Below are 83,660 nucleotides of genomic sequence, written 5' to 3'. Positions count from 1 at the left end.
AGTTGGTGGTGCCGAGGTCGATACCAATGATCTTGCCCATGGGGGAGACTCCTGAAAAGTGGGAAACGTCCGGCTGCTGCCGGGTTATGAATGGGATGTGTGGGACGCAGTTGTCACTTTCAAGCCATGAATCGGACGCTGTGTCCGATCACGACCAAACACGTTCAGGTCAGTCGCGGGCGACCACGACCAGGGCCGGGCGCAGCAGGCGGTCGTTGAGCTGGTAGCCCTTCTGGAACACCTGGACCACGCTGCCCGGGGCGGCGCCGGGGGCGTCGACCTGGCTGATCGCCTGGTGGTGTTCGGGGTTGAACGGCTGGCCGGTCGGGTCGAGCAGGGTCAGGCCGTTGTCGGCAGCGACCTTCAGCAGCTGCTTGTAGGTCAGCTCCAGGCCTTCGCGCAGCGGGCTGGGCTCGGCGCCGGCGGCGTTCAACCCGGCGTCCAGGCTGTCGAATACGGGCAGCAACTCGCCCAGCAGCTTTTCATTGGCGAAGCGGCGCGCCTGTTCGACGTCGCGGGCCACGCGCTTGCGCTGGTTGTCCAGGTCGGCGCGCTCACGCAGCGACTCGGACCGGAGCAGGGCCAGTTCGTTGTGCAGGCTGTCCAGCTGCTGCTGCAGGGAATCGCCCGCGGCGGCGTCGCCGGCCGGGGTCTGGGATGCGATATCGGCGTTATCTTGGTTCATTGTCGGATCCTTGGCGGTGACTCTCCGCCTCCACCCACCCCTATGTGGGCGGCCGGACCCGATTCAAGAGCCGAAGGGGCGTTTATCCGCGATCGCGGGACAATCCGGCGCCGCCTGGCGCATCCAGCGCCGCACCCAGCACCTGGGCGGTGGCTTCCACCAGCGGGATCATGCGGTCGTAGGCCATCCGCTTGGGACCGATCACCCCCAGCACGCCCAGCACCTGGCCGCCGGCCGAATACGGCGCGGTGACCAGCCAAATGTTCTCCAGCGGCATCACCCCGGTCTCCTCGCCGATGAAGATGCGTACGCCCGGGGCCTGGATGGTGCGCTCCAGCAGCTGCAGGATCTCGCGCTTGCTGGCGAACAGGTCGAACAGCTCGCGCAACCGGTCCAGGTCGGACAGGTCCTGCACGCCCATCAGCCGGGTCTGCCCGGCCAGCACGATATCGTCGGCCGGCGGCGCCATTGCCTGCTCGGCCAGCTCCACGCTGTGGGCCAGCAGCTGCTCCATTTCCGAGCGCGCCTCGCGCAGTTCGACCAGCAGCCTCGAACGGATCTCGGACAGCGGCCGGCCGGCGCAGTGGGCATTGAGGTAGTTGGCGACCTGCTCCAGCTCGGCCGGCTCCCAGCTGCGCCGGGGCTCGATCACCCGGTTCTGCACCTCGTTGTCGGCGAACACCAGGATTGCCAGCACCCGGCGCGCGTCCAGGGCCACGAAATCGATGTGCCGGAACGCGAACTGTTCGCGCTTGGGCGCACCGACCACGCCGACGAAGTGGCTCATCGCCGAGAGCAGCTCCGACGCGCTGCCCAGCAGGGCCTGGGTGCCCGCCCCGCTCGACAGCTCGCTGCGCAGCCGGCTCAGTTCGCCCTCGCCGGGCGGCTGCATTTTGACCAGACTGTCCACGAACACCCGGTAGCCGTGCGCGGTAGGCACGCGGCCGGCCGAGGCATGCGCCGAACTGAGCAGGCCCAGGTCTTCCAGGTCGCCCAGGATGTTGCGGATGGTGGCCGGGCTCACATCCAGCCCGGCCAGCCGCGCCAGGGTCTGCGACCCGACCGGCTCGCCGTCCTGGATGTGGCGCGCGATCAGCGTCCGCAGCAGGTGGCGGGCGCGCGGGGCGAGATGGGGCGCGGACGGATGCATGGAATCAACCTGTGAGACGCGAGACTGGATAATGGCAGGCCATTGCCCGGCAAGGGATCAGGGAAATGCCGATTGGAGCTGCCCCTCGCCCATGCTAGCGTTGCGCGGCTCAAGAAACGAACACCATGCTCAGACATCTATCGATCAAGGATTTTGCCGTGGTCCGCGCCACCGAACTGGAGTTCGGCGCGGGCATGACCGTGGTTTCCGGCGAGACCGGCGCAGGCAAGTCGCTGATGGTCGACGCGCTGGGCTTCCTGTCCGGCCTGCGCGCCGACAGCGGCGTGGTTCGCCACGGGGCGGCCCGCGCCGAGCTGTCGGCCGAATTCGCCCCCGGCGACGACGCCCCGGCCCGGCGCTGGCTGCGCGAGAACGAGCTGGATGACGATGAACAGTGCCAGCTGCGCCGGATCATCCGCGCCGACGGCGGTTCGCGCGCCTGGATCAACGGGCGCCCGGTGACCCTGTCGCAGCTGAGCGAGCTGGCGGCCATGCTGGTCGAGATCCACGGCCAGCACGAACAGCAGGCGCTCTTGGCGCGGCCGTCGCAGCTGGCCCTGCTGGACGCGTATGCACGCAACGACGCCGAACGCGCCCAGGTCCGCCAGGCGGCGGCGCGCTGGCAGGCGCTGGTGGACGAGGCCGAATCGCTGTCGCGCCAAGGCGATGTCAGCGACCGTATCGGCTTCCTCGAACACCAGCTCGGCGAACTGCAGCGCGAAGACCTGGAACCGGCCTCGATCGCCGCGCTCGGCAGCAGCCACCGCCGCCAGGCCCATGCGGGGGCGCTGGTCAGCGCCTGCGACGTAGCCGCCGCACGGCTCAATGGCGACGACGAGGTCTCGGTCCTGCAGCTGCTGCAGCAGACCCGGCACGACCTGTCGCGCGTGGCCGAACACGACGCACGGCTGGGCGAGGTGGATGCGCTGCTGGACAGCGCGGTGATCCAGCTGCACGAAGCCCTGGCCCTGCTCGACCGCGTCCACGACGACCTGGATGCCGACCCCGAGCAGTTCGAGGACATCGAACGCCGTCTCGGTCGCCTGCACGACCTCGCCCGCAAGCACCGCGTGCCGATGGAAGGCCTGGCCGAGCACCGCGACGCGATGGAAGCCGAGGTCGAACAACTGCGTGGCGCCGACACCCGCCTGCAGGCGCTGGCCGGCGAAATCGAGCGTGCCGCCGGACAGTGGCAGGCCGTGGCAGCCACACTCAGCACCAGCCGCAGCACGGCGGCCAAGGCGCTGTCGGAGTCCACCACTACGCTGATCGGCGAGCTCGGCATGGGCGGTGGCCAGTTCCTGATCGAGATCGAACCGCATGCGGCGGCCAAGCCGGACCCGAACGGCGCCGAGCGCGTCGAGTTCCTGGTCGCGGCCAACGCTGGCCAGCCCCCACGCGCGCTGCGAAAAGTCGCCTCCGGCGGCGAGCTCTCGCGCATCTCGCTGGCCATCGAAGTGGCCGCGCTGGGCCTGGACGCGGTGCCGACGATGGTCTTCGACGAAGTCGATTCCGGCATCGGCGGCGCGGTCGCCGACATCGTCGGCCAGAAGCTGCGTGCGCTGGGCGAGAAGCGCCAGGTGCTGTGCGTCACCCACCTGCCGCAGGTCGCCTCCAAGGGGCACGCCCACTACCGGGTCAGCAAGGCGCCGGTGGAAGGCATGACCCAGAGCGCGGTCGAGAAGCTCGACGTCCGCGCCCGCGAAGAAGAACTGGCGCGCATGCTGGGCGGCGTGGAGGTCACCAAGGAAGCCCGGGCCGCCGCCCGCAAGCTTTTGCAGGCGTAGGGCGGGGTTCTGCCCCGCTGCGGTAGAGCCGGGCCCTGCCCGGCTGCTTCACCCCACCGGGCGCCCCAGATCCACCCGCTCCACCAGAAAATCCAGAAACGCCCTCACCCTTAGCGGCAGATACCCGCCCTGCCCCACGAACACCGCATGCACCTCCTCGAGGTCGCCCGGGTTCGCCTCCTCCAGCACCGGCACCAACCGCCCGGCCGCCACATCGGCCTGCACCTGGAACGCCGCCAACCGCGCCAGCCCCAGCCCGGCCACCACCAGCCGACGCAACGCCTCGCCATCACTTGCTCGCGCATTCCCGCTGGGCGGCACCACCTGCACCTGCCCCTCGTGCAGCACCGGCCAGCCGGTCTGCGCCCGCGCATGGCCGATGTCCAGCCGGTTATGCGCCAGCAGTTCCACCGCATCGCGCGGCAGCCCGTGCCGTGCCGCATACGCCGGCGCAGCCACGATCATCATCCGGGTCGAGCCCAGCTGCCGCGCCACCAGGCTGGAGCTCTTCAACGGACCCGCCCGCACCGCGACATCGGTGCGCTGCTCCAGCAGGTCGATCACCTCGTCGGTCAGCACCAGGTCCACCCCGACCTGCGGGTGCCGCTCCAGGAATGCCGGCAGCAGCGGCAGCAGGAAGTGATGTCCGAACGGCACGTTGCTGTTCACCCGCAGCCGCCCGCGCGGTTCGGCATGGGCGCTGGCACAGCGCTCGGCCTCGTCCAGATCGGCCAGTACGCGCAGGCCGCGCTCGTAAAAGGCACAGCCCTCGGGCGTGAGCTGCAGCTGGCGGGTGGAGCGCTGCAGCAGACGCGTGCCCAGCCGCTGCTCCAACCGCGCCACCAGCTTGCTGACCGCCGAAGGCGTCATGTCCAGCGCGCGCGCCGCCGCCGAAAAACTGCCGGCCTCGATCACCCGCACGAAGATCTCCAGCTGGCCGGAACGGTTGATGTCAGGCGTCGGCATTGGCGAATCCAGTTCACAGATGATTGTCCGTTGGCAGTCTAGTTCACAGATAGGGCGCCGCGCACGATGACTACCTCTTCCTCTGGATGCCTGTCATGCGCCCTCTGATTCCCCTTCTCGCCGCTACCTTGATCGCCTTCGCCGCCGTTGCGCCGCAACCGGCCCGGGCCGCCTCACCCGCACCGCACTGGGTGGCCAGCTGGCAGGCCAGCCCGCAGCCGGTGTGGGGTTCCGACTTCGTGTTTCCCACCAACCTTCCGCAAATACTGAACGACCAGACCTTCCGCCAGACCGCGCGGATCAGCCTGGGCGGGCCGCGCCTGCGGGTACGCCTGAGCAATGCCTACGGCACCGTGCCGCTGAAGGTCGGCGGCGCCAGCGTGAGCCGCGCGCCGGGAAGCCAACCTGTCCCGCTCTTGTTCGACGGCCATCCCGGCATCGTGATCGCCCCCGGAAAGGACCGCCTCAGCGACCCGCTGGCGCTGCCCACCCACGACCTGCAGGCGGTGCAGGTCGACGTCTACGTGCCCGGCCCCACCCCGCTGCAGACGTTCCATTGGGACGGGCGCCAGACCAGCGCGACCGCGCCGGGCAACCAGACCCGGGACACCGCCCTGCGTGGCAGCACGGCCACCACCGCCCGGCTGTTCCTGACCGGCATCGAGGTGGAGGCCCCGGCGGCGGCGCGCAGCGTGGTGGTGATCGGCGATTCCATCACCGACGGCGCCACCGCCAGCCTGGACCGCGACCAGCGTTGGACCGACCACCTCGCCAACCGGCTCGCGCCGCAGGGGGTGGCCGTGGTCAATGCCGGCATTTCCGGTGGTCGTCTACTGCGGGACGGCATGGGCGAGTCTGCGCTGGCCCGCTTCCAACGTGACGTGCTGGACCAGCCAGGCATCGCCACGGCGGTCGTGCTGATCGGCATCAACGACATCAGCTGGCCGGGCACGCCCTTCGCCCCGGACCAGGCGCAACCGTCGCTGGCCGAGCTGCAGTCCGGCTACCGCCAGCTGGTCGAACGCGCACATGCCGGCGGGGTGCGGGTTGTCGCAGCCACCCTGCTGCCGTTTGCCGGTGCGCTGTCCGGGACCCCACTGGAGGGCTACCACCAGCCCAGCAAGGACGCGCTGCGCCAGCAAGTGAATGCCTGGCTGCGCACGGACGCGCCCTTCGACGCGGTGGTCGACCTCGACCAGTTCCTGCGCGACCCGGTCGACCCGTCGCGAATGGCCGAGGCGTTCGACTCCGGGGACCACCTGCACCCGGGTGACGCGGGCAACCGGGCCATGGCCGAGGCGGTGGACCTGCAGGCGCTGGTCGGGAAATGAAAAAACCCCAGCGTGGCCGGGGTTTTCAGGGGCGCAGGCAACCGAGGGTTACTTGCGCTTCTTGCGCACGTAGAGCACCAGCGAGTGCTCTTCCAGCTCGTAACCGTGGTCGGCGGCGATCTTGCGCTGCAGTTCTTCGATTTCGTGGCTTTCGAACTCGATGATCTTGCCCGAGTCGACATCGACCATATGGTCGTGGTGGCCGCCGCGGTCCAGTTCGTAAACGGCCTGGCCGCCCTCGAAATTGTGCTTCAGCACCAGGCCGGCGGCCTCGAACTGGGTCAGCACCCGGTACACCGTGGCCAGGCCGATCTCGTCGCCATGCTCCAGCAGCTGGCGGTAGATGTCTTCGGCCGTCATGTGGTGCTGGTGCTTCTGGGCGTCGCGCTGCTCGAGCAGGGCAAGGATCCGCATACGCGGATGGGTCACCTTCAGGCCAACTTTGCGCAGGTCGTGGGTTTCCATAGGTCTCCGTTCATTGGCGATTTAGCGCCAGCTGCCTCGGATCGGGTCGCGGCGACACGTTCGGAGTGTATCATCGACTGGATTTCCCCAAACGCCATTCCCGATGCGCAATCTCCTGCTGGTCGCCGCCGTTGCCCTGTCCACCACGGGCTGCGGCATCATCTACAAGCAACCCATCTACCAGGGCAACCTGATCCGGGAGCAGTCCGTCGGTCAGCTGCAGGTGGGCCAGAGCAAGCAGCAGGTCAACGCGCTGCTCGACACCCCCTCCATCGACGACCCGTTCCACGCCCAGCGCTGGGACTACACCGCCAGCCAGCGGCTGGACCGCCTGGGCCGGACCGAGACCAAGAACTTCGTGGTCTTCTTCGAGAACGACCAGGTGACCCGCTGGGAGGGTGATTTCTTCCCGAACAACGACGCCCAGCTGGCCCGCGACCAGGTGCGCCAGTTCGGCCGCAACCTGGCCAAGGACAAGAAGAAGCAGCGCGGTCGGTAATCCGGGGCGCTTTGGGTGGCAGCCGGGCACGGTCCGGCTGCACCTTGGTGATTCGCTTACAGCCTGGCTATTCGTTGAACGGGCACGTAGCGACGCGTTCGTAAGCGCGGCTCGGCGGGACTATCGGGGCGCGGCTCTGCCCGGCCGCTATCACCGTTCGCGGGCTCGACGCCGGCGGTTGTCTTTGGGGTCTGCTACCAGCGGCCTCAGCAGCTCTACCCGGTCGCCATCCAGCAAGAGCTGCGTGCCCCTGGCCAACACCCCATGCACAGCCACGGCCGGGCAGCCTTCGCTGCCCTCGATCCCGGCGGCAACCACCGCCTCGGCCACCGTAGCGCCCTCGCCCAGCTCCAGCAGGCGTGATTCCACCCGCTCCGGCCAGGCCAGCACCACCTCCACCCGGATCACAGGTCAGTCCTGCTCGTCGGCGACGCGCACGAAATCATTGACCATGCGGTCGGCCAGTCCCTGGAAGCCCAGTGCCAGCGCCGGCCCGAGCAGGCGCGAGTTCGGCTCGAACTCCAGGGTCAGGGTCACCTTGCAGGCGTCCTCGGCCAGCGAATGGAACTCCCAGCGGCCATGCAGTCGCTTGAACGGTCCATCACGCAGCTGCATATCAATATGGTGCGGACGCTGCAGGGTGTTTTCGGTCATGAACCAGGTCGAAAACGACCCGAGGCCCAGATCCAGCCGCGCCACGACCCGGTCCGGACCCGTTTCCAGGACCTGCGCGGCCGAGCACCAGCGGAAGCGGCGCGGGTAGGCGTCGATATCATTGACCAGGTCGAACATGCGGGAAGCCGAATGTTCGACCAGGGCACTACGTTTGATGGTTGGCATGCGAAGGCTTGGCTGGCGAATCGACCACGGAGGGCCTGAATCGGAGACAATAGATAAATGAGCAAGAACAGCGCCAAGGATAAAGCAAAGAACGCGACGGCCAACAAAACCATCGCGCTCAACAAGCGTGCCCGCCACGAGTACTCACTGGAGGACCGCTACGAGGCCGGCCTGGCCCTGCAGGGCTGGGAGGTCAAATCGATCCGCGCCGGGCGCGGCAACATCATCGACGCCTACGCCTACGTGAAGGACGGCGAGATCTTCCTGATCGGCGCCCAGATCACCCCGCTGATCCAGGCTTCCACCCACGTGGTCGCCAACGACCGCCGCGAGCGCAAACTGCTGCTCCACCGCGCGGAGATCGACAAGCTGGTCGGCAAGGTCGAACGGGACGGCTACACCATCGTGCCCACCGCGATGTACTGGAGCAAGAACAAGATCAAGCTGGAAGTGGCGCTGGCCAAGGGCAAGCAGACCCACGACAAGCGCGACGCCGAAAAGGACCGCGACTGGGCCCGCGAAAAGCAGCGCACCATGCGCCGCCACAACCGCGACGCCTGATCGCGCCGGGGCACCGGATGGGCGCCGTCCCGCCGATGGCTACACCCTGCGCCACCGATTGCCGCATCATGAAACCCACCGTAGCGCCGGGCTCTGCCGCGCCGAGGCACCATACGGGCGCCATTATTCTTAGCGCATCGCCATGCGCCCGTGACTTATCGCATCATCACACCACCGTAGCGCCGGGCTCTGCCCGGCTGCTCTTTGCCCAACCCCCGGAGCGTCCCCGTGACCGAAGAAACCATCCAGGAAACCGCCCCGAGCGCGGACCCGACCACCACGCTCCAGGCCGACATCGCCGCCTACGAGACCATCTTCGGCGAACTGACCCGCGCCATGGACCCGGCCGCCCTGGTCAAGGTGCTCACCTACACCCTGCGCAACGCCAAGCGTGTCGCCTCCGAGAACCAGAGCTACGACTCGCTGGAACACCGCCGCCTGGTCGCCCGGATCGAGGCGCTGATGACCCGCGCCGAGCCGGAAGCCCGCAAGCAGGCCATGACCCAGCGCAACGCCGCCAACCATGACCGCAAGGTCCGGGCCAAGCACCAGGCCGACAGCAAGCGCCAGCGTGAAGGCAGGTAAAGCCGACAGGCCCGGCCGCTTTCGGGTGACTGTTCAGCTGAATTGGAGTAGGATCGGGCCTGTCAAGTAATGTCCGGGTCGCCGGACAGCTTGCAGGTCTTGAAGAAACCGGGGGTGCATTGGTTTCGACGAGGGTTGTGAAGTTACTTGGTGCATGCCGAGGGGGCAGCTTTCCTCGTAAATCCAGCGGCAAAACTCTAGTTGCCAACGACGACAACTACGCTCCGGTCGCTCTCGCAGCCTAAAAGCTGTTTGAGTTACCTTCTGCCGACTTAGGCGGAGCCCCGAACCCACTTGTGTCCGTGCTCGTCGGTGTAGGGTCATTATCATGGAATCGGTTGTGATGGCTGCCTGTCAGTCACGACCTAACCTAAAGCAGGCTGATCCTGGAGTGCGTTTCGCACACCGTACTTCTTCAGGACGACACCGAACGGTGAGCTAAGCATGTAGAACCGGGGATGGAGTGCCTTCGGACGGCGGTTCAATTCCGCCCACCTCCACCAACGCTGGGTCCCACGGGGCCCACCGAAGCCGAGAAAGCCTTATAAAACGGGCCTCTCGGCTTTCTTTTTGTCCAATGCGGTCCGGGGGTATCCGTTGCAGCCCATGCGACTGTGGGGGTATATCTTGGGGTATCGCCTCCGCCCCAAAACCCGATACCCCCATGCCCCTGACCGACGTCGCTATTCGTCGCGCCAAGCCGTCCGACAAGCCGCAGAAGCTGGCTGACGGCGGCGGCCTGTACCTCCTGATTACCACGGCCGGCGCCAAGAGCTGGCGCTGGAAGTACCGGGTCGCCGGGAAGGAGAAGCTGCTGACGCTGGGGCTGTACCCGGACGTCACCCTGGCCTGCGCCCGCGAGGCGCGCGACGACGCAAGGCGCCTGCTGCGCTCCGGCGTCGACCCCGGCCTGCAGCGCAAATCAGTGGCTGCCTGCCCCGCCGGCATACCCGTCGACAGCTTCGAGTCGATCACCCGGGAGTGGCTGCGCGGCCGCCAGTGGGTGCCCGGCTACGAGAAGAAGGTGGTGGCCTGGTTCGAGAACGACGTGTTCCCGGCCATTGGCGCGCGGCGCGCGGTCGACCTGAAGGCGTCGGACTTCCTCGCCATAGCCAGGAAGATGGAGGCACGGGAAGCATTCGAGTCGGCGCACCGCGTGATGCAGAACTGCGGCCAGGTCATGCGGTATGCCGTGGCCACCGATCGGGCCGAGCGGAATCCAGTGCAGGACCTACGCGGTGCGCTGGTGCCGGCTCCCGAGCGTAACCATGCGGCGGTAGTGGATCCGGGCCAATTGGGAGGCCTGCTCCGTGCTCTGCACGCCTACCGGGGCATGGGCGTCGTCAGCGCCGCCCTGAAGCTGATGCCGCTGGTGTTCGTTCGCCCGATCGAGCTGCGGGCAGCGGAATGGGCGGAGGTCGACTTGGATGCGGCCCTCTGGAGCATCCCCGCCGGCAGGATGAAGATGCGCCAGCCACACGTGGTGCCGCTGGCCCGTCAGGCTGTGGACATCCTGCGGGATCTGAAGGAAACGATGCCTACAGACTATGCCGGCAAGTACGTGTTTCCCGGCCTACGCACGGACTCGCGCCCAATGTCGGAGGTAGCCGTCCTGGCGGCTCTGCGGAGCATGGGATTCGACAAGGATACGGTCACCGGGCACGGGTTTCGCGCCACAGCGCGTACGCTCCTGGACGAGGTTCTAGGGTTCCGGCCGGACATCATCGAGCACCAGCTAGCCCACGCGGTGAAAGATCCCAACGGCCGCGCCTACAACCGCACCACGCACTTAGCAGAGCGGACGCGGATGATGCAAGAGTGGGCGGACTACCTTGACCGACTGCGCGCCGGCAGCGTTGTGGAGTTTCGGCCCAACGTAGCCGCCTGATGGTCGTCAAAGCTGAAAGGAATCGGCAGGGCATAAGTTGCACCACGAGGGGGGGCGGCGGTCGGACCCTCCTTTTTCGTCTCGCGATGCGCACCGCGCTCCTTGCAGGTGCTATGTTGCCGCCACAGCAATCATGGACGATGAGGATGGGAATGAAACACACATCGACTGGGTCGAACCGAGCATTTCCATGGGCGGCGCTTGTCACTTGGTTGGCATTGCCTGGCATTCTGCTGTGGTTGACCTATCTGACAAACAATTCCCTTCCCTTTTGGGCACACCAGCTGTATTACCTGCCTTTGGGAAGCTGGATGGGAAGGCCCTTCTTCGAGCCAGACTCGGAAGTGATGTTCTGGGCAAAGCCCGCAGGCCGATGGGCGACAGGCATTCTCTACCTTAGCGTAGTAGCAGCGATCACCTATTGCCTAGATCGCTTCCGTCGCTGGCCCAACACCATGTGGCGGCACGTTGCGGCATTCGCAGCCGTGATCGCCCTGTCAAACGTCGCGGCAAATTATTTCGATGTTTACCCGAGGTCATATCCCGAGTTCTCGTATGGCCGGGTCGACGCCTTGGCTGACCTCTGCGCGCTGTGGTTCGCACTCATTGGCGGGTGGATATCAGGAAGGTATGGATTCGCGATAGCGGCCGCCATGCTGTACTTGGCCTATAGCGTTCTTGGCATGTACTTCGTAATCAATGCGTTCGGCGTCGGTTTGCAGCAGGCCTTGGCCGCCAATGCCCTCAACACGGCAACTTCTATGGGCGCTGCCGCACTGGGCGCTTGTGTAGGCGTATTCCTCAGCAGCCCGCGGGGGCGCGCGCCGATCCCACAAAAGTCAGCGGAATGATTAGTGCGCGACTGGCCTGCCCGACGGCGCTTGCCAGGCGAAAGGCAGCTGGCCACTGGCCACTTCGAGAGCGCGAGAACCAGGCGAACGTGCGCCATGGTAGCGCCTTCTCTCGCACTTCAGCTGCATCAGTGCACGGGTCGAAGGCCGTCGCGTTACGGTGTGGTCCGTAGCTTGGGAAGCTCCTAACCAATCCTTGTAAAATCAGCTAGATAGGGGCGATCCCTGCTCCGCAATCGTCCAGTTAGCAACGGCATGTTGCCCGGCTTTTTTTGGACTCCACCAACCCATTGCGGAGCGAATTGTGTCCCAGCTGGTGAGGTAGAGGTCGTATTCCCGATAGCAACCATCACCGCTCATAGCGGCGGTTGCTTTCTTGGACCCTGGCGTTCAATTCATCGTCCAGATGCGCGTCATGCAGCTCAAAGATCTGCACGGGCAACAGCGTTGCGCGGACGACGCATTGAGCTAGCGAACCGCCAACGATGGCAAGGACCACCGAATGAACCAATAGCGGCATGCCAGCAAAGAAGACAACCAGGTAGATCAAGCACAGGACCGCAACAACGAGTGCGTACGCCAACGTGACCGCTTGTGATGCAAGCAAGTAGCGCAGGCGAGATCCATAATCCCTAAGAGTCTCCACATCTAGAGCCTGGGTACTCCCAAGCCTACCCGTGAAGAGCATCAGGGTAACCAAAAAGCCCACCAGCAGGCCGCTAAACGCTAAAACCCCACCGAAGACGGCAGCCAGTGCCCCTTCCGAAAATTCAGCCACCGACGCCGATGATAGAGCGCTCGGGATCGCACCTGCTGCAAAGATCAATACCGCCCACAGAGCATTAAGCTGACGCTCTTTGCGCGATGGGGAGCGAAAGGCCCCGATCGCGCGCGCAACCTCCAGCCACGTACCCCACTCGGACGGAACCGAACGGCGCAGGCGGTCAAGCCACTTCAGCGGCAACGACCGGCGCATCGGTGTTGAAGAGACCCGTGTCATTGATGAGACGCCAGCCGTGCCGCGCGATTCGAAGCTCATCCAAGTAACTCCACAAACCTTCGATCAGCTCACTCATGTGCAGCACTCCAGCATTGTCCATGGTGACAGATACCGTGTGCCGCGCCTTGTAATTTCCAACGCCACTGATGCAATTACCATCCCGCAGTTCAAGCGCGACCCTATCCAACGGCGAGTCTTCTTCCAGGGAAACGTTCACCGCGTCGACAACATCATCCGTACTCAGAATCTCGTTAGCTCCGGATTCCCATGTAGCCGAAAATTTTGAAGCATTTCGGAATCTAGCTTTGCCAGCCCGAAGAGGGCTCGTCCAGCCCTCATCGCCTTGGTCAGAGCCGTCGACCATCCTGAGAACGATCCTCTTGACCCCACCGCCACGCTGAATTGCCGATCGGAGGTCTGCGTTGGCGACATCCAGCAATTCAATGGTCGGATACGACTTAGCCGGGTCTCCGTAAGTCAGCAGATGCTGGAAAAGTCGGCTGAGCAACTTTTCAACTGCACCCACCCCTCCGCTTCCTTTCACATTTTCGACCAAGACGATCTCGCCCAACGCCACGCAGCGGCAGATCGTGACCAACTCCCGCACCTGACCCGAGTCGTCTCGAAGCTGAGCGGTCGTAATATCGGGCTCTTCTGCGGCGAAGTTCAGGGAAATCTGATCGGGAGCGTGTCCATTGACGTAGCTTCCCACCTCGAAATAAACCCCTCGCTGGTCACCATGCGGACGAGGTCCGATTTTCCGGACGAACGAACACGAAGTGAACGGGGCAAGGACGCCATCGGTCGGAACTACTGGCCAATGCCTCTTCGACCACACCGGAGCAACTTCCTTCAGCTTCAACAGAAGTGCGTCAATAGGAAGGGGAAGGAAATCTTTCCGTCGCCCGCTCTTGAACCTCACCTTCTTGGCGTAAATCGTCTTGTCGATTTGTCTTGACATCTTGTCTGCCCCCTGTGGCAACGACTCCTAGGGGGACATTATGGACTTAACCTAGGAAGAGCGCGCCGGGCAGGCCATTAGTAATATTACTAATTTAGCTGAAGACGGAAGTCAAGGGCGGCCGTTCTGAGGACGCTGCCTACAGTCAATCAACTCTTCTCCCACCACTTGCTGCGCCCCCTGCCCTTGCGCCTGGCTGACTCTTTAAGGGAGGCGACCCGCTGTTCTTCCGGGGTGCGGGTGTCTGGAAGGGAGAGGTGCCCGAATGTAGGCGCCAGCTTCGTGGGGTCGGGGCGTTGGGCAGGCGCTGAAGGGGTGTCAGTGGTGTTCATGCGCCTACGATAGTCAGGGGCCGACGCAGAGGATGAGAACGTTGAAGGGTCGTCCGCCTCGCGGATCCGCAGGGCTGGGCCAGGGACGAATCTATTACCGTCTCGCCTGACGCGCCCTGCGGATCCGCGCCGCGTCCTACTGAGCCATCCACCTACTGCATCAACGGATGTCTCCCCCGCTACTGAGGGAGAATGTCTCTCCGGCCGGGTGAAGGCGGCGAAAAGGGAGCGCTCGCCCTGATAGGCTGGAATCCATCCGGGCCCGACGCGGACTGCCCAACAGGGAAGACAGGATGGAAAAGAGGGTCTGCTTCGACTTCGAGATCGATTTCAGCAATGGCGGCGGCATCCAGGGCCAAGGCTTCCGCCTGGACATCCCCGGGGACGACATCGCGGACGATGAGCTGGCTAGCTACATCGTCCGCGACATGCGGCTGCTGATGGTTGCGGAGGTCCGCATCCTCAACAAAAGCATCATCGAAGAAGCCCACAAGCGCCCGGGCCACGCGGACAGCGAGGCAGACGCAGGCTAGCGTTGAGCCCGCGGCGCCCAGCCAACGTAAGGGTTCACCAGTTCGGTCACCCTCTCAATGCCGGTTGGCACCTGGAACATTGTCACTTCCTCCCTCCCGGCCAGATCCCGCCAGTCGCTCACCTCGGCGATTCGCAGGTCCTCGGGTTCCACCGGCAGCCAACGCATCGACCAGTACGGAAAGCGCCGGGGACCGCCTTGGCTGCGGCCCAGCTCCACGATCCCCATGTGGCTGGTCGCATTCGTGATCCGCGAGTACGCAAGTGCCACGCCCTCTTCCGGCCCCTCGATGTACTGGAGGAATTTCCTGCCGTCCGTGAGTAGAACCCCCGTAACCCCTGCGATGTGGTTGTGGGCAGCGGCATCCTTGGCCAGATCGTCGATCTGGTCGAGGGTCAGGCCAGGCACAGCCTGGCTGCAATAGACGAGTGCGTGCAGAGGCATCATGCCTCCCTCCCTAGTTATCGGCCCCCCGATAAGCGCGACACTACACCCGGCCGTAGGCTGCGTGCACGCGGCGCGACGGAATTCGGATAAACGGTAGGGTATGTTCGCGCCATGTGCGGCCGATTCGTCCAGACCCCAATCCGAGACGCTGCCAGCTTGGGCTTCCCCCAGCTGGTGGGCGACCTGCTGTCACTGCCGGCCAGCTACAACTTGGCACCGACCCAGCGCGCGGCGGTGGTGCTGGACCGGGGTGACGGCCTGCAGGTGCAGCGGCTGGCCTAGGGCCTGCTGCCATTCTGGGCAAGGGCGAAGGGCCTGCAGGGTTCCACCATCAACGCCCGAATCGAAACCGTGACCACGAAGCCGGCGTTCCGCAGCGCGTTCAAGGCGCGTCGGTGCCTGATCCCAATGGCCGGCTACTACGAGTGGTCGGTGAGCCCCGAAGACGGGAAGAAGGACCCGTGGTTTATCCATGCGGCCACGCCTCTGTGGGCAGCCGGCCTCTGGGAGGACGCCACCAAGCTGCTCGGCGAGGACAACCTAGGCACCTTCACCGTCATCACCGGGGACAGCAGCGGCGTATCGGCTGACATCCACGACCGCATGCCGGTGTGGCTGGCCCCTGGCCAAGCCGAAGAGTGGATGAAGGGTGATACCGACAAGGCCATGGCAATGCTGCTGGCCAGCGAGCCACCGGCGATGGAGGCTTACCGGGTCAGCCGCGCGGCGAACACTCCGAGGAATAACGCCCCAGACCTGCTCGCCCCCGTATCGACGTGACCTTGTTAGCATTCTAGAATCAGGCTGTAGAGCACCAGGATGACCACGGATGAGTATCGACTGGACAGCAGTAGCTGCCGGCATTGCGCTTTTCATTTGGGTAGCCGATAAATTTCAACGCTCGAGAGAGCGGTTCGCCAATAGACGATTGCTCGCGCAAATCATGACCTCTCCAGTCGGAAACGCGCGCCTTGAAGTTGCAGGCCTCCGGCAGCAATTGGCGGCCGATGGGGCGAAAGAACTGCAAGAGCTCGCGGTTGCAGCCACAGCCCGGGTGGCGCTCTGGGAGCGCGTCAAGACGATCTCTGTCGATCTTCCCAGTCAGTTTTACGACAAGGCAGACATGTTCGAGCACACCACTTCCACGATCCTGGCCGCTGCTCTCTCGTCAGTCAACGAAGTGAAGTCTGCCGTTAAGATCACGGCAGAGCTGCGGGCAAATGCCGCCGAGCAGGAACTGTTTGACCACATCAACTTGATAGGCCAGAACGTTATCAACGCCGATTCTGCGCTTGAGCGAGCGTTCACCGAGTTGACCCGAGTCGGAAGAGCGGGCTGACGCATCCAGACCATCATTCCAGATTCATGGCGCCGGCACCCCAGGCAGTGCCGCCTGATAAACGGCGTCAGTAGCCGCTTTGATCATCGCCATCAGCTTCCAGCCGGGCTCCGCCAGTTCTTCCCCGGTGGTCGGGTCGATGATCGTGTAGGTGGCGGCCAGGAGGGTGCTGATCTGGGCGGGCAACACGCCCAGGAAGGTGCGCTCCAATACCGTGCCATCCCCCTGCGTCGTCAGCTTCTCGTAGTGGAAGGTCACTGGACCATCGTTGGTGTAAGGGTTCCAGTCGATCACGATGCGCGGCGCGATCGCTTCGACGCGGGTCCCGAAGGTGGTGTTCTCGCTCAAAAGGGCCATCCTGTATCTCCGGTCAGTATCCGGTTACGTCTACGGTGATGATGTGCATCTGGGCGCTTTCGGCTCGCGGCGCTGGCATGCCGAAGAACGCGTAAGTCCCCTCTCCGGTGGTGCCTTGGGCAACGGTGTATCCGTTGCCATTTGAAGTAACCACCCCGGCGAAACAGGCCCACTGCCAGTCAGCCGTGGGGGTGGCTTGCACCCCGGTCCAACGAAAGCCAGGGACTGTGACGATTTGCGCGTAGGAACCGGGCCCCAAGTTGACGTTCGCCGAAGGTGTCGCTCCCTGTAGCGTCCGAGCGTCCACCACTTTCATGTACCGGTTCTGCGAGTCGAAGACCACACGCCCATCGGCACCGAAAACCTGCAGGCCGAAGCCTGGGCCCGATCGCGCGGGCGGCCGGTCGAACACGAACACCTCAATCGTGTCACCGATCACCGCGCCTGGACCACCGTTGACGCTGATCCATCCAAACTCCCAGCCGCCTGCCACCGGACGCGCCCGGCTGACGGTAAATGGCTTGCTGCAGCGCGCGGCCACGATAGGACGGTCTCCGGCCACCGTCAGGAATGCCTGGCGGCCGAAGCCCCCAGTGACCGGTCCACCCGCCTGCTGGAACGTAAGCGTGTGTTTCGAGATAAAGGCGTAGTTGAAGAACTTCTCGTCAATGATGATGTTCTGATTGTTGTTCACAAACTCGAAACCGGCCGGCATCAGTACGTCCCGTAGTAGAAGTGTGCGGCGCCACCCCACGCGACCGTAGTGCCGCTGATGGTCGGGACGGTGAGGTTCTCGGGGTACATCAACCCGTTCTGATTGAGCACGAGGATCACGAAGGGAATTCCTTGAGCAAGCGCTGGCTCCTGGATGGAACCAGCCCCCTGATTCACGTAGCCCAAAAGGCGGGTCATGCGGCTGGTCAGATCGACCGTCAAGTTTCCGCTCGCGTCCCAGCATTGAAGTCCGGTAGGCATCAGCTGTTCCAGGTTCCGAGGCGGAGGCGGCGCACGTTGTTTTCGTCATACCCGAGGAAGTGGCCGTCGCTGTACTCCATGCGGCGCCCGCTCCCTGGGGAAACGAACCGCACCTTGTCGAACAGAAAATCAATGGTGCTTGTCGCGCCGTTGTTCACCGACCGAATGCCTGCCACACGGCCGTTGGCGTCGAGCGACATCGTCCAGCTCGCAAAGTACGAGGCAAGTCCGTTCTCGTTGATGGTGGTACGTGCTTCCAGCGCCTGGGTGGCCGACGCTGTGCCGTTGACGGTGGCCTCGTCACTCCAGACCGTCGCCACGGGACTGCGTTCCAACTTCATCCGCCGGAACGAATAGTTCCCACCCGCCGAGTTCTCCATAATGATGCGGGAGTTGAGCACTGCCGTACCTGCGGGAACCACCAGCGTAACCACGACCTGCTGCCACTGTCCGACGATGGCGGGGCTTGAGAGAGTCGTAAGGGACGCCAGCAAGCCCCCGCTTGCATTAACCGCCACCAGTTCCAGACGCACGGTCCCGGCGGCGCTATTGCGATAAATCTCACCGGACAACGTGTATTGGCCTGCGGGCCATGCTCCGGTAACTGCCTGGTCGAGGGAGACGCCGCCGGCGACGCCGTTGGCATTGAAGAAGTGGCCATAGCCAGGGTCGTAATACGTCGCGGCGTTGCCAAGAATCCCCCCAGACCAGGCCCGGAAGCCCTCGCGGAATGTCGGGTTCTGGAGAGCATTCGGATTGGAGTTGGTCCGAGCCGTGACACCGGTGAGGGCCAAGGCTTGGGCGTCGAGTTTGTTCCCCTGCTGCGACACGGTGCCCTGAAGGGCTTGGACGGTTGATGCATCGGCCTTGTTGCCGATCGCCGCGTTCGCTGAGTTGATCGCCTGGGTATTGGCGGCCACCCCTTGCTCGGTTTGGGTCACCCGGCCGGACAGAGCATTCACTGCTGAGGCGTCCGCTTTCCCCGGCAGCGCTGCAGCAACTGCGTTGGCCTGCTGCGCCACGGCTGCCAAGCCGGTTTCGGTCTGCTCAAGGCGCGTCTGCTGGTTGGCGATGATCACCGCCTGCGCACCGACGGCCTCCGCCAGGCTGTCGTACTCGCCGATCTTGCGCCAGTACGTCGTGTTGGACGGCAGATTGCCCAGCGTTTCGACCAAGGCGTAGTACAGACCACCCTGCCACTTCACCACCGCGCCGGGACTGTATGCGACGGATGCGTCGAAGTCGGCCGCCGCCAAGGCAGCCTCCAAGCTGGCGATCTGCGCGGCTTGGTCGGAAAAGCCAGCCGCCATTTCGGCGGCCAGCCGCGCCTGCTCGGCGAACAGGTCGAAGATCTCTTGCACCGTGGGCGGTGGGGTCGCAACCACGATTGACCCCTGCCCTGGCTTGCCTCGGACGCTGGCCGTGATCTTGAACCACCACTCCTGCCCGCTCCCGTCGCTGTAGAGGTAGCGGGTTTCCACCACCCGGGCGATCTCCATCCACGGGCCCTCCGCCGTGGGCCCCCGCTCAATGATGTAGATGACCCCCTCCTGGTTAACGGCGTCCCATTCGATCAGGACACCGTCCGCCACCGGGTTGGGCACCACGCCCTCCACCGGTGGCACGTCCGGCGAGACGTACACGATCGGGAACCAGGACGACCGTCGCACCGGCACCGGCGTGACGGACGGCAGCGCGCCCGCCCCGATCTCGATCAGGGTGATTTTCCGTGCTTGCATGAGGCTCCCTACTTCGCGTTCGTGGCGTTAAGTGACGACCGCAGCGCGCTGCTGCTGGTCACCGAGGCGGTCTTTCCGGTGGACGTGGCGATGGTGCTGAGCAGCGAGCGCACGTCCGTCAGCAGGGCGTTGGTTTCCTGCACCGCGGCGGTGGTCGCTGCCTGGGCCTTGTTGTCAACCACCAGGTCAAACACCGCCCGGCTGAAGTTGTCGGGCAGCGCCTCAATGGTGTCCGCCAGCTGCCCCATGCTGGTGCCGTCCTCGAGGTCGAGGTTGCCAACCTTCATCCCGTCGATCAGTCCGGTGACTTGGCCATACAGGGCGTTGTAGTCCTTGCCGCTGGCATAGAGGTTCCGACCAAAGCCCAGAGCCGCCTGGGCGGCCGCCTGCGCCGCGCTGGAGTCTCCCCCGGACACTGCGCGCTCCAGCTCGCGCATGGTCGTCTGCAGCTTCTCCTGGTCGCCCAGCGGCGACAGGTCGCTCACCGACAGGCCGTAGGTCATCGCCTTCTTGTCGGCGTCGATCTGGGCTTGGAGCTTGCCCATGTTGGTGGCCCGCAGCGCCTCGATCTTGGCCAGGTCCTCAGCGCGCGCGCCGGACAGGCCCAGCGCCTTGGCATAATCGTTCGCTGCCTTCAACTGTTGCCGATAGGTGCGCTCGATGGTCAGGGCTTGCGACTGGTAGCCCGTAAGGTCACCACTGAGCAGCTGGGTGGAAACGTCCGCCATCAGGGTGGCGTAGTTGCCAAGCAGCCCGGTCACCTTCTCGATCTGGGTGGCCAAGTCCGTGCCAGCCACGCTGGCCAGGTCTTGGAAGTAGTCAACAGCCTTGTTGACCTTGTCGATTTCCAACCCGTTCAGCGCGCGGCCCAGCTCGTCGGCATTGCCCACTGCCAGCGCGATCGACGCACTCAGTGCGCCGAACACGTCCGAAGCCTCGAAGTAGTCGTCCAGCTGGCCGCCGAAGCCTGCGGCTTTGACGGCCTCCGTGAAGAGCCGGTCCGTCATATCGCCCAGGTAGGCCGCCAGCTGCTCCTTTGCTTCGGCCGAATCGGCCGAGAGGGTCAACTTGCCCAGCGTGACCTTCACCCCGGCGAGCTGCTGCGACAGATCCACGCCGAGTTGCTTGGCCAAGTCCGTGCTGGCGCCGCGCACCTGGCGCGCCGCCATGTCGAACGTGCGATCGATATTCGGATCCAGCCCGGTGTACTGCGTCCACTTCTTGTCGCTCCGGAACAGGCCCCCCTTGGCCTTGATGTCCGCATAGCTCTGCCCTTCAAACCCGCCGAACCCGTAGCTGCCCGTCAGGCCCTGGCCGGTGATCTTGGGCGCGCTGCGCCCGAACAGCTTGGCGTGGATGCTCGAGCCGGACAGGATCGAGGCGGTCTTGTCGTTGAAGCCAAGCCCACGGAAGCCCTTATCGGCCAGGCCGACCGCGCCGGCGGTTGCAATCTTGCCGGCCCAGCTCTCTCCATTGGCGATGTCCCAGCCCTGATCGAACAGCTCGGCGTTCTTCATCATGCCGGCGACGATCCAGCCGATGATCGGGACCGCCGCGGCCATCGAAGAGCTGGCCGCGCCGGCGCCGGCTGCGGCGGACGATCCACCCGCCGCTGCGGCACCGCCACCGGTCAGCGCCGCCACGTTGTTGCCGAAGCCCATCAGCGTGCCTGCGCTGGCGCCACTGCTTGCCGCGCCCGCCCCCGCGCCGAAGAGCCCCTGCCCCTTCGACAGCAGGCCGGCGATGTTTCCAAGGTTCTGCCCACCGCCGGCGCTCCCGTTGCCGCCGAACAGGCCCATCAGACTGTCCATGCTGAAGCCGCCACCCTGGCTGCCCCAGTTGCTGATCCCCTCCATGACCTTCGCTTGGATCGGAATCACCAGCTTCTGCTGCAGCAGCTCTCGGGCGATGTCGCGCAGGCCCTGCTTGGCCACGTCCTTCATGTCGTCCCAGAGGTTGTCGAAGTCGCGCAACCCGCTTGCCGCGAAGTCAGCGAGGGCATCAGCAGCCCCATCGACGCCGTGCATCACCACGTCGGCCCACGCCTCCAAGTTGGCCGCTGCCTCCTCCACCTGGATGGACATGGCCGCAGCCGCGTCGGCTGCGGCCTGCATGGAACGTTCGTACTCCTCATAGCTCGCCGCGCCCTTCGCCAAAGCGAGCGCCTCCTTGCTGCCCGCTGCTTCGACCGCTTTCTGCAGCTCCTGACGCATGTCGCGCTCGTTCATCAGCTGGCGCCGATAGAGCTCGCGGGCGCGGCCGATCTTGGCCAGCATGGCCAACTCGCCGTCCATTGTGCCGATCAGCGCTTCCGGACTGGACAGCGCCTTGTTCACCTCGGCACTTGAGAGCTCCAGCGCCTTCTGCGACTCCAGCACCAAGGTGTTGTACGCCGCTCGCTCAATGCGCCCTTCCTTCAGCGCCTCCTTGAGCTTGTCCTCCAGTTGCTTCTGGCGCTCGGTGGCCTCGGCGAGCGGACCATTCATGGTCGCGGCGGCCATTGCCGCCTCCTCGTTGTAGCGCTTGGTTGCCTCCGCGTCCGCCTTCCGGTCCTTGGCGCCCGCACGCTCAGCAGCCGCGGCACCCTTGCGCGATTCAGTGAAGTTCTTCTGCGCAGCAGCCAGCTCGGTCTGCAGCCGGATGTACTGCGCGCCCTGTTCGATGTACTGCTTAACTTTCGGGTCATCACGCTTGGAGAAGTCGACGCCGCCGGCCTGCGCCTCCTTGAACCAGTCGGTCACATCCAGCTTCGCAACCTCGCCAGCGCTCTTTCCAACGCGCGCAAGCTGTCCCGGCAGCGACTGCATGGCCGATGCAATGCGCTTTCCTGCCGCACCTGCCGAATCTCCCAGGACGTTGAACGAGCCCGACAAGGCGTCGGTCGCACTCTTTGCTTGGGTGCTGCTCCCGGTGAAAGCGTCGAGGATCGCCCGCTTGCGATCGACCTCCCGGCCAGCAGTGGCCGCGGCGGCGGTTTCTTCCGTCAGGCTCTTTGCCACCGCCGCTGCCGCAGGCGAGCCCTCGATCATCGCTCTCCACGCGGCATCCAGCCCGCTAGCGAAGTCGTCGGCGGATATCCTGCCGTTCTTGAACGCAGCGTCCAGCCGCTCCGTTTCCTTGATGAAATCCGAAGCTTGCGCGACGGTGGCGAAGTTGGTGGCCGCGGCTACCATCTGAGTCATCGAACCGGTGATGGTCCGGTAGTTGGCGTCAATCTCCTCCTGCAGGCGCAGAATCTCGCCGGCTTGCTGCTGTCGGTTCAGCTCCCGAAACTTTTCGATGGCCGTGTCGGCGGCGCCACCGAAGTCGATCAAAGCCGCAGCGGCCGTGTTGGTGCTGTCGCGGAAGAGCAGCCAGCCGGCGGCGGCGGTTGCCAGCATCGTGACAATGCCCGCCGGTCCACCCAGCATTGCCAAGGTGGACGCTCCCGCCCTCGCGGCCCAGCTCGCACTGGCCGCCGACGACTGAGCTTGCGCCTGAGCAAGCAATAGGGTCGCTTGCCGGTGCTCGAGCGTCGCGGCAGCAGCCTTCGAAGTGATCGATACGCTACCTCCGATCACTGCTGCTCGCCGCACTTCAGACTGAGAATCCAGCATCGCTGCACGGGTGCGCAGTTCCAGCGCCTGTGCGGCTGCGAGATTCTGAGCAGCAGCTGCCCTGTCTGCGGTAATCGCCGCGTTGGAGGCTGCCACTCGTGCGAGGAGGGCCTTCACCAAGGGGCCGGAGGCCAACGCGGCGGACGCGACCGCTACCATTTGGAGGTTGTTTCCGAGGATGCCGATACCTGCCGCGAGTGCCTGGGACGCGCCCGTGGCGTCATCCGCACGCCCGATCATTTCCGACAGGCTGGTGTTCAGCAGCGTCAGCGACTGGCCCACGGTCGCGTCCATCTTCCCGAACGCATCATCCACAGCGCCTGCCTGACGCTGGAGAGCACCAATGACCTGATCCGCCGTCAGTTTCCCGGCCTGGCCAAGCTCGCGCAGCTTGCCCATCGGGACGTTAAGCCCCTTGGCGATCTCTTGTGCCAGCGCGGGCGCGCTTTCCAGTACGGAATTTAGTTCTTCGCCGCGCAGGGCGCCTGAGGCGAACGCCTGCCCCAACTGAACGAGTGCGCCCTCAGCGGCAGCGGCGCTACTACCGCTGATCACCAGCGTCTTGCTGATGGTTTCAACCACCCGCGCCAGTCCAGCGCCAGACAAACCTAAGGCGTCCTGGTTCATGGCGATTCGCTGATACAGCTCAGCGGTCGCTCCGAGAGGCTGTCGGGTCGCCTTCGCGATCTGGACTACGTCTTGCTGGGCTGCGACAAATGCCGCCTGGTCCTTGGTCACGAGGCGAAGTCGGTTGTTCAGGTTGGTCCATTCATCGGCCTTCCCGATAACAACCTTCACAGCCGCCAAGGCCGAGGTCATTCCGACTGCCTCAAGAGCAACACGGCGGAAGCCTGCAGATACCTCATCCGCACCGCTGCGCGCAGCATTTGACATGGACGACTGGATGGAATCCATGTCCCGCTTGACCACGCGCGCAGCCTTTCCGCTATCTCTCTCGAAGGAGCCGGACTTCAGCAGCAGATCTACGGTAAGGGTGTAAAGGCTCATGCCGTCGTCCACAAAAAAGCCCGCAGATCGCGGACCGAGATGAAAAAAACCGCCCGTGTGGGCGGCTCGTATTAGGGAGCGATCACTCGTTGGCTGGTCTTCGAATCACTTGGTCGTTGATCACCAGCTCCTTCAGGAAGTGGCCATCCAATGACATGGAGCATCGCGCAGTCGCGTCAATGTTTGCTCCGAAGCCGTTCAGGAGAGTTAGCCCATCGCCATGCCTCCACTCGGCAACGATCTGACCGTTCGCTTGACTCACCGAGGTTGGGTCAGGGATCTTCGCCGACGACGGATTCTTGACGGACTCTTTGATCCATTGTTGACAGTTCTTGCTCGCCTCGCGGAAAGCATGCTGCTCGGGGGAAACTCGGCCGCAGGACACGAGGAGCATCCCAGAGGCAAGCAAGATGGCGGCCGGTGCCAGGGCGATTGGGTTTCTCATTGCGATCCTCGCATTAGTGTTCCCCGCGAATTCTCGCACCCTCCCTCGGTCCCAACAAACGGCTATGCCGGGACCTCTTCGAACTCCATGTAACCCGAAAAGTATTGCCGGCTGATATTTTCGGCAGTCGGCAACTGCGTCAGGTAGCCGTAGAGTGCTGACCGGGCAGCCAGCTGCGGATCGAGCGCCTTGGTGGTCATGTCCCGGTACTGCGGAATGACGCAGGAGCGGCGGCGGCCCGACAGCGCAGCTCCGACCGTCTCCCAGTCTGTGCCGCCCAACCCGCCGCCGCGCACAACGTCCGTGGCCCGGCCGGACAGATTGCAGGTCAGCCTGCGGTATAACGCCCCGGGCACGGTGTTGACCTGACCTCCCTTCGTCCGAGTGTGGACGCTGGTGTCGATTGTGGCCACAGCCCAGCCGTCCGTGATCCCCACGTCCACGGCGCGGAAAATGGCCACCTCTCCCATCTCCACGTTCGCGACCACCGTGTCGATCTGGACCGCGATGCTTGACACCGGGCCGCCATGGGCCGGGAACAGCCAGGCACATACGCTGCCATCAGGGAGCCGCATGGTCGTCGCAGTGGCGCCGGCGGCGCTTACCTGTACCCCGGGCGGGACGTTGAGCCCCAGGACAGCCACGATGCCCGGCGCGATGGCCTCGGCCAGGACGATGTTGATGGACAGCGCGCCGCTGCGACTGATACGGCTGCGCCGCCCCGGCTTGCCGTCAAACAAGGCGGCGCCGGCGTCGGCCGTCAGCCAGATGCCGCCAACGAGTGAAACCGACTGAACCGCCGGCATTCCATACCCGATCAGCACTGGATCACCCCCACACCGTCAGCACCACGTCCCCCGTGGCAGGGTTGCGCTCTACGCGCCGGACCAGCACCAGCTTCCCAGCGGCAAGCCCGTACCGGCTGTAGGTAATTCGACCGATCTGCCCTGGCTGCGGCGCCAGCTCCTGGTCACCGCGCACGCTGACCCGGTAGAAGAACCGCTGCTCGCGGTAGATGGCAACCACCCGGTCGATCTCGGCCTGGGCGTCCGTCGCACGCCAGAACAGGGCGATGATCGGATCCGCTGCGTCCGCCCGACGGTAGTGCGGATGCAGCGCACCGGCGCCGTATACCTGGGCCCGGAACAGGCCCGCGAGCTCGTCACGGCGCCACTGGGGAACGTCCACAACATCGGTAACCAGATCGGACGCGGCCAGCGCTTGAGCGTTCGGGCGGTAGGCCATGCGGCGCGTCAGGTTCGGGGCATCGTCCGGCAAGCAGAGCAGGTCTTCCGCCAGGTCGGCCTCACCAAGATCGAACGCAGGGACGCCGCCGTAGGTCTCTGGCGGGACCACTCGGGTGAACCGCAGCGCGCCGTTCGGGTCCTGGTAGCACGCGGCGCTGTAGCTCGGCAGGATGGCGTTCATCGCGTCCCGACCGGTGATGGCATTGCCGGCGTAGTACCCAATACCGGCGTACCCGGTCGCCGCGTCGATCGCGGCGCAGTCCGTGGCCACCCAAGCTGACTTTTCCAGTCGGCCCATGATGTCCGCCATCGCCTGCTGCAGCGTCGCCGGCTGTTGACCCGGGCCTACGCTGGACAGGTCGGCCACCACCGGCGTCACCGGTGGCGACTTCATGATCAGCTGCTGCCCGTCCGGCGACACGCTGTACGTGCCGGGCTCCATTGTGTCGCCGCGATCCATGACCACGTCGGCGAAGACCGGGCCGTCGGCCACGAACATGGCGGTGGCGTCGGAATTGGCACCCATCGCCGGTACGCTGGCCACCGCGCCGATCACGACTGGCTGGGGCTTCCATGCCAAGCCGGTGATGTTAGGCAGGAACACCCCGCGGTTGATCGTGCCGTCGAGGTCGTCGTGGGCGTCCTTGAAGTGCAGTGTCTTGCTGCCGTCGTCGTTGATCTCGATGCGGTCCACGGAGAAGCGGAAGACCGGCACTGTATCGTTGAGCATGCCGGCCTCGGACCCCATGCGGATCTGCACGGGCAGGCCGGACACGCCGCGCTGCGCCAGCTCGTCCAACCGGCCCTCCGCATCCAACACCGTGCACTCGGCGGCGCTGGTCTGGCTCACCGGTTCGCCGCCCCAAGGCCAGAAGTTGATCTCACTGACCAGGCTGATGCCCTCGGCCAGCACGCCCTCGAAGCGGGCATTGCCGGGGGTGTCCCCGGGGGCGGTCAGCCAGTCCACGTCGGAAATCCGGATAACTTCTGCCGCCGGCTCCGCCAAGCCCCAGCCTGCCGCAGCGGCCGGGCTGCGGGCGCCCCACTGCCCGGCATTGACGGCCATGTTCAGGCCACCGGCCTCAGTCGCGGCAAGCGCCGCAGCGAAGTACAGCGGCCCGGCCATGGCGAAGTCGCGCTGGTGGACCAGCTCGCCGTTCCGATACAGCTTGAGGCGGTTGGGATTGCCGATCTCCACCAGCAGCCCGGCCGTGTCGCCGCGTCCGACGAATGGGAGCCCGACCACTGCAGCGCTTCCGTTGATCACCAGGCGGCCAGCCGCCAGATTCCAGCCCAAGCCGCCAGCCGCGGCGCCCGGATAGGCGTCCAAGGGCGCCGAGCCGGTCACGATGCCCACCACCGCGGCCATCTCATCCTCGCCCCACAAGGCGAACTCTACCCCGACGTTGCCCTCGGTCTGGGCAATGTCCGACCGAGCCATGCGGTTGAGGTCGGCTGCCGCGGTGGTGGTCAATGTCAGGCCACCGTCACGGGCGGCCAGCAGGGGGCCAATGGGGAGCGCCGCGAAGCGCCCAAAGGTGTCAGCCATGGGTCATCCAAGAGAATCGAACCAGTCCTCCGCCTCGTCCTCATCGGATCGTGGCACGAGGGCGTCTAGGTAGTGCTGCATGCCACGCTTGGTGCCGCCCTGGCTGTGTGCAGCGGCGCTGTAGGCGATGAAGGCAGCGGGCTTCAGGTGGAGGCTTACCGGGTCAATGGGGTTCCGCTTGTGGAACTCCCACCATTCCAAGAACTCCCGACGCGACATAGTCGCCCGCAATTCTGAGACCGGCCGGTGCAGGTGGCCGGCGAGGACTTTCCAGAACCAGTCCTCGCCACGCTGCCTTAGACGTTTCCCGCGTCGGCCTGTTCCTGGGCGGCCTCGTCTCCGAAGCCAGAATGCTTCATGGCCACGCACTGCAGTTCAGCGGCCACCAGCGGTTTCAGCTGGGCGGCCTGCGTCACGTTCATCACGGGCTTGCCGTCTTCGTCACAGATGGTTGCCGCGATCAGCTTGGCACGGTCGCCTTCACCCCACAGCTTGCGGAACTCGGCGTCGGGCAGCTCGCGGACGTGGAACTGCGCCTTGGCGCCGTTGGGAAGGGTGACCGTGTCGGCATGCACATCCTTCGACGCGAACATGCCGAGGTTGGTGAACGACTGCAGGATGCTCACAGGCTGCTGCGGCGGGTTTTCCGGGGTGTCGTTGGTCTTGCTCATTGGCCGTTTCCTTGAATGGCGACAGGGCGCGCGGGACGCGCACGGCTAACACGCGGTGGATCCGCGCGCCCTGCCAAAGAGAAAGCCCACCGAAGTGGGCCGAAAGAGAGAGCGCCGTTGTTGCGGTCAGGGCGTCGGGCGGTGCGTGGTGACGGCGCCGGAGCCACGGATGGTCATCGTGGCCTTCCACACATCGTTGTCGGCCACCGTCACCGCGAAGTTCTGCACGAAGCCATTGAATTGCTTCGACACAACCGTGGTCGGCGGGGTGATCACACCATCGACCGCCACCGGCTTGGCCGCGCCCGCCGTTTCGCTGGCCGGCGCGGTGACCAGGAAGTTGACCACCGCGCCGGTGCGGTGCAGCTCTTCCAGGGCTTCGGAGTCCACCGAGTCGTAGATGATCTCGATGCTGGTGCTGCCGGTCGCTTTTCGGCCAGCGACGAACTGGTCCCAGTCGTCATCGAAGTCGGAAATGTCGATTTCCGAAGCCTGACCATCGGGGAACCCGACCGAGCGAATGCGGGTGACCTTGATGACCTCGGCATCGCCGATAGCGATGAACAGCTGGGTGTGCTTCGACTTGATTACCTGTCCCATAAGGGGTTCCTTGCGTTGCGCCCGTTGCCGGGCATGAAAAAAGCCCCTCGCGGGGCCGGTGGATTGCCGTTCTGTGGGTCAGCGCAGCTGCAGCAGCCGAACGTCGAATGAAATGCCCATTGCGTCCGTGCCCTCACTGTCGGGCGTGGGGTTGTACGACTCGATGCTGCCCACGCGCTCGATTTCATCGCGGATCGCAACGGCCACGCTGTTGGCCTGGCTGAGGCTGTCGCCCCATACGGTCAAGCGCACCCGCCAGCCGTCGGCCGGAGGTGCCTCAGACAGCATCGCGGTTGGAGAGCCGCCGACCACCTCCCACGTCGCGTAGGGGAGCAGCGTGTCCTGGGGGGCGCCTCCCGGCCACAGCCGGACCGGATCGCCGAGTAGCTGCCGGACCCCCGCTGCGCCCTGCAGCAGCGATTGGATCAAGGGAACCATCATCTCCAGCCCTCCTTCCTCAGCTGCATGTCGAGCGCCGCCCGGGTCTCATCGATGATCACCTGCGCCGCCTCGGGCCCTTTTGCTTCGCCTGCTGGCGTTAGGAACGGCTCGGCCCTCATTTTCTTGGTGCCGAACTCCTTGAACCGCCAGTAGTAGGCCCACCCGCGGTCAACGTAGGATTTTCCCGCTCTGCCTCGTTGCTTGTTGCGCTTGGTGTTGGCGTACTTGCGCCGGCGGCCGGACTTGATGCCCACGGTGAAATACTCACCGTCCTTGCCCACGCCTGCGCGCGCCCTGCTCTGCGCGTTGGCTCGACGCGTGATGATCTGGCTGGCCATGAACCCCGACGCCTTGGGCGCACGGCGCCTCGCGTCGTCTCGGATCACATTGCCGCCCTTGCGCATACCGGCCTGTACCGCCCTCCCCTGCACGGCCTTGGGTGCCTCCCGCAGCGACCGCAGCAAGCCGGCCAAGCCTTGAATCACTATCTGCTCAGCCATCGCTTAACCCCGCTACGGTGATGATCGCCATCTCGCTACCGTCGTTGCTGGGCGCGATGCTCTTGATCGCATACGGCTTGCCCCGCTCGACAATGCGCCAGGTGGGCTCGACATGGCGCGGGATCAGGTCCCAGCGGACTTGCTCCCGATAGCGCTCGGCGCCAGCCGCGATCGCCTCCGCCGTGGCACTAAGCTGGTTCGTCTTCTTTGCCCACGCTTCTGCGACCAACTCCCACCCCTTCTTGGCCGGTCCGCCCAACGGATCCCGTACGTCGACCGGCCGCTCGAAGCGGATCCGGTGGCGGCGCTGACCTGCTGGAGTGGCCATCAGAATCGTTTCCTATACCAAAGAAGCCGGGACACGCCCAAGGCAATCTCCGAGCTCACCTCGCCCAAGGCACTGCGATTTTCGGCCCAGCTGCCGACCAACAGCAGCACTGCCTGGCGAACGTCAGCCGTCAGAGCCATCTCATCCTCACTGGACGGCTCGCCCTCAACCAAGGTCCGATCACAGTGCATCTGCACGTGGGCGAGCGCCGCATCGACATAGGACTGCAACAGAAGGTCGCTGACCTCATCGACGATGCGGCACTGCTCCCGCACAAGGGCAAGATCGAGGGCCACGTCCATTAATCCACCTTCGCGCCCTGAGCGCTCTTCAGGGCCTCGGCGAGCTTGGCGACACCCCAGCGACGGTCGAAGACGACACCTGCGGCTTCCAGCTCGGCAACCAGCGCGGCCTTCTCAGCGTCGGAACCCAGATCGGCCGCAGCGGCGGCCGCCGCTGCCGCTGCCGCCGGCGCGGTCGGTGCTGTGTCGACAGACGCTGCCTCGCCAGAGGCAGCCGCAGCCTCGGTTCCACCGACCTCGGCACTGCCAGTCGACGGCCCAACCACCTTGATATCGGTCGGCGCTGGCTGGAGGGTCACGACGGGGCCGGGCTGGCTCGGGGAAGGTGCAGCAGCGGGTTTCGCGGAGGTGGGCGCCGAACCATCGAACGGCTGCACCAGGCCCTTCCCGATCAGGGTGTATGCGTATTCGTCTTCGACGTTCTCGAATACCTGGCCGGCGCGCGTCGGCGAACGCGAGTCGCCGTTCGTGTCGGGGCCGAGCTTCTCCACGTCGCCGCAGAAGCCCCAAAGGACTTTGATCTTCATCTGTATGGATCTCCGGAAGGTGGTGCAGCCGCATCAGCGGCCGACACCACGGAAAGGCAGTTGGATCAGGCGGCGGGCTTGAAACGGCCCTTGACGAACGCCTCGCGACGACGCTTGGCCAGGCCAAGGCGTTCTTCGACCAGCAATACGCGCTGGTTCTTCACGAAGTCGTCGTTGATCATGCCGACCTTGAACAGGAAGTTCATGCGGTCATAGATCGTCGCGCCGCGCTGGAAGTTGGCCACCAGGAACTCGCCACCTGTGGTGGTGCCGTCGCCCTCGTCCATGCTGTCCGAAGCAACCACCGGGCGGCCCCACAGGATCGGTGTGACGAAGCCCTGCAGGTTGGCGAACAGGTAACGGTTCTGGCTGTCCTTCTCCAGCTCGATGTTCATCCAGTCGAGCTCGGTCATCACCGTGGCATCGGCCGACAGCTTGGACTGCTTACGGACCTGGTAGATGGCGCGGCGCACCGTGTCGATGGAAGTATCACTGGCCTTGGACAGGTCATCATCGAACACGATGGCGTCGGTCATCAGGCCCGGGAGGTTGTTGCCCAGGCCGTCACCCTTCAGGATCTGCGCTTCCTCTTCCAGCTTGAGGTCGTAGCGCAGCAGCTGCTGCAGGTAGCCGTACATCTGCGGTACGTCGTCCAGGGTTTCGTCGGTCACCGGGATCCAGACGGCCAGCTTCTTGACCAGGTCGGTCTTCTGCTCGAAGGTGACGTTGCTCTGCGGCTTGGTGCCGCCCTCGGCCACCGGACCGGCGCCTCGGGTGTGCAGCAGCTCGCGGAAGTACGTGTAGCTCTGGCCGGTGACGGAGATCGAAGGGATCAGGTCGCGGATCCGCAGTTCCTGGCGCATGCCCGGCTGGATGGTCGGGTCGAAGTTGGGCACCACGATCCCGGCGCTGGTGACCGCCTTCACTTCCATGGCGGCCAGCTCTTCCTTCTTGAGCTCGATCTCGGCCGAACCCTTTTCACGGCCTTGCAGCGCCTTGTATTCGCCGTTTTCCTTGATGAAGTCGATGAAGCCCTTCTTCTGGCCCGGCTGGTTGCCCAGTGCAACGCCCTTTTCTTCCATCTTCAGGACCTTGTCGACGACCTTCTGGATCTCGTCGGTGGCGCTCTGAATCTGGCTCTTGAGCTCGTTGGTGACCTGGTTGCCCTTCTCAATCTCGGTGGAGGCGCTGTCGTACTTCTTCTGCAGGCCGGCAAAGCCTTCCTTCAGCTGCTTTTCGAGGCCTTCGCGGATCTCGTTGATGTTGTCAGGCATTAGTGAATTCCTTCAAAGATGGATTGGATGGAGTTGCCAAGCTGCTTCAGCTGTTCCACGGTCTCCGTGGCCTCAAGTCCACCGTCTCGGTGGATCGCGGGAAAGCCGAGTGAGGCGACCGCAGCCGCCTCCTTCTGTGAGAGCCCCATGCGCTCGCGCAAGGCGCTCTCGAAACTGCGGATGTCCGATTTCACACTGAGGACCTGTGCTTCCGGATTCATGCCGAAGGGAACCACGGAGGCTTCCCACAATTCGGCGCGTTTGATGACGCGGACGCGTCGCCCTTCGCGGGTCTCCAGCGCGTCCTCGAGGGTGTTAAAGCCGACCGACATTTCATCGAGCGTGCCCTCCTTCATCAGCTCGTAGGCATCCCTCGCATAGCTGACGTTGAGGTTGACCTTGCCCTTGAGCAGCAGCCCGTTACCGTCCTGCTTGAACTCGGCATCGCCGATGAGCTGCGTCAGGTTGTGGTAAAGCGCCAGCCGCAGCCGGCCGGTGCGCGTGGTCTTCACCTTGACGAATGCACCCGGCAAAATCAGGTCGTCGCCCAGGTCGATGTTGTTGAATACCGAGGCATAGCCTTCGAAGTTGCCCGATTTGTCAGCCGACTTGACCTCGAAGGGGCAGGCGTAGGTGCTAAGCATTTGCCGGATCTCCCGTGATGTTCTCGTCCCCGACCGAGTCGGGCTTGTTGCTGCTCCAGCGGGTGACCTGGTTGTATTGGTCACCGTCCAACACGGGCAGGTTTTCCTTGACCCGGACCTCGTTGATGGTCATCCAGCCGGAGCCGCCGGAGCCGCCCAGTGCGGTCTTGAAGTAGTTGCCTCGCGCGGTGCTGTCAGCCCGCAGCAGCCCCTCCACCACTGCCTCGACGAACATGCTGCTTTCGCCAAACAGCTTGTCGTTGAGCTCGCTCTCGATGGCGTCCAGGTATGGCTTCAGGCCGAAGGTCACAAACCCACTGGTCTGCTGCTCAAGGTTCGACCCAAGCACGGACGTTGATCGCGCCCGATTGGTGAGGTAAAGCGGGACGCCCCAGATGCCTGCCAGCGCTTCTTCCTGAAACTGCTGCGACTCGATGAACTGGCTGTCCTTCTGAGTCATTCCGGCCGGAGTGATCGTCGGACCGCCCTGCAGGATCGCCATCTTGCCGAGGTCGTCCACGTCACCCTGTCGGATGTCCGGCAGCTTGGCCTTGATCTGCGCCTGCTGCTCCTTGGTCAGGAAGCCGGGATAGATAATGTACCCGCCCGTGAAGCCACCTTTGCGCATGAAACGTGCGGACCAGTCCTGCGCCGCGCGCGCGAGGCCGATGGTTTCGGCCTGGCATTCGATCGGTGAGAGCCCAATGATCCCGTCCGGGCTAAACAGTTTGAAGTGCAGCATGTTGGTCGGCGATACCGGCGTCTCTTTGCCACCGATGTTCGCCCAGTAGAGTAAGCCGTCATCGGTGTCGATCCGGACGTTGTCGGCCGCGACGGGAATCAACCCAATCCATTCGTCGTCGTCGTTGCGCTGGATGATGGCGAAGGCGTTCCCACGCAGCGCCATGTTCACCACAAGGGCTTTGATCAGGTCCAGCCATTTGACGTAGGGGTTCGGCTTGGCCAGCAGCCGCAGGAGCCGACGGCGTTGCGGGCTGCTCCCCTTTACCAGCGAGCGGACACCGTTGACATCCTCGTAGAGCTTCCAGGGCAGGCCCGAGGCAGATTCACTCAGCACCTTCAGGCACGCCCATACGATGCTCACCGTGAGCGCCGTCTTGGAGGTCACGCGTACGCCTGCCTTTGTGCCCTTGCCGCCCACGGATAGGTCGACCTCGACATAGTTCCCAGTCACAGGGTCGTCGTAGCCGAAGAACCGCCAGCTCAACGGGTTATACCAGCGGAAGTTTGTCATCCGATCAGTCCAAAGAAGCCGTTTTCGAGGTAGTCATCAATGCCGCCGGCCTCTGCCGGCATGGCATGCGCAGCGCCGAAGGCCATGCACAGGGCCACCGCCGCATCGATCTTGTTCACAGAACGCGCCTTGGACAGCCAGCGGTTTTCCCACTTGTCCGACTCGATGACGGCCGACATGATTGCGGACACCAGCACCGGGTTCCCCTTCAGCCGAAGCCGCCCCTCCAGCAGCGCCTCTTCGAAGAGCCGCAGCGATCCCGGCATCCACATACCTTCAGGCGGTGGCAGTCCTTGGTCCTCCGCTGCCTTCACCGCTACTTCCAACGGCCGGCCCTTCTTCGTGCCCCCTTGAGGGTGCTCAGCGAATGGCAGCGACAACCCAAGCTCGATCACTTCGTCTTCGAACTTGCGGAACGCATATCGGTCATAGGCAATCAGCTCGACCAGGTAGTCCCGGTCGTACTCGGCCAAGGTCTGAGCGACATGCCGGAAGCTGATCGTCTGACCCTGCGGTGCGTGCAGATGCCCGCCATTGATCCATGTGCGGTACGGCAGCTTGTCGCGCAGCTCGCGCGCCGCGACGGTGTCGCTTGGGGTCCACGCTTCCACCCACCCGTCGTAGGTGGGCTTGCTGATCATCTGCGTCTGTCCGTCCACCACCACCGGCACCTCGACACTGCCGGTTTCCACCACCGCCCCAAGGGCCGTGATATCGCGGCTTTGCGAGAGGTCGAGACCCAGATAGACCTTTGACCCGTGATGCTGCGCAGGGTCGAAGTCGGCGAGCGCCGGCTCAAGAGTTGATCGCGTCATCCACGCCGTCTCCGCGTCGGTCCAGATGCAGAAATGAAGGCGAAGGATCCCGTTCAATGAACCCGGAATCGCCTTCGCCTGTTTGACCAGGTCCGAGAGGTACTGTTCTGTGATGGTGACGCCGAGCAACGGGTTGGCCTTTGCCCAGCACGTCGGGTCTTCCAGCGGGTCGTCGCCGTCGTCTAACGCGCACACGTAGCTGAAGGTCCGGTCGTCAATCGGGTCGCCCACGAACGTCGGGTCATTCACCGCGGCCGTGTGACCGGCTGCGACCTTGACCGCATGTTCGTGTTCTTCCCAGCACACAGATGTGCGATCGCTACCAGAGTTGGTGATCATGAACAGCAGCGGTTCGCGGCGGAATTTGAAGCCGCGCTCGAGCATTTCGATGATCTTGCGGTCGGGCAGCTCGTGGACCTCATCCACCAGGACGAAGAACGGCCGCGGCCCCGAGCCGGTCTTGCCGGTGTCGCGAGATACAGGCCGGAAAAAGCTCTGGCTGGCTTGATGGGCCATGTTGTACTCACGCCCCTCGCCGCCAGCGAACTCCACGCGCTTGGCCAGTGCCGGTGACTGCTTGACCATCTTCACGGCGTCGGCGAAGAGGATCCCTGCTTGGTCCTTTTTGGCAGCGGCAGAGTAGATCTGCGCGCCAGCTTCGCCGGCCGCCGTCATCCCCAGCAGCCCGAGGCCGCCAGCAAGCGGGCTTTTCCCGTTGCCCTTTCCTTGCTCGATGTACGCCCGGCGGAAGCGACGGAACCCGTCAGGCCCCTTCCAACCGAACAGCGATCCCAAAATAAAAGCCTGAGACGGATGCAGCTCGAACTTGCGGCCTTCAAACTGGCCCTCGGAAAGCCGCAGGATCCGTTCGAAGAAGCCGAAGGCGAACTCAGCCGCCTCCAGATCAAAGCGCAGCCCTCTCTCCGGGCCCTGCATCAGGTCTTGGAGGTGGCGCCTGCAGGCGTTCCGGACGTGCGGCCCGGCCACAATGCGACCGGCGAGCACGTCCAAGGCGTAGGCCTTAGTGCGATCTACCGGCGCCGGCGCCCCCGAAGAACTCATCGTCGGGGTCGTCTTCGTCTGTGCCATGCGAAACCTTTGACTCATCAACCGGTGTGGCGCCCAGCTTCGAGAGGATCGAGCTAAGCGCTTGAGTTGCAGACACACCGAAGTCAGCCTGGGGGTCGTCCATCTTTGCCGTCCAGAAGCACGCGAGCCTGAGCAGAACGCGGTGAGATGCGTTGAGCCATGGCATCTCCTCCTCGAACTCCGCCCATGCGCGCTTCTGCGCCGCCGTCATTGTTTTGTAGGGCTCGCCAAGCGCCCGCGTGCCTTTCGGCTTCTTCCTGCCAGCGTGGCGCCCTGGGTTCTTGACGGCCGCCCCACCGGTCGCGGCTTTTGCGACGGGCAATCGGGGCCTAGCCATGAAAAACCTCTGTAAATCCGCGCGTTTTTGACGGGTCGGACGCCCCTCGCTGGGTCGTCCCGTGAATTGTGGATACGGAAGGAAAGGGGGGAGGACGGTCTAGGAGCCGGCCACCGTCATAAATTCACCCCCCCTACCCTTGCCGCGTGGAACGCAATGACGTGGAACCTGTCAGGTGCCTATCGGCCACCCGTCGGCGTCGCATCCCCGGATCTGGACCGAGCCCCGCTCCAGCCGCGCCTGGTCACTGCCGTGACAGTTGGCGCATTGGCTGTCGAACGGACCGTTCCAGAACATCTCCTCGGTCTCGCCAGCTGGGTGCCCGTTGGTGTGGTTGCATACCGTCGCGACGGTGACGTGTCCTCGCGCCTTGCACATGCTGCACAACGGTTCGCGATCAAGCTGCGCCTTCCGCGTGCGTTGCCAGCGCGCCGTCCCATACAGATGGGCGAAAGCGCTGCCGCCGGTCTGTCGCGTCCTGCCCCGGCGCGGGCTGGGCGCGGCTGCCATCAGTAGGGCTTCCCGTCAAGGTCAACGCGCTCAGGCTCGGCACCATCCTCTTGGACCGGTGCGCCGGCTTCCTCACCCAAGAGCTGCGCGACGGCCTGCACCAGAAGCCCCACGTGCACCGCCAGTTCGGCGATCTGCTTGCCCTGCTGCTCAATGACCCCTACAAGGCGATCAATGCGAGCGTTCTGCTCGACGGCCTGCGCCGCCTTTAGTGCTTCAATCCCTGCAGCGTCCATCAGTGACCCTCATTGTTCGCAGCACCAAGCCACGGCGGATCCAGCCCTCCACCCGGTCCCAGTCAGGCTCCATGCCTGTTGCCCGGGAGAACCAGACCACTGCCGCGAGGTAGCAACGTAGCCACCAGCGCATGCGGATCGATGCGCGCAGACCCATTGCCATCAGAATTCCTCCACTTCCCAGCCGCCGCCGTCGCGCTTTCGCCGCACCTTCACCGCAATGAAGCGGAACGGATACATGGCCGCGGCGATCTTGATCTTGGCCCTGGCATCGTCCTGCCAGTGGCCCTTTACCTCGTGGCACTCCATGACCCCATCTGCGGCCATCACCGCGAAATCAGGGGTGTAGAAGGTGTTATCGGCCAGACGCAGCTTCAGGCCTTCAAACCGATGCCAATGGATCCCGCCGGCAGCCTGCAGACCGGACAACCGTACGGCGTATGCGGCCTCGGTCTTGTTCATCTCTCCGGCCTTGAGTCGCCCGAGCGCCAGCATCCTTCGCCCGGCGGTGCCATTGCCCATCAGGGGCTCACCTCGGCCCGGTCTGCGGCGATGACGGCTTGGCAGGCGCGGAGCTGGTCGTCGGCGTCGCGGCCGGCTCGAACAACAGCTCCCGCAAACTCTTCTCTGCGCTGGGTTGCCGCATCACGTTCGCCGGTGGCGGCGGCAGCGTCGGACACACGCTGGGTTTCGCAGCTCGACCAACCGTCGCGCATCCGGAGACGATCAGCACGCAGCTCAGCAATAACAGCAGCAGGGAGGCTCGCGGCCGCAGTACGGTCTTCTTCATGCTTCACTCCGATTGCGGCCACGTCCTGGGCCTGTGTGTGTTCGATAGCGCGGGTGTCGTTGACCTGGTCTACCACCGCCACCGCCTGCTTCAAGTCGGCATTGGCCACGGCCAGGTCGGCGGAGCGATCGCGCCATTCCCACCCAGCCCAGAATGCGAGGGTGACCAAGGCGATGGCGACGCCTATGTAGATCCTGTTCATCCGACCACCTCCGGCGGTATCACGGCGCCGAGCCCGCGCAACGAAGATTCCAGTGACAGCACCCGTAAGCGCAGTCGGTGTGCCTCTTCCTGCGCTGCCATCCGCAGCCTCATCTCGTCGGCCAGCTGTTGGCCCAGCTTGAGCTGGCTCGCCTCCAGACCCTCGACACGTGCCGTGAGGCCGGCAATCAGCGTGACATTTCCTTCGGATTCTGCTTTGTCCTGCTTGCGGGTAAGGACCGCACCGATGAACTCTCGCGCAATCCACAGTGCGGCGGCGCCTCCGGCCAGCCACCACGGCGCAGTCGTCTCTTCCATCATCCCACCCCGCCGACGCGGCCGCCGGCCACCTGGTAAACCACCAACAGGTCTTCGAGTTTGCGCTCGTGCTGCCCGTATCCGGCGCCCGGAAGGCTTGCCCAGATATTGCGGACCGCTCTGATCGCCTCCGGAATCTTGCCCGCCTGGATCAGCGGCAGCGCGCGTCGCTCCCTGATCTGCTGCAATGCGATCAGATCCTGGCTAAGCGGGGTGAAGTCCTTGAGGCCGAGCGTCTTCCGGTAAGCGTCGTAGTACTTGCGCAGCAGCTGGTATCGGCCCGCAGCGGTGGACTGAATCTTGAGCTTGGGCAGATCCACAAGCACGCGCGGATGGTCGGCATAGCTCGTGAACAGCTTGCCACCGACGATCACGTCATAGCCGCTGTCCTTGGTCGGCTGCTTGCCGTTATCGGTTCCTTCCGCCCACGCCAGCATGTCAAGGAATGCCACGACGTTCACGCCGCCTGCTTGTTGGGGAGTGATGCGTGCCATGGTCGCCTCGATAGGGTGCCCGCCCCTGCGCCGGCTGGGCACGAGGGTTGATCCGGCTGGGATACGGGCAAAGAAAAAGCCCCGGCTTGACCGGGGCTTGCGTGTGGATGCTGGGAAGATTGCCCGCTTTCTTGGGGACTGGGCAAGTCCCCGCTATGCAGCGCGCGCGAGCATCCGGTTGAAGTCCCTCGCCGCCAGGGATTCAGCCGCGCGCATGTGCTCAAGCATCCATTCGTACACCGGCTGCCAGTAGCGCCGATAAGCGGAATGGTCGGCGCCGATGGCCGTGGCACGCTCTCGGCCGCTTCGTGGCGCCACTCCGGCGCCCCCACATGCGTCGCATTCAATGACGCCGCGTCCGTCCTTCGCGCCTTGGATCCGGAGGCCTTGGCACGCTTTGCAGCAACCGCTGTTGGCCATTTCCTCGACAATCGCGCCGGCCAAGACCCCGAGCTGTTCCATGGTGTTGTTCGGCCAGCACAGCGCGCGAGTAGCCTCCAACTTGGCTTCGGCCCTGCGGTGCTCTGTCCGCTGGGCATCGGTTACTGGGCTCCCTGCCCAGCCCATGCACGCCTTGGCAATCCCGAATTCCGTTCGGGCCACACTCAGTGCCTGCTGCTGGCGGACGTACTCCGGCGCCACCAAGCGGATCACCGCCTCGCGCAACCGCTGCGAGCGACGTCTGCCGCTGTCCGGCCACCACAGCGCTTCCAGCAGTTCGCGGCCCAATCCAGCCGGCACCATCCCCAGTGCAGCTGCGATGTCCTGGTTGGTAAGGTCGGGCGTCCCGCCACGACCGGTGTCGAACTTGACCGTGCTCGGCCCAAGCCGAGCCATTAGCTCCCGACCCTCACTCATCTGCCCTTCCCCTTTGAAGTTCCCAATGCCAGCCCGGCGGCCCCGCTCCCTCTTTGTGGCTCATGCAGCCGCCCGACCCCAGAACGTGGGCAGAACCTCCACCCTGCCCCCGCGCGCTTCGAACTGCTCCACGGTCTCGCCGGACTCGACTGCTTTCGGCTTGGCCGGCACTGGCGTGTTGGCGGCCTGGAGCTCCACCCGGGCAGCGCGCGTCCGCACCAGTCTGGATGCCCGGTCAAGAGCGCTTCGCTGCCGCACGCGCGGAGCCGCCGCCTTGGGCCGTTTCACCTTGCCGCTATGACGGTAGGTGGCGTCCGGGCCAAGCCCCTTCTTGAGCACGTAGCCACAGCGCACCAGTGCCGGCAGCGCGTTCCGGATGTTGGTTCGTTCATCCGCCTGCCCGACAGAGGCCACCCCCATGCGCTCGAACAGCACTTGGTGGGTCATTTCCTCTTCCGGCGCCGCTTCGAACACCTTGCGCAGGCTCGCGGCCCTTTCCCCATACTTTCTCGTCATGCTGCCTGTCTCAATTCATTGACCAACGTCTGCTGGGCGATCAGTTCGTCGTCCGAGCAGTACAGTTCGTGGAAGGTTCGTGAGCCATCTTTCAGGCTCCAGCCATAGGTCTCGGTCATCCACTCGAAAGACCTGTTCTGCTGCGGAATCCGCTCGTGATGCCACTGGCACATGGCGAACCCGAAGGCGTGCCCGCGCCGGATGTTTCCGGACTTGCAGTGGTGGTAGTCGCAGCCGTAGACCACCAGGTGCCCGGGCAACAGGTTCCGCGTGCAGAGCAACAGACAGACCATGCAGGGGCCTTCCTTGGCCGCACTGATCCGAGCGTCCTCTTCCTTAGTCGGTGGCGGTGCCTTCGACCACATCAGGCCATCGCCAGCTCATGGGTTCGCGGCACGGTGAAGCCGGCAGCGCGCGCGTGCCCGCCGCCCCCATACAGCTTGGCCACCTCGCTCACGTCCACGCCCTGGTCGGTCGAGCGCAGGCTGAACACCCGGCCGCCATCCTTGTCGTAGTAGCAGGCAGCGAACGGCTGGCCCTTCGCCATCAGGTGGCCGGCGTCGCTGGCCAAGGTGTACGGCAGGCTGGCCACCGGCACGCTGTAGTGCCCGATCACCATCTGGCGCTTGGCGACCTGCACCAACTCCGCTACGTCCTTGTGGTGTTTGCGCTCGATGCACAGCCCCTGCTGGTACAACTCAAACACCGGCGCCAGCATGAGCTGATCCCAGACCTCGAAGCGGTAGGGGTAGCTGAAGAGGGCCGCTTGGATCTCGCGGGTGCCGTGAAGCGCGAACCGCCACAGGTCACGGTCCTCGACGTGATCGAGCAATGCCGGCCGCGCCTTGCCCGGGTGGAAGAAGTCCCACGCGATGCCCGCGCCGCTGCGGTTCATGTCGAACAACGCGTAGATCATGCAGAAGTCGCCGCCGCGCTCCTCGTCGGCCCGTTGGGCTGCTTGCACCTGCGGCCAGGTCCGGCACCCGTCCCAGTCCGCGCCGTCCATACGCCACACGACAGGCGCCTCATTTCCCGGGAAGGCGTTTCCGAAGTCCGGCAGGTCGGCCTCTGCGCTCTTGTGGTGGTCTAGGACAAGGATGGAGCGCGCCAATTGCTGCAGCGCGCGCATGACCGCCGGCGGGTAGCTGAAGTCCACCAGGATCACGTCCCGGCCTGACACGTCGGGCGCCGGATCGCTATGGACGCCGGGGTGGAAGTCGGCGTCCATCGCCTGGCGGACGGCCCACGCTGCGGTGAACCCATCGGCGCAGTTGTGGTGGTAGATCACAAGGGGTTTCATCGGGTAGCTCTCCGGTTGGATTGGGTGGCTGCAGCGCGCGGTGGCTCGCCATCTGGAATGGGTCCGGCATAGCCGGTGATCGGGATGAAGCGGCAGCCATGGCGCCAAGCGGTCTGGCCTCGCGAGCCGTACAGCACCAGCGGCTTCTCGCCGTAGCCAAAGCACAGATACCAACCGGCTTCGGACACCGGCGCGCTGACAGGCCGGATCTCGACGTTGATGCGGGCGGGCGTTGCGGTCATGCGGCTGCCTTGGGCGGCGCGCCGAGGATCTCTGCCAGCTCGGCGAGGCGAGCCCGCGTGCGGGCATCGGCTTCCGGCGATGGCTCGACACGACCGGACAGCAGCGCCAGCGGATTGAACGCCGGCGATGGAGCCGGCAGGGCGATGAACTCGGCGACCTGTTCGTGCCGCAGCTGCCCGGCGGCAACGGCCTGCTGCAGAACACCGTCGCGACCCGAAGCATCGGCGCCGAGGGAAACGTGGTGAGTCGCTGTCTTCTGTGCAGCGCGCGCCTCCTTGACCAGCCGGGTGTAGACCTCCAGAAACGCCGGCCGGGCGGCGATCCTGTCGCCGACCTCGACGAGCGGCAGCGCCGCGTTCCAGGCATCCCGGGTCTGCTCGGTCCATACCACGGTCGCGCCTTCGTCCTCCGCCCGCATCGCGATGGCCCAGGCCTCGTTCGGGCTGGGGTGGCCGTCGTCGATCCGCTCGAGGATCGCGGCGAGCGACAGCTTCCCCTTCAACTCCCGACGGCAGGCGGACAGCGCGCGCTCCAGCAACGGCATCGGGTAGGCGGCCAAGTCCGAGACCATGAACACCGCGGCTGTCGACCGCAGCTGGTCGCCGATCACCTCCGCGGTCGCCACCAGCAGCTTGGCCAAGGTCTCCTGTTCGTGATCACACAGCATTACCAGCCCTCCGTGCGCGCAGCATCTGGATAGCCTCGTCGGCGGCGTTGACGTTCGACTGGGTCTGGTCGGTGTGCTGGGCGCTGGTGTTGGTCACCTGCCGGCCTGTCGCCCACTGGGTGCGATACGCCTCTGCCCCGGCCAGCAGCACGCCCAGGTCGTGCATCCGCTTCACCGCGTACTGCTCGTTGACCCCCAGGAACCAGCCGGCCACGTGCGGCGCCTCTTCCCGGCCCAGCCGCTTCACCAGGTCTCGCACGTTGGCGTTGACCTTGGCGTTGCGCACCGGGTCGGCGGAGTACCGCAGCCGGTACGCCGCTCGGTAGGCGCCCCAGGTCTGTTTGCAGGCTTCCTGCATCTGGGCCTCCTGCGCCGCCTTCGACAGCGGCGCGGCAAGCGCCGGAACTGACGGTTCTCCTGACGGTTCATTGATGGTTATATGACGGTTAGGCGGCACGGGGCGCACCTCCAGACCTGCGCCCGCTGCCTCACCCCCTGCACCGGGCGCATCCCCCACTGCATCGGGCGCACCCCCTGCATGGGGCGCATCACCTGCGCCCGGTGCATCCCCTGCTTTCGCCGCCTTCCGCTTGCCCTTAGTGCTGGCCACGGCGGCGTTGAAGTTGCTCGGAGTGACGACATAGACGTTGCTGCTGTTGAACCGGCGCTCGCGGGACAGCAGCCCAACCACTTCCAGATGGTCCATGGCTGTGCGCACAGCGCGCGCCGACATGCAGCAGCGCTTTCCGATGGTCGCGATTGCCGGCCAGCAGACACCGTCGTCATTGGCTTGATCGGCCAGCGAGATCAGTACCGCCTTCTGGGTGACGCTAAGCTGCTGCAGCGGCCAGCACTGCGACATGATGATCGTGGACATGCTTCAGACCGCCAGCGTGTAGTTGTCGCCCGGGGCCACCGGCCACCAGGTGCAGGCGCTGCGGCCGCTGACCGGGCACGGCATGGCGGGGCCGCGCCAGACCCGTTCGACTTTCAGCAGCTCGGGCAGGCGACGCGCAAGCATGTAGCGATCAAGGCCGGTCACCTGCGCCAACTTCATGCTGGTCAGGCCCGGGTGCAGCCTCACGGCCGCGGCCGCTTTGGCCTGCTGGTCCTTCTGGATGCCGCTGCAGGCGATGAAGTTCGCAGCGGCGTGGCTGGTGCCGATGTCGGTATTGCGTGCCGGGTGGTTCATCGGGTGGCCTTCGCCGCAGGGTTGCCCTTGGAGGCAGCGCGCGCCACGTTCCGCTCCAGGCGATGCGCCATCGTTCGCAGCGCGCGGGCCTCGCTCACCATCAGCGCAGCCTCGTCGCTGTCGATGTGCCGGTCGGCCATCGCGTCCACGGCAGTGCCGGTCAGGCGCCCTACCCGCGTCGTGATTTCCAGCAGTTTGAGCTGCACCGCCGCGACCTCATCTGCCCAGCCGCCTTCGGGGGCCGGGGGAACCACGTCAACGGCCATACCGAACCGCCCGGCCAGCGCCTGCATCCACTCCAGGGCGTAGTCGCTGCCGCCGGCCTTCTCCTGCATCCACTCGGTCAGCAGTTCGGCGATCTCGATGGATACCGATTCACCCTCCAGACCGCGCAGCTTTGCGCGCAGGGTTTCCGGATGCATGGTCTTGCCACGGCGGTCGGCCAGATAGGCTGCGGCGTCAGCCACGCCGCCGGGCGTCTTGCGCACGGAGTTGTAGAGGACATCGAGCCAGCTGAGGTTGGAGGTGCGGCAGGTCATGGTTCACCTTGGGAAGACGGGTGTTTCAAGGTTTCGGGGCGGGTCCGGCCGGCGCACGATGGGCGCCATGGACGAATTCAACTCAGGGAAAGAGGGCGTCGCCCTCCTTGCGCTACGCTGGATGTCTGAACAACAAAGCCCGCAAGGAGGGCGACATGGAGCTGATCGAGGACCCGACGTTCCTGAGCCTGTTCACTCAGGTCCAAGTCATGGACGCGGTATTGATGGCTTCGCTCAAGTCGCATCCGCGACCGGCGGAGCTGCTGGAGCACATCGAGCAGAACATCGCCTTGGTTCGCTCGGTGAGCGCGCAGCGGGCTGTAGAAGGTCCGATCGGCAAACTTGCCGACCAGCAGATGGGGCCGCAGGCGGAGGGGTGGTTGAGCTACGCCCGGAACGTGCTTGGTCCGGACTGACGCCTTTCGCCTGGAGCGAGTGCCTCGAAAGCTCGTCGAAGAACTCTCGCGAAACGCGCTCGCCTTCGGACCGAGCGGCCAGTTCCTGCACCGACGGCCCGTTGATCCAATCCCGCAGCCAAAGCCGCGGGTTCCACCTATCGGAGAGCGCGCGCATTCAGGGCCTCCTCGCTCTTGAACAGGTCGGGACGGAGGCTTTTTGCGGCCGCCAACCCGGCATTGAAGATCTGTGCGATATGCTCACCGGCAAGGTCGTGCTCCGCGGCGTAAGCCCGGATGCGCGCCAGGTGGTGCTCCCGCGCCTGCTCGGGGGTCAGGTCAAGCATTGGGGCTCTCCATGGATACGGAACAAATCGAAACGCGCGGCGAGAACGGCCGACGGGTATGGGTTATCAAGCACTTCACCCGCATCGACACCTCTGACCTCGACGGCCCAAGCTGGGTCGAAGGGCTTGCCAGATACACGCTCGGAGACGGAAGCGCCGTCAATCGCGACGGTGACGGCTTCGAGATCGTCGCGACCGGCGAGCGTTTGGTGCGTTCGTAACGCATCAGGCCACCTGCACTTGAATGACGCGCTGGGCGTCGGGATCGTTTGGGGCCGCGTCGGCGGCCGGCTGTTCCTGGACGCCCAAGAGCTGCAGGACCTGCGGCAAGGCCGGGACGCCCTGCTCTTCCGGCCAAGCCTCAACTTCGGCCGTCGGCAGCTGGAGTACCTTCGCCAGATGCACGTCGCTCTTTAGGCCGAGCTTCGCCCGCAGCGCGCGCTTACTCATCCGGCTGTCGATCAAAGGGCCGATCACAGCGCGCGGGCTCGCGATAGCCACCAACGGGCCGGCATCGACCATCCGGGCTAGCCGGAACGCCGCATCGGCTCTCGGCGCCTTAGTGCGCCCAGCGAGGACTTCGCGGACTGCATTGGGCGTAACACCCATCCCGGACGCAATCGAATCAACGGTTGCGCCGGCACTGATCAAACCTTGAATTTGAGATTTCCAGTCCATGGATAGGAAAGCTACAGAATCCTGTAGGTACAGTCAACAGCATTCTGTTACAGAGTTCTGTGACCATTCCTCGATGGAAACCATCGGCACCCGCGTTCGGCGTGAGCGCGAATCACAAGGCATTGAGCGGCGCGAGCTGGCCTCAAAGACTGGCATCGGCTACAGCACGCTGTCAGAGCTGGAACGTGGTGGGATGCAGACAACCACGAAGTTGCGGGTCATCGCCGACGCTCTCGGCGTCTCTCAGCGCTGGCTGGAAACGGGCAAAGGCCCGAAGTCGGTGCGTGAAGAGCCCGCCGTCTCAGCCGTCTTAGCGATTGAGACCGCCCCCGACTATGTTCGCGTCCAACAACTTGATGGAGACGCAGACATGGGCGATGGAAGCATCAATGAGGACTTCCCGGACATTGTGCGAGGCATGGATTTTGCGCCTACCTACATCCGCTCCGTGGTTGGATTCGTGCCGCCGCCAGGCCGCTTGGTGCTGGTCACAGGCCGCGGCGATTCCATGATCCCCGTCATCAACCCCGGCGAGTCTCTGATGGTGGATACGGGAGTGGAGTCCTTTGACGGCGACGGCATCTATCTGCTCAACACAGGCAATGGCCAGCAGATCAAGGCTCTACAGGATCGTGGAGACGCGATCTACGTGGTGAGCGCAAATGCCGTCCTGTACCCAGCCTTTCCAATGCCCAAAGGAACGCTGATCGGCGGAAAGGTCTACCTGCGCAACAGGATCGATCGCTTTAATTGATGGCGCCGACAGGTGCTTTGTCTTACACCCAGGGGAACCAAGGATGAAGAAGCTATTCCTCGCAGCTGCGATCGCGATGTCGGTGGCCGGCTGCTCCACAAACCCGCCGTTGAACTTCTCAGTTCCCAGCGTCGGCGTCAGCACAAAGAAGATCGAAGGTGAGCTCAGGTCCCTGACGGTCACGCTTGCTCGACCGGATGAGGCCAAGGGCAGAATCCCTGCCCAGGCCCAGCACGAAGTCCCACAGATGTGGCAGACAGCGATGACTGAAGCCCTCAACAAGATGGCAATCTTCCGCGACGATGCGCCCAGGAAGTTCAGCCTCTCTGTCAAGATTCTTGCGATCGATATCCCTGGATTTGGCGCATCCATGACGACAAAGACGATCGCGAGATACGAGCTCATCGATCGCGCCAATGGCAGCATCGTCTACACGCAGGACGTCAGCGCTGAGGGAACCGTCCCCTTCGACTACGCCTTTGCAGGTGTCGTCAGGGCCCGTGAATCGATCAGCCGCTCGGCGCAAAACAACATCTCGCAGTTCCTTCAAGCGCTTGAGACTGTGGACGCGAGCAGGCCGATGTTCCCCAGCTCCCAGGTGAGCGAGTGAAGCGCGCTTGCCTTGCGCTCTTCGTTGCCGCGGCCCTGTCCGCATGCGCACCAAATGTTAGAACTGACAGTTACTCGATTGGCTCAGTCGGGCAGGTGAATCGGACTGTTGCCGGAGTTGTGATCAGCGTGAGATCCGTGTCCATTGACGGGAGCCAAGGCGGCGGAGCCGCTGCCGGCGCTGCCGCCGGCGGCGTCGCTGGCTCAACGATAGGTGGGAGCGACAGGGCAAATGCAGTTGGCGCGATCGGCGGTATCGTCGTCGGCGCCATTGCGGGCGCTGCCACCGAGCGCGGCGTTTCCGCCACACGCGGACTTGAGTACGTGGTGCAGACCGAGAACGGCAACCTGATGACGGTGGTTCAAGGCCCAGAACCGGCATACGCGACCGGATCAAGGGTTCTTGTGCTTTACGGGTCGCCATCCAGAGTGATCGCCGACCCCAGGCGCCCGCCTACACCGTAGTAAGAGCCCCGCATTGCGGGGCTTTTTATTGAGTGTCCCGTCAGGCCCGTACAGCGCCCTGAAGAGAATTACAGAATCCTGTTGACATTTTACTACAGGATTCTGTAACTTTGCTTCGTCGCCCCAGTAACCGCCCATCCGGGCCGGGGCACGGAGACCTTCCATGCCGCACCTCACCCTCAGCGCCCGCGCCCCCGCCGTCGTGGAAGCGCGCCCGAAGAACAACACGGTCGTCCTCAAGGTTGGGGACGCCATCTTCAGCTTCGATGCCGACGAAGTCCCGCAGCTCTGCCAGGACCTCTCCCGCGCCTCGCTGGACCTGCGCCGCCCCATCCGTGTGGGCATGTTCCCCGCGCGCCCGCTGGAGCTGCAGCGCGGCAACGCCGACCTGGTCGAGGTGTCGGCACCGGCCCCTGACGCGGTCAAGTGGCCTGTGCGCGTGCGCGCAGCAGGCCATGGACAGTGGGCTTTCGTAGCTGGACCCCGCAGCGGGACCGGCTACTCCACGAAGGAAGCCGCGCAAGCCGCCGGGGAGAGCGCACGAAGCAAGGCGCTCGCCCGCGTTGAGGACGCTGTCGCATGAGCGCCGTCATCCTGCAGTTCCCCACCAGCACCACCGCGCGCGCCAATGGCGCCGGCCTGGCCGTGGCTCTCGCTGCCAAGCGCATGGGCTACCGCCCTCACCACGTGGCCCGCGCCGCCGCACTGGCGCGTCGCGAGGTGCTGGACGGCCGCAAGAGCGCCGCCCGCGCCGTAGCCGACATGACGCGCGACCTGTCCTATGGCGCCCGGAACACAGGAGGCGATGCCCCATGAGCGTCTTCGTCTTCCTCCTGGGCGTGCTGATCGGCGTCGGCGTCACCGTCGCGGTAGCCGCCTGCTGGATGGAACGGCACCAGGCCGCGCACTTCGAGCAGCTGTTGAACCAGATCAAGACCCTGGGGCCGCGCGCATGACGGCAGCACCTGCCCAGTCCATAACCGTGGCAGCCACCGTGCGCGCCATGCGCCGCGCAGGCGCCGCCGGCCAGCCGGTGCCAGCCGATGAGGTGGCCGCCTGGGCGCGCACGTTCATGATCCAGCTGTACGGCCCGCAGAAGCCGGCCCGCCTCGAGTGCCGGCCAAAGCATTCGGCCGAGCCGTGGATGCAGGCAGAGGACGGCGACGTGGTGCACGCCCGCCGGCGGGGCCTGGATATCCGCGCGCTCTACCTGCACCCGAAGACCGAGAAGCCCACGAAGGCGCACCGATTCCGCGACGGGAACTGCCGCGACTGCGGCGACGGCGAGTTCTACGCCGGCCCCAACTGCGAGCCTCCCACGCCGACACCCGACAGCCGCGCCGCCCTCCCCTTTGACCCCGCCTGGTTCCGTGAACCCCTCCAGGCACTGCACCGCATCGCAACCACCAAAGTCGTCAACACGACCGACGGGATGAAGTGGAAGAGCGAAGCCACCTACCTGCTCGAACGACTCGACCAGTACGACGAGGAAACGAAGTGATGAAACAGGCCAGCCCGTCAGTCTCCGATGAGGTTCCGCGCCAAGTGATGGGCCGTCAGCAGGGCCTCGCCCTCGGACTCGAAGACCACGCCCGAGATGTGGCCACGAGCCCCGCCATCAACTGCAACCTCTTCGACGCTTACTCCCTTATCCAAAAAGATCAGCTTCACCGTGTAACGGCGCCTGTTGAAACCAAATCGCCGCTCGACATGCCTACCGACTTCGCGTTGAGCCACCTCTTTCGCCTCCTTTGTGCCGCTAGCCCAATCCTACAAAGTGCCCGCGCGCAAACCAAGCCAGGATCGACCACGTTGGCGAATATCACCCCGCCGCGCGACCTGCGCACCCAGCTGGGCGAGGTTGGCTGATGCGCGTGATCGATCTCTTGGCAGGGCTTGGCGGCTTCAGCCTGGGCGCGGAACTGGCGGACTGCAAAGTGGTCTACGCCGCAAATCACTGGCCGATCGCAGTACAGACCCACGCAGAGAACCATCCGGGCGCCATGCACGTCTGCCAAGACGTGCAGCAGGCAGATTGGACGTTGCTTCCTGATTTCGAAGCTCTGCTGGCTTCCCCTGCGTGCCAAGGGCATACCCCGGCACGCGGTAAGGAGCGCCCGCACCATGACGCCACACGATCGACGGCCTGGGCGGTGGTTTCCGCACTGGAGTGCCGGATGCCGGAGTGGGGCCTGATCGAGAACGTGCCAGAGTTCACGAAGTGGAAGCTGTTCCCGGCGTGGTGCGCCGCGGTTACGGCGCTTGGCTACGCGATCAGCCCTCACTTGGTGGACGCCGCCGACTTCGGGGTTCCTCAGCACCGCTGGCGCGTCTTCATCGCGCTGACGAAGAGCAAGCATCCGATCGAGCTCAAAGTTCCGAAGCGGGAAATGGTCCCGGCCAGCTCGATCATAGATTTCGACTCCGGAAGGTGGAGCCAGATCGATCGCCCCGGGCGATCGGCGGCAACGCTGGCGCGCATCAAGGCCGGTCGCTCATCCTTCGGCGACCGATTCATTGCACCCTACTATGGCAATGGCTCGGGCCTTACTGGCCGCTGCCTGTCCAGGCCGATCGGCACGATCACCACCCGTGACCGCTGGGCGATTGTGGACGGCGATCGCATGCGGATGCTGTCGGTGCCTGAGGCCCGGCGCGCAATGGGCTTCCCTGATAGCTACCGGCTTCCGGAAAACAAGAAAGACGCCATGCACATGCTCGGCAACGCCGTTTGCCCGCCCGTCGCCCGCGACCTGATCCTGGCGCTGAAGGAGGCCGCCTGATGGACGCGATCGCCCAGGCCAAGCACACAGCGCGCGTGCTGATCAGCGAGGCGCGCGTGCGCCGGGGTGGCAACGGCCACGGGTTCTGGTGCTTCTTCAACAGCGCCCAGTCAGCGCGTCTCCGCGCGGCAGCGCTCCCCAGGCCGGCACCACCACCGGCCCTCCCCATCCAGCCGGAGCTGTTCAAATGATCCAGCGCCAGCTCAGCCCCTTGGAGCGACTGCCGGCTTGTTCTATCTGGAATAGCGCTCGGGCTATTAGGCTTTGCACCAACGACCGGCAGGGATTATCGCTTTTGAGGCAATGCGCTTACGTGGGCTTCAACGGCGGCGAGGCCGAGCTGCATGGCATCGCCTTTGCTCAGCATCGGCGCGAGGTCGCGCCGGCCGATATCGACTGGAAGACCGTCAATTTCAGCGGTGTACCCGAATCGTCCAAGTTCGTCCCTGCCGACCGTCAGCACAACGTCGTGGCCACGAATCTTGCCGCGAAAAATGCTCGCTGCAGCCGGATCAGTCATTGCGCTTGGCCGATGAATACATTCATCAACTGTACGCCACACCGGAAGCGAGGGAAAGGGCATCGAGGCGTCGCGGGAAACGTGATCGACAGCGCGCTTCTATGCGGCGCTCTCCTTCGGCAATTGCTTACTGCCAAGCACTTGGACAGCCGTTCGCTCGGCTTCTTCGAGAGCGGACCGGCAGGAACCAAAGGCCGGCAGGTGGACCTCCACAGCGCCGTAATGGTGAACGTCAACGGACAGCAGACGCCACTGAGTCGCGCCTCCTCGCCAGATGTTGGCGGTGTAAGCGCAACCCGAAACCGACAGCGTGACGCTATGAAAAGACTCTGGTGCTTGTCCAGTTGCCATTGGTACTGCCGCATCTACTCCCGCCCTGAGTCTGCCTTTCGAAGCCAGGCACCACAAGTCCAAAGAGCTGAAGCACTCAGCATGGAGCGCCTCTAATGACGCAGCGACACATCAGCCACCCCGATCCGCTGCCGGCCTGTGCGGCCGGGCACAGCGCGCGCCACATCCACGATCTGCGCGGCCTCGCCGCCGGCGGGGGCCACCTGGTCGAATGCCGGTGCCGCGCTACCAGCAAGCACGCTGAGCCGGACGCCGCCCTAGCCGAATGGCGCCGGATCAACCGCCCGCCACGCAGCGCCAAGAAGGTCCTCCCTGCGATTGATGCTCCCGCCGACAACGTCGTCCAGCTTCGACTGCAGATGCAGGGTCCAGGCCGCGCGGCCAGTGCCTGACGACCGCGAATGCACTGCATCACCCAAAACGAATCAGCCGCACGCAGCGGCAAAGGAAGCCACATGACCGCCATCAGCGTCACACAAGCCCCCCGCCGCCTCCTGCGACTGAAGCAGGTGCTCGACCGTACCGGTCTACCCAAATCGACGATCTATTCGCGCATTTCGGCCGGCACCTTTCCCAAACAGGTGCCCGTGGGGGCGTCGGTGAGATGGCTCGAATCCGAGGTTGAGGAATGGATTCAATTGCAGGTCGACGCCCGCGACCAGCAGGCTACGAGCGGGGGTATCGGAGGGGGTATCGAGGCAGCGCCACCCTCCCCACGCATTGCTGCGTAAGGGATGTGGCCACTTATCCAGTAGAGCCCACCTCCACCATAAGACGGTCCGCAAGGACCCAAAGAGCCGGGACCTCCTTCAAACGGGGTCCCGGCTTTTTTATTGCCAGTCCGCTCACGCCGGGTGTGCTCCGCTTGGTCCCTGCTGTTCCCACGGGTCTACCTCTGGAGAAAGCGATGGCGACAAAACTCCCCACTTCCTGGCTGCTCGCCCTCCTCCTGATGGCCTCCCCCGCCATTGCCCTCGGCCAGGATGTCTCGTTCGGCTCGATGGAAGAGCACACCAGCAGCGAGCAGACCAGCTCAAGCACGACTACCACCAGCAGCCAGTCGACGACCGGGCAGGACCAGGACGGAACGACCAGCTCCGATCAGAACGGCGACTCCGCGTTCGGTAACTTCGGCTCGCTCAACCAGCAGTCCACCACCAGCGGCAGCTCACATTCCAAGTCGCGCAGCGAGAGCAGGGACAGTTCGGTGGAGATCGACATGGGCGGCAATGACGACGAGTGGCCGCATGGGCACGATCATGGCGACCGACACGGCGGGCGCCCGGGTTGGGGCGCGGAGCTGGTGGGTCGGTGGACCCTGGGGCAGGAGAACGGCAGCACCTGCACAATCGAACTCAAGGACGCCGAGTGGTTCGGTGGGCACAGCGCCTACGTTCCCGCAGGCTGTCCGGATGGGTTCTTCCCGGCCAACCGCTGGGTGCTGTCGGGCAACCAGTTGCTGATTACCGACACCAACAACACCACCATTGGCCGTTTCCGCCAGGACCGCAGTGGCCGCTGGTCGGGAAAACGCGAGTCCGACGGTGCGCGGCTGTATTTGAATCCAGTTGCGAACTGAGGCGGGTTCTCCGCCTCAGGGCAGCGTGAACTTGCGTGCCATCCGGGTCGGCCAGACCGAAGTGAACTGCGCGCCGCCGACCAGCCGGTAGGCGGCCGACACGCTGTGCATCACGCCCAGCCGTTCGAGCACGTCCTTGGCCTTGCGGAAGGTCGGGCGCGGATCGGAGGTGTCCATGAAAAGGTTGATCTCTTTCGCGCTGACGTCGTAGCCGTCCAGCTTCGCCGCGCTGCCCAAGGCCGTGGCCAGTTCGGCTTCGAGCGTGGCGAGGAAGCCTTCGTCGTCCAGCGACTTGCGCCAGAACTTGATGATCAGCTGGTAATCCATCGGGCGGTCCAGTGCTCTGGCAGGGGGACTGACCAGAGTACCTCACGGCGCAGGCGTGTCGGCTGTCAGCACCGCGCTGCCGATACAACAATTCCGATACCGACAGTGCCCCGCTTCCCAACGCGCGGCGCGATCACCGTCCCGTATCCCCCATGCCGCAATGATTTCGATGCATGGCATCACTCGTTTAGTCAGGTTCCATTGGCTTGGTCGATTGCAGCACTGCGGGCCATCCGTAGGATCGGCGCCCTTCCGCGCCCCTGCGCCTGTCACGATTCCCTGCCTGTGCCGAACCTTTTCCCCTGCCGTTCCGTATCCACTTCCGCGACCGCCGGGCAGCGCACCCCTGCGCCCGCCCAGGAGCAGACGCGCCCAACGGCGACACCGTGGCAGGTACACAATCGCGAGGCGACGACGCTGGCACTGCTGGGCGTACCGGCCGCCCAGCTGGACGCGTTGGCCGACGCGCTGGCCAAGGGGCCGATCGATACCGCGCTGCTGCAGGCCCTGCTCGACGGCGGGTTGCCAGGCAGTCCGCTCGGCGATGCACTGTCGGAGTGGCTGGCCGCCCAGTGCGTACTTCCCCCCTGCAGCGACGATGAGGCCGCCGCCTGGCGCTGCGTGCTGCTGTATGCCCTGCGCCTGCCCCAGTCGCACTGGGAAGTAGAATGCATCGCCGAAAGAGCGCGTTTGACCGCAGCGGTTGCCGGACGCGATCCACTGTTGCAGCGCCTGCGCACTGCGCTCTATCGGCCCGTGGACACAACGTGTGCTGCATGGCAGGAGATGCTCTCCAGCCAACCTGCACCCGATGCGGACGTGGACGCACGACAGGTTGCGCTCCACCATCAGCGCTCGAAGTACAAAGGCCTGGACACCGACAAACGCCATGCCGCCATGGCAACACTGCTGGCAGAGCTGGCACCGGCCGCGTCCGCCCAGACGCTGCGGGAAGCGCTCACGCGTGTGCGCAGGCACGAGCAACGCGATGCTGGCCTGCTCGATCCGCGCGCCGGGCTGCGCACGGTGTTTGCCCACGCAGGGGATGCCGCGTCGATTGCGGCGGTTCGTGCACGATTGTCCGCAATGCAGCAGGGCGCAACGAGCAGCGAGCCGGACACGGCATCGGCGGCGATGGCGACTTCCGGAAAGCCGTCCTCGTCCCTGGCCGCGCAGCTGCTGGCCGTGGCGGACCAGGCCAGCCTCGACATTCCCGGCGTGGCGCAGCCCCTGGGTCGCTATGACAGCGCCGCGCGTGCGGCGGTCAGCCTGCTCAGCCTTCCCTGGCAACTGCCGCAGCTGGTGAACGCCGGCGCGGACCTCGGCTTCGCTGCTGCAAACAGTGCCAGACTGCTGGGCAGCAGAACCGTGCCGACGCCCGAAGCGGTGGCGAACGCCGTACAGCCATACGGACTCGGCAGTGCCTGGGTGCAGCCGGTCAACATCGTGGCCTGTACACCGACGGCGGGTGAAGCGCCTCCAACAGACGACACCAGCGCATTGCTCGGCCGCCCGCCAAGGGGCACGGCACTCGCGCCGCTGGGTCAGTGCTGGGAGGCGCCGCATAACGTACCCGGCATGTTCCGCGAGCAGGCCGTTGGCATCGGCGCATTCCTGGCGCGTCAGCCTGCCGGGCCAACAACGATGGCCGCGCGCGACACCCCGCGCACGATGCCGACAGACGGACTGTGCCCCATGCAGCGCACCGCCTTGGTGGCAGAGGCGGCTGCCATGCGCCACGACATGCACATGCCGCGCGCCCATGCCGGCGCGCTGACCGATCCGGGCCGGCCGGTCGCCGCTGCCGCCGCAACGGCGTCGCCGCTCAACGGCGCGGCCGCCCAGGACATGATCCCCATCGACGGTCGGCTGCCGCTGCGGGTACAGGCACCGCTGCTCGACCGCCTTGCGCCCGACGACTGGTGGAGCCCGCTGGATTGGCAGGTGCCGCGCACCCTTGGCGGACTGCATGCGGCCATCACCGACGCGTTCGCGCAGGCCGGCTTCGACCTGCAGCATCGTGCGCCCAGCCCGGACGCGCTGGCAGCGTTCTTCCTGTCTGCACCTGCGCTCGCATGGTACGACGCGCTGCAGACGCTGCCGATGCTGCCCGAAGGCGCTCGCCGCACCCTGGCCGACGGCGGCACCACCGCATGTGCCTACGCGTTCAGTCGCATGCTGGAGCAGCTCACTCAGCACCCGCACGCAGAAGGCGAACGCCGGGCGATGCATGCCCTGGCCCGCATCGGGCGCGTGGCAGTGGCGTACGTACAGGCGCAGGATGCCAACGCGCTGGCCTCGGCGTCTGCGCACTTTGATGCACTGGCGTGGCGCACCGACACCGTGGCCGGTCGCCTGGAAACGCCGATGACCGATGCGCAGCTGCAGGCGCATCGTGCACGCATGCATCGGGCGTACGGCAGGCCGCTGCCGCATGGCGCAGGCACCGAAGCGATGCGCAGCTGGCTCGTACAGACCGAGCCCGCATTGCTGGACGAGACCACCTTCAACCTGCTCGACAGCGCCGACACCCTGCTGGCCGACCTGCTCGTCACGCTGCGCCGCGAGCTGGATGAACTGCGTTTCGGCGCAGGCTGGAACTGGCGCGGCAAGGCCCCGCAGCCGGCAGACTGGCGCGACCATCTGGAGCGCAAAGCCGCCGTGGCCGGCACCCACTGGGTCACCGAGCTGGGCGCGCTGTTCCACCAGGTCGCCGCCTCGCTGGCCCGCTATGAAGATCTGGAACCGCCGCTGCAATCGGTAATCGATCCACGCCGCAACGATCTGCGCGTGCTCACCGGTGAACTGATCGCGCCGCTGTTGCAGCTGTATGCAGGCATTGACCTGCCGATGGCGCAGGCCGACCCGTGGTATCGGTCGGCCTACCCGGCCTATGCCGGGTTCTTCGCATGGACGGGTGGCGCCCGCGCGTCCAGCGCCTTGGCCGATCTGGAGGCGTTGGACCTGGCCCGGAATCCTGAACGCCTGCGGCCGTTCCTGCTGCCGATGACCGTCACCCTGCCCCTGCCTGCCGCCGTCCTGCGGCACCTGCTCGGTCGCGACCGGATTGCAGACGACCCCCAGCAGCAGGGGCGCGACCGGTTGCGCCTGTTGCGTGGCGGTGAAACGCGTCGGCTGGTGGCGCAGGTGTTGGAGATCGGCGCGGACGACGTTGCGCCCGAACTGGTCCACGCCTTCTTCCGGCAACTGGGCAATGCGCCGGGCGCGGAGGCGTTCGGTCGCTGGCGCAACGACGTCCAGCGCGGCTCCACCTGGCACCTGTCGCCCGACGAATGGCTCAGCCTGCTGCCCGACAGCGAACTGGCGTCGCTATGGCGCGGGCCGGGCATGCCCAGCAATCGCGAAGGCGTGCTGCGCGCCGTGCAGCATGCCCTTTCTTCCACGGAGCAGGCGCGGGGGTCGCAGGACCTGCCGGCGCTGTGGACCCGGATCATGGAAGCGCCACAGGCGCTGGACCAGTGGTGCGCCAGCGACGACGCGCAGCGGGTCGCCTGGCAGCACCTGGAACGCTCGGTTGCCGGGCGCAGCGCCGGCACGCGGTTGGACCGCGAGGCGACGTTGTCGGCGAGCACCTGTGCGGCGATGCTGGGTGCGTCCGCCGAGGTGCAGTTGTCGCTTGGCGACGACCCCGCAGGCATCGCCGACGACCCGACCCATGACGCTGCGCCGGTACTGTCACTGGCAATCGACCTGCTCGGGCTGCATCCGGCACTGACCGCGGACGAAGCGTTGGCGTTCGGCGCCGTGCTGCTGCCGCCTGGCGCACGCGCGGTCCCGCCAGCGCGCGCGCCGCTGAGCTTCCCGCTGTTGCCGACATCCCATGCGCCAGAGCGCGGCGCGGACGCCTCGGAAGATGCACTGCTGGCAGCACTCATCCAGGCGGAAGTGCCCGCGCGCGCCGATACGCCCCGCGCAGATCCGGCGCAATTGCCCGCGCTGGATGACCTGCTCGAAGGATTCGGGCTGTCGCTGCTGCACCCACGGACCGATGTCGGCAGCGATGTGGAACCGCTGACCGCGCCCGATGCCTGGGCGCTGATGTCGCGCACCCGGCAGTTCGCTGCGTTCTGCCAACCCCTGCTGGCCGAGGCCGGTTGGTTCGACGGGGACATGGCCTCCGCGCGCGGCGCGCAGACCTTGCTCGCGCGATTGATGCTGGAACGCTACGTCGGCCGTGACCGGATCGACGCGCTGCGCGAACGCTTCGCCGCTCCCGAGGTGGTGGATGTGCCATTCGTCCAGCTGGCCCACGAACTGCGCGTGGCTGTGCTTGATGCCAACGGCGAGGCGACGCCCGCCGCGCTGGGCGTGCTGTACTGGCTGCTGGCCAGCGAGCTGGACCAGCCGGCGCTGATGGTGGACGGCATTCCCGAGTGGCTCACCTACGGCCGCTCGCTGCAGAGCATCGCCCTGCGACACGGGGCGACGCTGCTGGATGGCATGCAACCGGGCGCGTGCAGCGGTGCCCGCTTCGACGACGTCTGCGCCCTGCCCGCGCAACTCTCGCTGCCCGCGCAGACGCCCGGTGCGCACGACGACCTGCACGATGCGTGGGCGCGTGCGCTCGCGCCGGCGGCGATGGCCTACTCCGCCGCGCACGGTGACGGGGCCAACCTCACGCGGCTCGACGCAGCAACCGGGCTGCAGATGCGCGACGCGCTTGCCCTGCTGCAGGACGACCAGGCCCTGCACGCGCTGCACGTGCAGCAGCTGGCCAGCCCGCCGCCGACGCGCGTGGACATCGCCGCGCAGACGCTGAAGGAAGCGGATATCGACCCGGCGCTGTGGTCGAAGCGCCCCGTCGACATCGGCCAAGCCTACCTGGCGCGGCATGGCATCGTCCCTTCGCGCCTGATCGCCTACGAGGAGCACCTGTACGGGCTGGACCAGCCGGATGACATCGACGGCGACCCGGCCGTCGATCCCCGTCCGCGCGCGATGATCACCAACGACGACAGCCTGCAGCAGTTGATGGTGGCCGATGCGTGGGTGTCCACCAAGGGCCCCACCACTGCCAGCCGTTTCGAGTCCGCATTCGACGACTGGAAACGCACCGTGGAGGCGGGGCTGACCGGGCTGATCGCTACCGCTCTGGACGGGCTGCCCGCATCCGACCGCAGCCTGGTCGCATCGTCCGTCTGCACGCCGATGCGTGTGGGTTGTGGTGACCGCCAGGCAGACGCCGGCCTGCTGCTGCGGTGCGAGGCCACCGTGCCCGGCGCGGCAACGTGCTACTTCGAGGTCATCCCGCAGGCGGGCGTGGCGCGCCGTGTGTGGCAGGACGCTGCGCTTGGTCCCTTGGTCGATTTCGAGGGGTTGGTCAACGGCGCGATCCAGCGCAACCGCGATGGCAACCAGCTTACCCCGATGTCGGGGCTGACACTGAGGGCGTACGGCGACGCTGTAACCGGAGGCCGGGAGCACAGCTTTACCGCACTGTCCCGTGCAGCCACCACACACCTGTGGGACGCGCGTCTTGCCCAAGCGCATACGGATCAACTGGCCAGACTCACCGGCCTCGAACAGCGGTTCGTTGAAGACCGCCACAAACTCAACCGGGTGGCGGAGTTCCTCGTTCCGTTCTACACCTGTGTCGAACAGATGCAGGCCGGCGATTACTCGGCCAGCGCCATCAGCGGCTGCGTGATGGACGTTGCGTCAACCGTCGTGCCGGTGGGCGAGTTCATCGGCAGCACGGTGCGCATCGCGCGCACGGCGGGCGAACACACCATCCAGTCGATTGCGGCAGAGTCCGGCGAAGCGTTGCAGAAACTGGGCACTTCGCTGGTGATGCAGGGTGGCCTGGGCACCGTGCGCAACGTGGCCAAGGGATCGTTGTGGGTCGGCAGCCATGCCTGGGAAAGTGCACTGCAGGGTGCGGATTGGCTCAAGCGGATCCTGCGGACAAGCCCGGCGCTGCAGGAGTCGGCGCTCGCCCTCGAGCGCGCCGTTGCCAGCGGGCGGGTCCCGAAGGCGGCGTTGCAGGCGCGCCGTGCCGCCACCCCAACGCTGGCAGAGGCGAAACTGGAGGACGGCAGCGTGGTGCTGGTGGCCGCACGCGGCACCGCCTGGCATCGCTATGACGTGTTCACCGGCAAGCCTTATGGGCCACGGCTGGACACATTCGCGTTCGCGAACGAACTGCCTGCGACCCTTCCGGTCCGATACACCGACGAAGGTCTGCAGGTTGCGCTGGGCGACACGCCTGCGCAGTTCCTGGAGCACGGCAGCGACGATTGGGAGGTGCTTATCGGTGAGCACAGTTACCGGCTCAATGAGCAGGGAACCGCATTCGAGTTGATCACGGCGGGCGAACAACGCACCGCCGCGCCCGGGCAGTGGCGCGAGCTGCCCACGCAGTGCAGGCCGCGCCGTTCGCTGGTGGTGATTCCCTGCGCGCAGCAGTCGCGGCTGCGATTCACCCCGGACGCTGCCAGGGACCTGCGCCAGGATCAGCTGCCGCCCGGGCGCGTTGAGGGCATTGCGGCCGCCACGCGGGAGTTCACCCTGGACCTGGCGCACACCTTGTCCGATGGCGGCGATCCCCTGCGCCTGATGGTGCACAACGGCAGGGTCTGTGCATGGACGCCCTCCACACGCACTGCGGCCCCGCAGCTGGTGCCGCTGCCGGCAGCGCAGCTCGAAGCGCTGGGCCTGCCCGGCAGCGTCACCTACCCCGACACGCTGGAAGGCACGCTCTCCAACCAGCGCATGTTCGGCCTGCATGCCGCGTTGTCTGACGCGCATGTCGCGCGGCTGGAGCGTGAACTGCCGGTCGTGGACGTGGGTGCCCTGCTGCCCGGTGTCGCAGACGCGCGGCGCGTGCGTGCCATCCGGATGGAGTCGCCGTTCCTGCGCGCCCTGTGCATCGAACCGGATGATGGCGTGTTCTACCAGGCGCCCTTGCCGGCACCCGGCCAGACGGCGCTGCATTTCACCCGGATGCAGCCAGCCCGCGACAAGGCCGCGATCAATGACTACCTGCGCAGGTCGGAGCACTACCGCGTAGCGCTGGTGCGTCCCGATCTGACGCAGGACCAGGACAACATTGCCCGCCTGGCGTTCAACTACGTCAAGCCCACGCTGCCGACGGATCTTCCCCACCACTACGCAACCTATGACGCTTACGCGGCCCACCAGGCCGAACACAGCGCTTCCAACATCTATGCGCAGTACGCCGACAAGGTTCTCACCGGCCAGACCCAACAACGCACGTTCGTGGGGTTGGCCCGGAAACACATACCGGACTGGCAGGCACTCACCACCTCCAGCGAAGAAGACCGCGCTGCAGTGGCCGAGATCCTCAATGCACTGCTCCCGGCCACGGGCGGCAAGGTCGCACTCGCACCCATCACCGCCGCATCGCTCGCCCAGCCCGATGCGGCGCGGCCGATCCTCGACCATCTCAATGGGGCCAACCTGGCGTTCGCCGAAGTGATCCGCGAGGATGGAACGCGCGAGGTCTACTGCGCGCTGTCCGATGGCAAGCGTACCCGCAGCATGAACCTGAAGCAGGGTGCCGAGCTTTCAGACGGCACGCCCGTGATCGATGCACGCAATGCGATGAAAGGCAAACCACCGCTGCCCGGGATCACAAGCCTTCCGGTACTTCGCGGCGCCCACGATACCCGCACCGTGGTGTTCGACCGCGCGAAGGACTCCGAGCGGTTGATCGCCAGCTGTATTGCAGACCACCCCCCGGTGAAGCGTTTCCGGCTGTTCTCGCTGCTGGACACCTGCGACTCCTGCGGCGGGGTGGTCGTACCGCAGTTGCGGGCCCGTTTCCCGGATGCGCGTCCCTTCTCCGTCCGGTACCTGCAGCAGTACGGCACGGCAACGGCCCATTCGGGCGAGCCACTGCCCCCCGCCGCCAACGACCTGGACCCAAATCCCAACCTCGTCACATTTTTCGCCCAGTGGCGGCGTGAGCGGGGCCTGACATGACTTCTGCCCTACCCGTTCCGCCAACCTGCGCATATCCAGCGCCACAGGTTCCGTGCGACCCTCTGGAAACGATTTCACGGAATGGAGGGATTCCCATGTTGTCTCGTTTTCGTCGTCCGGCCCTGCTGGCCCTGATCGCGCTGGCGTTGCCGCTCGGCTCCGCGCTGGCCAGGAGCCCCGAGCCGCTGCGGGTGATGTCATTCAATGTCCGCACGCCGGTAGATACCGAACCCAACAAGCGCTGGGAGGACCGTCGCGATGCGATGGTGGCGCTGTTGAAGGAGCAGCATCCGGTGGTGTTCGGTACCCAGGAGCTGAAGACCAACCAGGCCGAGTTTCTGGTGCAGCACCTGCCGGGCTACCGCTGGTTCGGTGAACCGCGCGGCCCGGGCGATAACGAGGAGCATATGGGGGTGTTCTACGACAGCGCCGCCTTGAAGGTGGTCGAGTCGGGCAACTTCTGGTTGTCGGACACGCCGGAGGTTGCCGGCAGCATCACCTGGGGCAACCTGATGCCGCGCATGGTTACCTGGGCGTTGTTCCAGCGCCAGGCCGATGGCAAGCAGTTCTACCTGTACAACACGCACCTGCCCTACCGCGATGAGGACGAACCGCGCCGCGTGCTGGGTGCGAAGCTGATCACCGAGCGGCTGGCGAAGCTGCCGAAGGACATTCCGATCGTGGTGACCGGCGATTTCAACAGCGAGCCGACCAGCCCCACCTATGCCGATTTTACCCGCACGCTGGGTGATGCACGCAAGCTGGCCGAGAAGGTCGACGGCCCGCGCCTGACCTTCCAGAACTTCAGCAACACGCCTACGTCGGAGATCGACTGGATCCTGGTACGCGGGTTTGGCGTGAAGCATTTCAGCACGCTGGACCAGACCTTCGATGGCGTGGTGCCGTCGGACCATTATCCGGTGATGGCGGAGTTGGTGTTCCCGGAGGCCACGAAGCGCTGACGCGTTCCGACGCGTGACGCATCGGCATTGGCATCGGAATCGGCGGTAGGGTCGGTCCCCAGACGACCGCCGATAACGCGCCCACATCCGGTAACGCATGACCTTCGGCGGAACAGAAGCCATCTCCGCCGGAGGTCATGCCCCACAGAACGTGGACAATCCGCGTGCGGTCGATTGGGATGCGACCCTACCGGCAATGTCGTCGCCCGACCGTAGATCGGACGCGGCCGTAGCAGCAACAGGTCAGGATCGCGGTGTACGAAGCGGATTTTCCAACACCCGGCACAGCGCCTGGTGCTGTTCACGCGCCTGGCAGATGCGGGCGCTGATCGCGAGGAACAAACCGACGCCGACCACGCCGATGCCGAGCAGGCTGTCGGGCAGCCACGCAAAGCCCAGGCTGACCGTCAGCGCGGCTACGACCAGCAGGACGATCACGCTGGCCGACAGACCTGCGCTGCCCGCATGGCGTTCTTCCCTGACCGCGCGTGGCGGTTCCCAGCACTTCCGTTGCATGGCTCATCTCCCGGACTGGCGGTGTTTTTAGCACCGGCCCAGACCGACCCGGCAGAGGCAAAGCCGTCAGCGCGGGGTTTCCCGGTGCGCCATTGCGGCGAACCATTACAAAATTGGCAGGGGGCGACGCTTGCCGCCCCCGTGCCCGGGTTACCGCATGGTGCCGGCGAGCGCCGGCGGGGTGGCGTCCTGCTGCTGGCCCCAGCCGCCCAGCGCCTTGTACACGCCGACCACGCTGACATTGACCGTGGACTCGGCCGCTGCCAACGCATCGTCAGCCGCCAACTGGGTACGCTGCGCATCGAGCAGGGTCAGGAAGTCTTCTGACCCTTCGCGATAGCGGATCTGCGCCAGCTGCTCGGCACGCCGCGCGGCCTGTGCCTGTTCGGCCACGATGCCCAGCCGCGCCTGCTGCTTGGCATAACGGGTCAATGCGTTTTCGGTGTCTTCCAACGCCAGCAGCACCGCCTTTTCGTATTCGGCAGCGGCGCCGTCGGCCTGCGCCTTGCTCGCGCGCAGCCGTGCCTTGACCGTGCCGAAGTCGAACGCGGCCCAGCTGATCGACGGCGTCACCGACCACGCCTTGTTGTTGCCGTTGACCAGCCCGCTGGCATCGCCGGACAGGAAGCCGACAAAGCCACTCAGACTGATGCGCGGGAACAGATCAGCCGTGGCCACGCCCACGCGTGCCGTTGCGGCGGCCAGCCGACGCTCGGCGACGCGCACATCGGCACGCTGGCGCAGCAGGTCGGTGGTGTCGCCCAGTGGCAGCGCCTTCGCGTACGGCGGCACCTCGCGCGGCTCCAGCAACGCGTCCAATGCATCCGGGCGCTGCCCCAGCAACACCGCCAGGCGATGCCGGGACTGCACTTCGGCCACTTCAAGCAGCGGGATGTCCGCCTCGATCGCCTTCAGCCGGGCCCGGCTGCTCTGCACGTCCAGCTCGCTGCCCGCACCCAGTTCCCAGCGGGCTTCGGTCAAGCGCTGGGTGTCGCGCAGGTTCACCAGGGTGCGTTTGGCCACGTCGATCCGCTTCTGGGTGCCGCGCAGCTCGAAGTAGTTGCGTGCCACTTCAGCCGCCACGGTCACCTGCGCGTCGGCCAAGTTGTCCTGCTCGGCGCCGAGGTCGGCGCGCGCCGCTTCGGCGGCCCGGCGCTGGCGTCCGAACAGATCCAGCTCCCAGCCCGCATCGAAGCCCAACTGGTAGGTCTCGCTGAAGACACGTTCCCCACCTGCGGTCAGGTCCGGCTGCTTGCGGCGGTCGTAGCTGCCGCCACTGGTGACGTGCGGCAGCTGGTCCAACCGCTGCTCGACGAATACCGCGCGGGCTTCGCGAACGCGCGACATCGCGATGCGCAGGTCCAGGTTGTCGCCCAATGCGTCGTGCACCAGCTGTTCCAGCACCGAGTCGTCGAACTGCGCCCACCAGCTCGCCACCGGCGAGGTGGTACTGAACACCGGCGCGGCCGCGCCCTGCAGGACCACCGGCTGTGCCGGCGGTGCCTGGTAGTTCGGGCCGACGCTGACGCAGCCGGCCAGCAGCGCGCTGGCAACGGCGGCGGTCAACACACGGATCACCATGGCAGCACCTCGCCGAGGTAGGTGAAGCTGCCATTCGGACCGTCGGCGCCGATCAGCGCCATGCCCACGCTGGAGCGCGCGCCGTCGGCGATTTCGAGTTCGCCCTCGCCACTGTTCATGTCGGTTTTCACGTAGCCGGGGTGCACGGTATTGACCTTGGTGGTGCTGTCGCGCAGTTCGTAGGCCAGCTGCACGGTCCAGGCGTTCACCGCGCTCTTGGAGGCGTTGTACGCCGGCACCATGAAGCCGTAGATCGGCGAGCCGGGCTGGCTGTGCAGGGTCAACGAACCGAGGATGCTGGACACGTTGACGATGCGGCCGGCCGGCGACTGCCTGAGCAGCGGCAGGAACGCCTGGGTCACGGCGATCACCGCGAACAGGTTGGTGTCGAACGTGCTGCGCCAAGTGTCCAGGGTCTGCGCGGACGGCGCCAGTGCAGTGTCGTCGAGCAGGATGCCGGCGTTGTTGACCAGGATGTCCAGGCGACCGTGGCGGTCGCTGATCTCCTGCACGGCGGCGGCAATGCTGGCCGGGTCGACCACGTCGAGCTGGATTGCCTCCACCGGCAGGCCTTCAGCCTGCAGCTTCAGCGCTTCGGCCACGGCGGTGTCGCGCTTGCGACCGGCCAGCAGCGTATGCACGCCGGCCTGGGCCAGCTGGCGGACGGTTTCCAGGCCGATGCCACGGGTGGCGCCGGTGACCAGCGCGATCTTGGAAGTAGCGGTATTCATGGAGAGTCCTCGTGGGGGTCGGGATCAGTGATGGAGGGTGGAGTTTCCGTGGGCGACCAGCTTGCCGCCGCCGTTGCGGCTGACGAACTTGCGCAGCGCCACGTAGAACACCGGGGTCAGGAACAGGCCGAACAGGGTCACGCCGAGCATGCCGGCAAACACGGTAATGCCGGTCACCGAGCGCACTTCCGCACCGGCGCCATGCGAGAGCACCAGCGGGATGGTGCCGGCGATGAACGCGATCGAGGTCATCACGATCGGGCGCAGACGCAGGCGGCAGGCTTCCAGCGCGGCTTCCACGATCCCCTTGCCGCCCATTTCCAGTTCGCGGGCGAATTCGACGATCAGGATCGCGTTCTTGCACGCCAGGCCCATCAGCACCACCAGGCCGACCTGCACGAACACGTTGTTGTCACCGCCGGTCAACCATACGCCGAACAGGGCCGACAGCAGCGTCATCGGCACGATCAGGATCACCGCCAGCGGCAGCGACCAGCTCTCGTACAGCGCAGCCAGCACCAGGAAGGCCAGCATGATCGCCACCGGGAAGACAATGAAGGCCGCCTTGCCCTGGGTCGCCTGCTGATAGCTCAGGTCGGTCCATTCGGTGGTCATGCCTACCGGCAGCACCTTGCCGGCGATCTCGGTCAGCTTGTTCATCGCCTCGGCGGAGGACAGCAGGCGCGGGTCGGCTTCACCGGCCAGGTCAGCCGCCGGATAGCCATTGAAGCGCAGCACCGGGTCCGGGCCGAAGGTCTGCTTGATGGTGACCATCGAACCGATCGGCACCATCTCGCCGCGGTCGTTGCGGGTGCGCAGCTTGCCGATGTCCTCGACCGTCTCGCGGTACGGACCGTCGGCCTGGGCGATCACCTGCCAGGTACGGCCGAACTGGTTGAAGTCGTTGACGTAGGCCGAGCCGAGGTAGGTCTGCAGGGTGTCGAACAGTTCGGTGAGCTGCACGCCCTGTGCCTTGGCCTTGACGCGGTCGACCTCGGCATCCAGCTGCGGCACATTGGCCTGGTAGCTGGAAATCGGGAAGGCCATGCCCGGCGTCTGCGCAACGGTACCCTGCATCGCCTGCACGGCATTCTGCAGTGCGCCGTAGCCCAGGTTGCCGCGGTCCTCGATGAACATCTGGTAGCCGTTGCCGTTACCCAGGCCGAGGATCGGCGGCGGCATCATCGCGAAGGCGAAGCCTTCCTGCAGGCCGGCGATCTTCTGGTTGATCTCGGCATTGATCTGCGCGGCGGTACGGCCATGGCGCTCGGCGAACGGCTTGAGCGGAATGAACGCCACACCGGTGTTCGGCGTGTTGGTGAACTGCAGCGCGTTCAGGCCCGGGAACGAGATGGTGTGGGCCACGCCATCGGTTTCCTGGGCGATCTTGGCAACCTTGCGCAGCATTTCATCAGTACGCGCGATCGACGAACCTTCCGGCAGCTTCACGCCGGCAATCAGGTACAGCTTGTCCTGGGTCGGGATGAAGCCCGGCGGCACCAGCTTGAAGATCACGCCGGTACCGACCAGCAGGATCGCGTAGACCACGAACACCGCACCACGACGGCCGAGGATGCGCGCCACGCCACGTTCGTACTTCTCCGAGCTGGACTTGAAGAAGCGGTTGAACGGACGGAACACCCAGCCGAACAGGCGGTCGATCAGGCGGCTCGGGCCGTCCTTCGGGGCACCGTGGGCCTTCAGCAGGCGCGCGGCCAGGGCCGGCGACAGGGTCAGCGAGTTGATCGCCGAGATCACCGTGGAAATGGCGATGGTGACCGCGAACTGCTTGTAGAACTGGCCGGTGACACCGGACAGGAAGGCCATCGGCACGAACACGGCACACAGCACCAGCGCGATCGCCACGATCGGGCCGGACACCTCACGCATGGCCTGGTGTGCCGCCGCGGTGGGCGACAGCCCTTCCTCGATGTTGCGTTCGACGTTTTCCACCACCACGATCGCGTCGTCGACCACGATGCCGATCGCCAGTACCAGGCCGAACAGGCTCAGCGTGTTGATCGAGAAGCCCAGCAGGTACAGCGCGGCGAAGGTACCGACCACCGACACCGGCACCGCGATCAACGGGATGATCGAGGCACGCCAGGTCTGCAGGAACAGGATCACCACCAGCACCACCAGCGCGATGGCTTCCAGCAACGTGGAGACCACGGCCTTGATCGAGTCGCGCACGAAGATGGTGGTGTCATACACCGCCTCGTACTTGACGTCGGCCGGCATGGTCTTCTGCATCTCGTCCATCGTCGAGATGACCTGGTCGCGGATTTCCAGCGCGTTCGCACCCGGCGACTGGAAGATACCGATACCGACGGCGTTCTTGCCATCCAGCTGCGAGCGCAGGGTGTAGTCACCGGCACCCAGTTCCAGGCGGGCCACATCGGCCAGGCGTACGATCTCACCGTCCACACCGCTCTTGAGCACGATGTCGCCGAATTCCTTTTCGGTCTTCAGGCGGCCCTGGGCATTGATCAGGGTCAGGAACTGGCTGTTCGGCAGCGGTTCGGCACCGAGCTGGCCGGCCGAGACCTGCACGTTCTGCTCGCGCATGGCGCGCACCACGTCACTGGCAGTCAGGCCGCGCGAGGCCACCTTGTCCGGGTCCAGCCAGGCGCGCATGGCGTAGTCGCCGCCACCGAAGATCTGCGCGTCACCCACGCCCGGAATACGCGCCAGCGCATCCTTGACGTGCAGGCGTGCGTAGTTGCGCAGGTACAGGGTGTCGTACTTGCCTTGCGGCGAGGTCAGGTGCACCACCATCAGGAAGGTCGGCGACTGCTTCTGCGTGGTCACGCCCTGGCGGCGCACGTCTTCAGGCAGACGCGCCTGCGCCTGCGCCACGCGGTTCTGCACCTTCACCGCCGCCGCGTCCGGGTCGGTGCCCGGGCGGAAGGTGACGGTCATCTGCAGCACGCCGTCCGAGCCGGCAACCGACTTCAGGTACATCATGCCTTCGACGCCGTTGATGGCCTCTTCAAGCGGCGTGGCGACGGTCTCGGCAATGACCTTGGGGTTGGCGCCCGGATAGACCGTGCGCACGACCACCGACGGCGGCACCACTTCCGGGTACTCGCTGATCGGCAGGATCGGAATCGTGATCAGGCCTGCGGCGAAGATCACGATCGACAGCACCGCCGCGAAGATCGGCCTGTCGATGAAGAAACGGGAAAAGTCCATGGAGGAATTCCTGGGAAAGGCGTTCGGCGGGCAACAGCCGCCCTGCCCCTCGTCACTTTGACGAAGGCAGGAACGGCTGCCGCTGGCGCCGGCAGCTAAGCGGGGACGCGGATCAGTGGTTCAGTGCGGCAGTCGCATCACGGCCCGGTGCCGGCGGCGCAGCCTGCGGCTGCATCGCCACCGCCTTGGCCTGCACCGGCATGCCCGGCATGAAGACCTTCTGCACGCCGTCGATGATCACCTTGTCGCCGGCGGCCAGGCCGTGCTCGACAATGCGCAGGCCATCGGCGGTGCGGCCGAGCTGGATGTCACGGCGCTGGGCCTTGCCATCCTTGTCGACCACGTACACGTACTTGCGATCCTGGTCGGTCAGAACAGCCTTCTCGTCGATCAGCAGGGCCTGGAACTGGCCGCTGCCGAGCAGCTGCACGCGGGCGAACAGGCCTGGCGTGAACTGGCGATCGGCGTTGTCCAGCAGCGCGCGGACGCGGATGGTGCCGGTGCTGCGGGCGACCTGGTTGTCGAGGAAGTCGACCTTGCCCGAATGCGGGTAGCCCTCTTCGCCGGACAGGCCGACCTTCACCGGCAGATCGCTGTCACGCTCGCTCGGGCGCTCGCCCTTGCGTGCCATCTGTGCGTACCGCAGGAAGGTGCTTTCATCGGCATCGAAGTAGACGAAGACGGTGTCCAGCGAGACCAGCGTGGTCAGCACGCTGGCGCTGTCGCCGGCGGTGACCAGGTTGCCGGCGGTGACCATTGCGCGACCGGCACGGCCATCGATGGGCGCGCGCACCTGGGTGAACTCCATGTTCAAGCGGGCCGCGTCGACGGCGGCCTGCGCGGCCATCACAGAAGCCTGCGCCTGGTCCGCGGTGGCACGGCGCTGTTCCCAGGTTTCGGTCGAAATCGCCTGCTGGTCGGACAGGCGGCGCGCACGCTCGGCTTCGCTGCGGCTCAGCGTGGCCTGGGTGCGGGCGCGGGCCAGTTCGGCGGTGGCGCGATCCAGCTCGGCGCGGTAGCTGCGGGCGTCGATGGTGAACAGCACGTCGCCCTTCTTCACTTCATCGCCTTCGACGTAGTTGACTTTGTCGATGTAGCCGGACACGCGCGGGCGCAGCTCGACGCTCTGCACTGCTTCGACGCGACCGCTGAAGTCGTCCCACTGACTGACCGGCTTGACCAGCACCGGCGCGGCACTGACCTGCGGCGGCGGCGGTGCGCCGGCTTCTTCAGCATGACCGCCGCTGCAGGCGGCCAGCACGGCAGCGGCGAGAATCGATACGCCGGCCATGGCCAGCCGTCGGGTGATGCGGGTGGAAGTGGGAGTGTGGGAGGTCATGGGAAGCATCCTTACGGCAAAGTGGGTGAGGCGAAAAACAGAAGGGCGGTGCAACGAGGTGGCGTAGCGTGAGACCTCAACCTTGGTAGAGGTCAAGCGGTGCCGGCGACGTCGTGCGAAAGGTTCGGCGGCCATTCCTGGTTGAGCAGGCCGCGGGGAAGTTCGGCATCGCGGGTGTCGCAGCGGACGATGGGGCGGTTGTCGGTGCAGTTGTCGAGCAACGACACCAGCCGGCGCCCGACCAGCAGCGCGCTCGGCCACTCGATGCAGGCATTGGCGGCGTTGGTGGGCGTGCACACCGGGTTGTTCACTTCCAGCATCTGCGCGCGCACGCCGAGCGCCTGCGCTTCCTGGTGCAGCACCTGCGCATACATGCGCGTGGCCGACATGGTGATCGAGGTTTCGCCGTGCCCGGCCCATGCCTTGTAGCCGGCCGGTCCACCGATCACGACGTAGCGGCGGGCGCGCGGGCCGCCCTGCAGCAGCGGCAACAGGTGACGGCCGGCGTGTACGTGCGGCATCACATCCGCCTGCAGCGCCTGCAACAATGCGTCGCCGCTGCGGTCGGTGACCCGGCCACGGTTGTAGGGGCCGCCCATCGCGTCGACCACCGCCGCGAGAGGGCGGCGGCGATGCGTTACGCGTTCGGCAACGCTGCGTGCGGAACCGTCATCGCCGAGTGACCCAAGCAGGGTTTCCAGCCCGGGTTCGTCGGCGAACTGCTCGCGCAGTGCGGCAAGCCGGCCCGGGTCGCGGCCGACCACCAGGACCGGGCTGCCGGCCTCCAGCAGCGCGGCCACGATGCCCTGCCCGACGCTCCCGGTGCCGCCCAGCACCAGAACCTCGGGGGCCAGCGTCCCACTCATGGGACTTTAACTCCCGTCGCCGGGATAATCCCAATTCGACCCAGTCGGCCGCCGTTGCGGGCGCCCAGGCGCAGGCTGCCGCCGCGCTGCAGGTTGGCGGGGGGAGTAAACTCGCGGAAAGCCTTGCCGGAGAACGCAGACGGGCGCTTCTCCACGGTCAGGGCCAGCTCCAGCGGGGTCTTGCGGCCGCCAATGACGCGGCCAAGAATGTTCTGCAACCACATGGTTGGCGTCCTCCAAATCGGGAATGGCGCCAGATTAGTCCTCAAACTCCCCCTTGATTAGTCCGAATTAAGGGGAATAATCGTCCCGTACCCGGCACAATCTTTCGGGCACCCTACCCACCCCGATTCGGATCCCCTCATGGCCCACGATCTCAACGACACGCTGATCTTCGTCAAGGTGGTCGAGCAAGGCAGCTTCATCGCAGCTGCCAACGCGCTCGGCCTGCCCAAGACCACCGTCAGCCGCAAGGTGCAGGAACTGGAAACGCGCCTGGGTGCGCGGCTGCTGCACCGGACCACGCGCAGACTGGGCCTGACCGAGGCCGGCTCGGTGTATCACGAGCACTGCCAGCGCATCGCGCGCGAGTTGGAAGAAGCCGAAGGTGCGGTCAACCAGCTGCAGTCGGGCCCGCGTGGCTGGCTGCGCTTCACCGTGCCCTACTCCATCGGCATCACCTGGATCGCGCCGCTGCTGGGGCAGTTCCATGCGCAGTACCCGGAAATCCAGCTGGACATGCACCTGGGCAACGAGAAGCTGGACCTGATTGCGGGCGAGGCAGACCTGGCCCTGCGCGTGGGTGCGTTGCCCGACTCGAACCTGGTGGCGCGCAAGCTGGGCAGCCTGCGCACCCAGGTGTTCGCCAGCCCCGCGTACATCGAACGCTACGGCGAGCCGCTGCATCCGGACGAGCTGCAGTTCCACCGCATCCTGGCGATGCGCAAGGCGCGCAACCTCAACAACAACCGGTTCTTCTGGCAGCTCGGCGAGAATGGCGGCGACCTGCGCGATTTCCCGGTGAATCCGCTGCTGGTGGCCAATGATCCGTCGGCGCTGAATGGTGCGCTGGTGTGTGGTGAAGGGCTGCTGCTGACCGGCGACGTGATGGCCAAGCCGTTCATCGAGTCTGGCATGGTGCGGCGTGTGCTGGCCGGCTGGACCGGGCCGGAAGTGGACTTCAACGCGGTATTCGCCGGCGGTCGACTGGTGTCGCCGAAGGTGCGCGCGTTCGTGGATTTCCTGGTGGAAAAGCTCAACTTCGACGCGAACTACATGCTGGCGCAGTGCCCGGCGGCGAAGCTGGCCAAGCAGCAGGCGAAGGAAGCGGAAGCGGAGTTGCAGGAGACCGGGAAGCGTATCCTGGAGACGGCAACGGCCTGACCGAACGGTCTGCGTCTGTCTCGTCACAAAAAATGCCGCCCCGATGAGGGCGGCATTTTTCTTCCATCAACCGGGACGCTTTTACTGCGTCAGCGGGATCACGCGGATTTCGACGCGACGATTCTTGGCGCGGCCGGCATCGGTGCTGTTGTCGGCAATCGGGTAGGCCTTGCCTGCGCCCAGGGTTTCCATGCGCACGCTCTGCACGCCCTGGCCGCTCAGGTAGGCGGCGACCGAATCTGCACGCTCCTTGGAAAGCTTGTTGTTGACCGCGTCACTGCCGATGCTGTCGGTGTGGCCGACCACTTCGATCATGGTCTGGTTGTATTCGTTGAGGGTGGCAGCCACGCCGTTTAGGGCCGGGTAGAACTGCGGCTTCAGCGCGGACTTGCCGAAGTCGAAGGTCACGCCGTCCGGCAGGTTCAGCACGATGTTGTCGCCTTGGCGCTGCACGTCGATACCGGTGTTGGCGGTACGCTCGCGCAGCTGGCGCTCCTGCTTGTTCTGGTAAGCGCCGACGCCGGCACCGGCCAGTGCGCCGATGCCCGCGCCCACCATGGCGTGCTGGCGGCGTTCGGTGGCGCTGTCACCGGTCAGCAGGCCCGCGGCCACGCCGATGGCGGTGCCGATCAGCGCGTTGCGGCCAGTGCGGCTCTGCTGCTCGGTCGGGTTGCCGTACTGGTCGCTCTGCACGTAGGAGCCACCGGTGGCGCAGGCCGACAGGGCGGCGGCGGTCATCAGGGCCAGGGCCACGTTGCGGGGTGCGGATCGGATCATGGTGTTCTCCTCGAGTGACGGCCGTGCGGCGTGTGAATGGCCAGCAGGATAAACAGGGAAATGCGATGCCTGCATGATGAACACGCACGTATTCGGCATTTCATTCAGGTAGCTGTCTCTAACCCGTGTGGCGGTACGCGGCGAGTGCAGCCTCCCGCCCTGCGGCAAGATCAACCAACGGCACGGCGGGGTAGGACGGCGCGAGCTCGGCCAGCAGGGCCGCTGACTGCCACGGCGCGAACCGCGCCTTGACCGGCAACGCGGCCAGCTCCGGGACCCAGCGCGTGATGTAACGCGCGTGCGGATCGAACTTCTGCGACTGCGTGACCGGATTGAAAATGCGGAAGTAAGGTGCCGCATCTGCCCCGGTTCCCGCCACCCACTGCCAGCCCATCGTGTTGTTGGCCAGGTCGGCGTCCACGAGCGTGTCCCAGAACCAGCGTGCACCGTGCAGCCAGTGCTGGCGCATGTGTTTGCAAAGGAAGCTGGCCACGATCATGCGCACGCGGTTGTGCATGTAGCCGGTGGCCCACAGCTCGCGCAGGCCGGCGTCGACGATCGGCACGCCAGTGCGGCCCTGCTGCCAGGCCTGCAGCTGGGTCGGGTTCGGGGCGGCCCATTTGAAGCTGGCGAAGCGCGGGTTGAGATTCTGGTCCGGTGTCGCCGGGAAGTGGTGCATCAGGTGGTACGAAAACTCGCGCCAGCCCAGTTCGCGGATGTAGCCGTCGATGTCGGCATCGCGGCTGGCGCTGCGCTCCTTCTCCAGCCGGCGCACGATCTGCCAGGGCGAGATTTCGCCGAAATGCAGGTGCGGGGAGAGCAGCGAGGTACCCACGCGGTCCGGCAGGTCGCGCTGTTGTCGATAGCCGTTCAAGGCACCGTCGATGAAGACCGTCAGCGCTTCGTCGGCGCCGGCCTCACCGGGCTGCCAGTGCTCCCAGAACTGCCGGTCCCAGTCGAGTGTGGGGGTCAACTGCAATGCGTCGAGACTGACGCCCTTGGCCTTGTGCGACGGCAGGCGGTCGGGCACCGGCAGTGGCGCGGGTAGGTTCATGCGCGTCAGCGCATTGCGCCAGAAAGGCGTGAACACCTTGTACGGGCCGCCCTGCAGGGTGGTGATGTCCCAGGGTTCGAACATCAGGCTGCCGTTACAGCTGTCTGCTTCGATGCCCTGCTCGCGCAGCTCGCGCTTGATCCGCGCATCGCGCGGCTGGGTGGCCGGCTCGTATTTGCGGTTCCAATACACCGCCACCGCGCCGGTCTCGGCAATCAGCGCCTGCAGCTCTGCTTCGCTGTCGCCCTCGCGCAGCACCAACGACGAACCGCGCGCGCGCAGGTCGGCGTCGAGCGCGGCCAGCGAGCGGTGCAGCCAGGTGTTGGAGGCTGCGCCGGGTGCCCAGTCGCCCTCTTCCTGCGGTGCATGGATGTACACCGCTACTGGCGTATGTCCGGCCTCCAGCGCGGCCTGCAGTGCCGGGTTGTCCTGAAGGCGCAGATCGCGGCGAAACCAGACCAGAGCTACAGACACGGACACCGCCTACCCTTGAAAAGTGCGGCCATGATAACGAGCTGAAGTGAAGGCCCTGCACGCGCCCTTCGCATGGCCCGCATGCGGCATGCACCACGCCTGCACCCGGAAACGCACATGGTGGGCGCATGCCCCAGCCGCTCGTTGCCAAGGCCGCGTGGCGGAGCCCTTCCTGACTGATCCGGATGCCCATGCGATGACCCCTTCCCTGCCCGCCGTTCCCTATTCCCCGACCGTCGAGCACCGTGATGCCGATGAGGACGCCACCATCGCCGAGATGGTGAAAGTGTTCACCGACATGGCCCATACCGTCGCCGAGCATGAAGGGCATGCGCACCGCGCCGTGCATGCCAAAGGGCACGCCCTGCTGCGTGGACGTTTCCGGGTGTTGGATGGGCTGTCGCCAGAACTTGCACAGGGGCTGTTCGCTGCACCAGGTGCATTCGACGCGCTGGTGCGGTTGTCGTCGCCGCCGGCCGAGCAGCTGCCGGATACGGTATCGACCCCGCGTGCAATGGCGGTCAAGATCCTGGACGTGCCCGGCGCCCGCGTTGAAGGCGGCGACGAGCTGCACAGCCAGGATTTCCTGATGGTCAACGGACCGGCATTCAACACGCCAGGCATCAGCGGCTTCCTGCGCTCGGCCAAACTGCTGGCCGCCACCACCGAGCGCATGCCCCGGACCAAACAGGTGATTTCCGCGACGCTGCGCGGTACGGAGGCAGCGCTGGAAGCGGTCGGCGGGCAGAGCGCGTCACTGAAGGCGCTGGGCGGCGAGCCGCAGCACCATCCGCTGGGCGAAACGTTCTTTACCCAGGTGCCGTTCCGCTATGGCGACTTCATCGCCAAGTTTTCCTGGGTGCCGGTGTCGCCGGGTCTTGTAGCGTTGAAGGGCCAGAAGCTGGAGTCTGAGCCGGACACCCAGCGCGATGCGGTTGCCGCCTTCTTCGCGCAGCCTGGCGCGGTTGCCGAATGGGAGCTGCGCGTGCAGCTGTGCCGCGACCTGGAGAAGATGCCGATCGAAGATGCGTCGGTGGTCTGGCCTGAGGACATCAGTCCCTACCTTCCCGTGGGGCGCCTGGTGGTGGACGCGCAGTCGTCCTGGAATGCCGACGCCGAAGCGGCAGAAGACGCCCTCGCCTTCGCGCCGTGGCACGCCGTGGCGGCGCACCAGCCGCTGGGCAATCTCAACCGTGCGCGACGCGTGGTGATGGCGGCCTCACGGGAGTTCCGCTCCAGGTTCAACCGCTGCCCGATTCACGAACCGACCCACCGCGCGCCGTAGAGCCGGGCTCTGCCCGGCTTCGGCGCAGCCACGCAGGGCGTGGCTCTACCGGGATGAATAAATGATGTTGCCTTCGCGTACGGTCATTGCTACGTCCGCGAAGGCTTCCGTCGACTGCTGCGGATCGCTGCCGAGCAGCACCAGATCGGCGGCGTAGCCTTCGGCGAGTCGTCCCCGCTGCGTGGCATCGCCGAACCGCGATGCGGGCGCAGTGGTCAGGCTGGTCAGGATCTGTCGCCAGTCCAACCCGGCAGCGGCCATCAGCCGGTACTCCAGCCGGGTGTCATAGACCTCGGTGTAGCCTGCGTCGGTACCGAACAGTACCTGCCCGCCGCCGTCGGCCATCGCCTTGACCTGCTGCTGGGCGTTGCCGACGAAACGCTTCACCACCTCGTCCGGAACACCTTCCTGGCGGAGGTGGGCGTCGAACAGCGACAGCGTCGGCACCAGCGCCATGTGCTTCGCTTTCAAGCGCGCCACCAGCTCCGGCGACCACGGCCCTGCGTCCGGCGCGGTATGCGCCAGCACGTCCACGCCGCTGGCCACGGCAACCTCCAGCCCGGCCATGTTGGTCGGGTGGGCGAACGCCGGCTTGCCATGCGCATGCGCCGCCGTCACGGCCGCGCTGGCGACGTCCACCCGCATCGGCAGCACGCCCTGCGGTCCACCGACGATCGCGCCGGTGAAGACCTTGACGCCGTCCGCACCGGCGTCCAGCTGGGCGTCGGCGCGCTCGCGCGCCTCATTGGGCGTGGCGACTTCCGCACTGACGGTTCGGGTCTCTGCCCACAGTTCGCGTACGTAGATCGGGGTTCCGTGCTCCGGGTAGAACGGCATGTCCACGGTCAGCAGGCGCGGTCCCTGGACTTCACCCTTTGCCATGCGCGTGCGCAGCGCACCGACGTCACCCGGCAGGGAGCCGATGTCGAACAGCGTGGTGAAGCCCCACTTTCCGAAGCGGTCGCGCAGTGCGTCCTGCAGCGCCTGCGACGTCTGCGCCCCGGGCTGGTGGAATGGCGGGGACATCAGGTGCACATGGCTGTTCCAGAACCCGGCGGTCACGCTGTGATCCTTGCCATCGATGATGCGGGTGCCTTCAGGCACCTTCACCTTGCCGCGAGGGCCGACGGCGGTGATGCGTCCGTCATGTACGACCACCGTCCCATTGGCAATCGGGGCGGCATCCGGTGCTGGAAACACCTGCGCGCCGACGATGGCGAAATCCTCTGCGAGAGCGGGGCCAGCCAGCAGCAGGGCGACGGCGAACACAACGGCTTTCAGCACGGTACGTGACATGCGGGCTCTCCTTGGCATCCAACCCAAGGCTACTGCACTTCCGGCCCCGCAGAAGGGCCGTAAGTCAGGGTGCCGCGGAGCGTGCCGCCCGTCCCTCAGGCTCAGTCGCCCTTGGCGCGTCGTTGCTGCGCGTCGAAGCGCTGCATGGACTCGCGGATCAGTGCCTTCGCTTCTGCCGCGTTGCCCCAGCCATTGAGCTGCACCGGATTGCGGCCTTCGGGCAGGTCCTTGTAGACGCGGAAGAACGCCTCGATGCGCTGGCGTTCGATCAGCGGCAGATCCTGCAGGTCGCGGATGTTGGCGTAGGTGGGGTCGATCTTGTCGGTGGGTACGCCGATCACCTTCTCGTCGTGCTCGCCCTTGTCGACCATCTTGAGATACCCGATCGGGCGGAAGCGAACGATCACGCCCGGGTGCAGCGGCTCACGGGTGAGCACCAGGGCGTCCAGCGGGTCGTTGTCGCCGGCCAGGGTGCGCGGCATCGAGCCGTAGTTGGCCGGGTATGCGACCGGCATCGACTGGAAGCGGTCGACGTGGACCAGTCCGTCTTCCTTGATTTCGTACTTGGTGAAGCTGCCGGCGGGGATTTCCACCGCCAGGTTGGCTTCTTCCGGCGCTTCCTTCGGCTGCGCGGCCAGGAACGGGTGCAGGACCGCGTTGCTGGCCAGGCTGGCGCCTGTGAGCAGGAGCAGCGCGGTGGCGAGGGCCAGGAGCGGCAGGGTTCGGTTCATGGGCATTATTCCCAACAACGGTCCGCACGGCCCTTCAAGGTCTGGCTGCGCGCACAGTCACGAGGTGCGATGCGGCCTTCGGTCAGCTCGGTCTTGCGCTTGCTGCCGTCGGCCGCGCGGGTCAGTTCGAAGCCGTCGTACAGGCGGCCGGTCACCGTGCGGGCTTCATAGCGCAGCTGCTGTGGATCGACCGTGAGCACCTGGAACAGCTGGGTATCCTCACCGACCGGGGCCATGGTCGCGCGCGCCTCGTCCGACAGCCGATACTGTTTGGGGCCGGCCACGGTGACCACGTACTGCGGGGTAGCGGCCTGGCCTTCACCGCGACGGCCGTAGGTGTGGTCGTGGCCCTGCAGGACCAGGTCGACGTTGTGACGGCGCACGACCGGCAGCAGCACGTCGCGCAGCTCGGCATTTTCCCGCCCTTCGCGCGGCGAGTAGAACGGCTGGTGCAGCAGCACGATGGTCCAGCGCTGGGTGTTGGCGGTCAGCACCTTGTCCAACCACTGCGCCTGCGCCTTGGCCGTGCCCAGGTCAAGCGCGGAGGTACCGTCGAGCACCACGATGCGTACGCCCTGGTAGTCGAACCAGTAGGTGCTGGTGGAAGCAGCGTCCACGCCATTGCGCGGCAGCGCGAAGGTGACCGGCCAGTGCTTGCCGAGTACGCGGCGTTCCTGCGGGGTGTCTTCGAATTCTTCAAAATACTCATGGTTGCCGATCGCCGGAGCGACCATGGTTTCCTGCGGCAGCCAGCCGGCGGCGGCGAACCACTCGCCCCACTCACTGTCGTCCTGGCCGTCGCCACCGCTGACAAGGTCACCGGCGAACAGCGAAAGCGTTGCCGCGGGGGCTGCCTTGATGCCGGCACGCAGCACGCGCGAAACGTGGCTCAGGTTCTTGTTCTGGGTGTCGCCGAAGTACAGCAGGGTCAGCGGTTTTTCCGCCGTCCCCGCAGTGCGCAGCTGGTTCCAGGCACTCCAGGTGCCATTGCCCTGCACGCGCCACAGGTACAGCGTGTCCGGCGCGAGGCCGGTCACGTCTGCACGGTGATGGTTGGACGGGCCCAGCTCGGTGGTGAGCGCGGTAGTGCTGGCGGTGACGCGGGTCACCTTGCCCACGTCCGGTGAATCGCCCGCCACGACCCACTCCAACACCGGTGCGTTCACCGTGCCGTCGGTGCGCCAGGCCACGCCGAAGCCGCGCGCGGCGTCCTGCGCCGGCGAGGCGACGATGCGGTCCGGGAAGCCGGTGGCGGCGTAGTGCCGGCTGCCAGCCGGCACTTGGGTATTGGGTTCCACCTTGGGCGCGGTCTTCGCGGATGCCGTACCGGAACACAGCAGCAGCGCCAGGCACAGCGCTTTCAGGCAGTCGCTTGCACGCATCACTTTTCACACTCCAGCGGCAGCGACAACTGCTTGGCCACGCTGGCCCAATCGAACGCGACCACGCCCTGGTCGTCATGCACCGCATACAGCGCGCCATGCGGGAAGCGCGGCGACGCGGCCATGCTCATCCAGATGCCGTCGGTGTTGGCCACCGTGTTGCCCTGGAAGGCGCCCACATGCTTCAACGTGTGGCGGTCGAACAGGTGGAACACGCTGCGCTGCTTGCCCTGCTCGGTGGTGATCCACCAGCCGTCCTTGCCGCAGGTGCGCAGCATCACGCCTTCGGCCTGCGCCTTGAAGGCATCGCGGCCGAAGGTGGTGCCGGTGAATTTTCCTTCCAGCGTGTAGACCTTGAACTCGCTGGCGTAGCTTTCATCCTCCTCGGCAATCAGCAGGCGGTCGTTGGCCGGGTCGCCCCAGATCGACTCGACCACGCGCAGCGCGCCGGCTTCGCTGGTGTCGCCGATGCTCGAAACCAGCGTGGCCTGTGCCTTGCCGTCCTGCACCTGCAAGGCGTAGCGACGCACGCGCTTGTCCAGTTCGGCCAGCGGCGGCAGCACGTCGTTGCCCTGCGCGTCTTCGCCCGCGTCGTAGGAGTCGGTGACGTATACGTCGTAACCCTTGGCCTGCTTGTTGACCCACAGGCCGTAAGGCTTGCGCAGGTCATCGGCGGCGAACACACCCAGCGGGGTGAAGTCCGGCAGCTGCAGGACCTGCACGCGGTGGTTGTCGCGTTCCACGATCAGCACCAGGTCATCGACGACGGCGATGCCGTTGGGCCGGACGAACTGGCCCGGCGCGGTGCCGGTGCTGCCCACGTCGCGCAGGTGCGCGCCGGTCTGGCCGTCGTACACCACCAGTTTGTCGGTGGCCTTGGCGGTGGCGATCAACCACACCTGCCCTTCCGGCGTGGTCCAGCTGGCCGGCGAATCGATGTTGTCGGCCAGGGTCATCGGGGTCAGGAAGGCCTCGGCGACCGTTGCCACGGCCCGGTTGGTCGTGGTCGCCGTTGCTGCGTCCACCGCCGGCGCGGCCGGTGCCGGAGCCGCCGCCGGCTTGCAGCCGGCCAGCAGCGCCACGGCCAGCAGGCTGGCGACGGGAGTCGCGCGCATCACAGCGCCACCTTCAGGCCCAGCGCGTAGGTGCGGCCGTACTCTTCGTTCTGCAGGGTGCGCGAACGCACGCCCTGGTACAGCTCCAGCGGCTTGTCGAGCAGGTTCTGCGCTTCGAAGTAGACGCTCACGTTGGCGGTGATCTTGTAGTCCAGACTGAAGTCGAGCTGGGTGTTGGGCGCCACGAAGATATCGTAGGCGCGGCTGACGCCCAGCGTATCCAGGTATTCGCTGCGGTACACGGCGGCGATACGGGTGCTGAAGCCTTCTTTCTCATAGCCCAGATGCGCGCTGTACACGTGCTTGGACGCACGCGGCAGGGTGAAGTCCTCGTCGGCACGGCCGTCCAGGCCCGGGTCGAAGTCGGTGTCCAGCCAGGTGCCGCTGGCGCCGACCAGCAGGCCGTCCCAGCCCGCCGGCAGGAAGCTGAGCTGCTGCTGCCAGTTGAACTCCGCGCCGTAGACCTTGGCGGTGTCGCCGTTGATCACGCGGGTGACCTCGAAGCCCGGATACTCCGGGTCGCTGTCGCTGACGGTGTTGACGATGTAGCCGTCGATGCTCTTGTGGAACAGGCCCAGCGAGATGATGCCGGTGCTGCCGATGTAATGCTCCAGCGACAGGTCCAGGTTCTTCGATTCGTACGGGTCCAGCTCGGGATTGCCGATCCGCACTTCCTCGTCGCCGCGGTTGTAGCCGATGCGCGGTGCGATGTCGCCGAACGACGGGCGCGAGACGGTCTTGTTGGCGGCCGCACGCAGCACCCAGTCGCTGCCGGCGTCATAACGCAGGTGCAGGCCGGGCAGCACGTTGGTGTAGCTGCGGTCGGCGGTGAGCGGGGTAACGGTGTAGCTGCGACCGTTGGCGGCCACATCCACCTGGTTGCCGGTCGCCTGGAACTGGGTGTTCTCCACGCGCACGCCGCCGATCACGCGCAGGTTGCCGATGTCCCAGGTGCCCATGGCGTAGGTGGCGAAGATGTCTTCACTGGCGGTGTAGTCCTCTTCCAGCGAGGTCATCGCGTTGGCACCGACATCCTGCGGACGGGCGCTGTACTGGCTGCCGAACTGCGCCCAGTAGCGGCGCATGGCGTCCGAGCTCATGCCCTGGCCGAGGCTGCCGCCGCGGTGGTCGGGGCTGGAGGTGGTCCAGTCCGACAACGCCACGTCCGGACCGACGCGCAGCTCATTTTCGTCGGTGTCGACGTCGCGGTCGCGCCAGCGGCCGAGCAGGCCGAACTTGTAGCTGCTGTTGTCGCCGTCGAAACGGATGTTGACCTGCGCGCTGTGTTCCTTGTCGTCCACGCGCTTGGGCGAGACCACGAAACGGTCGAAGTCGTAGTTGCCGTTGTCCATCCAGCTGGCATCGCTGAGCGTGTAGCGCGGGATGCCGCTGTTCTGGTCCACGGTGGCGGCGAGGTCGTCGCCGTTGTACTCGAAGCGCGCTTCCATTTCGTCGTTGACGCGCTCTTCGGTGCGGGTGTACCCAACCTTGTAGTCGACCACCGCATTGGTCAGGCGGTTCTCACCGCCCAGGCTGGCGGCGAAGGTGTTCTCTTTCTTGGTGCGGTAACGCATGCGCTTCTGGATCGCGTCGGCCGGCAGGTCATCGACACGGTACTGGTTGTTGCCCAGTGCGGTGACCTCACCGTCGCCGAAGTTGAAGATGGTGCGCTGGCGGGTTTCGGCGTCGTCGAACTGGCTGTACAGGGTGCGCAGGTAGTACTGGCTGTCTTCGCTGGGGCGCCAGTCGAAGTTGAGGTTGGCGCCGATACGCTTGCGCTCGATTTCGTACTTGCGGTGCTGCAGGCTGTTGGCGAACAGATCGTCTTCGCTGCCGCCGTCGAACTCGCCATACTCCACTTCGGTGTTGTCAGACTCGAACTTGCGGTTCTGGTAGTTCACGCCCAGCGCCACGCCGAAGGTATCGGCGAACACTTCGCTGTAGTTGAACGCGGCCTTCGGGCTGGTGTGGCCGGACAGGTCCTGGTGGCTGGCTTCGATCTTGCCGCGCAGGCTGCGGCCGTCGCGGTCGAAGGCCGAGGCGGATTCGACCAGGATCGCGCCACCGATGGCATCGCCGGGCATGTCCGGGGTCGGCGACTTGACCACGCGCAGGCGCTCGGTGGAGTCGGAGGGGATCACGTCCAGCGGCGCGGCGCGGCTGGAGTCTTCGGGGGTTCCGACCGAAACGCCGTCGATGCTGACGCTGTTGAGGTTGGCATCCAGGCCACGCACCACCACGAAGCGGCCTTCGCCCTGGTCGCGGGTGACGCTCACGCCCGGAAGGCGCTGCAGGGACTCGGCCACGTTCTTGTCGGGGTAGACGCCCATGGAGTCGGACGACACCGCGTCCTGGATCGCGTCGCTGCTGCGCTTGAGGTCGACCGCACGGGTCTGCGACTCCAACTGCGGACGGACTTCCACGCGGTCCAGTTCGGTGGCCGCCGCAGCGCCGGCGAGCTCCCCGCTCGCGGCGGCCACGGCGGGCGCGGTGGACAGGACGAGCAACGAGAGGCTGATGGCCAGGCCCAGCGGCGATTTGTTCTGCACGGCATCCCCAACGGTGTAAAGATTGGGTCAGCACGGTATGTCCGCGAGGTTTCATGAACGTGACACCGGTGGTGATTTCCCGTCGCACCAGTCGCCTCTGGCCGGGTATGGGGCGGCTGCGGCAAAATGGCGTCCTCCCCGTTTTGTTGGCATTCCCATGAAAATCGTCGAAGTTCGCCACCCGTTGGTGCAGCACAAGATCGGCCTGATGCGCGACGCGTCCCTGAGCACCAAGGACTTCCGCGAACTGGCCAATGAGCTGGGCGGCCTGCTCGCCTACGAGGCGACCGCCGACCTGGATACCGAAGCCCACACCCTGCCCGGCTGGGCCGGCCCGGTGACAGTGCAGCGCATTGCCGGCGCCAAGATCACGGTGGTGCCGATCCTGCGCGCCGGGCTGGGCATGCTGAGCGGCGTGCTGTCGCTGATCCCGGCGGCGCGGGTCAGCGTAGTGGGCCTGCAGCGCGACGAGGAAACGCTGCAGCCGGTGCCCTACTTCGAGCGGCTGACCGGACGGCTGGAGGAGCGCGATGCGCTGATCCTGGACCCGATGCTGGCCACCGGCGGCACCCTGATCGCGACCATCGACATGCTCAAGCGGGCCGGTGCACGCCGGATCAAGGGTATTTTCCTGGTTGCAGCCCCGGAAGGCATCGCTGCCGTGCAGGCGGCGCACCCGGACGTGGAGATCTTCACGGCCGCCATCGATGAGCGCCTCAACGAGCGCGGCTACATCCTGCCGGGCCTGGGCGACGCGGGTGACCGGATCTTCGGGACGCGTGTGGTGGGTTGAACCTCACGCCAACGCGCGCGCCTTCAATTCACCCTGTTCGTGGGCCGTTCCAAACCGGCCCTTCTCATCGCGGGTCACCTGGGCCAGCGCGACCTGCGGATCGTGGGTAAAGAACAGGTGCACGTTGCGGGCCAGCTTGTCTTCCAGGAAGTTGCGCTTCTCGTCGATCAGCAACTCTGCATTGCGGTCGTAGCCCATGGTGATCGGAACATGCACCCATGAGCGCCCGGGGATCAGGTCGGCGCAGAACACTACACCCCCGCGCGGCTGGCCCTCGACCTGCTCCGGCCCGACGATCTCCGCCAGCATCAGCCCCGGGGTATGCCCGTCACTGAAACTGAAGCGCACGCTCTGGCCCAGGGTGCGCGAATAGGGCCCCTGTACGATCTCCAGCCGACCGCTGTCCTGCAGCAGTTGCGGCAACTCGGGAATGAAGCTCGCGCGGTCACGCGGATGCGGATGCAGCGCGCGCTCCCAATGTTCGGCACCCACCAGGAACGTGGCATTCGGGAACAGCAGCTCCGGCCCCCGCCCTTCGCTCCACGGCGCAAGCAGACCACCGGCGTGATCGAAGTGCAGATGGCTCAGCACCACAACGTCGATGTCTTCGTGTTCGAAGCCGGCTTCGCGCAGCGACTCGATCAGCACGTGGCTGGGTTCCTGCACGCCGTAACGATCCCGCAGTTTGGGCTCGAAGAACGCGCCGATACCGGTTTCGAACAACACGGTCTTTCCGGCCAACGGGCTGGCCAGAAGTGCGCGGCACGCCAGTTCGATCCGGTTGAGATCGTCGGGCGCCGCCCATTTTTCCCACACCGCGCGCGGCGCATTGCCGAACATTGCGCCGCCATCGAGCTTCTGTGAGTTACCGCGGATCGACCATAGTTTCATCGGTAAATTATCCGGCGGTCGGCGTTAATAAATCGCTATGCGGAGCCAAATGCCGAAGCAGCGTCTCACTGGTACGTGCAGGGGCGGCCACCGGGCAGCCCCGCTCCGGGACACGCCGTGAACCCGTCCTTGGGGGCTGCTAGAAAACATCCATGTTTTCTAGCGTCCCTCCGGGGGCTACCCGG

92 protein-coding genes and 1 other RNA gene are annotated in these 83,660 nt (G+C 65.7%); 31 read left to right on the top strand and 62 right to left on the bottom strand.

The features are described 5' to 3' along the window. Positions 1-169 precede the first annotated feature (169 nt). Together grpE and hrcA are read right to left on the bottom strand one after the other, a co-directional pair. Entirely contained in the window at positions 170-685 is a 516-nt protein-coding gene (grpE, locus tag RYM47_RS14525; protein ID WP_315388765.1) for a nucleotide exchange factor GrpE, read from the bottom strand. A gap of 82 nt (positions 686-767) precedes the next feature. Beyond that, the gene (hrcA, locus tag RYM47_RS14520) at positions 768-1,835 is read right to left on the bottom strand and encodes a heat-inducible transcriptional repressor HrcA (RefSeq protein ID WP_315388764.1); all 1,068 of its coding nucleotides are present in this window, start codon (positions 1,833-1,835) and stop codon (positions 768-770) included. A gap of 125 nt (positions 1,836-1,960) precedes the next feature. On the opposite strand from hrcA, the gene recN reads away from it, so the two are divergent. Continuing rightward, complete coding sequence (recN, locus tag RYM47_RS14515) at positions 1,961-3,622, top strand: DNA repair protein RecN (protein WP_315388763.1); 1,662 nt, start codon at positions 1,961-1,963, stop codon at positions 3,620-3,622. A 48-nt stretch (positions 3,623-3,670) separates the two neighbouring features. Here the strand turns inward: recN and RYM47_RS14510 are convergent, their stop codons facing one another. Beyond that, on the bottom strand, positions 3,671-4,588 hold the full coding sequence (locus RYM47_RS14510; RefSeq protein ID WP_315388762.1) for a LysR family transcriptional regulator: 918 nt from the start codon (positions 4,586-4,588) through the stop codon (positions 3,671-3,673). A 95-nt stretch (positions 4,589-4,683) separates the two neighbouring features. On the opposite strand from RYM47_RS14510, the gene RYM47_RS14505 reads away from it, so the two are divergent. Then, entirely contained in the window at positions 4,684-5,919 is a 1,236-nt protein-coding gene (locus RYM47_RS14505) for an SGNH/GDSL hydrolase family protein (protein ID WP_315388761.1), read from the top strand. 48 nt (positions 5,920-5,967) lie between these two features. Here the strand turns inward: RYM47_RS14505 and fur are convergent, their stop codons facing one another. Further along, positions 5,968-6,384: a ferric iron uptake transcriptional regulator gene (gene fur / locus RYM47_RS14500; RefSeq protein WP_068851145.1), complete on the bottom strand. Its 417-nt coding sequence runs from the start codon at positions 6,382-6,384 to the stop codon at positions 5,968-5,970. A gap of 103 nt (positions 6,385-6,487) precedes the next feature. On the opposite strand from fur, the gene bamE reads away from it, so the two are divergent. Then, on the top strand, positions 6,488-6,883 hold the full coding sequence (gene bamE, locus RYM47_RS14495; protein ID WP_315388760.1) for an outer membrane protein assembly factor BamE: 396 nt from the start codon (positions 6,488-6,490) through the stop codon (positions 6,881-6,883). 150 nt (positions 6,884-7,033) lie between these two features. Here the strand turns inward: bamE and RYM47_RS14490 are convergent, their stop codons facing one another. Then, positions 7,034-7,291 (bottom strand): RnfH family protein, encoded by a 258-nt coding sequence (locus RYM47_RS14490; RefSeq protein ID WP_315388759.1) that lies wholly within the window; start codon positions 7,289-7,291, stop codon positions 7,034-7,036. A 3-nt stretch (positions 7,292-7,294) separates the two neighbouring features. Then, entirely contained in the window at positions 7,295-7,723 is a 429-nt protein-coding gene (locus RYM47_RS14485) for a type II toxin-antitoxin system RatA family toxin (RefSeq protein WP_315388758.1), read from the bottom strand. A gap of 57 nt (positions 7,724-7,780) precedes the next feature. On the opposite strand from RYM47_RS14485, the gene smpB reads away from it, so the two are divergent. From smpB to RYM47_RS14460, 5 genes are all read left to right on the top strand, one after another. Continuing rightward, positions 7,781-8,284, top strand: a complete 504-nt coding sequence (smpB, locus tag RYM47_RS14480; protein WP_070206511.1) for an SsrA-binding protein SmpB — start codon at positions 7,781-7,783, stop codon at positions 8,282-8,284. Between the two features lie 228 nt (positions 8,285-8,512). Beyond that, positions 8,513-8,869, top strand: a complete 357-nt coding sequence (locus RYM47_RS14475) for a hypothetical protein (protein WP_315388757.1) — start codon at positions 8,513-8,515, stop codon at positions 8,867-8,869. Positions 8,870-8,979: 110 nt separating this feature from the next. Beyond that, positions 8,980-9,372, top strand: a transfer-messenger RNA (tmRNA) gene (ssrA, locus tag RYM47_RS14470). A gap of 161 nt (positions 9,373-9,533) precedes the next feature. Then, positions 9,534-10,757, top strand: a complete 1,224-nt coding sequence (locus RYM47_RS14465; RefSeq protein WP_315388756.1) for an integrase arm-type DNA-binding domain-containing protein — start codon at positions 9,534-9,536, stop codon at positions 10,755-10,757. Between the two features lie 152 nt (positions 10,758-10,909). Continuing rightward, positions 10,910-11,608: a hypothetical protein gene (locus RYM47_RS14460; RefSeq protein WP_315388755.1), complete on the top strand. Its 699-nt coding sequence runs from the start codon at positions 10,910-10,912 to the stop codon at positions 11,606-11,608. 349 nt (positions 11,609-11,957) lie between these two features. On the opposite strand, the gene RYM47_RS14455 is transcribed toward RYM47_RS14460, so the two are convergent. Together RYM47_RS14455 and RYM47_RS14450 are read right to left on the bottom strand one after the other, a co-directional pair. Next, positions 11,958-12,572 (bottom strand): hypothetical protein, encoded by a 615-nt coding sequence (locus RYM47_RS14455; RefSeq protein WP_315388754.1) that lies wholly within the window; start codon positions 12,570-12,572, stop codon positions 11,958-11,960. Next, on the bottom strand, positions 12,553-13,569 hold the full coding sequence (locus RYM47_RS14450; RefSeq protein WP_315388753.1) for a hypothetical protein: 1,017 nt from the start codon (positions 13,567-13,569) through the stop codon (positions 12,553-12,555). The genes RYM47_RS14455 and RYM47_RS14450 overlap by 20 nt, the downstream gene beginning before the upstream one ends. 625 nt (positions 13,570-14,194) lie before the next feature. Between RYM47_RS14450 and RYM47_RS14445 the strand changes: the two genes are divergently transcribed. Continuing rightward, a complete protein-coding gene (locus RYM47_RS14445; RefSeq protein ID WP_315388752.1) occupies positions 14,195-14,434 on the top strand; it encodes a cyclase in 240 nt (79 codons plus the stop codon). Here RYM47_RS14445 and RYM47_RS14440 read toward each other — a convergent pair. Then, positions 14,431-14,880: a BLUF domain-containing protein gene (locus tag RYM47_RS14440; protein ID WP_315388751.1), complete on the bottom strand. Its 450-nt coding sequence runs from the start codon at positions 14,878-14,880 to the stop codon at positions 14,431-14,433. The two genes, RYM47_RS14445 and RYM47_RS14440, sit on opposite strands and share 4 nt — an antisense overlap. Before the next feature lie 156 nt (positions 14,881-15,036). Between RYM47_RS14440 and RYM47_RS14435 the strand changes: the two genes are divergently transcribed. Genes RYM47_RS14435 through RYM47_RS14425 form a run of 3 tightly spaced genes read left to right on the top strand, consistent with a single transcriptional unit; the run spans position 15,037 to position 16,219 of the window. Further along, on the top strand, positions 15,037-15,162 hold the full coding sequence (locus tag RYM47_RS14435; protein ID WP_315388750.1) for a hypothetical protein: 126 nt from the start codon (positions 15,037-15,039) through the stop codon (positions 15,160-15,162). Between the two features lie 3 nt (positions 15,163-15,165). Then, on the top strand, positions 15,166-15,660 hold the full coding sequence (locus RYM47_RS14430) for an SOS response-associated peptidase (protein WP_315388768.1): 495 nt from the start codon (positions 15,166-15,168) through the stop codon (positions 15,658-15,660). A 49-nt stretch (positions 15,661-15,709) separates the two neighbouring features. After that, the gene (locus RYM47_RS14425; protein WP_315388749.1) at positions 15,710-16,219 is read left to right on the top strand and encodes a hypothetical protein; all 510 of its coding nucleotides are present in this window, start codon (positions 15,710-15,712) and stop codon (positions 16,217-16,219) included. Between the two features lie 24 nt (positions 16,220-16,243). Here RYM47_RS14425 and RYM47_RS14420 read toward each other — a convergent pair whose 3' ends face one another. The 34 genes from RYM47_RS14420 to RYM47_RS14255 all read right to left on the bottom strand — a co-directional run bounded on the left by RYM47_RS14420 (position 16,244) and on the right by RYM47_RS14255 (position 43,782). Beyond that, positions 16,244-16,567 (bottom strand): hypothetical protein, encoded by a 324-nt coding sequence (locus tag RYM47_RS14420; protein ID WP_315388748.1) that lies wholly within the window; start codon positions 16,565-16,567, stop codon positions 16,244-16,246. A 22-nt stretch (positions 16,568-16,589) separates the two neighbouring features. After that, positions 16,590-17,291: a hypothetical protein gene (locus RYM47_RS14415; protein WP_315388747.1), complete on the bottom strand. Its 702-nt coding sequence runs from the start codon at positions 17,289-17,291 to the stop codon at positions 16,590-16,592. Further along, positions 17,291-17,551, bottom strand: coding sequence for a hypothetical protein (locus RYM47_RS14410; protein WP_315388746.1), 261 nt, complete (start codon positions 17,549-17,551; stop codon positions 17,291-17,293). Before RYM47_RS14410 ends, RYM47_RS14415 begins: the two co-directional genes overlap by 1 nt. Then, the gene (locus RYM47_RS14405) at positions 17,551-19,290 is read right to left on the bottom strand and encodes a hypothetical protein (RefSeq protein ID WP_315388745.1); all 1,740 of its coding nucleotides are present in this window, start codon (positions 19,288-19,290) and stop codon (positions 17,551-17,553) included. The genes RYM47_RS14410 and RYM47_RS14405 overlap by 1 nt, the downstream gene beginning before the upstream one ends. 8 nt (positions 19,291-19,298) lie before the next feature. Beyond that, entirely contained in the window at positions 19,299-23,894 is a 4,596-nt protein-coding gene (locus RYM47_RS14400; protein WP_315388744.1) for a tape measure protein, read from the bottom strand. Between the two features lie 82 nt (positions 23,895-23,976). After that, a complete protein-coding gene (locus RYM47_RS14395; RefSeq protein ID WP_315388743.1) occupies positions 23,977-24,339 on the bottom strand; it encodes a hypothetical protein in 363 nt (120 codons plus the stop codon). Between the two features lie 62 nt (positions 24,340-24,401). Beyond that, positions 24,402-25,145, bottom strand: a complete 744-nt coding sequence (locus tag RYM47_RS14390; protein ID WP_315388742.1) for a hypothetical protein — start codon at positions 25,143-25,145, stop codon at positions 24,402-24,404. Positions 25,146-25,167: 22 nt separating this feature from the next. Further along, positions 25,168-27,135 (bottom strand): hypothetical protein, encoded by a 1,968-nt coding sequence (locus RYM47_RS14385; RefSeq protein ID WP_315388741.1) that lies wholly within the window; start codon positions 27,133-27,135, stop codon positions 25,168-25,170. Between the two features lie 296 nt (positions 27,136-27,431). Continuing rightward, complete coding sequence (locus tag RYM47_RS14380) at positions 27,432-27,806, bottom strand: hypothetical protein (protein WP_315388740.1); 375 nt, start codon at positions 27,804-27,806, stop codon at positions 27,432-27,434. A 126-nt stretch (positions 27,807-27,932) separates the two neighbouring features. Next, a complete protein-coding gene (locus tag RYM47_RS14375; RefSeq protein WP_315388739.1) occupies positions 27,933-28,406 on the bottom strand; it encodes a hypothetical protein in 474 nt (157 codons plus the stop codon). A gap of 78 nt (positions 28,407-28,484) precedes the next feature. Beyond that, positions 28,485-28,847 carry a DUF3168 domain-containing protein gene (locus tag RYM47_RS14370; RefSeq protein WP_315388738.1) on the bottom strand — a complete coding sequence of 121 codons (363 nt, stop codon included), beginning with the start codon at positions 28,845-28,847 and terminating at the stop codon, positions 28,485-28,487. Further along, a complete protein-coding gene (locus RYM47_RS14365) occupies positions 28,844-29,347 on the bottom strand; it encodes an HK97-gp10 family putative phage morphogenesis protein (RefSeq protein ID WP_315388737.1) in 504 nt (167 codons plus the stop codon). Before RYM47_RS14365 ends, RYM47_RS14370 begins: the two co-directional genes overlap by 4 nt. After that, the gene (locus RYM47_RS14360) at positions 29,340-29,675 is read right to left on the bottom strand and encodes a head-tail adaptor protein (RefSeq protein ID WP_315388736.1); all 336 of its coding nucleotides are present in this window, start codon (positions 29,673-29,675) and stop codon (positions 29,340-29,342) included. The genes RYM47_RS14365 and RYM47_RS14360 overlap by 8 nt, the downstream gene beginning before the upstream one ends. Beyond that, positions 29,675-29,977, bottom strand: a complete 303-nt coding sequence (locus tag RYM47_RS14355) for a head-tail connector protein (protein ID WP_093534289.1) — start codon at positions 29,975-29,977, stop codon at positions 29,675-29,677. Before RYM47_RS14355 ends, RYM47_RS14360 begins: the two co-directional genes overlap by 1 nt. Further along, positions 29,977-30,504 (bottom strand): hypothetical protein, encoded by a 528-nt coding sequence (locus RYM47_RS14350; RefSeq protein WP_315388735.1) that lies wholly within the window; start codon positions 30,502-30,504, stop codon positions 29,977-29,979. Before RYM47_RS14350 ends, RYM47_RS14355 begins: the two co-directional genes overlap by 1 nt. A gap of 65 nt (positions 30,505-30,569) precedes the next feature. Further along, the gene (locus tag RYM47_RS14345; protein ID WP_315388734.1) at positions 30,570-31,778 is read right to left on the bottom strand and encodes a phage major capsid protein; all 1,209 of its coding nucleotides are present in this window, start codon (positions 31,776-31,778) and stop codon (positions 30,570-30,572) included. After that, positions 31,778-32,422, bottom strand: a complete 645-nt coding sequence (locus tag RYM47_RS14340; RefSeq protein WP_315388733.1) for an HK97 family phage prohead protease — start codon at positions 32,420-32,422, stop codon at positions 31,778-31,780. The genes RYM47_RS14345 and RYM47_RS14340 overlap by 1 nt, the downstream gene beginning before the upstream one ends. Further along, on the bottom strand, positions 32,415-33,677 hold the full coding sequence (locus RYM47_RS14335) for a phage portal protein (RefSeq protein ID WP_315388732.1): 1,263 nt from the start codon (positions 33,675-33,677) through the stop codon (positions 32,415-32,417). Before RYM47_RS14335 ends, RYM47_RS14340 begins: the two co-directional genes overlap by 8 nt. Next, entirely contained in the window at positions 33,674-35,497 is a 1,824-nt protein-coding gene (locus RYM47_RS14330) for a terminase TerL endonuclease subunit (protein WP_315388767.1), read from the bottom strand. The genes RYM47_RS14335 and RYM47_RS14330 overlap by 4 nt, the downstream gene beginning before the upstream one ends. Before the next feature lie 16 nt (positions 35,498-35,513). Continuing rightward, positions 35,514-35,918 carry a hypothetical protein gene (locus tag RYM47_RS14325; protein ID WP_315388731.1) on the bottom strand — a complete coding sequence of 135 codons (405 nt, stop codon included), beginning with the start codon at positions 35,916-35,918 and terminating at the stop codon, positions 35,514-35,516. A gap of 509 nt (positions 35,919-36,427) precedes the next feature. Continuing rightward, a complete protein-coding gene (locus RYM47_RS14320) occupies positions 36,428-36,664 on the bottom strand; it encodes a hypothetical protein (protein ID WP_315388730.1) in 237 nt (78 codons plus the stop codon). A gap of 162 nt (positions 36,665-36,826) precedes the next feature. After that, on the bottom strand, positions 36,827-37,186 hold the full coding sequence (locus RYM47_RS14315) for a DUF1064 domain-containing protein (RefSeq protein ID WP_315388729.1): 360 nt from the start codon (positions 37,184-37,186) through the stop codon (positions 36,827-36,829). Next, entirely contained in the window at positions 37,186-37,656 is a 471-nt protein-coding gene (locus tag RYM47_RS14310) for a hypothetical protein (RefSeq protein ID WP_315388728.1), read from the bottom strand. Before RYM47_RS14310 ends, RYM47_RS14315 begins: the two co-directional genes overlap by 1 nt. Beyond that, a complete protein-coding gene (locus RYM47_RS14305) occupies positions 37,653-37,973 on the bottom strand; it encodes a hypothetical protein (protein WP_315388727.1) in 321 nt (106 codons plus the stop codon). Before RYM47_RS14305 ends, RYM47_RS14310 begins: the two co-directional genes overlap by 4 nt. Continuing rightward, positions 37,973-38,467, bottom strand: a complete 495-nt coding sequence (locus RYM47_RS14300; RefSeq protein WP_315388726.1) for a glycoside hydrolase family 104 protein — start codon at positions 38,465-38,467, stop codon at positions 37,973-37,975. Before RYM47_RS14300 ends, RYM47_RS14305 begins: the two co-directional genes overlap by 1 nt. 153 nt (positions 38,468-38,620) lie before the next feature. Further along, positions 38,621-39,325, bottom strand: coding sequence for a hypothetical protein (locus RYM47_RS14295; RefSeq protein ID WP_315388725.1), 705 nt, complete (start codon positions 39,323-39,325; stop codon positions 38,621-38,623). 60 nt (positions 39,326-39,385) lie between these two features. Continuing rightward, the gene (locus RYM47_RS14290; RefSeq protein ID WP_315388724.1) at positions 39,386-39,841 is read right to left on the bottom strand and encodes a hypothetical protein; all 456 of its coding nucleotides are present in this window, start codon (positions 39,839-39,841) and stop codon (positions 39,386-39,388) included. Beyond that, positions 39,838-40,206 carry a Ref family recombination enhancement nuclease gene (locus RYM47_RS14285; RefSeq protein ID WP_315388723.1) on the bottom strand — a complete coding sequence of 123 codons (369 nt, stop codon included), beginning with the start codon at positions 40,204-40,206 and terminating at the stop codon, positions 39,838-39,840. The genes RYM47_RS14290 and RYM47_RS14285 overlap by 4 nt, the downstream gene beginning before the upstream one ends. Then, positions 40,206-41,141: a DHHA1 domain-containing protein gene (locus RYM47_RS14280; RefSeq protein WP_315388722.1), complete on the bottom strand. Its 936-nt coding sequence runs from the start codon at positions 41,139-41,141 to the stop codon at positions 40,206-40,208. Before RYM47_RS14280 ends, RYM47_RS14285 begins: the two co-directional genes overlap by 1 nt. Beyond that, on the bottom strand, positions 41,138-41,383 hold the full coding sequence (locus tag RYM47_RS14275) for a hypothetical protein (protein ID WP_315388721.1): 246 nt from the start codon (positions 41,381-41,383) through the stop codon (positions 41,138-41,140). The genes RYM47_RS14280 and RYM47_RS14275 overlap by 4 nt, the downstream gene beginning before the upstream one ends. Further along, complete coding sequence (locus RYM47_RS14270; protein WP_315388720.1) at positions 41,380-42,024, bottom strand: hypothetical protein; 645 nt, start codon at positions 42,022-42,024, stop codon at positions 41,380-41,382. The genes RYM47_RS14275 and RYM47_RS14270 overlap by 4 nt, the downstream gene beginning before the upstream one ends. Positions 42,025-42,040: 16 nt before the next feature. Further along, the gene (locus RYM47_RS14265) at positions 42,041-42,928 is read right to left on the bottom strand and encodes a helix-turn-helix domain-containing protein (protein ID WP_315388719.1); all 888 of its coding nucleotides are present in this window, start codon (positions 42,926-42,928) and stop codon (positions 42,041-42,043) included. Positions 42,929-42,931: 3 nt separating this feature from the next. Next, the gene (locus RYM47_RS14260; protein WP_315388718.1) at positions 42,932-43,243 is read right to left on the bottom strand and encodes a winged helix-turn-helix domain-containing protein; all 312 of its coding nucleotides are present in this window, start codon (positions 43,241-43,243) and stop codon (positions 42,932-42,934) included. After that, the gene (locus tag RYM47_RS14255; protein ID WP_315388717.1) at positions 43,240-43,782 is read right to left on the bottom strand and encodes a hypothetical protein; all 543 of its coding nucleotides are present in this window, start codon (positions 43,780-43,782) and stop codon (positions 43,240-43,242) included. The genes RYM47_RS14260 and RYM47_RS14255 overlap by 4 nt, the downstream gene beginning before the upstream one ends. A 155-nt stretch (positions 43,783-43,937) precedes the next feature. On the opposite strand from RYM47_RS14255, the gene RYM47_RS14250 reads away from it, so the two are divergent. Next, on the top strand, positions 43,938-44,198 hold the full coding sequence (locus RYM47_RS14250) for a hypothetical protein (RefSeq protein ID WP_312327896.1): 261 nt from the start codon (positions 43,938-43,940) through the stop codon (positions 44,196-44,198). A gap of 137 nt (positions 44,199-44,335) precedes the next feature. Here RYM47_RS14250 and RYM47_RS14245 read toward each other — a convergent pair whose 3' ends face one another. Next, positions 44,336-44,524 (bottom strand): hypothetical protein, encoded by a 189-nt coding sequence (locus RYM47_RS14245; RefSeq protein ID WP_315388716.1) that lies wholly within the window; start codon positions 44,522-44,524, stop codon positions 44,336-44,338. Positions 44,525-44,535: 11 nt separating this feature from the next. Here RYM47_RS14245 and RYM47_RS14240 point away from each other — a divergent pair, with 11 nt between their 5' ends. After that, on the top strand, positions 44,536-44,745 hold the full coding sequence (locus RYM47_RS14240) for a hypothetical protein (RefSeq protein WP_312327893.1): 210 nt from the start codon (positions 44,536-44,538) through the stop codon (positions 44,743-44,745). A gap of 4 nt (positions 44,746-44,749) precedes the next feature. Here the strand turns inward: RYM47_RS14240 and RYM47_RS14235 are convergent, their stop codons facing one another. Next, complete coding sequence (locus RYM47_RS14235; RefSeq protein WP_315388715.1) at positions 44,750-45,202, bottom strand: hypothetical protein; 453 nt, start codon at positions 45,200-45,202, stop codon at positions 44,750-44,752. A 73-nt stretch (positions 45,203-45,275) separates the two neighbouring features. Between RYM47_RS14235 and RYM47_RS14230 the strand changes: the two genes are divergently transcribed. From RYM47_RS14230 to RYM47_RS14190, 9 genes are all read left to right on the top strand, one after another. After that, positions 45,276-45,956: a helix-turn-helix transcriptional regulator gene (locus RYM47_RS14230; RefSeq protein WP_315388714.1), complete on the top strand. Its 681-nt coding sequence runs from the start codon at positions 45,276-45,278 to the stop codon at positions 45,954-45,956. Between the two features lie 43 nt (positions 45,957-45,999). Then, entirely contained in the window at positions 46,000-46,566 is a 567-nt protein-coding gene (locus RYM47_RS14225; RefSeq protein WP_315388713.1) for a UDP-N-acetylglucosamine acyltransferase, read from the top strand. 627 nt (positions 46,567-47,193) lie between these two features. After that, positions 47,194-47,613 (top strand): hypothetical protein, encoded by a 420-nt coding sequence (locus tag RYM47_RS14220; protein WP_315388712.1) that lies wholly within the window; start codon positions 47,194-47,196, stop codon positions 47,611-47,613. Beyond that, positions 47,610-47,846 carry a hypothetical protein gene (locus RYM47_RS14215; RefSeq protein WP_315388711.1) on the top strand — a complete coding sequence of 79 codons (237 nt, stop codon included), beginning with the start codon at positions 47,610-47,612 and terminating at the stop codon, positions 47,844-47,846. The genes RYM47_RS14220 and RYM47_RS14215 overlap by 4 nt, the downstream gene beginning before the upstream one ends. After that, the gene (locus tag RYM47_RS14210) at positions 47,843-47,986 is read left to right on the top strand and encodes a hypothetical protein (RefSeq protein ID WP_315388710.1); all 144 of its coding nucleotides are present in this window, start codon (positions 47,843-47,845) and stop codon (positions 47,984-47,986) included. Before RYM47_RS14215 ends, RYM47_RS14210 begins: the two co-directional genes overlap by 4 nt. Then, on the top strand, positions 47,983-48,531 hold the full coding sequence (locus RYM47_RS14205; RefSeq protein WP_315388709.1) for a hypothetical protein: 549 nt from the start codon (positions 47,983-47,985) through the stop codon (positions 48,529-48,531). Before RYM47_RS14210 ends, RYM47_RS14205 begins: the two co-directional genes overlap by 4 nt. Beyond that, positions 48,531-48,899, top strand: coding sequence for a hypothetical protein (locus tag RYM47_RS14200; RefSeq protein WP_315388708.1), 369 nt, complete (start codon positions 48,531-48,533; stop codon positions 48,897-48,899). The genes RYM47_RS14205 and RYM47_RS14200 overlap by 1 nt, the downstream gene beginning before the upstream one ends. Continuing rightward, positions 48,899-49,813, top strand: coding sequence for a DNA cytosine methyltransferase (locus tag RYM47_RS14195; protein WP_315388707.1), 915 nt, complete (start codon positions 48,899-48,901; stop codon positions 49,811-49,813). Before RYM47_RS14200 ends, RYM47_RS14195 begins: the two co-directional genes overlap by 1 nt. Then, on the top strand, positions 49,813-50,004 hold the full coding sequence (locus RYM47_RS14190; RefSeq protein ID WP_315388706.1) for a hypothetical protein: 192 nt from the start codon (positions 49,813-49,815) through the stop codon (positions 50,002-50,004). Before RYM47_RS14195 ends, RYM47_RS14190 begins: the two co-directional genes overlap by 1 nt. A gap of 95 nt (positions 50,005-50,099) precedes the next feature. Here RYM47_RS14190 and RYM47_RS14185 read toward each other — a convergent pair whose 3' ends face one another. Beyond that, positions 50,100-50,333 (bottom strand): hypothetical protein, encoded by a 234-nt coding sequence (locus RYM47_RS14185; RefSeq protein WP_315388705.1) that lies wholly within the window; start codon positions 50,331-50,333, stop codon positions 50,100-50,102. Between the two features lie 446 nt (positions 50,334-50,779). On the opposite strand from RYM47_RS14185, the gene RYM47_RS14180 reads away from it, so the two are divergent. The 3 genes from RYM47_RS14180 (at position 50,780) to RYM47_RS14170 (ending at position 52,263) form a co-directional block, all read left to right on the top strand. Beyond that, on the top strand, positions 50,780-51,076 hold the full coding sequence (locus RYM47_RS14180; RefSeq protein WP_315388704.1) for a hypothetical protein: 297 nt from the start codon (positions 50,780-50,782) through the stop codon (positions 51,074-51,076). A 63-nt stretch (positions 51,077-51,139) separates the two neighbouring features. Continuing rightward, positions 51,140-51,415, top strand: a complete 276-nt coding sequence (locus tag RYM47_RS14175) for an AlpA family transcriptional regulator (protein WP_315388703.1) — start codon at positions 51,140-51,142, stop codon at positions 51,413-51,415. 176 nt (positions 51,416-51,591) lie between these two features. Continuing rightward, positions 51,592-52,263, top strand: a complete 672-nt coding sequence (locus tag RYM47_RS14170; protein WP_315388702.1) for an AprI/Inh family metalloprotease inhibitor — start codon at positions 51,592-51,594, stop codon at positions 52,261-52,263. Between the two features lie 15 nt (positions 52,264-52,278). On the opposite strand, the gene RYM47_RS14165 is transcribed toward RYM47_RS14170, so the two are convergent. After that, positions 52,279-52,590: a hypothetical protein gene (locus RYM47_RS14165; protein ID WP_315388701.1), complete on the bottom strand. Its 312-nt coding sequence runs from the start codon at positions 52,588-52,590 to the stop codon at positions 52,279-52,281. A 285-nt stretch (positions 52,591-52,875) separates the two neighbouring features. Here RYM47_RS14165 and RYM47_RS14160 point away from each other — a divergent pair, with 285 nt between their 5' ends. Both RYM47_RS14160 and RYM47_RS14155 read left to right on the top strand, forming a co-directional pair. Further along, positions 52,876-60,555, top strand: coding sequence for a deaminase domain-containing protein (locus RYM47_RS14160; protein WP_315388700.1), 7,680 nt, complete (start codon positions 52,876-52,878; stop codon positions 60,553-60,555). Positions 60,556-60,650: 95 nt separating this feature from the next. Continuing rightward, positions 60,651-61,517, top strand: a complete 867-nt coding sequence (locus RYM47_RS14155; RefSeq protein ID WP_315388699.1) for an endonuclease/exonuclease/phosphatase family protein — start codon at positions 60,651-60,653, stop codon at positions 61,515-61,517. Positions 61,518-61,760: 243 nt separating this feature from the next. Here RYM47_RS14155 and RYM47_RS14150 read toward each other — a convergent pair whose 3' ends face one another. The 7 genes from RYM47_RS14150 to RYM47_RS14120 all read right to left on the bottom strand — a co-directional run bounded on the left by RYM47_RS14150 (position 61,761) and on the right by RYM47_RS14120 (position 69,969). Beyond that, complete coding sequence (locus tag RYM47_RS14150; protein ID WP_315388698.1) at positions 61,761-62,033, bottom strand: hypothetical protein; 273 nt, start codon at positions 62,031-62,033, stop codon at positions 61,761-61,763. Positions 62,034-62,183: 150 nt separating this feature from the next. Further along, on the bottom strand, positions 62,184-63,614 hold the full coding sequence (locus RYM47_RS14145) for an efflux transporter outer membrane subunit (protein WP_315388697.1): 1,431 nt from the start codon (positions 63,612-63,614) through the stop codon (positions 62,184-62,186). Continuing rightward, on the bottom strand, positions 63,608-64,345 hold the full coding sequence (locus RYM47_RS14140; RefSeq protein ID WP_315388696.1) for an SDR family oxidoreductase: 738 nt from the start codon (positions 64,343-64,345) through the stop codon (positions 63,608-63,610). The genes RYM47_RS14145 and RYM47_RS14140 overlap by 7 nt, the downstream gene beginning before the upstream one ends. A gap of 24 nt (positions 64,346-64,369) precedes the next feature. Continuing rightward, positions 64,370-67,540 carry a multidrug efflux RND transporter permease subunit gene (locus RYM47_RS14135; protein WP_315388695.1) on the bottom strand — a complete coding sequence of 1,057 codons (3,171 nt, stop codon included), beginning with the start codon at positions 67,538-67,540 and terminating at the stop codon, positions 64,370-64,372. Between the two features lie 112 nt (positions 67,541-67,652). Then, the gene (locus RYM47_RS14130) at positions 67,653-68,879 is read right to left on the bottom strand and encodes an efflux RND transporter periplasmic adaptor subunit (protein WP_315388694.1); all 1,227 of its coding nucleotides are present in this window, start codon (positions 68,877-68,879) and stop codon (positions 67,653-67,655) included. Between the two features lie 92 nt (positions 68,880-68,971). Beyond that, on the bottom strand, positions 68,972-69,745 hold the full coding sequence (locus RYM47_RS14125; RefSeq protein WP_315388693.1) for an SDR family NAD(P)-dependent oxidoreductase: 774 nt from the start codon (positions 69,743-69,745) through the stop codon (positions 68,972-68,974). After that, positions 69,742-69,969, bottom strand: coding sequence for a hypothetical protein (locus RYM47_RS14120; RefSeq protein ID WP_315388692.1), 228 nt, complete (start codon positions 69,967-69,969; stop codon positions 69,742-69,744). The genes RYM47_RS14125 and RYM47_RS14120 overlap by 4 nt, the downstream gene beginning before the upstream one ends. A 139-nt stretch (positions 69,970-70,108) precedes the next feature. Here RYM47_RS14120 and RYM47_RS14115 point away from each other — a divergent pair, with 139 nt between their 5' ends. Continuing rightward, positions 70,109-71,128: a LysR family transcriptional regulator gene (locus RYM47_RS14115; protein WP_312327865.1), complete on the top strand. Its 1,020-nt coding sequence runs from the start codon at positions 70,109-70,111 to the stop codon at positions 71,126-71,128. 81 nt (positions 71,129-71,209) lie between these two features. Here the strand turns inward: RYM47_RS14115 and RYM47_RS14110 are convergent, their stop codons facing one another. Both RYM47_RS14110 and RYM47_RS14105 read right to left on the bottom strand, forming a co-directional pair. Next, a complete protein-coding gene (locus RYM47_RS14110; protein ID WP_102945721.1) occupies positions 71,210-71,905 on the bottom strand; it encodes an OmpA family protein in 696 nt (231 codons plus the stop codon). Between the two features lie 118 nt (positions 71,906-72,023). Further along, positions 72,024-73,433: a deoxyribodipyrimidine photo-lyase gene (locus RYM47_RS14105; RefSeq protein WP_315388691.1), complete on the bottom strand. Its 1,410-nt coding sequence runs from the start codon at positions 73,431-73,433 to the stop codon at positions 72,024-72,026. 196 nt (positions 73,434-73,629) lie between these two features. On the opposite strand from RYM47_RS14105, the gene RYM47_RS14100 reads away from it, so the two are divergent. Next, on the top strand, positions 73,630-74,718 hold the full coding sequence (locus RYM47_RS14100) for a catalase family protein (protein ID WP_315388690.1): 1,089 nt from the start codon (positions 73,630-73,632) through the stop codon (positions 74,716-74,718). A 45-nt stretch (positions 74,719-74,763) separates the two neighbouring features. On the opposite strand, the gene RYM47_RS14095 is transcribed toward RYM47_RS14100, so the two are convergent. The 5 genes from RYM47_RS14095 to RYM47_RS14075 all read right to left on the bottom strand — a co-directional run bounded on the left by RYM47_RS14095 (position 74,764) and on the right by RYM47_RS14075 (position 81,791). Next, a complete protein-coding gene (locus tag RYM47_RS14095; RefSeq protein ID WP_315388689.1) occupies positions 74,764-76,014 on the bottom strand; it encodes an amidohydrolase family protein in 1,251 nt (416 codons plus the stop codon). Positions 76,015-76,115: 101 nt separating this feature from the next. After that, complete coding sequence (locus RYM47_RS14090; protein WP_315388688.1) at positions 76,116-76,751, bottom strand: inorganic diphosphatase; 636 nt, start codon at positions 76,749-76,751, stop codon at positions 76,116-76,118. Then, positions 76,751-78,127, bottom strand: coding sequence for a metallophosphoesterase family protein (locus RYM47_RS14085; protein WP_315388766.1), 1,377 nt, complete (start codon positions 78,125-78,127; stop codon positions 76,751-76,753). The genes RYM47_RS14090 and RYM47_RS14085 overlap by 1 nt, the downstream gene beginning before the upstream one ends. Next, complete coding sequence (locus tag RYM47_RS14080; protein ID WP_315388687.1) at positions 78,127-79,242, bottom strand: phytase; 1,116 nt, start codon at positions 79,240-79,242, stop codon at positions 78,127-78,129. The genes RYM47_RS14085 and RYM47_RS14080 overlap by 1 nt, the downstream gene beginning before the upstream one ends. Further along, complete coding sequence (locus RYM47_RS14075) at positions 79,242-81,791, bottom strand: TonB-dependent receptor (protein ID WP_315388686.1); 2,550 nt, start codon at positions 81,789-81,791, stop codon at positions 79,242-79,244. Before RYM47_RS14075 ends, RYM47_RS14080 begins: the two co-directional genes overlap by 1 nt. 157 nt (positions 81,792-81,948) lie before the next feature. Here RYM47_RS14075 and upp point away from each other — a divergent pair, with 157 nt between their 5' ends. Beyond that, a complete protein-coding gene (gene upp, locus RYM47_RS14070) occupies positions 81,949-82,584 on the top strand; it encodes a uracil phosphoribosyltransferase (protein WP_102945729.1) in 636 nt (211 codons plus the stop codon). Between the two features lie 3 nt (positions 82,585-82,587). Here the strand turns inward: upp and RYM47_RS14065 are convergent, their stop codons facing one another. Then, positions 82,588-83,475 carry an MBL fold metallo-hydrolase gene (locus tag RYM47_RS14065; protein ID WP_315388685.1) on the bottom strand — a complete coding sequence of 296 codons (888 nt, stop codon included), beginning with the start codon at positions 83,473-83,475 and terminating at the stop codon, positions 82,588-82,590. Positions 83,476-83,660 lie beyond the last annotated feature (185 nt).

Source organism: uncultured Stenotrophomonas sp. (assembly GCF_963519125.1).
Lineage (GTDB): Bacteria > Pseudomonadota > Gammaproteobacteria > Xanthomonadales > Xanthomonadaceae > Stenotrophomonas.
Note: the sequence above shows the minus strand (reverse complement) of the source record. Positions and strands in the feature narration are given on the sequence as shown.

Bases quoted from the DNA above. Each gene is read 5' to 3' on its own strand.
- grpE (WP_315388765.1), bottom strand. From the start codon at position 685: ATGAACCAAGATAACGCCGATATCGCATCCCAGACCCCGGCCGGCGAC.
- hrcA (WP_315388764.1), bottom strand. From the start codon at position 1,835: ATGCATCCGTCCGCGCCCCATCTCGCCCCGCGCGCCCGCCACCTGCTG.
- recN (WP_315388763.1), top strand. From the start codon at position 1,961: ATGCTCAGACATCTATCGATCAAGGATTTTGCCGTGGTCCGCGCCACC.
- RYM47_RS14510 (WP_315388762.1), bottom strand. From the start codon at position 4,588: ATGCCGACGCCTGACATCAACCGTTCCGGCCAGCTGGAGATCTTCGTG.
- RYM47_RS14505 (WP_315388761.1), top strand. From the start codon at position 4,684: ATGCGCCCTCTGATTCCCCTTCTCGCCGCTACCTTGATCGCCTTCGCC.
- fur (WP_068851145.1), bottom strand. From the start codon at position 6,384: ATGGAAACCCACGACCTGCGCAAAGTTGGCCTGAAGGTGACCCATCCG.
- bamE (WP_315388760.1), top strand. From the start codon at position 6,488: ATGCGCAATCTCCTGCTGGTCGCCGCCGTTGCCCTGTCCACCACGGGC.
- RYM47_RS14485 (WP_315388758.1), bottom strand. From the start codon at position 7,723: ATGCCAACCATCAAACGTAGTGCCCTGGTCGAACATTCGGCTTCCCGC.
- smpB (WP_070206511.1), top strand. From the start codon at position 7,781: ATGAGCAAGAACAGCGCCAAGGATAAAGCAAAGAACGCGACGGCCAAC.
- RYM47_RS14465 (WP_315388756.1), top strand. From the start codon at position 9,534: ATGCCCCTGACCGACGTCGCTATTCGTCGCGCCAAGCCGTCCGACAAG.
- RYM47_RS14460 (WP_315388755.1), top strand. From the start codon at position 10,910: ATGAAACACACATCGACTGGGTCGAACCGAGCATTTCCATGGGCGGCG.
- RYM47_RS14450 (WP_315388753.1), bottom strand. From the start codon at position 13,569: ATGTCAAGACAAATCGACAAGACGATTTACGCCAAGAAGGTGAGGTTC.
- RYM47_RS14445 (WP_315388752.1), top strand. From the start codon at position 14,195: ATGGAAAAGAGGGTCTGCTTCGACTTCGAGATCGATTTCAGCAATGGC.
- RYM47_RS14440 (WP_315388751.1), bottom strand. From the start codon at position 14,880: ATGATGCCTCTGCACGCACTCGTCTATTGCAGCCAGGCTGTGCCTGGC.
- RYM47_RS14425 (WP_315388749.1), top strand. From the start codon at position 15,710: ATGAGTATCGACTGGACAGCAGTAGCTGCCGGCATTGCGCTTTTCATT.
- RYM47_RS14415 (WP_315388747.1), bottom strand. From the start codon at position 17,291: ATGCCGGCCGGTTTCGAGTTTGTGAACAACAATCAGAACATCATCATT.
- RYM47_RS14410 (WP_315388746.1), bottom strand. From the start codon at position 17,551: ATGCCTACCGGACTTCAATGCTGGGACGCGAGCGGAAACTTGACGGTC.
- RYM47_RS14405 (WP_315388745.1), bottom strand. From the start codon at position 19,290: ATGCAAGCACGGAAAATCACCCTGATCGAGATCGGGGCGGGCGCGCTG.
- RYM47_RS14400 (WP_315388744.1), bottom strand. From the start codon at position 23,894: ATGAGCCTTTACACCCTTACCGTAGATCTGCTGCTGAAGTCCGGCTCC.
- RYM47_RS14395 (WP_315388743.1), bottom strand. From the start codon at position 24,339: ATGAGAAACCCAATCGCCCTGGCACCGGCCGCCATCTTGCTTGCCTCT.
- RYM47_RS14390 (WP_315388742.1), bottom strand. From the start codon at position 25,145: ATGCCGGCGGTTCAGTCGGTTTCACTCGTTGGCGGCATCTGGCTGACG.
- RYM47_RS14385 (WP_315388741.1), bottom strand. From the start codon at position 27,135: ATGGCTGACACCTTTGGGCGCTTCGCGGCGCTCCCCATTGGCCCCCTG.
- RYM47_RS14380 (WP_315388740.1), bottom strand. From the start codon at position 27,806: ATGAGCAAGACCAACGACACCCCGGAAAACCCGCCGCAGCAGCCTGTG.
- RYM47_RS14375 (WP_315388739.1), bottom strand. From the start codon at position 28,406: ATGGGACAGGTAATCAAGTCGAAGCACACCCAGCTGTTCATCGCTATC.
- RYM47_RS14370 (WP_315388738.1), bottom strand. From the start codon at position 28,847: ATGATGGTTCCCTTGATCCAATCGCTGCTGCAGGGCGCAGCGGGGGTC.
- RYM47_RS14365 (WP_315388737.1), bottom strand. From the start codon at position 29,347: ATGGCTGAGCAGATAGTGATTCAAGGCTTGGCCGGCTTGCTGCGGTCG.
- RYM47_RS14360 (WP_315388736.1), bottom strand. From the start codon at position 29,675: ATGGCCACTCCAGCAGGTCAGCGCCGCCACCGGATCCGCTTCGAGCGG.
- RYM47_RS14355 (WP_093534289.1), bottom strand. From the start codon at position 29,977: ATGGACGTGGCCCTCGATCTTGCCCTTGTGCGGGAGCAGTGCCGCATC.
- RYM47_RS14350 (WP_315388735.1), bottom strand. From the start codon at position 30,504: ATGAAGATCAAAGTCCTTTGGGGCTTCTGCGGCGACGTGGAGAAGCTC.
- RYM47_RS14345 (WP_315388734.1), bottom strand. From the start codon at position 31,778: ATGCCTGACAACATCAACGAGATCCGCGAAGGCCTCGAAAAGCAGCTG.
- RYM47_RS14340 (WP_315388733.1), bottom strand. From the start codon at position 32,422: ATGCTTAGCACCTACGCCTGCCCCTTCGAGGTCAAGTCGGCTGACAAA.
- RYM47_RS14335 (WP_315388732.1), bottom strand. From the start codon at position 33,677: ATGACAAACTTCCGCTGGTATAACCCGTTGAGCTGGCGGTTCTTCGGC.
- RYM47_RS14325 (WP_315388731.1), bottom strand. From the start codon at position 35,918: ATGGCTAGGCCCCGATTGCCCGTCGCAAAAGCCGCGACCGGTGGGGCG.
- RYM47_RS14320 (WP_315388730.1), bottom strand. From the start codon at position 36,664: ATGGACGCTGCAGGGATTGAAGCACTAAAGGCGGCGCAGGCCGTCGAG.
- RYM47_RS14315 (WP_315388729.1), bottom strand. From the start codon at position 37,186: ATGGGCAATGGCACCGCCGGGCGAAGGATGCTGGCGCTCGGGCGACTC.
- RYM47_RS14310 (WP_315388728.1), bottom strand. From the start codon at position 37,656: ATGAACAGGATCTACATAGGCGTCGCCATCGCCTTGGTCACCCTCGCA.
- RYM47_RS14305 (WP_315388727.1), bottom strand. From the start codon at position 37,973: ATGGAAGAGACGACTGCGCCGTGGTGGCTGGCCGGAGGCGCCGCCGCA.
- RYM47_RS14300 (WP_315388726.1), bottom strand. From the start codon at position 38,467: ATGGCACGCATCACTCCCCAACAAGCAGGCGGCGTGAACGTCGTGGCA.
- RYM47_RS14295 (WP_315388725.1), bottom strand. From the start codon at position 39,325: ATGAGTGAGGGTCGGGAGCTAATGGCTCGGCTTGGGCCGAGCACGGTC.
- RYM47_RS14290 (WP_315388724.1), bottom strand. From the start codon at position 39,841: ATGACGAGAAAGTATGGGGAAAGGGCCGCGAGCCTGCGCAAGGTGTTC.
- RYM47_RS14285 (WP_315388723.1), bottom strand. From the start codon at position 40,206: ATGTGGTCGAAGGCACCGCCACCGACTAAGGAAGAGGACGCTCGGATC.
- RYM47_RS14280 (WP_315388722.1), bottom strand. From the start codon at position 41,141: ATGAAACCCCTTGTGATCTACCACCACAACTGCGCCGATGGGTTCACC.
- RYM47_RS14275 (WP_315388721.1), bottom strand. From the start codon at position 41,383: ATGACCGCAACGCCCGCCCGCATCAACGTCGAGATCCGGCCTGTCAGC.
- RYM47_RS14265 (WP_315388719.1), bottom strand. From the start codon at position 42,928: ATGTCCACGATCATCATGTCGCAGTGCTGGCCGCTGCAGCAGCTTAGC.
- RYM47_RS14260 (WP_315388718.1), bottom strand. From the start codon at position 43,243: ATGAACCACCCGGCACGCAATACCGACATCGGCACCAGCCACGCCGCT.
- RYM47_RS14255 (WP_315388717.1), bottom strand. From the start codon at position 43,782: ATGACCTGCCGCACCTCCAACCTCAGCTGGCTCGATGTCCTCTACAAC.
- RYM47_RS14250 (WP_312327896.1), top strand. From the start codon at position 43,938: ATGGAGCTGATCGAGGACCCGACGTTCCTGAGCCTGTTCACTCAGGTC.
- RYM47_RS14245 (WP_315388716.1), bottom strand. From the start codon at position 44,524: ATGCTTGACCTGACCCCCGAGCAGGCGCGGGAGCACCACCTGGCGCGC.
- RYM47_RS14240 (WP_312327893.1), top strand. From the start codon at position 44,536: ATGGATACGGAACAAATCGAAACGCGCGGCGAGAACGGCCGACGGGTA.
- RYM47_RS14235 (WP_315388715.1), bottom strand. From the start codon at position 45,202: ATGGACTGGAAATCTCAAATTCAAGGTTTGATCAGTGCCGGCGCAACC.
- RYM47_RS14230 (WP_315388714.1), top strand. From the start codon at position 45,276: ATGGAAACCATCGGCACCCGCGTTCGGCGTGAGCGCGAATCACAAGGC.
- RYM47_RS14225 (WP_315388713.1), top strand. From the start codon at position 46,000: ATGAAGAAGCTATTCCTCGCAGCTGCGATCGCGATGTCGGTGGCCGGC.
- RYM47_RS14220 (WP_315388712.1), top strand. From the start codon at position 47,194: ATGCCGCACCTCACCCTCAGCGCCCGCGCCCCCGCCGTCGTGGAAGCG.
- RYM47_RS14215 (WP_315388711.1), top strand. From the start codon at position 47,610: ATGAGCGCCGTCATCCTGCAGTTCCCCACCAGCACCACCGCGCGCGCC.
- RYM47_RS14210 (WP_315388710.1), top strand. From the start codon at position 47,843: ATGAGCGTCTTCGTCTTCCTCCTGGGCGTGCTGATCGGCGTCGGCGTC.
- RYM47_RS14205 (WP_315388709.1), top strand. From the start codon at position 47,983: ATGACGGCAGCACCTGCCCAGTCCATAACCGTGGCAGCCACCGTGCGC.
- RYM47_RS14200 (WP_315388708.1), top strand. From the start codon at position 48,531: ATGAAACAGGCCAGCCCGTCAGTCTCCGATGAGGTTCCGCGCCAAGTG.
- RYM47_RS14195 (WP_315388707.1), top strand. From the start codon at position 48,899: ATGCGCGTGATCGATCTCTTGGCAGGGCTTGGCGGCTTCAGCCTGGGC.
- RYM47_RS14190 (WP_315388706.1), top strand. From the start codon at position 49,813: ATGGACGCGATCGCCCAGGCCAAGCACACAGCGCGCGTGCTGATCAGC.
- RYM47_RS14185 (WP_315388705.1), bottom strand. From the start codon at position 50,333: ATGACTGATCCGGCTGCAGCGAGCATTTTTCGCGGCAAGATTCGTGGC.
- RYM47_RS14180 (WP_315388704.1), top strand. From the start codon at position 50,780: ATGACGCAGCGACACATCAGCCACCCCGATCCGCTGCCGGCCTGTGCG.
- RYM47_RS14175 (WP_315388703.1), top strand. From the start codon at position 51,140: ATGACCGCCATCAGCGTCACACAAGCCCCCCGCCGCCTCCTGCGACTG.
- RYM47_RS14170 (WP_315388702.1), top strand. From the start codon at position 51,592: ATGGCGACAAAACTCCCCACTTCCTGGCTGCTCGCCCTCCTCCTGATG.
- RYM47_RS14165 (WP_315388701.1), bottom strand. From the start codon at position 52,590: ATGGATTACCAGCTGATCATCAAGTTCTGGCGCAAGTCGCTGGACGAC.
- RYM47_RS14155 (WP_315388699.1), top strand. From the start codon at position 60,651: ATGTTGTCTCGTTTTCGTCGTCCGGCCCTGCTGGCCCTGATCGCGCTG.
- RYM47_RS14150 (WP_315388698.1), bottom strand. From the start codon at position 62,033: ATGCAACGGAAGTGCTGGGAACCGCCACGCGCGGTCAGGGAAGAACGC.
- RYM47_RS14145 (WP_315388697.1), bottom strand. From the start codon at position 63,614: ATGGTGATCCGTGTGTTGACCGCCGCCGTTGCCAGCGCGCTGCTGGCC.
- RYM47_RS14140 (WP_315388696.1), bottom strand. From the start codon at position 64,345: ATGAATACCGCTACTTCCAAGATCGCGCTGGTCACCGGCGCCACCCGT.
- RYM47_RS14135 (WP_315388695.1), bottom strand. From the start codon at position 67,540: ATGGACTTTTCCCGTTTCTTCATCGACAGGCCGATCTTCGCGGCGGTG.
- RYM47_RS14130 (WP_315388694.1), bottom strand. From the start codon at position 68,879: ATGACCTCCCACACTCCCACTTCCACCCGCATCACCCGACGGCTGGCC.
- RYM47_RS14125 (WP_315388693.1), bottom strand. From the start codon at position 69,745: ATGAGTGGGACGCTGGCCCCCGAGGTTCTGGTGCTGGGCGGCACCGGG.
- RYM47_RS14120 (WP_315388692.1), bottom strand. From the start codon at position 69,969: ATGTGGTTGCAGAACATTCTTGGCCGCGTCATTGGCGGCCGCAAGACC.
- RYM47_RS14115 (WP_312327865.1), top strand. From the start codon at position 70,109: ATGGCCCACGATCTCAACGACACGCTGATCTTCGTCAAGGTGGTCGAG.
- RYM47_RS14110 (WP_102945721.1), bottom strand. From the start codon at position 71,905: ATGATCCGATCCGCACCCCGCAACGTGGCCCTGGCCCTGATGACCGCC.
- RYM47_RS14100 (WP_315388690.1), top strand. From the start codon at position 73,630: ATGACCCCTTCCCTGCCCGCCGTTCCCTATTCCCCGACCGTCGAGCAC.
- RYM47_RS14095 (WP_315388689.1), bottom strand. From the start codon at position 76,014: ATGTCACGTACCGTGCTGAAAGCCGTTGTGTTCGCCGTCGCCCTGCTG.
- RYM47_RS14090 (WP_315388688.1), bottom strand. From the start codon at position 76,751: ATGCCCATGAACCGAACCCTGCCGCTCCTGGCCCTCGCCACCGCGCTG.
- RYM47_RS14085 (WP_315388766.1), bottom strand. From the start codon at position 78,127: ATGCGTGCAAGCGACTGCCTGAAAGCGCTGTGCCTGGCGCTGCTGCTG.
- RYM47_RS14080 (WP_315388687.1), bottom strand. From the start codon at position 79,242: ATGCGCGCGACTCCCGTCGCCAGCCTGCTGGCCGTGGCGCTGCTGGCC.
- upp (WP_102945729.1), top strand. From the start codon at position 81,949: ATGAAAATCGTCGAAGTTCGCCACCCGTTGGTGCAGCACAAGATCGGC.
- RYM47_RS14065 (WP_315388685.1), bottom strand. From the start codon at position 83,475: ATGAAACTATGGTCGATCCGCGGTAACTCACAGAAGCTCGATGGCGGC.